The organism is Flavobacterium sp. B167r, from assembly GCF_056824315.1.
Window position 1 is genome coordinate 2,790,991 of record NZ_CP124859.1, and the last position, 115,343, is coordinate 2,906,333.

The window sequence follows — 115,343 nt, forward strand, 5'->3', positions numbered from 1 at the left end:
TCTGTTGGTTTCTTAATGATTGTCAGCTTGTTTATCAATACGATATTAGACCTGCTTAGTGCGCGTTTAAAAATATATTTCCCTGAAAGTACCGTTTATCTATTTTATGTAGTAAATGTTGTGATTGTACTGGCGAGTATTACACTTTTATTTACCATAATATTCAGGACTTTACCCGATGGAAAAATCAGATGGAAAGATGCTATTATAGGATCCAGCGTTACGGCAGTACTTTTTATGATTGGTAAATTTGCCATTGGATTATATTTAGGAAGCTCTACAGTAGCTTCAGTTTATGGTGCTGCGGGATCTGTAATCATTATTCTGGTTTGGGTTTATTATTCGGCAATTATTCTTTACTTTGGAGCAGAATTTACTAAAGTCTATGCAAAATCTTATGGAGGAAAAATTTATCCTAATGAATATTCAGTAGAGATTGCAAAAGAAGTTTATGAGATCGAAGATGTAACACCAAAATCAACATAAAATAGTTTAACAAACGATAAGCCATGAAAATTATAGCCTTTGGAGGAAGTAACAGTACACAATCAATCAATAAACATTTAGCGGCTTATGCAGCTAGTTTATTCGAAAATGCTGATGTTGAGGTTTTAGACCTTAATGATTTTGCAATGCCAGTCTTTAGCGTAGATTTAGAAAAAGAAATAGGTCAGCACGAAGTGGCTCATTCATTCTTAAATAAATTGAAAGAAGCTGATATTTTAGTGGTTTCAATGGCAGAAAATAACGGAAACTATTCTGTTGCTTTCAAGAATGTTTTCGATTGGAGTTCTCGCATTGAGAAAGATGTTTTTCAGCAGAAACCAATGTTATTGTTGGCAACTTCACCAGGAGGAAGAGGAGGTGCATCAGTTCTAGGAATTGCCCAAAATCTTTTTCCGCGTTATGGAGCCGATATTAAAGGAACTTTTTCACTTCCTGCTTTCAATTCAAACTTTGACTTGCAAGAAAATAAAATTTCAAATCCAGAATTAGATCAAGAATTAAAAGATATTATCAAATTAAGTTTTTAAATACATGCCAATAAAAAAGATTGCTTTTCTATTTCTTTTTTTGAACACTTTTTTTATGAACTTTACTTTTGCTCAAAAGATAAATGAAGTTGATAAAATTGTTGCAAAATACCCGAAAAGCTTTAATACCACCGAACAATTAGCAGAAAGAATTAAAAAAGATTTTGATTCTGATGCGGAGCAAGCGAGAGCAATTTACAGTTGGATTGCTTTCAATATAAAATACGATTACAATGCATTTCTGAATCCGCCGAAAGTGCAGGGATTCAGCTATTCTTCTGAAGCTGAAAAACAACGAAAAATAAAACAGCTGAACGACAATCTTATCCAAAAAGCATTTAAATCTCAAAAAGCGGTTTGTGAAGGTTTTACCGCTTTGTACCAGAATTTGGCGGAACAAGTTGGTTTGAAATGCGAAGTAGTTAAGGGAGATTCTAAAACAAGGCCAGCTGATATTGGAAGAAAAAATACTTCTTCAAACCATGCTTGGAATATGGTTTTGATAAACAAAAAATGGCGTTTGATTGATGTAACTTGGGGTCAAGGCTATTATGACAGCAACAAAGGAAGAATGGTCAATGATTTTAATCCAATTTATTTTGATACGGATCCTGACTATTTTTTCGCAAAACATTTTCCAGATTCTGGATCGTTTTTAGGAGATCGATTAAATAAAGAAGATTTCTTAAATGGTCCTTTGATCTACAATAAAACCATCGAAAACGATTATAAAATCAAAACTCCAAGTTCAGGAATAATCGAAGTGAAAAACGGAGATAAAATTACTGTAGAAATTAAAAATGTTTCTAAAACCAATCAGGTTTTCTATTTAAATAAAAAGAATCAGCCCGTTAAAGTTCTTAATCCGAAAGAGAAACGTGGAGGATTAGAATTTCAAATTCTTATTGACAGTAATATTGGAAATTATATTACCATTTTTGTTGATGGCGATAGTACTGTTTCTTTTAAAGTTGTCTAAAAAAATAAGAGATCTTTCATCTTTTATGTTTTCTGAAATTGCCGTATCTTAGCGGTAAATGAAAAGAATTTGATGCTATGGAAACTACTTTTTTGAAATCAATTTTAGATAATGATTTCTACAAATTTACAATGCAGCATGCTGTAATAAAGCTTTTTCCAAAGGCAAAAGTCCGTTACGGATTTATAAATCGTGGAAAACATATTTTTCCGCCAGGTTTTGCAGATTTGCTTCGTCATTCTGTAGATGCCATGGCGGATTTGCGTTTAACGAAAGACGAAAAAAATTATCTAGCACATTATTGCCCTTATCTCGATCCAACTTATTTAGATTTTCTGCAAGGATATAGTTTTGATCCGTCTGAAGTGCATATTAGTCAAGAGGGGTCAGAAATTTCAGTTACGGTTGAAGGATTTTGGTACCGAACCATTTTATGGGAAGTTCCTCTGATGGCATTGATTTCTGAACTGTTTTATAAAGCGAGCCATTTAATTCGTTTAAATGATGAAGCAATAAAAAAGATTACTCAGGAAAAAATTGAAAATTACAATAATCTAGGGGTTTCGGTCTTGGAATTTGGTACTAGACGCCGCCATTCTTATGAAGTTCATGATTTGGTAAATAAAACCTTGAGTACTTATGGCGGACAAAGTTTTATTGGAACAAGTAATGTTCATTTTGCAATGGTTAACAATAAACGTCCGTTGGGGACACATGCGCACGAATGGTTTATGTTTCATGCCGCGCAATATGGTTTTAAAATGGCGAATTCGATAAGCCTTGAACATTGGACGCAGGTTTACAGCGGAGATCTCGGAATTGCTTTAACAGACACCTATACAACGGATATATTTTTCAATCAATTTGATAAAAAATATTCGAAACTTTTTGATGGCGTTAGACATGATAGCGGTGACCCGATAGAATTTGCTCAAAAAGTAATTTCACATTATACCAAAATGGGAATTGACCCAAAATCAAAGGCAATTGTTTTTTCTGATTCCTTAAATTTTGAAAAGGTAAAAAGAATAGTTGATTTCTGTCAAGATAAAATAAAAATGTCATTCGGAATTGGAACAAATTTTACAAATGACGTTGGACTTCCAGCAATGAATATGGTTATAAAATTAACCGATACAAAACCTGATAATACACATTGGCAGGGAGTTGTGAAATTGTCTGACGAAAAAAACAAAAACACGGGAACTCCCGAAATGATTGCGCTGGCAAAAGAAGTACTCGGAATCAAATAATGTTTTTTGTTGAAAAAGCAGTTTTTTTATTAATTTTAATGTCCGTTTTATTTTAAAATCAATTTTAATAGATTTTAAACTGTTATTATTCATAACAAAAAAGAAATACGCTTTTATTTTTTACCGATAAATGGTACATTAGCCAAAAATCCTAAATTCATTTATGCTAGAGCAAAATCAATACAACGAAGATAATATTCGTTCACTCGATTGGAAGGAACATATTCGTATGCGTCCTGGTATGTACATCGGGAAATTAGGGGACGGATCATCACCGGATGATGGTATTTATATTCTTTTAAAAGAGGTTTTAGACAACTGTATCGATGAGTTCGTTATGGGGGCCGGAAAAACTATTGAGGTAAGTATTAAAGATAAAACAGTTTCTGTTCGTGATTACGGTCGTGGAATACCGTTAGGAAAAGTGGTCGATGTAGTTTCGAAAATGAATACTGGAGGAAAGTACGATTCTAAAGCATTCCAGAAATCAGTTGGTTTGAATGGTGTTGGAACAAAAGCGGTAAATGCTTTATCTAATTATTTTCGAGTAGAATCTGTTCGTGATGATAAACAAAAAGGAGCGGAGTTTTCGGCAGGAAATTTGGTGCTTGAAGAAGACGTTATCGATACCACAAAACGTAAAGGAACAAAAGTAGTTTTTACGCCAGACGAATCGATTTTCAAAAACTATAAATTCCGTTTAGAATATGTAATCAAAATGGTCAAAAACTATTGTTATCTAAACAATGGTTTGACGATTATTTTTAATGGTGAAAAATATTACTCAGAAAATGGACTTCGTGATTTATTAGAAGAAACGATCAGTGAAGATGATTTAGAATATCCAATTATTCACCTCAAAGATCATGATATTGAGGTAGCTTTAACGCATAGTAAAACGCAGTATAGCGAAGAATACCACTCTTTCGTAAATGGTCAAAATACAACGCAGGGAGGAACGCACTTAGCCGCTTATCGTGAGGCAGTTGTAAAAACAATTCGTGAATTTTACAATAAGAATTTCGAAGCATCAGACGTTCGTAAATCGATCGTAAGTGCGATTAGTATTAAAGTTATGGAACCTGTTTTTGAGTCTCAGACCAAAACTAAATTAGGTTCTACAGATATGGGTTCTGATGACGGAACTCCGGCAGTTTCTGTTCGTACTTTCGTTAACGATTTCATCAAAACGAAATTGGATAATTACTTGCATAAAAATCCAACGACTGCCGAAGCTTTATTGCGTAAAATTCTTCAGGCAGAACGCGAGCGTAAAGAATTGTCAGGAATTAGAAAACTGGCAACAGATCGTGCTAAAAAAGCCAATCTTCACAATAAAAAATTAAGAGATTGCCGTGCGCATCTTCCAGATACTAAAAACCCACGAAACTTAGAAAGCACGCTTTTTATTACCGAGGGAGATTCGGCTTCTGGATCGATTACAAAATCGCGTGATGTGAATACTCAAGCGGTTTTCAGTTTGCGTGGTAAGCCTTTGAATTCATACGGAATGTCGAAAAAAATCGTGTATGAAAACGAAGAATTCAACTTACTTCAAGCAGCTCTTGATATCGAAGATGGATTAGAGAAATTGCGTTACAATAACATCGTAATTGCAACCGATGCCGATGTCGATGGAATGCACATTCGTTTACTTTTGATTACGTTCTTTTTACAGTTTTTCCCTGAATTAATCAAAGAAGGGCATCTATATATTTTACAAACACCACTTTTCAGGGTTCGTAACAAGAAAGAAACAATTTACTGTTATTCTGAAGAAGAAAGAAAAGACGCGATTGAAAAGCTAAAACCAAAACCAGAAATCACACGATTTAAAGGTTTAGGAGAGATTTCGCCAGACGAGTTCAAAAATTTTATTGGAGATACGATTCGGTTAGATCCAGTTATGATGGATAAACACACTTCGATTGAGCAATTATTGTCTTTCTATATGGGGAAAAATACTCCTGATAGACAAGAGTTTATTATCAAGAATTTGAAGGTAGAGATTGATGAGCTTGAGGAGGCTTAAAATTAAGGAAGAAGAATTTTTAGTATTTATACTGAACAAAATATATGAAAGACGAAGAAGACGATAACATAATTCCAAACGACGACGAGAATAATCAGGATGAAAACCAGATTGAAGACAATCAAAATGGGGATGATGATGAGATTATCGACGTAGATGCTAAACAATTTGAAGGACAGCATTTTTACGAAAATCAGGATGAAGAAGGCGAAGACGTTATTACGAAAGTAACCGGAATGTACAAAGACTGGTTCTTGGATTACGCTTCGTATGTAATTCTGGAGCGTGCTGTTCCTGCTATCGAAGACGGATTCAAACCTGTTCAGCGTCGTATTATGCACTCTTTGAAAGAGTTGGATGATGGTCGTTATAATAAAGTTGCCAATGTAGTAGGACACACCATGCAGTATCATCCACACGGAGATGCGAGTATTGGTGATGCGATGGTACAGATTGGTCAGAAAGATTTATTGATTGACTGCCAAGGAAACTGGGGAAATATATTGACGGGTGACGGAGCAGCAGCTTCGCGTTACATCGAGGCACGTTTATCTAAATTTGCTTTGGAGGTTTTGTATTCTCCAAAAATTACTGATTGGGGAGTTTCGTACGATGGTCGTCGTGCAGAACCAAACAATCTTCCAGTTAAATTCCCATTGCTTTTGGCGCAAGGAGCTGAAGGTATTGCGGTTGGTTTATCGACAAAAGTTTTACCGCACAACTTCAACGAATTAATTGATGCTTCGATTAAAATCTTAAAAGGAAAACCGTTTACGCTTTATCCTGATTTTATGACACAAGGTATCGCTGATGTTTCGAATTACAATGACGGAATGAGAGGCGGACGTGTACGTGTACGTGCTAAAATTGCTCAGTTAGATAAAAATACATTAGTAATTACGCAAATACCGTTTTCGACAAATACAACAACTTTAATTGACAGTATTTTGAAAGCCAATGAAAAAGGTAAAATCAAAATCAAGAAAATTGAAGATAATACAGCAGCCGATGTTGAGATTTTAATTCATCTTTTCCCAGGTGTTTCACCAGATAAAACAATTGATGCGTTATTTGCTTTTACGGCTTGTGAAACATCTGTAGCGCCTTTAGGTTGTGTTATTGAAGATAATAAGCCTCTGTTTATTGGTGTTTCTCAGATGTTGAAAATTTCAACAGAAAGAACAGTTGATTTGCTTCGTCAGGAATTAGAAATTCAATTAGAAGAATTAAAAAATAAATGGCATTTTTCTACTTTGGAGAAAATCTTCATTCGTGAAGAAATGTACATTGACTTCAAATTATACGGAGACAGAGAATCATTATACAAATACTTGTATGATAGATTTGAGCCTTTCAAAAAATCATTCGTAAGAGAAATTACAGATGAAGATTTGCAAAGATTGACTCAGATTCCGATGATTCGTATCACTCGTTTTGACTCTGATAAAGCCGACGAATTGATCTCGAGATTGGAGGAAGAAATGAAAGAGGTAGAATACAATTTAGAACATCTTACGGATTTTGCGATTGCCTATTTTACCAAATTAAAAGAGAAATATGGGAAAGGCCGTCAGCGTCAGACAGAACTTCGTGTTTTTGATAACGTTGAGGCGACAAAAGTAGTTTTAAGAAATACAAAGCTATATGTAAACCGCGAAGAAGGTTTCGTTGGAACTAGCTTGAAGAAAGACGAATATGTAGGCGATTGTTCTGACATTGACGATGTTATTGTGTTTTTACGAGACGGAACATTAATGATAACAAAAGTCGATGCCAAAACTTTCATCGGGAAAGATATTATTCACGTTGCTATTTTTGATAAGAGTGATAAACGTACGATTTACAACATGATGTATCGCGATGGAAAATCGGGACCATCTTACATCAAACGTTTCAATGTTTCAGGAGTTACGCGTGATAAAGCATATGATTTGACCAATGGAACTAACGGCTCGCAAGTAGTTTATTTTTCGCATAATCCGAATGGTGAAGCTGAAGTTGTTACAATTTTGTTACGTCAAATAGGAACGATTAAAAAACTGAAATTCGATATTGATTTTGCTAATTTAGCAATTAAAGGTCGTGGTTCTAAAGGAAATTTGGTGACAAAATATCCTATCAAGAAAATCGAATTGAAAGAAAAAGGGATCTCGACTTTACTTCCAAGAAAAGTTTGGTTTGATGATACTGTAAAACGTTTAAATGTTGATGGAAGAGGCGAACTTCTAGGAGAATTTAAGCCAACAGATAAAATCTTAGTAATAAGTCAGTCAGGTAAATTAAAGGTAATTATCCCAGAGTTATCAACTCACTTTGAGGAAGATATGATTATTTTAGAGAAATGGAAACCGAAAAAACCTATTTCTGCGATTTATTATGATGGAGAAAAAGAGCGATATTTCTTGAAACGTTTTCTTGTTGAAAACGAAGGCAAAGAAGAAAGCTTCATTACAGATCACCCAAATTCGCAGTTAGAAATCGTCTCTACCGATTATCGTCCGGTGGCACAATTGATTTTTGCAAAAGTAAAAGGAGTTCAAAAAGACGATCTTCATATAGATGTTGAGGACTTTATAGCCGTAAAAGGTTTTAAAGCTTTAGGAAATCAATTAACAACAGATAAATTAAGACAAGTTAATTTATTAGAACCGCTTCCATACGAAGAACCGGTTGAAGAAGTTCCTGAAAAGCTAGAAATTTCAGAAGATGATCCTGTTGAAACAGAATTAGATGACGATGGCCAGATAGGCTTGGTTTTAGAATAAAATAAAAACGCTAAGATTAATTTCTTAGCGTTTTTTTTGGTTGATGTTTCAATTAATTTCCAACTGAAACAACTTCTTCTTTAATCCATTTGACTTCGTTATTCTCAATAATTACCGTAACAATATCGCCATCTTTAACTTCTCCAGAAATTAATTTCTTTGCCAAAGGTCTTCTCAAATGGCTTCTAATAATACTTTTAATAGGTCTTGCACCATATTTAGCATTAAATCCATTTTCGGCAAGATAAGTTTTAGTTTCAATCGGAATTTCTACTTCTATATTGATGTTTTTCAATAAGTCTGTAAATTCTTTTTTAAGATGAATTTCGAATATTTTAAGGGCATTTTCGATATTAAGTGGAGCAAAAGGCACTATTTCGGTTAACCTTCCTAAAAACTCAGGTCTGAAATAGTTTGCCATAATTTCCATTAAAGAAGTCGAACTCGGTATTTGACCGCTGTTAAAAGTTTCCACAATATGATCTGCACCAATATTTGATGTAAAAAGAATAATTGCATTCGAAAAATCACCTTCTTTTCCTAAACGATCGTGTAGTTTACCTTCGTCCATAACTTGCAGGAAAACATCAAAAACGGATGGGTGAGCTTTTTCAATTTCATCAAATAAAACAATAGAGTAGGGCTTTTGTCTAATTTTATTTACTAACAAACCTCCTTCTTCGTACCCCACATATCCTGGAGGCGCACCATAAAGTAAAGCTGCTGAATGCTCCTCTTTAAATTCAGACATATCAAATCTAATGATTGCATTTTCATCTTGAAAAAGGAATTCGGCCAAACTTTTTGCTAATTCTGTTTTTCCAGTTCCAGTTGGACCAAGGAAGAAAAATGACGCAATTGGCTGACCTGCTTTGCTTAAACCTGATCTTGATTCTAAAATAGAACCTGCAACCGTTGCAATACAGTGATCTTGTCCAATAACTCTTTTGCCTAAAACATCTTCAATTGTATTAAGCTTGTTTTTTTCTTCTTCGTTTAACTTGCCCGCAGGAATTCCCGTTTTTTGAGCAATTATAAGAGACAAATCGAACGCTTCAATGTGAACACGTTTGTCTAAAGATCTCTTTTCAATTATTTCTAAAAGATTTTCAATATGACTAATGATGGAGTCAGAGGATTCAAATGTTTTTTGATTATTATCTTCATCAGCAATCATTAAAAAAGTAGTTTTATTTGCCAAATCAGTTAAAAACCAATTGCTTTCTTTAATTAATTGTTCTTCTGATAAACCTGCTTCATTTTGCTTTAATACTTCAAGTTTATTAATAAGCGCAGGTTTTTCTTTTAAAAAAGTTTCACCAGAAGTCTTTAGAACAGACATTGTATGATCTATCAGATTTATAGCTGATTCTGGCAGACTTTTTTCTTTTAGATATCTTTTAGATAATCGGATAGATTCAGAAATTGTTTCATCATCAATTTGTATTTTATGATGTTCCTGATATGTTTTTATTGATTCACGGATCATTCGAAACAACGTTTCATCATCTGATTCTTCCAGTTTTACAATTTCAAACATTCCAGAAAGTCCTTGCTCTTTTTCAATCCTTTTTGAATATTCATCAATTGTCGAGGTGGCAATAATGTTTAAACCTTTTGCTAACTCACCTTTTAAGACATTCGAAACTCCAGAATCACCACCATTTTTATCTAAAAGCGTATGAATTTCTTCGATAATCAAAATAGCTTTTGGGTACTGTTTTAATTCTTGAATGCAGTTTTTTAAGCGGTCTTCAATTTCTCCTTTATAAGATGCACCAGCAATTAAAGAAGATAAATCTAGCTCAAATAACTGGACTTTGTTTAATACATCTGGAATTTTATTACTTATGACATTTTCAACCAGAGCATCAATTAAAATAGTTTTTCCAATACCTCGATCACCAATTAGCAATACATTTGGTTTAGAAAAACGGCATAGAATTTCCTTGATGGTGTTCAATTCAGCTTCACGACCAATTGCAGGAATTCTTTTTTTATTCTTTTCAAGATTTTTATGAATGCAGTATTTGCCTAAAAAACCTTTTTTTACTTCTTGTTTAACTCCGCCATCATTTTGAGGTATACCAATCTGATCTTCCAGCAATTCATTTCTGGAAATAGGATAAGATTTCATTTGATCAAAATTGAAACCTACACCTGGCGAACTTATGGCAATTATAACAGCATAAAGGCTAATTTCATCCTCGTTTAATGCTATTCGTACAGATTCGGCCTCTTTTATAATTTCATCAATCAGATCGCTTGGTTCAGCGTCAAGGACATTGGTGGTTTTTGGTTCTTCTTCAATTCGTACTTCAGCCCATTCATCCAGATAATAAACATCTTTCCCCATGGCTTCAAGTCGTTTCAAAAGAGATAAATCCCTGTTTAAAATAGCTTTTAGCAAATGAGGCGCCGAATAAAATTTGTGTGAATTGGTTTTAGCAATTTTCTTAGCAATTTCTAATGCGCTTAACAGCTCTATACTGAAAACATTTTTTTCTTCTTCCATACCCAATTTAATCTTTAGACCATATCAGATACTTTTTTACTTTGTAGCTGATATTTAATCCTTTAATGCAGTTAGTTTGTTTGTCTTTGTTTAAGCGTATTGATTCAATTTTAATTTTCTTTCCTTTTACAGAGGCACATAATTGAGAAAAAGTCACTAAATCTTCATCGTTTTTTACGACTGGAATATCAAGATCATCACACATAAATTCGGCAAAATCATCTTTTACTTTGCTTCCTTCTGCAACTTTTTTAAATAAAATTTCAAACTGATCTTCAGACATTTTAGGTGCTTTTTTGATTACAGCTGTACTGTCTTTTGTTGTTTTTGCTCTAGGGGCAACGGGTACATATTGCAACATTTCTTCTAAAGGATCTTTTTTCACAGAACCTCGAGGAAGAGCAAAAGCTTCGGCCTTCTTTTCAAATTCATAAGAGCTGACATCCAACGGATTGGTTTTTTTTATAACTCTTGGATGTACATAAATAGTCTTTTTTGCTACACGGCTGAAATCGCCGTTTATAACTAGCGTAATTGTCTTTTCTCCTGGAGTGATAAAATTGTAAACAGGGTTTGAAGAAGTTTCATCAATCCCCTTATTTTCACCAAATGCCCATTCCCAAGTTTTGGCATCTTGTGAGATTGATTTGAAATAAGCAGGCTGTCCAACAGTTATAGTTTTAGGCACAATAATTTTTGGAGTGCCTCTTTTATCAGCAGCATATTTATCTTTTATGATGATCTCTTTTGTATGCGTGCAACCACCGTTTATTGTCAAGGTAACATAGTATTTGCCTGGCTTTTTATAGATGTGGAAAGTGTGCTTTCTGACATCTTTTTCTGACCCGTCTCCAAAGTCCCAAATCCACGATTTAGCATTAGGAGTTTTATCATAAAACTCAATAGATTCCTCGGATTGCGAATAGTCTGAAAAGATATAAAATTTTGCGTCTTCACAATCAACATGATTAAAAAATTGAACTATAAAAGCAATGATTCCAGCTAATAGCAGAATCGCGAAAAAGAACACAATTCTGATATCGAAATTTTTTTGATTCATTTTTAAAATTTGAATATTTTACTATGTAAGATAATTTTAACAAAAAACGGAAGCAAATGTAGTTTTAATTATTTTAAAAAACTTATATTTTATACTATAAATTTTACAAAAAAGATTTGTATTCTTACAAAATATTTTGTTAGGTTTGTAACCACCTCGTTTTGAAATGTAAATAAATTCATAATAAAGGAGTTACGTTTAAAAACGAGAATTTTCTCAAGCTTAAAAAAAGAAAAATGAGCAGAAAGTTTGTTTTTGATGTTGTTAAAATTTAAAAAAAAGACCCATTTTGGGAAAAAATTAATTTTTTTATTATTTAAAAAGAGTACTAATTATTATTTTTTATGAGGCAGATTGTTATAATGATTCTTATGATGCATTTATTTACAGAATGCCATGCTCAAAAATATATTTCTCAGATTCCCTTCAAATATGATTATTCTTTGGAGCTGTTAAAAAAGCAGTCTCAAATGAAAGATACAGGTTTGAAAAATAAAACTGTTGTTAATGACAATTCAGAGAATTTGAGCGACGAAGTTCTTGCTCTCAAAGAAAAATATTCTATTATTTTGGCTGTAATGCCAAACAAAATAACCAACTACAAATTATATTCATACATAGATCCATGGCTTAACACGCCTTATAAAGAGAAAAGTTTCTCCAAAAAAGGAATTGATTGCTCTTATTTACTGCAGTCTCTATACAGTGATGTTTACAAAGTTACTCTCCCTAAAGACCCCGCTGGAATGTGGAAATCTAAATCGATTCAGATTTTTACAGGAAGAAGTTTTCTTGCAGAAGGAGATCTGGTTTTCTTTAGATACGATAAAGATCATCCAATATCTGATGTTGGCTTGTATCTGCATAACGACCGAATTCTGGCTTGTACAGATAAAGGTTTAGCAGTATATAATTTCAATGATGAATACTTTCAGTTACGATATATAGGCGCAGGACGAATCAACGAAGATGGAAAGAAAAAGTAAAAAAAGTCTTGAGGATCTTGCATACGAAATAGAAAGTATTTCCTATGATATAAGAGCAGAAGTTATTGCTAATGAACTTCTTGAAAACAAAGCTGTTTTCCATGATGAAATCACAATTTCTAACCATGGGCAGTTTTCACGAGCGTACAGAAGTGATATTCTGGGAGCTGGAATTCAGGACGATAATTATGACAAGCAAGAATATCTTAATATAAGACTGTCGCGAGACAGTATGTATGATGCGCTTCCTGAGGGTTTTGTTCATAGTTTGACTGAAAATAATGCTGATAAATCTGTAAAGCAGATGATTAGGGAGCATAAACAACAGAAAAAGCAAGAAGCGGAAGCTCGTGTTTTTTTTACTCCTTTTGAAAATGAGATTTTTCATTATCGAACTAAGATTGAAAGCGTTGAAAGGAATTTTTTGTATCAGCTGAACGGAATTAAACCGTTGAGTTTTTTCTACGATTTTTGGGGACTGTCGCACATTTACCCAGAAATTTTAGTATCAAAGTTTATTCAGCTTTTGCCTTATGCCTATAAAATAGTGGGAGATATAGACTTAGCTTGCCATTGTTTGTCAAGTATTATTGAAGAAAAAGTTACGTATACAACAACAACTTCAAAGGAATACAGTGAAGAGACAGAACAGATTAAGTTAGGTGAAAACAGATTAGGAGTTGATTTTATTACTGGAAAAAATTACATGGATTATTCTATGAATTTGACCATAAAAATAGGGCCAATAGTTAATAACCCCTATCACCATTATCTAAAAAACGGCGATATAAAAATATTCATAGATTGTTTTTGCGAACATTTCTTTCCGATGGAAGTAGAAGTAAAAACAGTTTTATTGATTAAAGAAGAAACGGAAGAGTTTAATTTTAGTAAAGAACCTGTGTTAGGGTACACAACACGAATTTAGTAATGGTAAAAAAGCATTTATTAGCCCTTATTGATATTAGGCTTATTGTATTTTTAGTAGTGATTATTGCGGTAAGTTTTATACTTACGATGGTATTCAGCGATAAAATAAAAGAATTTGCAGTACAGTATAAAAGAAAATTTTACATCTATGTTTTCTCATTTGTATTGATATATGCCCTTGTTGGTTTTTTAGGGTATAACAAATTATTTACAGAGTTATCAGACGAATTTCGATTCTATCAAATAGCATCGCTTTTATTCGGAATTCTTAATGTTTACCTCTACAGATGGTACTTCAATGAGTTTAATAAAAAAGGATCTGTTGGCATAGAATTGTTGTTTTCTTTACTGATAACACTTTATTCAAGCGTGCTCTTTGTAATTATCTACACAGCATTAAACGGAATTGCATTGACCTTTTTGATGTGTTCTCATTTCTTGGTATTTATTGTACCGGCGGGAGTTTATGCTGTATTTAATTATATGATGCAGATACCTCCTAAAGAGTATGTTACATGGAAAATACCAGACAGAAAAAATCCTTTTCCTGAGATAGAAAACGTTCAAATGAAGGATTTATTGCTGATAACATTATTAATTCAGAAAAAAGAAAGCGATACAAAATATACTTCTATAAGATCAAAAGGTCCAGTTAGAATTGATTTTGGAGCTCTTTTTTATCATACCGTTAAAGGATATAATGAACATAATGTTGACAGTAAAATAGACTTAAAACATAATGGTGAGAACTGTAATTGGGTATTCTTTTTACAGCCTAAATGGTATCAGCCTGCAAAATATGTAGATGCAAAATATACTTTAGGAATGAATGGCATCACTGAAAATTCAGTAATTATTTGTAAAAGACAAAATGTAAAAGAAATTGCTCAAACAAAAAAAGAAGGAAAAGATCCAGATTTTATGTTTGAACCTAAGGTTGAGAAGAAAGAAAAAGAGGTTGAAGTTTAATGTTGCTGAGAGAATATGTATTACGAAGACAAACCTGAAGAATCGCCATACAATAAGTTCCGTACTTATAAAATCCAGAAAGGAGACACGCTTGCGAGTGTAGCTCTAGATCTTGGTGTTGAGGCTGATGAGCTTAGATGGTATCATAATATGTATTGTGAGATTCCTGATTTAATAGAAGCAGATTTCAAAAGCTATTCTAAGTTTTTGATTCTGGCACCAGAAAAATATATTGAAGAAAGAAAAGAAAAGGAAGAGAAAAAAGGTCAAAATGTAAGTTTAGCGAGTAATTCGATACTTCCTTTTGTTGCAGACAGAATTAATAAAGATTATAAAGTTCAGTATACAACTGTTGTTGGAGATGAAGTTGATACACTGGAAATGGAAATAGGTGTAAAATGGCTTGCAACGGATAAAAACAGTTTTCATCTATTTGAGATAAATAGAAAATCTCTTTTTGTAAACAATAAAGCCCCAGATACGGTTATGGAGCAATTGGCAGCAAAAACTGCGGAAGTGCTTTATCCGTTAAAAATTGTGGTTGACGACTCAGGTAAATGGATTGCTGTTTACAATTTTAATGAAATTGAAGATCGTTGGAAAGATACAAAGAAGGCGATTTTAGATTATTATGAAGGAGACGTTGTCGAAAACTATATTGATCATACAGATTATGCATTAGAAAGTTCAGATTCATTATTTAAGCTTTTGGCTTCGGATTATTTTTTAAGAACTTTTTTTAACGGAATTCATGTTGGTTATACAGCCAATTTTTCATTCAAAAATGAAGTTTTCTTTCCGATAGAAAAAGATGAAGAATCGAAGTTTGAAGTTGAGCAGAAAATTAGCCCTCTTTTGGATGAATTTAATCTCATAAAGGTGGAGCAAACTGGTCATTTTGTAGATGATGGAACTGAAGCCAGTTTTGGATTTGATCCTTGGGAAGGAAATTATAAAGCTTCTTATTTTTTAGATGAACATACTTATTGTATTGAAAAGGTGAATTTAGAATGCAATATAGAGTATGATGAAGCAATAAAAGTGATTATACAAATTGAATCTTTTGAAAAAGAAGAGAATTAGATTTTAAGGAATAGAACGGAGTAGTAAAGAGATTGTAGTATTCAAAAATGATAAGGCAATGAGTGAGAAACATGTAGTAGTACAAGGAGCCACGCTAAAATGTAAATTTAGTGTAGAACCTAAAACAGATGTATTAAAAGTAAAATCGCAGGAGAAACATTATGCGAATGATAAAGATTCCGAAAAAAAACTCATTGCTACCGACAAAGAAATTGGACAAACTTTAGAGAAAAACACCTTTGGTAAATGTAAAATGCAACCTAACGGAAGCGGTGATTATTTGCCATGTCAGGCTACAATTACAAAGTGGAGCGCCTTTTATGAAAAAGTAACTTTAAGCAATCAAGGGAAGATTTTAGTAGAAGATAGTAAAGGAACCTGTCCAATTGGAGGTCCAGATTGTATAGAAGTGGATAAACATGGACAGAAAGCAGAACTGGGAAAACAGAATGCCAAGAATGCCAAACCTCAAGTAAGCAATCAGTTAAATCCTTTGGTGGATATGGGGCAATTTCAAGCAAGTTTGGATGATAACGATGTTATTTGATAATTAATATATAGAATATGTCAAATTTTAAAATAATTGGAACACCAAATCCAGAGATAGGAAAAGAAGTAATTTATAAAATAGGTACTTCAAATTTGCCAGTGGGTGTATTGCCTAGGCAAACAAATCCTTTTGGAAGTAACCCTTTTACGGAAGAGGTCAAATGGTCTATATATATCTTAGAATCTGGAAAGTGGATTCTAAAAGAAAAAAATAACAAAACAGGGCCTACAGCCAACTACACTTTTACCGAGATAAGCTTAAAAAGAAGAGGAATTCGTATAGTTGCTCGTTTAGGTGAAGAAAAAGCGACACTAGATATTAAACCTCATGATACAATTGAACGTAAAATAGTAAAAGTAGAATTGTGTGATGCATTAGGAAATTTGCAGACCAAACCTTTTGGTTACAGCCAAACGGTATTAGCAAAAGTACATTGCTTAAATCTTGACAATTGTACTGTGCATGTTACTTTATGGGAAGATGATGCTCCAGGTAAAGGACATAATGAAATAAATAAAAACAATAAAGCAATAACAAAAGCAGAAAAAGTATCTAATGGTATTGCTGAAGTTAAGTTTAGACTTGCACCAGATTTTGCAAAAATAGCAGATGCAAAACTTGCTGCAGGAGATAAAAGTGAAGGGAAAATGCATGAATATTATGTTACTGCAGAGGTTTTTAGACAGGAAACTAAGAGCAGTAACAATATTAATGTAATTAATCCTAATGATAATAAAACGGCTGATAACAAAGCCTTACCAACGCCGGTATCTAAAAAGCCAGTTTCTCAGCAGAAACCAGCACCAAAATCTAATGCACCTGCTGCTAAAAAAGGACCATCTAAAAAAGAAGAAAAGAAAGTAAAAGAAACATCAAGCGGTTCATTGTTTGATTGGGGGGAATCTATGCTTAAAGCTGTACCTGATATATTGCCAAGCCCAAGTGAAATGCTAAATAGTGTTTTGAAACTTTTTACACCTGATACAAAAGAAGAGAAGAATGGTGTTTGTCAAAATTGTATTAATCCAGTAACGGTAAAACAACTTGAAGAGTTATTTCCAAAGGCTGATCAAGATACTTTAAAAAAGGTTGCAGCGACTTATACCAAATATATGGGAGAATTAGGTATGAACACTTGCTGGAATAAAGCTCATTTTTTTGCGCAAGCTATGGTGGAAAGTGGAAGTAAATTAATATTACATGAAGGAGAAAGTATGAATTATTTAGCTGATGATTTGTATTTAGGTAGATGGGATCCAAAAGAGGGAAAACGTAAAATTATATTATCGTACTTTAAGACTCATAGAGATGATGCATATAAATATGGAAGACTTGAAGAGATAAAAAATAATAAGAAAGTAGTAACTCAAAAAGCTAATTTTGAAATGATTGCCAATTTGGGTTATGGTCCTAATTCTAATAAAGGAAAAGAACTTGGAAATACCCAATCTACTGATGGTTGGAATTTTAGAGGGAAAGGCCTAATTCAGTTGACAGGTAGGTCAGCTTATGAATTTGCAAACAATTATACAAAGAAAGAAGGTGCAGATGTAATTTCAAATTCTGACCTTGTATCTAAAAATGTTTCTATAGCTGTTCTCTCATCTATGGCATTTTGGAAGTGGAAAAATATAGCTCCGTTGGCAAATGGAAGCAAGAATACTAAAAAGGTTTGCAAAAAAGTTGGGAACAATGTAACTCTTGCAAATGGAAAAACCAATCATGATGAAAAACAAAGTGCGTTTACTGATAGTACTTCTGTAACGTTTAACGTAGATGATTGTAAGTACGGCAAAGTACAAAATACTCCCATATCAGGAAAAGCACCTTGGATGCCATTTGCATTAAAAGAAATTGGACAAAAAGCTATTTTGGGAAATGCTAATAATCCGAGGATTACGGAATATTTTAACGCTTCAACAAATGGAAAAGGCCTCAATGAAGGTACAAATTGGTGCGGAGCTTTTGCTGGTTGGTGTTTTGCTCAAGCAGGATATACGCCGCCGCCATTGTCATGTAGAGCAGCGATGTGGCAATTTTGGAAAAAAGATAAACCAATTTATGGCTCGGCAGCTGTAATAGATTGGGAAAGTAATGAACTAGCTAAAGAAAATGGAAAAGATGGTGCTGTTGGAGGAGCTGGTCATATTACTTTCGTGGTAGGTATAAGTGCAGATGGTAATCATTATTATTGTGTTGGAGGAAATCAAGGAGGCGTTAAAGGGGCGAGAACAGTGAAAATTTCTAAATATTCAAAAAATGATATAGATTGGTTTGTTATACCTCCTAACTACTCTCCTTCCAAAGAAGAATATAAATTAAATATTATGAACAGTGAAGCAGATGTTGATACAGCTAGCACCACAAGAACTTAAAAGTGAAAAAATGAATTTATTAAAAATTGCCCCTATTTTATTATTATTTAGTATTTGTTCATGCCAAAATAAAGAAAAGGATAAAACGGAAAGAATGGAAAACAACGATTTAAAATCATTATTAGAAAAGCAAATTAAAGCAGGTTATGCTGCTGAAAAGAATGAAACTGATTATCCTAATTATAATTTATCAGAAAATGATTTGAATTCATCAAATCAAATATTAAAAGATTATCTAATTAAAAATGGATATAAAATCCCTGATAATAAAACGTTTAATGATTTAGTGAACAAAACTTTTCAAAGGAGTTTAGATTATAATTCTGCAAAGAAAAATGTTTACTTAGATTTTACTAATCCATGTGATAGAGAAATAAAATTCTTGAAAAATAGTTCAGAGGAGCAACAAGATTTGTCATTCTACATTAGTAAGGAGGGTAATTTTATTACTGAGTTATTTTCAATTCCTGAGATTTTAGATTATGAAAAAGTTTATCCAGAAATTAAATTATTAGAAGAGAAACTACCGCTAATCACTAATGATATTAAAATATATAAATGGAATTCATTAGAAAATTTATCTAGAATTAGAGAACAAAATTTGAAAACTCTTTTATCTAGAAATAAGTTTTTATTTAATGGTAGTAAAGTTGATTTAGTGTGGCTTCTTGCTAATGATAAAAAATTTTTAATTGATCTCGTTGTCAAATTTGGTTTTGATAAAGAGAAACAAATTAATCAAATAGCTTTAGAAGAACTGTATAAAAAATACAAAAATGAAAATCCAATTCAGGTAGAAAAAATGGGAGATTTATTTTTTTCTAACAATTGTGATAACTCTCTTTCTATTCGATATGGTTTGCTTGAATATGTAAACGAAACAACAAATGAAAAGGACAACAGATTTATTTATGCTTTGTCGGATTACGCTTCAATATTATATGATGGAGATATAGATAAAGTATTTGAAAAAGATCCATCAAAAAAATTTAATGATGTACAAAAAGCAAATATAATTGCATTGATTGCATCAATAGAAAATCCAGCAAAAAATAAATTTAAATATAAAAATGCGGACTTATGGAGTAATGAATCAACAGCAATTGAAGATTTATCAGTTTCCCACCCTGAAATAATAGATATAATAGTTAAGAATAAATATTTTGGAATAGAAAATTTAAAAGAAATGATTGATAATCTAGGAAGCGATGAATAGATATTTGTCCTAACAGAGTTGAAAAAAAAATATTGATATATAACAAGGTTCCTTGACATATTGAAAAGAAAAGCCCCAGCTAGCAAGAGTTTTTTGCTTTTGTTAGCTGAGGGAATTCAAAAGAAGTTAATAATGAAAAAAATGAGACTAATAATTTTTGTTTTTTTGCCAATCATAATATTGAGTTGTGAAAATAAAAAAGGTAAAACTGAATTAAAAAATAAAATTTCTTTAACCTCTACCAAACAAGATTCAGACTGTGAAAAAAAACTTTTTCAGCTTTTTTATACCAGTGATTTTGAAAAAAAAGAAAAGTATGAGGTTAGAATTGATGATATCAGAAATGATACTATTATAATAAAAGCTTTTACCAGAAACAACTTATCAGATAATCCTAAAACTCAAGAAATCGTAGAAAGTGTTGTCGGTTGGTTCATCATTCCTCCAAAAAGAGACGCACTATATTTATCATTAAATGCTTTAGATCCGATTGAACCTAGTTTTAAAAGAATAAAAACTAGACAAGACTGTTTTAGAGATTTTTTAAAGTGTAATAATCAAAAACAAACAAATGAGATTAAAAATGAAATAAAATTCACGGATTTATTTAATGAAGGTACTAATATTGATTTTGCCCCTAAGGATTTAAATAAGGATACTCCAGAAATTAAAGATTTCAAGAAAAAGCTTGAAATATATTTTGATGAGATTCCTTTGCCAGAAGATTTTGATAGTGAAAATTTATCATACTTAGTAAATAATGAAACTTTTTTTGATTTACAATATTATGCAAACAGTGCTTGGCTACAGTATTTTATTACTAAATATAAGATAGATGTTACCCTGCTAAATGATTTAATGAGTCAAGCAATAAAGCAAGAAGATTATAACGCTGTTAAAACATTAATAAATAATCATTATGCTGTTTCGGAAATAGATTTACAAGTTTCTTCTGAAACTAAACAAGAATCGGAAAATAAAATTCAGGAAAATAAAAAAGATGGTTATGAAAGTTATATTGTTTCAAATTCTAAAATTGATGAAATAATAAATTTGCTTCATGAAAAATTTAATTTAAACAAAATAAGTGACCCTGATGGTTTTACAAATTTGAGAAAAGAGAAAAATACATCTTCTGAAATTCTTCAAAAAATTACTACAGGAACTAAAATTCAAATTTTAGATAATTCAGGCGAATGGTGGTTAGTACAAACGAAAGAGGGTAAAAAAGGATATGTATATAAAACTAAGATAAAAGCGGAATAATATAAATAACATAAATGCTCCTTGACATATTGAAAAGAAAAGCCCCAGCTAGCAAGAGTTTTTTGCTTTTGTTAGCTGAGGGTATTTAAAAATAAAAATTATGAAAATTTTACAAATATTAACTTTAATAGTTTCTATTATAAATTTTAGCTCTTGCAATTCCCAGGCAAAAGAAACGAGAATAGAAGCTGATCAATCAATAAAAAAAAATGAGGATAAGTTATATGCTGAATATATGCCATTAATGAAAGATTTACTAAAAAATAATAATTACAAATTCTTAGAACATATTGCATTTAAGAATAAAGTTATTGAATATTTTGGAGTTGATATTGATAATGCAAAATTTAATGATGTGTATTTAGAAAGTGGTCTTGGATACACAGCTTTAAGTAATGAAGGGTTTATAGATACTTATGAAGTTGATAGAGGTGTAATTGATGGAGCTGTAGATGCTTTTGCAGATATTTTAAAAGATGGATTAAATAATGATTATAATATTGATTTTATAAACTACAATAAGGTTTTATTTAATGATGATTTATCTGCAATATCAAAAGTAAACGTAGATAAACATAAAGTTGAAGATATCGTTGTCTATTTAAATTATGAAAAAAACAGTATTTTGAATAATTCATTTGTAAAGAATATAAAGAAGGTTGACAATTATAATGAAAGTTTTAAATGGCATTTATTATGGTATAATAATAAAACAAAACCAGATGTAATTAGAAAAAAAATATTACAAGATATAGCTAATAAAAAGCCTGATTTTATTTTTGATCTAGCTTATTTTCTGAATAATAATTCTAATAAAATTAAAGAGAAAACAGATGGTGCATTGATTGATGGCACACTAGCTTTTTTAATGGAAGTTGAATTACAGCATTATGATGATAAGGATTTGAATGATAATAAAGGTTACAGTTTACTTAATAATTTTTACATTCAAAATCCTAAGATGTTAGATAGATTTAAATCTCAAAAATTTTATGGGTATCCTCTAATTGAAAGTTATACTAAAAAGTATTTATTAATGTCAGAAGAAAATGAAATTTCTTATGGTAAAGTTATAGATCCTGATGGTTATACTAATTTGAGAAAAGATAAAAGCAGTACATCAGTTGTAATTGAAAAAATTAAATCAGGAGAAAGAGTCGAAATATTAAATAACTCAGAAAATTGGTGGTTAATAAAAACAAATTCTGGAAACAAAGGATATGTTTATAAAACCAAGATAAAAGCGGAATAATAAAATAGCATACATGCTCCTTAACATATTGAAAAGAAAAGCCCCAGCTAGCAAAAATGTAATGTTTTTGTTAGCTGAGGGAATTTATAAAATAATATAAGAATGAAAAAAATAAACTTATTACTTATATCAATATTGTTTTTAAACTTTATTAATTGTCAGAAAAAGGACAGTAATAGTAAAACAATTATAAATATTGATAAGATAGAACAGAAATCAGTTGGTTTCTCTGATAAATATGAGGCTCTCCCAAAATTAGATATTGAGGAAATTTCTGTGAGTGAATACAAAAGATTAAGTGTAACAAAAAAATCTCTTATCGAAGTTCCTGTAAATTATGATGCAAACTATTATGATGTAGAAACGAATGATAAAATTATTCAATTAAAAAGAGAAAAGGAAGTAGAATCAAATGGTAGTGCAGCTAGCTGGTATGAGTTTTTAGGATTTTATCCAACTTTAAATATGTATGCTTTTTCTAGAAATTCGGTTAGTGAAAGTTTAGATTTCAGTGAATTTATGTTAATGAATAAATCAAACGGAGAAATAGTAAATATAATTTCTTCTGGTGACGATAGAATAGAAAACCCAATACCTTCTTCAAAAAAGCAATATTTAGCATATTTTGATAATCAAGTTTATACAGCTAATAATAGCTTTTTAGGAATATTGAAGTTTGATGAAAAGAATAAATTAAAAGAATACAGAAGTCTGATTTCCGAAAATTTCAATATTTATCAAATCGCGTGGAGCGAAAATGATGTTCTTCTAATTAAAACTTCTTCAGATAATGGGAAAAATTTCAAATACTATAAGAGTAATGTTTTGTCTCAAAATACAAACGAAAAATCTTTAGATGATGAATCTGAACAAGTGAATGTTTTTTTTGGAGATTCAACAATAGGTTTGGGTAAGGAAAAATATTTTAAAGCAATTACTAAACAGAATGGTTTTTTAATACTAGAAAAGCAAAATAATTTATATAAAAATCGATTTTCATCTTTTGAAAATTCCAATTTAATCAATGCAAAATATCAGTTTGTAAAACAAATTTTAAAAAATAAAAATGATTATAGAATAATTCTATATACTTTATTAAATGGTAAAAAGAAAGATTCTATTGAATTTTACAGAAATGTAGATGGTCTAAAATATGAACCAAGTCATTATGCATCACTTTCTTATTTAGATTTAAAAAATAAAAAAATTTGGCAAATTAAATATTTTTCTTCTCCAGTAGATAATTCTGTTGGTTATGTTTTATATGAAAGGAATAAAGTAATGGAAAATGGAAAAATTGAAACAGATTCACTTTTTTATCTTGATGAATCTCTAGACGTTGAAATGGAAAAAAATAAACTTTACTATTAATAAAATTAGAGACACAATAAGCTCCTTGACATATTGAAAAGAAAAGCCCCAGCTAGCAAGAATTGTAGACTTTTGTTAGCTCAGGGATTAAATGAAAAAATTATAAAAATTTAACAAATAGTATTCGTAGCGGTATTTATTGTAAAGCTTTAGTTTGTACAATTCTCAAGCAAAAGAAATGAAATTAGAAGTTAATCCAATCAATAAAAAAATGAAAATAAGTAAAAATCTGGTATTTAGTGTCTTATTGATGTTAATTATAGGATGTAGAGAGAATACTTTAAAACACGATTCTAGAAATTTAAAGGATACTCTTAAGGTTAACAACTCTAAAATCCCATCAGCCACAAAAGAAATAAAGAATATCATAAATAAATCTTTTGTTATAAGTTGTGGATCAGGATGTGCCATGACTTATACAGCAGAAAGTATTTTATCAGAAGCTCCTACAATAAAAGTAAAGTTCAAGGTAGAGATGTATTTAGATGAAAAAGTATCTGACATATATTATGAAGTTTATATTTTTAAATATGATACTTCAAATAATATAATAAAAATACAACCTCAAGGCAAAAATGAAAATATTTTAGAGAATCTTTTGCCCGATGCACAAGAATCGTTTAAAAAATTTAGCATTGATTTAATTAAGGATAAAAATTTAGGGGGTAAAATATTGAAAAATAGTTTTTTAGGTTGTAGTTCTATAAGCGGAATTAAGAAAGTATAATTGTAATTCTTAAAAAACTTAGATTAATATCACTTTCATTTAGGTTTAAGATAATTATGAAAAAAATAAATTTACAATACCTTGTTTTGTTTTTAATGCTATCGATGAATTGTATTTCACAGAGCAAAATAAATTTGGAATATCAAAATGATAATCTAATAAAAGAAATAGGGATAGGGATAATTCAGCAAATTGATGTTACCGAAAAAGTTACAATATATAGCGATGTTGATTGTAAAAAGGTAAAATCTAAAGACGCTAGAATTGGAAAGGATATTATTCCACTATTAAACAAAATGGATTATGGTATACTATTTTTTGTATGTACTGAAAAAAATAACAAATCCTATAAAATTGCAACCTCTACAGGAAAATATGCATATATAAAACCATCAGATAAATTTATATTTTATAGTTGGGATGAGTTTTTAAAAAAACAAGTAACAAGTGTAGAAAGTAAAAACGTAAGCACATTTTTTGATAAAATTAATGGTAAATCGGTTAGTTTCAAAAATATGCAATCTGATGATGAAATCGAAATAATCAACGTGAAGGATAATTGGTTGAATATGAAAAATGTAAGTATTAATAAGACTTACTGGTTGAAATGGAAAGAAGGAAACAAATTATTAGTTTATTTAAATTTATTAATATAGAAATGAGAAATTCGATAAGTTCATTCTTTTGCTTTTTAGTGATTGTTTCTTGAATTGGTCAAATAAAATAGAATAATATGAAAAAAATAGTTTTTGGTCTATCAATATTAAGTGTATTGTTATCGTGTAACTCTCAGGATAGTAAAGAAGATTATAAAGGTACATGGGTGGAGGTACAAAAAAGAGGTAATGAATTTTTGATAATTGATTGTGGATATAAAGGAGAAGATATAAAAATCATCAATGACTCAATCTTTGAAAATGGTATAATGGAAAGTACGAAAGAAAAGATTGATCATATAAAAGAAGATGAAACTGGAATATCATTTTTTATAGATAAAACTGAAAAATCATATTATAAATTTTTATTTGTAGATAAAGAAAAAGGTCTCGCCAAATGCGAAATTAAATTTAACGATTTGCCAATTATTGTTCGATATTATGTGAATGAGCTTAATGCTGACAAAATAAAAAAAATAAAAGGTACAAATGATGATTGTATCTCTAGCGATGATGTTGGTGATTCTGTCAATGATTCAATTACTCTTACTGATGGAAATGTCCTGTTAGTAGAAGATGATAATTGCATATCATTACAAGACAAAAAAGAAAATTTAATCTTTGAAAGATGTTTTGATAATTGTAATGTAAAAATTAATCATATCAAAACCAAAGGTTTGCCATTAACGATCATAAGTGGACAGAATTCAATTGATATAGAATTTTATAAAAAAGGGGAAGATTGGGTCTCTAACTCTGTTACATATTTTAAAAGTCTACCGACTGGAGAAGAAAAAAGTACTAAACAAATTGAAATATCTCTTAAAGAATTCAATTTTGATAGCGTTATTGAACAGTTTGGATATAATGAAAAATAATGATTTAAGTAACCAATAATATTGGATATATATTATAGCCTTTAAATTTTAAAACTAAAATAAAAAACTAAGAAAGAACTTTAAGATCAGGCTCAGTGCGCGAATTTGTACCTATTTAACCCGAAAAGGCTTGTTATTATTGTTCGCAATAGGATTAGATAATAACAATATTAGCTAGAAACTAAAAACAGAGAAGAACAAAACATTCTCATTTCAAATAAAAAATATAGAATTATGATAGAAAAATTAAGCCATTTTCCCGTAAACTGGATTGATGGGATGAAGATAAATAAGAGTCATTTTTTATCGATTCAGGATAACGTTTCTGAATTGGTAAATGATGCAATTGGCATTCATACCACACCTATAAGTTATGGATTGTTGGATTCAGGAAACCAAAATAAAGAAACCACAAAAATTACTTTAGGTATCGATAACCACAAACTACTTCGCGTACGTGTAGAGGAATGTCACGCTATAACGCCAAACGGATCACGAATCGAAATCAGTAAAAGCAATACCGATACATTAGATCTTCAGGTTCCATATCCAGAAGATACTTATGAAATAAAAGACGGAGAACAATTGGTTTTATTAGCCTGTATATCGGTTAATTCTAAAAAGAGAATTCCTTTTGGAGAACCAGATCCAGATGAGGTTCCGCCAAGATATCCATACACACAGCCAGAATACAAACTTCATTTAATTAAAGCAGAAGAATTCCGCTCAGGAATTGGATATGGAGGGTTTTACCTGGCAATTGGTAAAGTGCTTATTGGAGACACAACCGTTTTAGATGAAGATTATATTCCGCCATCAGTAACAGTGGCTTGTCATCCTAAGTTGGTTGATATGCAGGCACAGATTGCCCGTTCGTTTGGTCAGATTGAAATTTATGCTGTTCAGATTTCTCAGAAAATTAACCGTGCTCAGCAAACAGGAGTTTTATCACAAACCGTAATGCAGTTAGCGGACAATACTGGGTATTATTTAGGAAGTACTCTAACACAGTTTCGTTGGTTTTCACTGCACCAGCCTCCATCTTCAATGCTAGGTTCTGTAGTGTCGTTTGCTAGAGTAATGAAGAATTTTATTGATTCAAAATCTGGAGCAGGTAAAGAAGAGTTACTGAATTATTTTGCCGAGTGGTGTGATATCTCACAAGGAGACTTAGAGATCATGTTTACGACGCTTATTAATGCTGGTTACGATCACGTACATATTGATAAAACAGCTTCATTGGTAATGAATGCTTTAGCGAAAATTGAGAAATTGTTCGAAACATTAAACAAACTGGATTACATAGGCAAGAAAAAAGAAAATATCGAATTGTTTGTGGCTGAAACAGATAAAAAAGATATTGTTCATAATCCAAAACGTCACGGTTTCTTCATCAAAGATTAAAAAGTAAAATAGTAATATAAATTATGGAAGTATTAAATAAACAAGAACGCCAGAAAGCTTTTATCGCTTTTTTAATTGCCTTTATTCTAACTTTTTGCGTTATGCTGCTTGCAGTTTCGTTCAATTTTTACATGCCGGTAGCAGAAAATAAAATGCTGAAAGCAGAGAATGAAATGATGAAAAGAGAGTATGATTATCAAACTAACTTTTCGGTTAAAATTGATAGTATTAGAATGACAGTCGATTCGATCAATTCGCCAAAAGTAGATAACGATTTTCAACAGCGTCTGGCAAATGTTATGATTGCAAATATTTATCAGAAAGTGCCAAAAGATACTACTGAGAATAAAAAATTATACAATAATGTCATTCTGGCTTACAAGAATATCATTGATTACAAAAAGCAGATTAGAAGTCTTACGCACAATTCTCATCTGATAGATAGTTTGAACCAATCGGCTAAGACATATAAAGAAGAATTAGAAAAAGTAAGTAGAGATTTAGATGTATGCCGTCAGGTTTATCAAAATCAATAAATAATAATAAGAGTAAAAAAATAATAAACCAATCATTTAAAAAATTGAAATTATGTTGTCAAATTATGGAATTGGAGGTAACGAAGTAAAAATAGATGCAGATGAATCAATCACTGCAATCCCTCAAAACAGAACACTTGTTGCTCAAAAATTAACAGTAGATGCTCCTGTAAAACCAGAACTGGTTGAAGGAATTACAAGTATCGAAAAAGCATTTGAACACTTTAAGCCAGAAGTTAAAGTGAATTTTGAAACTGCTGACGGAGCTACTAAAGTTGAAGCTTTAAACTTTAAAAATTTAGGAGATTTTGGAATAAAAGGAATCACTACACAAAGTAGTTTTTTATCTGATCTTGAGACAGAAAAGGATCAATATCAAAAAATTATCCGCCAGTTAAAATCAAATAAGATTTTAAAAGCGGCTTTAGAAGACGGAGAAGCAAAACAAGCTTTATTGGAAAGTCTTGGAGCATTGATCAATGAGTTAAAAGAGAACAAATAAGAATCTTAAAATATTTTAGATATGTCAAATAAAGAAGCATATAAAGGAGATCTTGATACAGCGGTATTAGAACCTAAAGCAGTAAAAGGAATTTCGATTGAAAAAAATGTTGAAAAACTAGCTAAATATGGTGGTTTTGATTTGCTGGAAATGGCAATTGAAGGAGTTCAAAATCTTAATCCAGAAAGAAAAGCTAGAAGAAAAATCTTTTTAGGAGAAGTAAACAAAGCAAAAGAAAGAGAAACACTTTTAAAAACATTGGAGCTTTGGACTTCAGTTTTAAGCAGCAATGAAGCTTTGACTGATATGGTGGCACAAAGTGAGGATAAATGTAAAGAATCTGAAGCTTTATTGCAAAAAAACCTTGTAAAAGCTGTTGAAGATACAAGAGAAATTGAAGCAGCTTACAGAACATTAGCTTTATTCTATAAAAATACAGAAACAGACAAAGTAAAAAATGTTACGATTGTAAATGCTGAACTTGATCAGTTAAAAGATCTTGACAATACACGTTTCATTGATGCAATTCACTCAGAATTAGTGGATAATTACGATCGTTTAGATCTTAAAAATAACTACGGTATTTTGGTAATTCCAGGATATTTAGGTTCTAATAAAGTAATTGAAAAATGGGCAAAAATCGCGCATGAAAATAAAGTAATGCTGGTTACAGATTTCGAACATTTAGATGAACCAGATGATGTAATGGAAATGTTTGACGCTGCTTCTTTAACAGGAGGAGATGTTTACCGTTCTAACGTAATCATGACTTGCAACTGGCTTGTTGGACGTGGTAGATTTGATCAAATCGGAGAAAACGAAGATTTACACGTTGCACCTTCTGCAGCATTAGCAGGAAAAATTTACAAAACATTAATGTCTCAAGTTACTGCAGGTAAGAAATTTGGTGGAATTAATGAAGTAGACGGAGTGAAATTTGATCTTAAGAAAAGCGAAATCGCAAATCTTGAGAACTTAGGTTTAGTTCCAATGGTTAACGAATACGGAAAAGTTATGGCTTTTTCTGCTAAAACATTATTCAGCGGAGATAACTTAGGTTTACAGACTTACTCTGTAGTTCGTGTTTTTGATTATGTGACTAAAGTATTAATGGATTTCCTTAATCGTCGTGCTTTCGAAAACTTTACAGCTAAAACTCGTAAAGAGATTATGAATCAGATTGTTGCTTTCCTTGACGGAATCACTGGTCCAGATAAATTAATCGAGAATTTTGAAATTCGCAGATTCGAACAAGATCCAATTCAAAAAGACAGAATTTATATGGATATCCATATGAAACCATATTTCCCTGCGAAAAACTTCCTTATCAAAATGGATGGACACAAAGGAGATGATGGAACAGAATGGGATACAGATTACGAGCAAAAATAATTGTACAGTAAATAAAAAAAGGAAGCACATAAAATTGTGCTTCCTTTTTCAACAAATCATTGATCTTTTGAATGATCAAACCAAATAATTCAAATTCATGAACGTACTTAAAATTTTACTTTTAGTCGGTTTGTTTTCAATATCAAATTCGATTAAAGCACAAAAAGTAAAACAAATTGATACTTTAAGTTGCCCTATTACGCAAAACGATTTATTGCTTTCAGGAAAGTTATTTGCAAGTGCGACACCAATTTTACTTCGTGTTTACAACGAAGATTATGAATATGCTGTTTTTCAGTTAGGAAAAAGAAAGGGCAGCATTTATTTATATTTTAAAATATTCACAGATAATGTCTGTGTAAAACAAGAGCAGCCACTGGAACTCTATTTTAAAAATGGAGAAATGTATATTCTTAAAAATACCTTCAAGGTAAATTGCGATGGGACGGCAGCACTTGAACTCTCACGAAGAGACATAAAGAAATTAATGTCAAACAGTATCAATACTATTAAATTCTTCACGCTTAAAAAAGACTATGAATTTAGTCCAACAGAAAATGATAATCAAAACATAAGGTTTTATTTGCACTGTTTAAAGCTCTATAAAGTGAGAAAGAAAAAATAAAATTTAATTGAAAAAAAAACTGAAACTAAAACGAATCTAATCTCTAAAAAAATCAAGATATGCCATTTCCAGAATTGAACCTTTCATTAGGACTTACAGATAACGACGGTTCTGTTTTCTATGCAGGAAGCGGAGAAGGAAAAGTGATTGTTAGAACAGATTCTGCTTTAAAAAAGCATAGTATCAATATTACAATTTCAGAACAAGAGGTTGGTTCAGTTTATTTGAATACACATTTAGGAGGGGCAGAAATTCCTGCGGAAATTGAAGTGCCTGTTTATCAAATGATTGTTACAGATGATAAAACAAACGAAAGAGAAATATACAAAGTTACTCGTGATACTTTTTTCTATAAACAGCAGGCAAAGAAAAAAGGATTATGGAGTTTTTTAGGTTTGAAATTCTTAGCGCCAAATAATTTTCTTTTTGAAAATATTCCTTTCGAGCCTTTAAAAGAAGAAATGGAAACGTATGATATTTCTAGATATAGAAAATTAAATGAAGATAAACTTACCTATACTTTTCAAAAAGGCGAGCAAAATATCCAGCTTTTTGCTGGTGATATTAATACGCTAAAAGTAGAGAAGGGAATAAGCTACTTTGTTATTGTTGATGAGAAAAAAGGACAGAGATTTATAGGTGATATATTATACAGAGAAAAATTTCTAAAACTGACACCTTCAGTTAAGCTACATATCATTAAACGCAGGCAGGTTTCTAAAGAAATGGAAACAGATAAAAAAGGCCGATCGAACAAGTTGATTTATATTTAAGAAACAAAAATATGAAAGGAGCATTTTACAAACTTCCAATAGATTTTAACAGCGTAATGCAAAAGAAAGAGTTGGAGAAAACTTCGATTGAACATTCTATTGCGCAACAGGTCATTTTACTGGCCACAACTACATTTGGCGAGTGTAAGTTTGATGAAACTTTTGGTTCAAAAATCTGGGAAATCGATTTTGATTTGCTAATGAATGAAAATACACTAAAAGAAATCATTTCAAAGACGATGAAACAGTCTCTGACTTTTCATGAAAAGAGAATAAAAGTAAACGAACTTAAAGTTGAATTGTCCGAAACAATGTATTTTGTTGATGACGTCAGCAGGTCAAAAAAGAAAGTTGATATCATAATTGAAGCTACAATTAAAAGTACAAATCGTGATTTTGACTTTAGAGGGTACTTTTTTGTTGGACCACTGTCTTATAAATAGCTTTTTTTAGTACTATTTTTATTTCAATAAGCTAAAAAAGCATGGTTTTGTATTTTTAAATAGTTGATAATTTGATACTTATATATTGTAAATAAAGTTTTATTAAAATAATTATTATAATAAGATTTTATTTATATATTTACAGCATAAATAAATAAATTAATAATTAAAAATTTTTCATTATGTCGTTTTTAACATCATTAACAGTAGCAGGAAAAGATTACAAAGTATTAAACGTTAGTTATGATCTAGCTCAAGAAACAGATGCTTCTGGGCGTCCATCTACGGTAACTCGTGGAGGAAGAATCATGATCGAGGTTGAATCAACTGGAAGTACTGAATTATTCGAGTGGATGACCAATAATTTCGAAAGAAAAGACGGGACAGTAAAATTCATTAAGCGTGATTCTAATGCTACTTTAAAAGAGCTAAAGTTTACAGAAGCTTACATGGTTAAGTACAAAGAAAACTTTGATCATAACAGTGAAAATCCATTAACTGAAACTTTTATGATTTCTGCTCGTAAAATTTCGATGGGTGGAGGAGAATTTGATAATGCTTGGGTATAATCCTTTGGACTTTATCAATCTTAATTAAACAAAGGGAAGTCCGTTAACTGGACTTCCTTTTTTGTTTTCTATTTTGAAATATCTCGTTTTTCAATTCGGAAAACTGGAGTTTCGCACTTCCTAGAATTAATCATCTAAACAAATCTACAAATGAGTTTTTTATCTAAATTACATATAGACGGCGAAGAATTTAATGTTCTTGAATTTAATATTGGTTTTAAACAAGAAATTGATACAACAAGCAAACCTACAGGAAACGCTAAAGGCGGAGTTATAAAAATGATAATCGAAGCAAGTCAAAACAGTCACTTTTTAGCTTGGATGCTAAATGGTGATTTAACCAAAGACGGCAAAATTGTTTTTTACAGAAGAGATGCCTTAAGTAAAATGAAAGAACTTTCGTTTACAAAAGCATTTTGTGTTGGTTACGATGAGCAATTTACAAGCACTAACGAAATTCCAATGAGAATCACTATGGAATTAGTGGCGAAAGAATTGACTTTTGGAGACGCTAAATTCTCAAATAATTGGATTGCTTTAGATTAATTGTTTACAACCCAAATTAAAAACAAGGACGCATAATTATGGCACATTTTTCAGAACAAGTACATATAACTATAGGAGGTTTTACCCAAAACGTTGTTTATTATGATTTAAAGCTATCTCAAAAAATGGCCGATCATCATCATTTTTCATTTGTTTGGCAATATACAGGTAAAGCAGTAATTAATCCAGCAGATCAGGCCAAAGCGCTTAGAACCTATCTTGGCGATGAAGTGATTTTTACTTTTAAAAGTCTTACTGGAATTAGATTAATGAGCAAAGGAATTATTACAGAACTTTCTTCTATTGATCTTGATGGAAGTCCGGCTGGATTACACGTTTCTGGTGTAAGCCACAGTATTGTAATTGATGATATGAAGAAGTCAAGGACATTTAAAGACCGTAGTATGGATGATGTTGTACTCGGAATTTTGGGTGAAGGACCAGGCGAATTTTATCAAAGAGATTCTATTAAATCTAGTTATCTAAAAGAATTTAGCAATCTTTTGCAATACAACGAAACGAGCTTTGAATTTTTAAAGAGAATAGCTACCCGTTATGGGCAATGGTTTTATTTTGACGGAATGCGTATGCAGTTCGGACAAACAAAAAATAGCCAAACCAAGCTTATTAATGGAGCTTCACTGCATAGCTTTAAGATACAAGCTAATATGAGCTCGCATAAAATTTCGCTGAATGGTTATGATTATAAAAACGTAGCTACGTTTCGCGATTCTGCAGCTAAGACTTCATCTGGTAGTAAAGATAGTTTTGCTGCTATTGTAGGTTACAATCAGGGAACTGTAGCAAATTCTGATTTAAATAATGGCACTTATACTGCAAATGCTACAAGTAAAGAAGAATTAGAGGACATGATAAAACTGCAAACTGCGGGTAGCGATGCCAACAGTGTGTATTACAGCGGTATTTCTTATTTTCCTATTGGTCTTGGACAGGTATTTACAATCGTAAACCAAACTGTGTCACATGAATTAATTGCTATTGAAGTTGTACACCACTCTCAGGTTCACGGAAATTATTCTTGCGAATTTAAAGCAATTCCTGCAGATGTAGCAGCTCCACATTATACAGATGTATTTGTTTTCGGTAAAGCAGAAACACAGCCTGCACAGGTAAAAGATAATAATGATCCTGAAGGATTGGGACGTGTAAGAGTAGAGTTTTACGGTGCAAGCGGTACAGCAGTTACAGATTGGATAAGAATGGTGCAGCCTTATTCTGGTTCTGGAAAAGGATTTTACTTTGTTCCTGAAATCGGAGAAGAAGTTTTAATTGGCTTTGAAGGTAATAACGTTCAAAATCCGTACGTAATTGGCGCGCAATATAACGGACAAGATTCAAGTGGTTATGCTGATGCACAAAATAATGTAAAAGCGATTCATACCAGAAGCGGACACGTTATAAAATTTACCGAAGACGAAAGTATCATAATTGCTGATAAAAATGGTAACGAAATTGTATTGGATACTGTTGGAGGCAATATCAGTATTACAGCAAACAACACGATTGATCTTAATGCACAAAATATTAATTTTAATGCTTCGCAAAATATTAGTGTTAATGCAGGAATGAGTATAGCAGAAACTGCTGGAGGCGACAAGACAACTATTGTGGGTATGATGCTTAATACAACGGTTGGTGGTGACAGCATGTTGTCAGTTACTGGAAACTTCATGGAAAATATTGAGGGTAATTTGGAATCGCATACTGAAAAAGAAAGACAGGAAGTTTCTAAAGAAAAATATACAGTTCATAGTGTTGAAGAAGATGTAGATGTAAAGGCAAGCAAAAACCTAAATAAGTTTAGTGGTGAAAAATCTAAAGCTAGTTAGTCATGAGACATAGATACGTAGGTGGAAGTATTGTTAAGACGAGTAAAGGGAAAGCAACTTTTGAGGTGACTAATGGAGATTTTAATTCATACGCAGCTAAGCAGAACAATTGGTCTGGCCAAGATGAGACCAAAGAACATATTTATCAGCAAGGAGAAGAAGGAGATGCCAAAAAAGTTTGTGTTTGTAAAATTTCTAAAAAAGCTACTAACTTTAAAACTTTAATTGAATTAGTTAAGCAGGCAGAGGAAATGCTTATTCAAAACGGCCAAAAAGATATGGGAGTTAGGATAAATACTTTAAGAGGTATTTATTATGGAACTCTTTGGAGTATGGATTATAATGGTGAACAAAGTACAAATAGAAATACTGCATTTACAGTTTATACTGGTTGCGGAGTGAAATATGACGCACGTGTAGTTCTAAAATGTTCAAAAGATTGTAAATCTAATTTATTTGAATCTTTGTTAGCATCTCCTGAAGTTTTTGATAGTCCCTATAAAGCTGTTGATTTTGGACATCTCATAATAGGTTTGGACTCGCGTAGAAGTTGGAGGTCTATAAATGTTAAAATACCAACCCAAGGAGGTACTGGACTCGAATTAAATACATGGGTAGGAGATTTAGGAGGGGGGGCAGGAACCTTATCAAAACAAAGAATATTAAATCCAAAAAAGCGTGCTAAAACTATTTATATGGATAAGCATAGTTATGGATCAATGGTAAATTTAGAAGGAGATATAGCTGCATATGTTGTTGGTATGGATGAAAAAAAAGCAGACAAAATAGTTGATCCGACCGACAACTTTAGCAATATATATGAAGCTCTACAAGATTATTTTGACAAAAAATGGGATAAGAGAACATTTTATTTTATGGCGATGTTAGGTGCAGATGTTTCTGGAAACGTCATAACATATGATAAAGACGAATTAATCCAAAATTGTGCTGAAAAATTTAATGACTTTGCAAGATGGTATCTTGGAAATAGAATGAGAGATAGAAGTTCTGGTGGAATTGAAGACTTTGCAAAAGCAAGTAACTATTTCAAACCTGTTTCAGAAGAGATTTCGTCAATTTTCATAGAAGCATTAAGGCATGTTATAAAGAAGCCGGAAGATATGATAACCCACAGAACCGACCCAGATCCAAAACCGATGGAAGAAAGTACTACAAACAAAGTATACAAAAAAGGCAGAGAATTAACTAAAAAAGCAAAAGACGTTTTTGATAAAATTAAACAAGAGATACCATGAAATTATTTTGGAAAATTAATCTATATATAAACTTAATAGTATTTATTTTGTTTTTTCTTTATGTTGTTTCTATCAAGTTTGAAATAATAAATTTCTCCATAAGCAATTTTATTGCTGATCTAAGTTTTATATTTTTTATATACGGAGCTTTTTTAGAAATAATTCAAATACCTATTTGTGTAATAGGATTATTCTTTAAAAATAAACCCAAAAGAGTTTGGTTATTTTTTTTAATGATGATTGTGTTTCTCATTACTAAAATAACGCTTTACATATATATATTAGGTAGTGGATTGTAAAAGATAAAGTGAGTAATTAATCATTTTAATGTGAAAAATTAGATGTATTCCTCTCGCAGGATAGAGTATCTCGCTCGTGATATTTATTAAGAATAACTAAATTGGATGCACGAGCGAGACGCTCGCGCGAGCAGGAGTAGAGATTTCCTCGCTATAAAACTATTATGCTGTAGTAGATTGGGTAACTAATGAGAATACCCGTAAAAGGAGTGAAAAAATCTGGTATTTCAATCGAACAAAATGCAGGATAGTCAGGAGTGAATGGCTGGACAAATAGTACGGGTGTTTTTAAGAGAATAACGGATTTGAAAAATGAAACTTTGGAAGCGATAGGTGAATATGACAAAAAAGTATATTCAGGCAAACAACAAACTGAAGCTATTAATAAAACCTTGTTTTATAAATTAAACAATGAATATCTTATTTTTAACTGTCCTCCAATTATTAAAATAAAATAAATTCAGAATGAGAGATAAACTTAAAATATTACTTGTTTTTTTATCTCTATCTGTAATAGGATTTCTTTTGTATGCTAATCTGATGACTTATGGGAATCAAAGAGAACCAAAACGGGAACTATCTAGAGAATTAAAAAAAATTGAAAATATTTTAATTAAAGAGACCGAAGGAGGAAGTTATACCTATATAGAATTAATTTCAAGTGATAAATTTGAAAATTGTCAAAATTTAAAAATTTCGCAGAGAGTTACATTGAATATTTGTAGTGAAAACATTGAAACACAAGAAAAAATTCAAAATTATTCTCGTACAGTTTAGACTCGATTAGAAAAAATATTACCATATAAAGAATGTATAGATAGTATCATTATTAATGCATACAGTCTAAAACAAGATAAAACTTTTAAATTTTCTTACAAAATAAAATAAAACATCACGTGCTATGTATACAAATATTGTCAGCATCTGGCGATCTCTCGCTCGCAGCAGCAGGGAAAAATATGTGAAAGGGATAAAAACATAAAACCTAACAAAGTAAGATGTGGTGATAAATATGCTCATTTGTTGAATGCAAAGTATAAATTAACAGCAGAAGAAACAAAAAGATGGAATGATTGGAAAGGCATAGAATCGAATATGGAAAAAGTTGATGGCGCACTTTTTGATCCAGATGGGGCAAGACACAATGTTAAAGCCGCACCATCGCCAAAAGGGGTGCCACCTGAAATGCAAACTTTTAAGCCAATGTAACCATGAAAAAAGTAATTGTTTTAATTATTATTATCATTTTGGGGTACTTTTTGCTCAACGAGTGCTATCTTAAAAATATGCCATGCAGAACAGAAAATGGTACTTATGAAATTTGGGGAAATACCCCCGTTCAAATAAATGATAAAATTAAAAATGAGGATTGTGAGTGTATCAGCGAAACATTGATAAAGGAAAAGTTGCCACTTGCATTAACTGATAATCAAATAGAAAGTATAAAAAAAGAACTTCCTAAATGGGCAGTTAAAAATGTAAAAGGTTTTACAGAAAATGAGAGGGTAAATTTATCAGATCAATTTAAAAACCTTACAAATAAAGAGTTTCTGGAAAAATTAGAGTATGAATATACCTTCGTAGATTCTAGTTATCTGACTTGTTTTGTGCCTGTTTACACTTTTACATTTGGATCAACAAAAGCTTATATACCAAACTATCAGTGTGTGTATAATAATTACAAAAAAGCTAAAAAGAATAACAATTCATTAAAAATAAAAACACCAAATTTTCCAGTTATAGAATCTAAATTCTGGGCAGCAAATCTTGGTGATAAAGCCATTTAATTATCGATTGAGAACATGAAGAAAATAATTATAATCTCCATTAGTGTATTAATTCTTATATATGCTGTGGTAGTCATTATAAAAAAGATCAACTGGAATTCGAATCATTTTATTGGTGAAAAAATTGATAGTCTAAACGGTGTAGATGTATATTACAATGGAGGTGTAGGTAACTCGACAGGTAGAAATCTGACTGATGATGGCTATAATTTGGGAATGAAATACCAATGCGTGGAGTTTATTAAAAGATATTATTATCAATATCTAAAACATAAAATGCCTGATTCTTATGGAAATGCTGTCGATTTTTATGATAAAACGGTTGAAGATGGAAAAATGAATGAAAAAAGAAACTTGATTCAATTTTCAAATCCAAGTAAAGAAAAACCAAAAGAAAATGACATTATAATTTATAATAAATCATTGCTTAATCCTTATGGTCACGTTGCAATTATTTCTAAGGTTGAAGAAAATTCCATCGAAATAATTCAACAAAATTCAGGACCATTTTCGAGTTCTAGAGAGCACATAAAACTTCAGAATTTTAATAACCAATGGTTCTTAGATAATAATAGGATTGTTGGAAGATTAGCAAAGAAAAACTAGTAAAGAGGATTTGTATTGAAAACTAAATTTAAACGTTTCCTCGTTGGCGCGAGCTTACCGCTCGTGAACCCAGTAATTTATATGGTTCAAGATTCATATTAATTATCACATTTTACAGAAATAGTAACAATAGAATAATTCAGTTTTAAGGATATGAAGATCAAGATCAACATAAAGACAAACATGGTACACCCAGATAAAGATGATGGTGCAAAAGGAGTTCAGAATGTATTTGTAGCTTCAACGTCGATATTAAGTTCTTATAAGCAAACAAAAAGCTATACTCATATTAAACCAGAAGTCTTTCTCCCTGTTTAGAGAAGTATTTGCGTACTGAGGTATATGTTTTAGCTACAAACCGAAAGTTAAGGCTGGAGGCTCATTAGATGCATATAAAAAGAAATAAAAAGTAATAGTTCCTAAAAGTAAGGAGAAGTCTATAGACAAATCGGAGTAGACCCAAGTGTAAAAAGTATATTTTTATTATACTATTAAATAGATTAAAAGATTGAATAAATTAATGTTTTTTCCAATAATTATAACAGTAATTCAATTAATAAGCTTCGAGCATTTGTATTATATTCATAAGCACGGAAGTGGGCAATTTCCAGCTGATTTTATTGAATTGAATATTTTGGCCATTTGTAATATAGCCGTGTTAATTTTAGCTTATTTTTTATATTTTAAACCAGATATTAAGATAAATATCTGGTTAGTCCCTATTCTGTTAGCTAATATTACAATTTTACTTTTGCTTTTTATTTATGTAATAATGTGGGTTAATAAGTAAAATAATTTAAATGCCGATTTGTGTGACAGGGTTATGTTTTAAAAATAAACCCAAAAGAGTTTGGTTATTTTTTTAATGATGATTGTCTTTTTCGTTAAGAAAATAGTACTTAATATGTGAGCGTATTGTTGCTTCAGAAAATGATTTATTAGGAATTAATTTGGTTAACAAAAATTGAAGTAAAATGACATTGCTTTTTTTCGTACTTACTACTTTGCTCTTTTTTATTTATAAAAAAAAGAATAAGACTTATTATATTTCTCTTTTTTTCATTAATTTATTCGTTTTAATTTTAGTAACAATTAATCCAGATTTAAATGAAAAATATAATTTAAAACAAATTTTATATTTTTTTGATCATGCTAATGTATTTGTCATATTATGTATTATAAATCTGATACTGCTAATATTTATAATTTTTGATAGAGTTGAAAAAAGAACTTATCGTATTATGTACTGTGTTTTTGCTATTGTAGCAACATTTATTATTTGTCTAATTTTATTAGCTATAAACATTTTTCTAATTAAAGAACCTTTAAAAAATAATTTTGAAGGATACGTTTTCAATGATTCAAAAAATCCTTTAGAAAGTGTTAAAGTTATTGACAGAAATTCAAATACTTCTGTTTTGACTGATAAAAAAGGTTTTTTTAAATTGAAAAGAAAAGATGAAATTGATAATGAATCAAATCTTTTTTTTACAAAAAAAGGATATAAAGATAGCCTCATTTTAATAAAAGCAAATAGTTATCATCCTCCTAGTTCTTCTTTTATTTTTTTAAGAAACGAATCTGATACATTAAAAATGGTGGAAAAAGAATAATAAAGGTAAAAATTGCCTTACTGCAATTCTAAATATAAGGTAAAAGGTGTAAAAGGCTAACTCTTAATTTATCATGAAGGAAGCAAAGCATGATGATGCGTCAAATGATAATATTATTTTAATATGATTTATTTATTCAATAAAAAAAGAATGGTGAATTAGGTGTAAAAAGCAAATAGAATAAGAGTATGGGAATTAAAATGATTAAATCAATTTTATACATATGGATGACTTTGCTTAGTATAATGAGCTATGGTCAATCAGTTAGTGATAAATTAAAATATTTCAAGCAATATGCCTATTGTGATTGTGTTTTTTTGAATAATGGTAGACTTGATTCAACATATTTAAATGATAAATTTCAGATAAGTGATAAGTCTACAAATAGGTTTGTGAGTTTAGGAAAAATAACTGAAGAGCAAGGTCAGTTAGTTAGAGATTTTACAGAAAAAATGACTGGAAATTTTTACTCTATCGAAAGTCCTTACTACTCAGAAACCGGTAGAAGTAACACAATTACAAGTATGTGTCTTGAATTTTACGAATCTAAAGAGTTGGATGATTTTACAAGAAAATTATTAGGACTTAAAATAAATTAGAAAAGATAAAACTATGGGAATTAAAATAGAAAAGGTAAAATGCATCTTAATAGTGTTGTTAATTTCCCTCAAAAGTCTGGGACAGAATAAGGTTGTAGAATTAAAAAAATATGCCTTTAGTAAATGTTTAGATTATAATTATCAAAAAATTGATTCAACTTTTCATCAAATTTATAAAGATGCTTCAGCGGTTCAGATATCAATTGATGGTAATTTTTTACAAAATGATGAATTAAAGAAAAGAGTAATAGATTATACTATTTCTGTAACGGAGAAATATTACTCACAAAAGAATAATTTACACTTTGAAACAGGGGATAAAAACATTGTTTTTTGCAATTGTATTAATTTTTATGAATCAAAAGAACTAGATGAGTTTATAAAAAAAGCATTAAATAGCAATCTAAAATAGATCATAAAACGTCATTGATAGTTATTCTAATGAAATAAAGATTTCACAATGAGAAGGAAAATTTTAATTGCACTGTTGTTAATAAGTTCAATGGCTATAATACTGTTTTTAATTTTTTACTATAGTTTTTTCTTGAAACCGATAACAAAAGAAGAAGCACTTTATAATTTATACTGATCTAAAGATAATTTTCTCTTAACCTAATAGTTGTACCGCTTGGAATTGAAAACTTTTAAGCAATGTAAAAAAAGAAAAAAGCAATTGGTTTAATTATAATTATCGTTTTGGGGTACTTAGTATATTTAGCAAAAGATCGATTCTAAAACAGGAAGAATTTATATTATAAAAAACTAAATGGAATTGAAAAGGAACTTGTGAAAATTATTTTGATCAAAATTAAAAGAGAATGTTAAAATTGTTTTATAAATACAATAACGGATTTTATTTTAATGTAGAGATTTATGATGATTTTTCAAAATCAAATCTTGTTATCAATATAGAGAATTTGAAACTTTATTTTATTGACAAGATAAGTATGTCAAATAATTTTAAATTAAATCTCAATAGAATAACTGAAAAATTATGCTATATAGAGTTTTTTACAGACGATAAAAATATAAATGATCGATTAATAGATTTTTTTAGTTCTGAAAAAGAGCTGTTACCTCCTTGGATTGTTTTTTCAAATATTTTTGTTGGAAGCCCTAGATGGAATCAAGGTGTAGAGGAAGATTACTCAATTAAACATTGGATTCCTTATTGGAAAACTTTGGACACGCTGGCAAAAGATAAATATTTAGAAAAATACAATTGTAATATTGAATGGAAAGAGTGGCTTTCAAATAATGAAAATCATTTTTTAATTAATTCCTCGCTAGCGCTAGCGTCTCGATCTTGATATTTTTATTAAAAATAATATGCTCCAGCAGAGATGTGAAGTTTACTTCTCACCTTTATAAGACCGGTAATATCATTGATTAATGCCCATTAGATAAAAGTAAAAACAGGAAAACAAAATGAACAAAAAAATGTAGAATGAAGAATATAAAACAAATTATTTTTATTTTCATTGTATTTAGCCTATTTAATTGCAAAGGGCAAACCGAAGAAGGTGTGCAATACCCTAAAGAAAAGATTATGACAACAGATAGATTTGATATTGAAAGGTTTAAAAATTACCCAAAAGTTTTGAAATTAGGGGAAGAAAAAAAAATGCCTTCAACAAAAGATACTTTGACAGATGGGACAGTTATTGACTTTTCTTGGGGAAAGGGATTAGACAAGAAAAAATATTATTCTAAGAAAACTATTCCTCCTGTTCCTGCAGTCTACTTCATTGACAAAGAATATTACGAAAATGGTATTTTGAAACAAGAAAGGGAAATTTTTTTAGGCCAGTCAATAAATAGTGACCAGATAAAATTTGGAATATCAAAATATTATGATGAAACAGGTCAGTTAATTAAAACTGTTGATGAATCGATAAGATATGATAAAATCAAAGTCAAGCCTTCTAACTTAATTGAAATCATAAAAAGAGAGCCACTTTTTGTAAGTTTTACTAAGGAGGAACGAAAACACTTTATAGATATATTTCAAATAAATAAAAAAGAGGATGAGGTTACTCCAGATATTGTCAATAAAGCTTTAAAAAAGTATGTTATTCTTGATCCAGATAGCAGACCGGATGTTGAAAATGTTTTTTTAAAACTATCGGAGGATGAAAAAAGTTGGAATGTTACTAAAGATATTTATCCTTTTGGTCTTATTGAATTAAATATAGATGCTAACTCTGGTAAAATAATAAGCAGAACATATACAGAAGAAACGAGGCCATAAATATTTATGACACGCTGGCAAAGGTGAAATGATTAAAATTCATGCTTTTTCTAATAAGATTGGGGATGGATTTGATCAAAGTCATAGAAAAATTCGGGTTTGTCGTTATTGTAGTTCAACAATCAATAACAAAAAATAGAAGATCAGGGTAATAAAATCATTGTAGTTGATTTTGATAAGTTGATTTCAAAAAACAGATAAATATGAAACTATTTTGGAAAATTAATATATATGTAAACATAGTAGTATTTATTTTATTTTCACTTTATCTTGTTTCTATCAAATTTGAAGTAATAAATTTTTCCGTGAGCAATTTTATTGCTGATGGAGCTTTTTTTTTCTTTATTTATGGAGCTTTTTTAGAAATAATTCAAATTTGTGTAATAGGGATATTCTTTAAAGATAAACCTAAAAGAATTTGGTTGTTTTTTTTAATGATGATTGCCTTTTTCATTACGAAAATAGCACTCTATGTATATGTATTAGGTAGTGCATTCTAAAAAACAAAATGGAATATCAGTTATAAAAGACATTAAGTATTCTATTGATTTGTATTAATGATAAAAATGAAAAAGACATTTTATGAAATTCTAGAAATTGATCTTGAAAAATGTCATGCGAAACAAGAAATGACTATTCGTATTTCGAAAGATTCAATTACACGATCAAAAAAAATATTAGACAGATATATAAATTCAATCAATAAAACGATTAATAAAAAATTGAAAAGCAAAGAATGTATTGATAGTCTCAATATAGAAGTATTTTCATATTACAGCAAGGAAAGAATTGACAGTTTAAAATTTAAACACTATAAATATTCATTTTTTATTAAATAGAATAACACAATGAGACAAGATCGAATAAAAGACAGAGTGCTAAAAAGAGCAGCTAGGTCATGGGGCTTTTCAGACGTTGAGATGGAAACATCTTTTGATCCTGTCGTATCAATGATGCTTAATGCATTGTCTTACGAGTTGGAAAAAGTAGCTCATGAGCTTGAAGACTCAAAAACCCGTGTGGTAGAAAGAGTTTTGGAAATTATGTTTCCAGAAGTTACAGCGGGCGTAAAGCCGGCAAGAGCCATTTTACATGCTTTGCCAATAGATAATAATATGAAAGTTTCATTGCAGAATCAAATGTCGGCAAGTCGAAGAATTCATAATATTTACAATCCTTTGGCTCCAATAACTAAAGAAATTGCGCTTTCCCCGACATTAGAAGTAAAGTTATCTTCTGCTGAGGTAAAATATATAGCGTACGAGAGAAACTTATTCGAAATTTCGAATCTTTTTTATAAAGATGCAATTCGTGATTATAAACATTCTCTTCCTTCTGGTACTGTGTTTATGGGAATTGAGTTGAAGAATCCTAAAGTATTGGAATTAGAAGATTTAATGCTGTATATCGATATTAAAAACACACATCAGAAAGAAATGTTCCATTATTACCTGAAACAAATGAAGTGTTTTCAGGATGATGTACAAATCACGATAGAAGAAGGGTATAATGTTCCTATAAATAATATAGATATAGAAAGCATTATAAATCGTAATTACACGCATTTGAGTGAGATCATGCAGGACGTAAATGAGTTTTATTTTGATAACTTTTATACGCTAAAAGGTGCATTAAAACACAAACCTATTAGTGAATATGGCGAAGAATACAAATGTTTTGAAGCGATAACCAATAGAAATGATAATCCTATTATTTGGGTAAAAATGGTTTTCCCAGAATCTTTAATTCCTCAGATATTGGACAATGTTTCTTTTACAGCAAATTGCTTTCCGGTAATTAATAAAAAGAAGCATATTATAAATAAAACGCTTGGTAATTTCTTGTCGTACATTGCATTAGAAACAGATAATAATATCTATTTGGATGTTGATACTGTGATCGATGGATTTAATAATCACTACGAAATAAAGGAATTTAAAGACGGTGTTATTGAAGAAGGAAATGCTGTATTAAGAACGGGTGGAGTTTCCAGATTCGATTCTAGAAGCGCATCAGAGCTGCTTCAAAATGTATTAGACTTATTAAAAGACGAAAGTTCTTCTTTTGCAGGTTTAGGGAAAGATTTTATGAATAGCTCTTTGGTTGAAATTAACCAGCTTTTAGCTTCTGTAGAGCAGCAGGCTAAAGAAAGCAGTTTTTCTAAAAATAATGATCCTTATTTAATGATTAAACCAAAGATTGATGAATCTCTAGGCAAATCATTTTCAATACATTATTGGTCGACTTGTGCAGAAGAAGGAAATGATATAAAGGCGGGAACTGTTTTAGAAAATAAAGAGGATATGCAGTTTGTAAGTAAAGAAGCCATATTGATTACTAATACTGTTGGCGGAATGAACAAACAAAATAATAAAGACCGAATTTTAGCTTATCGAAACGCTTTACTTACTCGTGGTAGAATTGTAACTTTTGCAGATATAAAAGCATTTGGATTTAATCATTTTAAAAGTTGCATAACAGATATTAAAATAGAAAAAGGAACGCGAAAGGAAATCTCCGTAAAAGCAGGTTTTAGCCGAACTGTAGATATTCATTTAAAAGTAAATCCGATTGAAAAAGATTATTTATCGGCAACAGAATGGGATTATTTGTGTGAGAGTTTTATGAAAAACTTAAAAAACAGATCGTCAAATGTATTTCCGTACCGTCTTTTTATAGAAAACTAAATTAAATACAAACGCCAGAAACTTAAAGTTCTGGCGTTTTTGATTTACTGAAATCTATTTTGGTTTTTATTGGTATTTTTTATCCGTCAGTGTTTTCATAAAAGCAACCAAAGCTTTTTCTTCATTTTTTGTAAGTTTTAGTTCATCGAAAGGAAGCGTTTGGTTTTCGACTTCGTAACCTAAACCTTGTCCGCCGCCTTTGTTGTAAAAATCAACAACTTCTTCCAAAGTTTTAAAAACTCCGTTGTGCATGTAAGGAGGCGTCACTGCTGCGTTTCTAACTGTAGGTGTTTTGAATGCACCAACTAATTGAGGCATTTGATTGTATAAATAACGTCCCTTATCTGGACTTAATTTTTTGCCAGAAGCATCCTCAGGAGTTCCAATAACTTCATGTTCGCTTTTAGAATAGCTCGGTGGAACAGTTCCATTAAAAAGAGGAGTGAAGTGGCAAGTTGCACATTTTGCTTTTCCCATAAAAAGATTCATTCCTTCTATTTCCTGATTGTTCAGAGCATTTTTATTGCCTCTCATATATTCATCAAATAGTGAATTGAAAGCATTTAAAGAACGTACATAACTGGCAATTGCGTTTTGAATCTGCCAAGCCTCAGGTTTTGCAGTTTTTGGATATGCTTTTTTGAAAAGGCTGATATATTCTTTGTTCAATAAAATTTTAGCGTGAATATCGTCCATTGAGCCGTGCATTTCATCTTTATTTTGAATAACATCTACGCTCTGCTTTTCTAAATCTAATTGGCGCATATCCCAAAATTGAGCATTTTGCAAAGAAGCATATGTTAGAGTAGGAGTATTTCTCAAAAGATTAGACCCTGTTAAGGAAACATTTGTCTTTAAACCATCAGTAAATGCTTTTTCAGGATGATGGCAACTGGCGCAACTTCGATTATTATTTTTTGAAAGACTAGTGTCATAGAATAATTTTTCTCCCAATTTTGCTTTATCAGTTGTAAAATTATATTCTTTAGAAAGTACAAATGCATTTACATCAAAAGCATCTTTATCAAATAAAGTTTCAATTTCAGGCTTTAGCGGACTTGTTTTCTTTACGTTTTTGATATTCTCATCTTTCTGAAAAGTTTTGATTTTTCTCGAAATAGGATTCAAATATTCGGTAATAAAAAATGCTCTGTCAAAAGAATTGAAATTGTTGTTCTTTTTGCAATATTCGCTTGCTTTTACGATCAGTTTTTTTAAATCTGCTAATGCTTTATTATTGGAATTAATGATTTCAAGAGGCTCAGAAATAGAAATTAAACTTTCTCCCGCTTCAGGAATGGAAGATTGTAAAATCGGACTGTCAAAACCTGTAATTCCTAATGAAATGACGCGAAAGACATTTTGTTCGACTGCGTCTAAAACATAATCATCAGAAATAGCGATTACTTCAAATGTACTTTTAACCTGCTTTATATTTGATTGAAAAATATTCAATTCTCTCACTACATTTTCTTTATCCTCGATTTTATATTCAGGATAAATCAGTTCTTCGATCACCTGAAAACCATGGGGTTCAAAAGATCTGTTTTCTTCCAATTCCATTTCATCCAAAGCTGGGCCATTCATAAAACGAGCTGTTTCAGGAATGAAATATTCAATTGCCCATTCGACTTTTTTATAAAATAGGCGAGACTTTTTAAACTGTTCTACAATTTCTTTTGGAGCAGCATTATTATTGACAAGCTTTTGAAATTGGACAATTTCATTGTTTAATTTGGTTAAATCAACAAGAAGATTCTGCTTGATTGTAGTTTTAGATGTTTCGTTTTTTTGGCACGAAAAGAACAAACAAAGTGCTAAAAACAGAAATAAAAAATATTTTAATTTCATAATAGTGTATTAATAGAAACAACCCTTATCGAAAAATAAGGGCTGTTAAATAGATTTTGGCTGAAATTATTATCTCTGTACGTTTCTGATAATTACAGTTTGTCCTCCCTCTTTGTTAGTATTGATTCCTGAACCGTCAGCATTTTTAAATGCATCACTTTGCCAAGTATGCGGGTGAATGTTTACTGTAAAAGTATCTGGAACACCAATAATATCTGAGATATCTTCCATTGCACCAAACTCCCAGCTTCCAAATCTCATTTCGCCAGTTTGGTTATATAAAGTATTCCATGCAACATCAGTTCTTTTATGGTTCATGTTTAACCATGCTTTGTTTTGTTTTGAAGCAATGCCGTACTGCCAGATGTAAGAATCGTGCTTAGCATCAGCGTAGTAGCTATCACCATCTTCTTGGATATAAACGTAGTTTTCAGTTACACATAAGTTATCTGGATTAATGATTCCTGTTCCAGGTGTACTGTCACCTTCAACAGCTAATTCAAGAGTTCCTTTTAACGGATTCGTGGCATCAAGTTTCACTTTGTAAACTCTTCCCCACATGGTATAACCCTCAACAGGAGCATTATTAGTCGCCTGACCTGTAGCTGTAAAATAAACTTCTCTATTGTTACTTGCGCTTCCTTTTCTGTAATCTACGTCTTCAACTCTAGAAAAACGAATCGCTTTCAAATCATTAACAGTTGTATTGATAACAGCACCTGTTAAGTTTTTTGCATTCGGAATTTCAACAAATTCAACAGGATAGCTGTTGTTTAATTTGATATCTGTTTCAACCTGATTTCCATCAGTTCTTTTTAAAGCATATAATTTTCCGTTTGACAAATCGCCAACCGTACTCACATACATAATTAATTGTCCAGCACTTACGTGTGATGTAGCGTAAGATTGATCCTCACCGATTAGAATAACAGTTTTCCCTGGATAAGCATCTTTAGGAAGCGGAACAGCATTTTCCATACTTGCTTTTCCTAAAGCTGGTAAAACCCTATCTGTACTTGCTTTATCTGAAGATTGCCCTAACGGATTGATTCCGTGAACCATACTTTCTTGTCCGCTTTCTCCTGCAGTTAAGAAGATTGGTCCAAATCCGTGAATTTCTGGAGTTGCCAAAGTAGCAGAACATAAACGAGTTAAACCTCCAACACCATCAACGATATAATCTCCTTTTACAGGTTTGAAAGTTTTGTCTAAATAAACTCTTGATACAGATTGAAGAATTTCATGGTTGGTAATCATAATGTATCCATCACCAGTTGGATTTTTCATTAATCCGGCTCCGTCAGGCTGTGCGCCATAAACAAAAGAAGGAGATTCTGGAAGAACATCTGTACTAGCAATTAAAGTACTGATTTTTAAGCTTTCAAAACCTGTCATTGGATAAACAAAAGCAGGTACTTTTGAATGTGAAGTAAAATCGATGCTAGCATTTACGCTATTCGAATCTTTGTCGTCATTTTGACAGCTTATTACAGAAAGACCTGCAATTCCAAGCAAGGTAATTGATTTTAAAAAGTTAGCTTTCATAATTGTTTTTGTGTTTTTTTTGATTAGAACAAAGCTATCTTTCAAAAACAAAATACATGTTACGGCTATTTTTCCTTTTTGCTAATTTTTATAAGTCTTGTATTACTAAATAGTAAATTATTGATTCGAAATGTAAATTTAAGATTCATAAAAAAAATCTTAATATTTAAAAAGTTGGTTCAAATTAACTGCTTTTTTCTCTCTTAATTTCTTTACAATTTTTAGAAATGCAATGGCAGTAATGTACGCGTCGCCCAATGCGGTATGACGATCTTTCTTAGAAATATCAAATTTGTCAGCAAGATCATCTAAAGTATAATGATCTTTTCGTTCAAATAAATGAGATTGAATTAAAGTCTTTTTATATAAATAAGCAGTGTCTAAGGTTTTATTCATTAGATGAGGAAGTCCATTTCTTTCTAAAGCTTTATTGATCATCGTAACATCAAAAATAGTATGATGCGCAATGATAATCGAATCTCCCAAAAAATCTAGGAATTGTTGTAAAGCTTCCATTTCTGTCGGACGTTTAATAAGAAGATCTCTTAGAATGCCGTGAATTTGCGCTGTCGATTTATCGTAATGATCTTGTTCCAGATATACTTCAAAACTCTCCTGAACAGAAATAATTCCGTTTTGAAGAACTAATGCGCCAATGCATAAAATACGATCATTTTCGTAATCAAAACCAGTTGTTTCGGTATCTAAAACCACAAAACGAGTTTCTTCAATCGTGATGTTTTCTTCAAACAGATTGTTTTCCTCTTTTTTCCAAAAATTGAATAAACTCATTAGACTAGATTTGAGATATTAAAACGTACTGAAATAAGTTCCTGAAGTTCTTTAATGGTTTTAAAAGTACGTTTCAGTTTAATTTTTTCCATTTTGGTTAAAGATTCCAATTCGATAAACTGACCAGAATCATGATGCAAAAGACCTTGTTTAGTTCTGAATTTCAGTAAAGCTTTAAACGAATATGAACACGATAGATACAATTCGCTATTGTTAGGTTCCAATTCAGCTAATTTTTCAAAACGCTCAGCTGTATTGCTAATCGATTTTACTGAATGTGATAAAATTAAAACGCGTGCAGCATCTGTTAAAGGCATTAGAGCTCTTCTTTTAATGTCAAAATTATCTTTGTTTGCACCATCTTGTTCTACCAAAAACTGTCTAAAGAACCCCGTAGGAGAAGGGCTTTGCAACGCACCACTCACCAAATGCATATAAAAAATCGGATTTGCATTGACATCTTCAAGAATATAATCAGACAACTGATTTACAATTTCAGCATCGCCATAAGTCAAACTGTAATCAAAGAAAATGAACGATAATAAAACCTCATTCTTACCAGGATTTGTTATCCAATGATGTACCTGATTTTTCCATTCGTCCAAACTCATACACCATTTTGGGTTTGAAGCCATCATTTCCGCAGGGCAATAATCGTAGCCAATTTCAAAAAGACCTTTATTTACAAGACCGGCAAATTTTTGAAAATATACTTTGGTTTCATCTCTAAAAACTTCATTCACATTTTCGTATACAATTGCATTATCCTGATCGGTGTGTAGCATTTGCTCACCACGACCTTGGCTTCCAAGTGCAAGCCAAGCAAATTTCGCAGGCGGCGGACTGCTCATTTTTTCTAAACAAATTTCAATCACACGATTGGTGCAGGCTTCATTAAGCTCGGTGATGATTTTCGTAATCAAAGTCATCGGAATATTTTGGTCCAGATAACCTTGCAACAATTGCATAATTCGATTGCGAATTGGTTTTATTTCCTTAATTTTTTTAGTTCTTTTTAAAGCCTTTATTAAAACCGCAGGATTATTTCCAAGCGCCACCATTACATCGTGTTTGGACAAAATTCCGACTGCTTTGGTGTTTACTGTTCCATCTTTTGTTAGGCATAAATGACTGATATTACTTTTCATCATTGCCATTTGCGCCTCTGTAACCGTCATTTTTTTAGAATACGTAATAACAGGTTTCGTCATTATCGTTTCGGCAGTTGTTTCGATAGGAAAATCTCCCGTTACGATTTTGTTTCGAAGATCTTTATCGGTCAAAATACCAATCGGAAGCATTTCATCAACGATTAAAATCGCGCCGACTTTCTTCTTACTCATGATTTTTGCAATATCTTTTACCGTAGTTGACGGACTGCAGGTAACAATTTTCTTCGAATATTTTATAGGAGCCAAATCAAAAGAATGATGGCTGGAATGCAGATTTTCATTCAGTTGATCATCATCTCCATACAATTTATCTTTGTGAATATCCGAATACGGATTTCGAGTATTAGAAGCATAACTTTCAATTAAAAAAGTGCCAACATTTCTATTTTCAAGCGCATAAGGTTTAAAAACCGCAATTGGAATAGCGTATAAAATACTTTCTTCATGAGCCACTGCTTCCATGATATAATTCTCCTGCGCCAATAACGGACGCAATCCAAAAATATCGCCTTCATCGCACATGTCTAAAACCGTATTTTTAGTGCTTTTTTTCAAGGCAATAGCGCCTTTATGAACCACATAGAAAGAATCGTGCGTTTTATCGTTTTCAGCAAAAATTACAGCATCTTTTTCTTTATAAATAATAGAAATCTGCTCAGACAGTTTTTCCAAGTCTCTCTGATGAAGAAAATTAAACGGCGGATAATTCTTTAAAAAATCAGCAACTCTCTGCGAAATGGTATTTTTCATTTGGTTAGATTAGATTCTAAAAATACTATTTAAAATAGAAATGTAAAAGAAACACCTTTAAGTTTTTTTGTGTTGATATTCAAAGTGGCAAAGAAACAAAGGGACAAAGGTTTTTCTAAAAAATAAGTATAATAAAAAAAGCCCCTAAAAGGAGCTTTATATTTTTTCGAATAGCTTTTTAATCAACTTTATAAACCGTTCCGCGTTGTTTTTCTTCAGAACCAACCAAGCCAAATTCAAAAGTATAAGAATCTTTAGAAGTCGTTAAAATCTTCATGCTGATCGCTTTTTCTTCAGCCATATTTTTTGGATGTTTCTTTTGCAGCACATATTCGCAGTCGCTTACCCAGCGAATTGTTGCAGTATCGGTTTTTCCTTCATAAGTTTCAATTTCGATATCATCTTTGCGTTCAAAGTACGTTGTTTTTTTTACTCCGTTTACTTCCGTTTCAAATTTGAATTTCCCAGTTTTAAAGTCCTTGCAATTGTGTTCTGCATTATAGCAAGACGCTAAAACCAAAATAGGAAATAAGAATAGTATTTTTTTCATTTTAAATAAGTTGTTTTTTAAGAAGCTAATCCTGCTGTCCGCTGTATCTTTTGTGGTGAACCCCACCACAAAAGGATGCCGCTTCCATCAGGGCTAGGACTTTGGTTTTCAGAAGGACTTTTTTTAATTAAAGAATAAAAAGAAAATTACAAGAGTTATAAAAGCTACAAAAAGTAAATTCCGTTTTTTGTTTTTAGAACTCTGTTCTTCAGTTAAATTTGTTCTGCAGGATTTGATTAAGATCCACCAACATGTCCCGCCAAAATTTGCATAATATTCTATCATTTCAATCTCTTTAATTCATCATCGGTAAAGTTCTTGATTTCTTTTTCTTTGGCAAACTTTTCGGCATTATAATTTCCCGATTTATTCTTCGGAATTGACAAGCTATTCCATTCACTGTTTTTGAGCTGTTTGGCATAAAAAACAATCTGTCCGATATGATAAGGATAATGTGCCAATTGACGATTTATGGCTTCAATAACCGTATGCCCTTCATTTCTGATGTAAATAATATCAGAAAGCTGATCTGGTTTTAAGCTTTCAAGAGCATTTTGTAAACAATTCCATCCTTTATTCCAAAGTTTCAGGACTTCCTCTTTAGATTGCAAATCATTTTCAAATTCAGCATCTCGATTTCGCCATTCTTTTTCACCATCAGTTGTGAGAAAATCGGTCCATCGCGAAAGCATATTACCAGAAATGTGCTTTACAATTGTAGCAATACTATTGGTGTCTTCGTTAACAGAAATAAAAAGCTGATCTGGTTCAAGCTGATCCATTGCTTTTTCGCCAAGCATTTTATAATATAAAAACTGCTTTTTTACGCTTTCAAGATAAGATTGATTAGTACTCATAATCAAACGATTTTAATATCATATTTGTCTAATAATCCGACAATTCCGTCAGTAGAAAATTGCGCTTTTTTCATCGGATTAAATTCTGGGTCTATTTTATAGTTGTAAGCCGTTCTAAAATTAACCGAAGCCAATTGAGTTTCATTAAAAATAGCTCCGTCAAGATTGCAATTGTCAAAAACAGAACTCGTTAAATTGGTTCCGATAAAAGTTACTTCGCGAACAGAAGAATTAATGAACTTCGTTTTTGGCATTTTTTTATTCGAAAACAAAGCGTAATCCAAAACACATTCATCAAAATAAACTTGAAATAAAAAGTCATCACATTCGTTAAAAGCAATTCCTAAAAGTTTACAGTTTTTAAAAGTGACGTTTTTTAAACTTGTTCCTGCCAAACTTGTCATAGAAAGGTTGCAATCAATAAATTCGCAGTCAAGAAAAGTATTAGAATTGAAATTGCTATTAGAAAAATCACAGTTTTTAAAAACACAATCTTCAAACTCTCGATTGTTTATTTTTTTGTCGATATAAACAACTTTCTCAAATGTTTTCTGAATGTGAATTAAAGCTTCCATGAATGTTTTTTAGTTTTTTGAGCATTGTGGCGTACTCGGAGAATATAGATAACTTCTTCTGTTACTTGGTAAGAGATTCCATAATCATAAACAGAATAAACTCTAAACATGCCATCATTGTTGGCTTTTTGTTTATCGAGTTTATAAATTTCAGGTTTTGTTTTTAAAATCTCGGTGCTATCAAAAATTGTATTAACGACTTTGTCAGCGATTTTAAGTGATTTGCTTTCAAAGAAAATGTAAAAATGAATGTCTTCTAATTGGTCTAAAGCATTTTTTGACCAGATTATTTTCTTCCCCATTTTTTTGCTATTTCTTTCGCTTCATCTTCAGTATAGAAATTGCCTTTTTTAATATTTTCTAAAGCATTTTCGATATCTAAATTATAAGTTGCATCCGAGTCAATAGCGGTATTATTGATAGATTGTAAAAGATGTTTTAACTTTTCTACAAAAGAAGGATCTTTTACTTTATCAATTTCTTGATGAATCCAATTTATTTCTGCTTGTAAATCCATGACAAAGAGTTTTAGTAAAGATACGAATTAGTCGTTAAATATACCTTTCATAATAAATCTCAGTCCTAAAAAACTCAAAAGCATAGAGCTTAAGCAAGCTGTAATTCCAATTCCTAAAACCAGATAATGCCAATTGGTGTGCTGGTTCATAAATGCATTATATATTAAAGTCGGCCCAATAAACATTAAAGGGAGAGCACCAGTTAGATATTTAATTCCTTTTCCTAATAATTGTTTGTTTGTTGCCATGGTTTATTATTTCAGGTTTTCTTTTGTTTCAAGTTTCACGTTTGAAATCTGTGTCACATCTCACATTTCACAGAAAACCTTTTACTTATTATAATTGTCGACAGCATTTCTTACGCTGCCATATTTTTTTAATAATTCAGAAGCTTCGTCGTACGAAACTGGAATTTCCTCCATAATCATTTTTACACCACGATCAACCAATTTTACATTGCTTAACTGCATATCGACCATTTTGTTTCCTCTTACTTTTCCTAACTGAATCATTGCTGCAGTCGAAATCATGTTTAAAACCAATTTCTGTGCAGTTCCAGCTTTCATTCTCGAACTTCCAGTTACAAACTCAGGTCCCACAACAACTTCAATAGGAAATTGTGCTGTCAACGCCAACGGACTTCCTGCATTACAAGTAATACATCCGGTAACAATATTGTTTTGGTTACAAGTTTCTAATCCGCCAATAACATACGGAGTTGTTCCTGAAGCGGCAATTCCGATTACAACATCATTAGAATCGATTTTATGGTTTTGAAGATCAACCCAAGCTTGTGTCGGATTATCTTCAGCGTTTTCTACTGCACGTCTGATTGCTGTGTCGCCACCAGCAATAATGCCATTTACTAAATCAAACGGAACCCCGAAAGTTGGCGGACATTCAGAAGCATCAACAACACCAAGTCGGCCAGAAGTTCCTGCTCCAATATAAAACAATCTGCCGCCTAGCTTTAATTTTGCAACTATTTGCGGAATCAAAGCTTCTATTTGTGGCAAAGCTTTCTCCACTGCATAAGGCACAGTTTTATCTTCTTGGTTTATATTGGATAACAATTCATGAACAGACATCTTCTCTAAATGTTCATATTTGGAGGCTTGTTCAGTGGTTTTTGTAAATGTCATTTTATCGTTATTTAGACTCGTCAAAATTAATATATTTTATTTCAATCTTGCAAAGTCTCAGAGATTTAAAATTATTTTTTTTCTTCTATTTTTTCTCTTTAAAGGTGGTTTTAATCAGGCTTTGTTACAAAAACGAAAATATTATATTTGTTACATATAAAAAGATAGATGGATCAATTAGTTTTATTAGAAGGAATCGCCCGAATTTCTGTTTTCGTTTCTTTGCTAATGGCATTTTTTCTGCTTACCGTTAAAACAGAAAATAAACTGGCAAATCGCTTATTTGCTTTCTTTTTTATCTTTTCCGCGATCGATCTCAGCGGATTTTTTATGTATATGTATACTGAAAATCATCAAAATTTAGAGATTTTTAGATCGACATTTTGTTTGTTAGGAATGCCTTCGTTCTATCTTTATGTATTGGCAGTCTGCTATTCTGATTTTAGATTAAAGTGGAAACATACGGTTCATCTTCTTCCTTTCATAGTTGTAAACCTGCTTTTTATTCCAAGAATTTATAAAAGTATTGACGAAGGAAATTTTATAGGGTCACTCAATCAAATGTCTGAGATTTATTTTATTCAGATTTTAATTGAATTTCAATATATTTTCTATATCGTAAGTGTATTTTTAATTTTGAAAAAATACAAGGAAATTTATCTAGAAAATTACGCCAATCCAAGCGTTTCGACGTATAAATGGCTTTTTCAAATGACATGTGTATTTCTAATTGCACATTCTATTGTGGCTTTAAAAAATATATTGAGATACAGCGGTTTTAAAGAAGTTTTTCTTTGGGCAAATGTATTGGTAGGAACCATAGCTTTATTTATAACATGCTGGTTTATAATGAAAGCTTTAAAATATCCAGAACTTTTTAGAGGCGTAAATTCTAAATTAGTATTAACGAAAGATATTCTGCCTGAAGTTAATCAAAAAGAAGAAGAAGCTAGGGAAGAAAATAATCATATAAACTCTCAAATAACTGATTTAAAGGAATATATGGTTGAAAAAGAACCATTTCTTGATCCGTCGCTTACCATTCAAGAATTGGCGAATCAAATTAATACTCCGGTTCGCGATTTATCTATTTTAATTAATCATCATATCGATCAGCATTTTTTTGATTTTGTTAATGAATATCGCATCCAAAAAGCCATGCATATTTTAAAAGACCCATCGAAAAGTCAGCTTACGGTTTTAGAAATATTGTACGAAGTTGGTTTTAATTCGAAATCTTCTTTTAATACTTCATTTAAAAAACACACCAATTTAACGCCAACAGCTTACAGAAATAGTTGAAAATAAAGGTTTTGTAAAAAGTCGAACGCCTGTCGTGATAAAGTCGAACCAATTTCTATTTGAGAAAATGGTTCGACTTTTTTTTGTCGGTCGCATACGGAGATTTTCTAAGGCAACTTTGCTTCAAATTAATCGAACAAGTTAAAATTAGAAATCATGAAAAAATTAAATCTCCTAATCTTTTTACTATTGCCTTTATTTTGTTTAGCACAATTAACATTCAAAGGAAAAGTAGCTAGCGAAACTAAATCTTTAGAATGGGCAGAAATTTCAATATTAAATGAAGAAGGAAAAATTGTTGACGGAACTACAACTAAAGAAGACGGTTCTTTTGAAATAAATCTTAAAAATGGGTTTTATAAAATTGAAATCAGTTTTTTGGGTTTTGCCAATTATGAAAAGGAAATTTCGATAGAAAAAAATACTGATTTAGGAATTATTATTCTCAAAGAAAATGAAACCAAATTAGTTGAAGTTGTCGTTCAGTCTAAAAAGAAAACTATCGAACAGAAAATAGATCGTTTGGTTTATAATCTAGAAAATAATGTTACAACAACTGGAGGTGATGCTCTGAGCGCCATTAACACGGCGCCTGGTGTTGTAGTGAAGAATGACGTAATTACGATTTTAGGAAAAGGAACTTCGCGTGTCATGATCGACGGACGTTTGATTGAATTGACTGGCGAAGAATTGAACAATTTCTTGAAATCAATTTCGGCTGCAGATATTAAAAATATTGAAGTGATCAGCAATCCGCCTGCAAAATACGAAGCTGATGGAACTGGAGGACTTATTAATATTATTATGAAAAAAGGTGTTCGCGATTCTTGGAAAAATTCGACTACAGTTTCTTACGATCAGAATAAATACGGAATTTATACTTTGAGAGATAATTTCTTCTACAGTAAAAATAAATTCAGATTTTCGGCAAGTGTGAATGGTAAAACCGGTTATAAAAATGCTACTGAGAATTTAGATATGTATTTTCCTGACGGACTTTCTATAATGAACGCCGAGACAAAAGTTAAAAATGAGAATTTTTCAGGTAAATTGGCTTTAGATTATGATTTGTCAGACCGTACAACAATTGGTTTTCAGTTTATGAACGACAAAAATAATCCTGATTTTGGATCGGATATAAAAATCGAAAAGTATAATATACAAAATGAATTGCAGAATGTAACTCTAAATAAAAGTTTTACAGATAAAGGTTCTAAAAATCAGACTTATAATGTGCATTTGATTACCAAAATAGATTCTTTAAATCGAAAATTGTCTTTTGATGCAGATTATTTCAATTATAATTCAAAATTCAATAGAAACTTCATTGCGAACAATTATAATCCGGATATGGAATTTGTCGATGTCAATCAGGCAGGAAGAAATATCTCTAACCAAGATATTGATAACTGGAGTTTTAAGGCAGATATGGAACATCCGTTTCAGACTTTTAATTTGTCTTATGGAGCGAAAATAAGTTTTACAAACAGCTTAAGCGATGTCGTTTTTTACAACACAATTACAGGAACTCCAGAATTAGATCCGAATCAGTCAAATCTATTTAAATACACTGAAAATAACCAGGCGATTTACATTAACGGAGACAAGAAAATAAATGAAAAGTGGAATCTGCAAGCGGGTTTACGACTTGAAAACACACAGACAAACGGATTTTCTGAAACTATCAACCAAGAGAATGTGAATGATTATCTGAAGTTGTTTCCAACATTTTATGCTTCATACAAGAAAAACGATAATAATACTTTTAGTTTGAATTATGGAAAGAGAATCAACAGACCGCGTTTTGACTTACTAAATCCGTTTCGTATTTATATTAACAGTAACAGTTATTCGGAAGGAAATCCGTTTTTAAAACCTTCATTTAGTGATAATTTTGAATTGGCACATTCTTATAAAGAAGTTTTGAGAACAAGCGTTTTTGTCAATGCGATTACAAACGGATATGGAGTTGTTTTTACTTCAAACCCTGAAACGAATACACAGATTGTAACGCGTGAGAATTATTATAAAGGTTTGAATTATGGTTTAGGCGAAACTTATTCTGCGAGTTTTGCAGATTGGTGGCAAAGTGAAAATACGTTGTATTTTTTAGGTTCGGAAACGAAGTTTATAAAAGACATAAATGCAACGCCATCAAACAGTTTACAGATTGATTTTACGACAAATAATACTTTTGTTTTAGGGAAAAATACGAAACTACAAATTGATTTTAATTACAGTTCGCCTTTTAAAAGCGGTTTGTATGAAATAGGATATACTTCAAGTTTTGATATCGGTTTCAAACAGGATTTGTTGAATAAAACGCTTCAGATTGCATTTTTAGCGAATGATGTTTTTAATACTTCTTATTTAAAAGATTTCACTTCGGTTGTAAATGGCGTGAAACAGGTTTATAATCAAAATGAAAGTAATCGTTTTGTGCGTTTGTCTGTAATTTACAATTTTGGAAATAAAAAGATTAATGTGAAAGAACGTAATTTTGGAAATCAAGAGGAGAGAAAGCGTGTTAATTAGATAATTAGAAAATGTGCCAATTAGAAAATTATCTCATTGTCTAATTGGCACATTGTTTCATTATAAAAAGAATGCTAATAGTATTCCTAGAACAATCATAGATACTTTGGCAACATTGAATTTATGTCCTTCGCTGCTTTCAAAAATGATTGTTGAGGAGATGTGGAATAAAATTCCGATTACGATTGCTGTTATTTCGGTGTAATATTTACTTAAAAAGGGTAAATATTCAGAAGCTACAGTTCCAAGCGGCGTCATGATGGCAAAAGTCAGCATGAAGGCGAAAATGGCTTTTTTGTTTAAATCGGCATTAATGAAAAATGTCGTTAAAATAACCGCAATAGGCAAGTGGTGAATGGCAATTCCGACTGCTAAACCGTGATGATGACTTACTGGAAAACCTTCTAAAAATGCATGAATGCAAAGGCTGATAAACAAAAGCCAAGGAATCTGAGACATTTTTGCATGTCCGTGAACGTGTCCGTGTTCTGCACCTTTTGAGAAAAATTCAAGTACGATCTGGAATAAAATCCCGACCATTATAAAGATTCCGATACTGTGATTATGCGATTCGTAAACTTCAGGAAGAAGGTGCATTACGGTTAACGACAATAAAAAAGAACCGCTAAATGCGAGTAGTAATTTTAAATTATTTTTGTTTTCTGGTTTTATAAATAAAGCCGCGCCATATCCTAAAAGTACAGAAAATAAGGGTAGTAAATAGTTCATCTTTTTGTTTAATCGTTTTTTGTTTAATCGTTTAATCGAATTTCTGTTAGTTTGTTTAGCGATTAAACAAATTAACGGTTTAACGATAAACCTATTTAAAAATCATGATTAATCTTTCGCTTTCGGTTTTATGGAATTTTTTGAGTTTGTAGTCTCCAAAAATGTCTAGAAGGAAAATTCCAGCTTCGTCCATTAAATCCTGAAAGTCTTTCAAAGTTAGTGCTTTTACTTTTTCTGTAAAATGATATTTTCTGCCTTGGTCTTCAAAATCAATTTCTTTAAAAATATGTCCGTCTTCAAGATATCTTTTGATGTGAAAATCAATTTCTTCAACCGTTTTTACTTCTTCAGGAACAAGATTTTCTATAACATTTGGCACGTTCATGAAATCGATAACGGCAAAACCATATTCAGATAAACTTTCTTTAATTGCTTTTAAAGTTGTCAGGTTGTCTTCGTCGCTTTCGAAGTAGCCAAAACTGGTAAAAAGATTGAAGATAGCATCAAACTTTTCTTCAAAAGGTTCGCGCATGTCGTGCACTTTAAAATGAAGTGTTTCGTTGCTGTTTTTGCTGGCCTCGGCAATGCTATTTTCGGACAAATCTGCACCTAAAACATCATAGCCCAATTGATTTAAATAAATAGAATGGCGTCCTTTTCCGCACGCTAAATCCAATACTTTAGCTTTCTCAGGCAAGTTCAGATAATGCGTTAAATTGTCCATGAAAACCTGAGCTTCACGATAATTACGATCCTTATAAAGAATGTGATAATATGGCGTGTCGAACCATGAAGAATACCAGTTTTGATTGTCATCTTCTTGATTCTGGATTGGTGCGTTATGTTTTTCAGACATTTATTCTATTTCAATTAATTCAAAAGTCCGGCAAATTTAGTGTATTTTTGCCGAAAAATAACTATATCGCTCCGATACGTATTTATATCAGTATAATAAAACCTTATAGCGATTGGCTTTTTTTAATTGAAAAAGAAATGGAAGAAAATTTTAAAATGATTGCCAAATGTTTTTTTGGCTTTGAAGAGATATTAGAAAATGAATTACGCACGCTTGGCGCTCAGGATGTTGAAAAAGGCGTGAGAATGGTGAGCTTTAAAGGAGACAAAGGTTTTATGTATAAAGCCAATTTGTCTTTGCGTACGGCGCTAAAAGTCTTAAAACCAATTTATTTTTTTAGAGCCAATAATGAGCAGGCTTTATACAAAGGTATTTCAGGCTTAAATTGGTCTAAATATTTAAATGCGAATCAGACATTTGTGATCGATGCGACGGTGCATTCTACTTATTTCAATCATTCTGAATTTGTTTCTCAGAAATGTAAAGATGCAATTGTAGATCAGTTTAGAGAAAGAACGGGACAACGTCCAAGTATTGATAAGCAGTATCCCGATTTGCGTATCAATATTCATATTGATAGAGATCAAGTTTCTGTAGCTTTAGATACTTCTGGCGCTTCGCTTCATCAGCGTGGTTATAGAACGGCTACAAATATTGCTCCGATTAATGAGGTTTTGGCAGCTGGAATTCTATTATTATCAGGTTGGGACGGGCAAACTCATTTCTTAGATCCGATGTGTGGTTCTGGAACTTTCTTGGCAGAAGCGGCTATGATTGCCTGCAATATTCCTGCAAATATCAACAGAAAAGAGTTCGCTTTTGAAAAATGGAAAGATTGGGATAACGATCTTTTTGATAGGATTGTGGATAGTTTAATGAAAAAGACAAGAGAATTTCATTACACTATAAAAGGTTTTGATAAAGCGCCAAGTGCGGTTAGCAAAGCAAAAGATAATATTAGAAATGCGAATCTTGATGATTATATAACGATCAGTGAAGATAACTTTTTTGATACTGAAAAAGAAGTGGAAGGAAAGCTTCACATGGTTTTCAATCCGCCTTATGATGAGCGTTTAGACATTCACATGGAAAAATTCTATGCTAGTATTGGTGATACTTTAAAGAAAAATTATCCAGGAACAAATGCTTGGTTTATTACTGCCAATCTAGAAGCCTTGAAATTCGTAGGATTAAAACCTTCAAGAAAAATCAAACTTTTCAACGGAAGCCTTGAAGCGCGTTTGGTAAAATATGAAATGTACGAAGGAAGTAAGAGAACGAAATTTCAGGTATAAGATACTAAGTTGCTAAGATTCTAAGGTTCTAAGTTTTTAATTTTAGGACGAAAAAAGCTCTTAGCAATTGAAAAAAATAATTTAAGATTTAAGAATTTTAAGCAGTTAAGAAAAACTTAGCATCTGAGAACCTTAGAATCTTAGCAACTCAAAAAAAACATGTCAAAACTACAATTACGAGGTTTTTTATATCAATTAGCTGCTTTTGCAATCCTTTTTCTTTTATTTAGATATTTGATTGCTGCTTACACCGGATTAACAGGAATCTGGATTCCGATGACGGCGTTTGTAATTGGAACTATTGTTGGGCCTAAATTTCAAGCTGTAAGAACCAAAGACGGTGAAAAGCTTTTTATGAAATGGCTTTTTATAAAAGGAATCAAAGAAATTCAATAATGTAAAAATTATATATGAGGAAAATTGGACTTATTGGAGGAATCAGCTGGGTTTCTACTTCGGATTATTATACTTTAATTAATAAAGGAATTAATGAAAAACTCGGCGGACTAAATTTCTCTGAGTGTTTGATTTACTCATTTAACTATGCCGATATTAAAAAGAATAACGATGCCAACGATTGGGATTCTACGTTTAATATGCTTTTAAAAGCCGCAGAAGTTTTACAATCGGGCGGGGCAGAAGCGATTCTTTTATGCGCTAATACCATGCATTTAATTGCTGATAGATTGCAACAAGCTATTGGTATTCCTATTATTCATATTGCAGAAGAAACAGCAATTGAAATTCAAAAAAAGGAAATTAGAAAAGTAGGTTTGCTAGGAACAAAATTCACAATGGAATTAGATTTCTTCAAAGACAAACTTGCAGAAAAAGGAATTGAAGCCATAATTCCTGCGAGTGAAGAAGTTAAAGATTTTATTCATTATACTATTTTCGAAGAATTAGGAAGAGGAATTGCAACGGAAGAAACAAAAAAGCGCTATCTGGAAATTGCAAATGAATTAATTAAAAACGGAGCAGAAGGGATTATTTTAGGATGTACTGAAATTCCGATGGTAATAAAAGAGGGCGATTTAAGTGTTCCTATTTTTGATACCGCTTTAATACATACACAAGCAGCAATTAATTTTCAATTGTTATAAAAAAGATGCTAAGATACTGAGATGCTAAGGTTCTAAGTTTTTCTCAGTGTCATAAAAATAAAAAAGCCTAAAATTCATTCTTGAATTTTAGGCTTTTTTTAAACTTAGTATCTTAGAGTCTTAGCATCTTAGCAACTTTAAGAAAAATCTATTTTTTCTTCTTAGGTTCTTCTTGTTTTACCATTTCAGAGGCCATTGTTTTTTTCTTGTAAATCGGAATAAAGTAAGAAACCGTGTAGTTAAAACCGATTCCAAAATTTCCATCATAAGTTCTGTTAAAGCCTGGAATATAAAGGTTTTCGAAATTAGTTGGCTCTTTATTAGTCGTCAAAAGTTTGAGCTGAACACCAAATCCAACAAATACGTTTTTAACCACTTGGGCTTTTAATCCTAATGCAACTTCAATCCAAGTTGCTGTAAGACCGCTGTATTTTTCGTTTGCAGTTATTGGAGGTAATTCTCCCCAATACGGGTTCGGATTGTAGATTTTATAATTATGCAATTCTTGAGCAAAATTACTAAATCCGCCACGCATTCCTATTGTGATAAGATTTTCCATATCAAGCCAGTTTTGATAAAAGTTATAATCAAAACCTGCTTTTATGTACGTTCCATTAGCAGTAGAGGTTAAACGGTCGTCCTCTGTAGTTTTATCTTCGTAGCCTAATTCTGCTGCTATATAATATTTTTTTGTTAGTCGCCAGTCTCCAACAATTTCGATTCCTTTATAATCTTTATCATAAAGTCCGCGAGTAAGTTTGTACAAATCAACACCGACACGAAGTCCGTAGCGATCTGTTTTTACAACGCTGTCTTTTAGAGTTTCTTGAATTTCTGGTTTTGCAGCTACAGGTTTAACTTTTTCTGTTTTTGGCTTTTTAGGCACTATTGTATCCTTATTTTTAGAAATCTCCGGCACATCCTGAGCATAACCTAAAAACATTGAAAACAATAATGAAAGACTAGAAATAAACTTTAATGTGTGTTTCATCTTCAGATTCAATGTTAGGGTTTTCTAAATCAACTTCGGTCATCCAGAAAGTATCTCCATCTGGATCAGTATGTACAAAAGGGAGAACGTTTCTTAGCTGAAAAATGGTTTTAAAGCCGCAAGCTCTCGAAACATATACATTTTGTGTGGTATAGTTAAATTTAATAACATCGGTATTGATTGATGTAGGATTTAACGAATTATTGATAAACTTGAAAGTAGATGTACTGTCAGTTATCTTTAATGGAATTGATATCTTACTACCACTAGTTACATACCTTAATGAATCGTCTTCTGCAAGGCTCTCGTTAAAAACAATTCCCTCTTCCATATCGTCACCAATAACTTTTAGATTGGTGACATTTTTTGTTTTCGTCGGATTAGAAATATCATAAAATGTCATAACCAATCTTGGTGTAGTTGGAGTATTGGCATCGCAAATATCATCTTTCTCGCAGCTAGACAAGCCGAAAGTAAAGAGTAGTAAAAGAGAGATTATTTTTTTCATTTATTTTTTATCGAAGTTCTAAAAGTACAACATTTTCAACATGATGAGTCTGCGGGAACATATCTACAGGTCTCACTCGTGTAACTTTATATTTTTCATCCATTAAAGCCAAATCACGCGCCTGAGTTGCAGAATTACAGCTTACATAAACGACTCTCTTTGGTGCAATTTTTAAGATTTGTTCTACCACATCTTTGTGCATTCCGTCACGAGGCGGATCTGTAATAATAACGTCTGGTTTTCCGTGCTGTGCAATAAAAGCTTCATTGAAAACTACTTTCATATCACCAACAAAAAACTCACAATTTGTAATATTATTGCGTTCTGCATTGGCTTTAGCATCAATAATGGCTTCTGGAACACTTTCTACTCCAATTACTTTTTTTGCTTTTTTAGAAACGAACTGAGCAATTGTTCCAGTTCCTGTGTACAAGTCATAAACTACTTCATTTCCTGTAAGATCAGCAAAATCGCGTGTTATTTTATACAATTCGTAAGCTTGGTCAGAGTTGGTTTGGTAAAAAGATTTAGCGTTAATGCTAAATTTCAAACCTTCCATTTCTTCAAGAATATAATTTCTTCCTTTATAAAGAACAACGTCCTGATCGTAAATAGTATCATTAGCTTTTCCGTTTACTACATATTGAAGAGAGGTAATTTCTGGAAATTTCTCGTATAAATGATCTAGAATTAACTCTCTGTTTTCTTTATCTTCTTCGAAAAACTGAATTAAAACCATGATTTCTCCAGTAGAAACGGTACGAACCATTACCGTTCTTAATAACCCAGAGTGTTCTCTAGGATTGAAAAAAGCTAAATTATGCTCGTTTGCAAAAGCTCTGATTTCGTTACGAATGGCATTTGAAGGATCTTCTTGTAAATGACATTTATTGATGTCAAGAATTTTATCCCACATTTTAGGAATATGAAATCCTAAGGCATTTCTGTTTCCTAAATCTTCAGTACTTCCAATTTCTTTTTCTGTAAGCCATCTGCTGTTAGAAAATGAAAATTCCATTTTATTTCTATAGAAAAACTGTTTCTCAGAACCTAAAATGTCTTCAAATTCTGGAAGTTCAATTTTTCCTATTCTTTGCAAGTGATTTTTAACTTCATTTTGTTTAAATGCAAGCTGCTGGCTGTATTTCATATTCTGCCATTTGCAACCTCCGCATATTCCAAAATGCTCGCAGATTGGCTCTACTCTATATTCAGATAATTCGTGAAATTTTACTGCTTTACCTTCGTAATAAGCTTTTCTTTTCTTTAATGTCTGTACGTCTACAACATCTCCAGGTACCACATTCGGAATAAAGATAACTTTTCCGTCAGGTGCTTTTGCTACCGAAACTCCTTTTGCACCAGCATCAAGAACTTGAATTTGATGAAAGACAATTTTGTCTGTATTTTTTCTTCCCATAGCGCAAAAATAAGCCTTTGAAAACTTTTACAAATTTAATTTTAGAAAAAATTTAGAAATTCTTCAAAATATTAGTTTAATAAAGGATAAAAGCTAATTTTGTTTGCGTAATAAACCCAGTAAAATTACACATTAACCTACTCTTATTAGATCTTTTTATGAAGTTGTATCATAAGCTCTCAAAAATCAGCTTTCTTAAAAAAAGTTATGCATTTAAATTTTTATTTGTTGCTTTTATCGGTATTCATATTCCCTTAATTGGAATCTTGTTTTTCGTTTTATTTTTCGAACATAAAGTATCATCTGCCTCAATTCTTATTTTTTCTTTAATTATGACATTGCTGGCAACAGCAATAACGCTTTTGGTTTTGAACAAGCTGATAAAGCCAATTGCAACGGCTTCTAAAGCTTTAGATGACTACAGAGCTTCAAGAAAATTGTCTGATTTGCCAACAGAATATACAGATGAAGCAGGATTGCTTTTGTGCAACATTCAGGAATCTATTAATGAAGCCGAGAATTTTATTAATGAAAAACAGGATCTTATCTACATGCTTTCGCACGATTTGAAGAATTTTGCAGGAAATCCGCAAGGTTTGGCGAAACTGATTATAAGTGAAAATCCATCAGAATCTGTTACAAGTTTGGCCGAATTGATTTGCGAATCGACTGATCTTCAATTTAGATATATCGAAAATTTCATCAAACTGCTAAAAGAACAAGATGAAGTCGCAAAAGTAAACCAAGAGATTAAAACGGTTTCATTTTCGAATATTCTTCCTTTTATCAATGAGCAAGTAGAACAGCGATTGTTAGATAAAAATATAAGAATGAATTTGGTTATGGAATGTGCCGAAGCTAATTTGAGAATTGACGAAGGGCTTTTGGTTCAGGTTTTGGTAAATCTAATCAGTAATGCAGTTAAGTTTTCTTATTTTGACAGCGAAATTAAAGTCAGAATTTTTTCTGAAAAATCAAAATTGATTTTGACTGTGAAAGATAGTGGGATGGGATTTGATAAAAACCAGATTGAAGAACTATTTAAAAAATTCACTAAAATGAGCCGATTAGGAACTGCAAGTGAAGGTTCTACCGGAATCGGATTGTATTTGTGCAAGAAAATCATTGAAAGAAATAAAGGTCAATTGACTGCATCGAGTGATGGAAAAAATAAAGGTGCTGAATTTAGAATTGAATTTGATGTCTAAATTCTGAACAAAAAAAAACAAGGCTGTAAAGATTTTATTCTTGACAGCCTTTTGTGTTTTCAAAGATTTACCAAACCTGATGAACAGAAGGTTTGATAAGATCGCTGTATATTTTGTTTATTCCACTAATCTGCTCTGCAGTTAATTTTGGAGTGTCATAAACCGATAAATTCGATAAAACATGCTCTGTTTTTGATGCGCCTGGAATAATGCAACTTATTTCATTAAAACTCAAAATCCATTGAAGCGCAATTGATGCTAAATTTTTTGATTCTGGAAATAGAGCTTTTAATTCTTCAACAGCTTTTAATCCCAATTCATAATCTATTCCAGAAAAAGTTTCTCCTTTATCGAAAGCTTCTCCGTTACGATTAAAATTTCGGTGATCCTGAGGTTCAAAAGTTGTTTTTGAATCAAATTTGCCTGTTAAAAGTCCGCTTGCTAATGGAACTCGCGCGATGATTCCGATATCTTTCTTTTTTGCTTCTGAGAAAAACAATTCTGACGGACGCTGACGAAACAAATTGAAGATAATCTGAACCGTAGTTACATTAGAATATTCAATAGCTTTTAAAGCTTCTTCAACTTTTTCAACGCTTACGCCAAGATTAAGAATTTTCCCTTGTTCTTTTAATCGATCAAAAAGTTCAAATATTTCCGGACGATAATACACCTCAGTCGGCGGACAATGCAGCTGGATCAAATCAAGTGTTTCTAATCCAGTTCTTTTTAAACTGTCTTCAACAAATTTCTGAAGCACTTTAGGCGTATATCCATCATTAACATGCGGATTAATCTGGCGTCCGCATTTTGTAGCAACAAAAATGCGTTCAGAACGAGAACGAACTACTCTTCCGACAGCAGTTTCGCTTAATCCGTTTTCATAAACATCGGCAGTATCGATAAAGTTTACACCATTATCAATAGCAGTATTCAAAAGTTCATCAGCTGTTTTATCATCAAAACCCGATCCCCATTTTCCTCCAACCTGCCAAGTCCCAAGTGAAATTTCAGATATATTAAAGTTTGTTTTTCCTAGTTTTCTGTAGTTCATTTTTTTAAGTTGCTAAGGTTCTGAGTTTCTAAGATGCTAAGTCTCTAGGTTTTTAAGGCTTTTCAAAACTTAGAATCTTAGAACCTTAGCCTCTTAGTATCTTTTTTTTAATCAAACAAATCCGAAGACAAATAGCGATCGCCTCTATCGCAGATAACGGCAACGACAACTCCAGATTCTAATTGTTCTGCAATTTTTAGGGCAACAGCAACAGAACCTCCGCTGCTCATACCTGCAAAAACGCCTTCTTCAAGAGCCAATCTTTTTGTCATGGCACGCGCTTCTTCTTCGCTCACATCAACAACCGTATCAACTTTAGAAGCATCGAAAATTTTAGGAAGATATTCTTGTGGCCATTTGCGGATTCCTGGAATCTGAGATCCGTCGCTTGGCTGTGCGCCAACAATCTGAACGTTTGGATTTTTTTCTTTTAAATAAGTGGAAGTCCCGATAATGGTTCCCGTTGTTCCCATTGCCGAAACGAAATGCGTTACAGTTCCGTCAGTATCATTCCATATTTCTGGGCCAGTTGTTTTATAGTGCGCTTTCCAGTTATCATCATTCGCAAACTGATTTAGCATTAAATAACCGCCTTGTGCTACTTTTTTATCGGCATAATCTCTAGAACCGATAATTCCTTCGGTTGCAGGCGTAAGAATCACTGTTGCGCCGTAAGCACGCATGGTTTGAGTACGCTCTTTTGTAGAATCTTCTGGTAAAACCAATTCGATTTCGATCCCAAATAATTGAGCAATCATAGCAAGAGCGATACCAGTGTTTCCGCTGGTTGCTTCGATTAATTTATCTCCTTTCTTGATGTCGCCTCTTTCTAATGCTGCAGCAATCATATTGTATGCAGCTCTGTCTTTTACACTTCCTCCAGGATTATTTCCTTCCAGTTTCAGTAAAAGTTTTACATTTTTATTTTTAACTAGATTGACTGTTTCCATTAATGGAGTGTTGCCAATTAGGTTTAATAATTTATGTGAATTCATTATTTTTTTTCTTTTATTTTAACTTCAGTTGTAGTGGTGTTTAAAACGATAGAATCTTCTGGAATAGATTTGGTAATCCAAGCATTTCCTCCAACAATACTGTTTTTTCCAATTACAGTTTCTCCGCCAAGAATTGTTGCGTTGGCATAAATACAGACATTCGCCTCAACAGTTGGGTGTCGTTTTGCGTTTTTCATTTCTTTGCTTACGCTCAAAGCACCAAGCGTAACACCCTGATAAATTTTCACATGTTTTTTGATAACTGTAGTTTCACCAATTACGATACCTGTTGCGTGATCGATAAAAAACGGCGATGCAATATCAGCTCCAGCATGAATATCTGTACCTGTAATTCTATGTGCATATTCGCTCATTAATCGAGAAAATAGCAATAAGTCAAGATGATACAATTCGTGGCTTAGTCTGTAAATTGCGATGGCATAAAACCCAGGATATCCCAGATATACTTCATCAATACTGTTTGAAGCGGGGTCGTTTTCAAGAATATATTCGGCATCTTGATTTAGCTTTTCTAAAACCCCTGGAAGTTTTTCTAAAAAGCGATCCCAAATCGATTCGCATAAATTTTGAGGCTTTTTGCAGGCCAAAACAGCAATTTCTTTAAAACGAAACTCCAATTCATCAATGCTTTCGTGTAGCGCCGCATTCGAGTCAAATAGAGTATAAAAAAGCTTTTCTGTAAAATCTTCTGTTTTGGTTTTAATGCCGTAATTTATGTGTGAGTGGCTTTTTAAAGCTTTTATATTTTGTATGATATTTTCTTTTGTCACAATGGTAAAAATGAATGAATAATTTTGGAACGTTAAAAGTAAGGCGTTTTTTGGAAATAAAATCACGATTTAACTAAAGATATTTTCTTTGCTAAGTGAGATTTGTGATAAAAAGCAAATTGTCAACTGTTGTTTTTTATGTAATTCTTAAGAAGTTAATTGCGTAAATTAGCTTTCAAAATATATTAGAAATGGAAAATAAAAAAACATTCAAAAGCTCTATTTCAGGGCTTTCTTTTGATGAAAAGGAGAAAATTTCCGGTAAGGAAATACACGATCCTATTTTGGGATTAATTAAAAAAGAATACCCAAATTTCAGCATAGAAGATTGCATTGCTGTGAATGAACTCAATGTTTACCGCCAAAAATATATTTCAAATTATCTTTCTACCGAAATTGGAGCAATTTCTGCAATGGAGCAGAATGTTATTTCTTCATTAAAAGAAGATAAATCGATTGTAAGCATTGTTGAAGATGAAGAAGAAGTTAGAAATTTAGGACAAAAAGTAGCCGATAAAGTGGCAGATTTTGGAGGAAGTTGGACTTTTATTATTTCTTTTGTCGTTTTTATTACGATTTGGATTGCTTCGAATGTTTATATTTTTCTAAATAAAGGTTTTGATCCGTATCCGTTTATTCTCCTAAACTTAATTCTTTCTTGCGTTGCAGCTTTACAAGCACCAGTTATTATGATGAGTCAAAATCGTCAGGAAGAAAAAGACCGTAATCGTGCTAAAAAAGATTATATGATTAACCTGAAATCGGAATTGGAAATCAGATTAATTCATGACAAAATAGATCATTTAATTATGCACCAACAGCAAGAATTAATCGAAATACAGAAAGTGCAAATCGAAATGATGAATGATATTTTGAATCAGATTAAAAAATAAATGTTGTTTGAAATTACAAATTCTAAAAAAGAGCGAAGCGATTTTTAAAATCTAAAATCTAAAATCTAAAATCTAAAATCTAAAATCTAAAATCTAAAATCTAAAATCTAAAATCTAAAATCTAAAATCTAAAATCTAAAATCTAAAATCTAAAATCTAAAATCTAAAATCTAAAATCTAAAAGTGTTTGAAATAATAGCCGACAAGCATAAAAACGAAATTCACGACGGCAATGTTCCAAATGATTTTTTTGTAATTTCTAGATTTATCCAAGAAATGAAATGCTATAAAAACGAAGAGTATAAGGCAAGTATAAATAGCTGGATACATTTTAAAAGCGGCTGAAAAATCACCCTGAAAAAGTAAGAATAAAGACCGCTGAAATCCGCACCCCAAACAGTCGTAACCAAAGAAGGTTTTGAACAGGCAAGGAATCATATATTTCTCTAAACTCATGGCAGATGTTTTTTGCAATTTTACTAAAAAAATATGACAAACCTTTGGTGTAGTATAGAAGTAGTACTTGAAAGTTTTATACTTTTGAAATCTTAAAGTAGAGAATAGATGAAAACTTTTAAAATTATAATAATGATTCTTGCGATTTCGGTTGCGTTTTACGAGCAGGTTTCAGAGGAAAAAAACATCTATATCATGATTGCTGCAATTGTAGTTTTCATGTTCGGAATGATGCAGCTTAGTGCTAAAACACCAAGTAAAAATAACGATAAAGAAGAGTAGGATGCTTGCAAAAGGAGATAAGGTTTCTGTATTGGATGAAGCCATTAACGGAACTGTGGTTTCGGTTAAAAACAATGAAGTTTTGATTGAAAGTGAAGATGGATTTATGATGACATTTTTAGTCAATGAATTAATTAAGATTCAAGAAACCAATGATTTAATGAATTCTATTAAAAGAATTAATTTAGATGAAGTTGTAAAAGAGAAAACGGAGCCAAAACCAAGAAGTTTTGTTAAAGAAAAGAAAGACAAACGTGAGGTTGGTGTTCCGGAATTTGATTTGCACATCGAAAAATTGGTTCCAAATAAACGCGGAATGTCAAATTATGATATTTTGACTTTGCAGACCGAAACGGCAAAAAGACACATCGAATTTGCAATACGAAATCGCATTCCGAAAATTGTTTTTATTCATGGTGTTGGTGAAGGGATTTTAAAAGCCGAACTTGATTTTTTATTGGGACGTTATGACGGAATTGATTTTCAAGATGCCAATTATCAAAAATATGGTCTAGGAGCGACCGAAGTTTATATAAAACAAAACAATAAATAATAAGGCTTATTTCAAGTAATAAAACTTCATTAGAAAGCATAAAAAAACGTCCGTTTTTTGTTCTGATTTATTCTTAAAATCATTTCAAAAAAGGACGTTTTTTTTTGTAAGAATTATTTCTTGTAAAAAGGATACTTTTAGTTGGTTGTTTGTCGGTCAATTTTTCCTAGAACGAAACTGCTTCCAAGTTTAAAACTACTATTTCCTTTTGCTAAAATTACATTTTTAAGTACAATTGTGTGCGTGTAAACTTGTCCTATTGCATTAGTTGATACAGTAGTTGTTACTTCTATAATTCCACTTGTATTGGCTACACCCAGTTGCCCTGTCCATGTTTCATCAATTGCAGGAGAACTTGGTTGTACTTTAGCACAAATAAAAGCAGGTGTAATAGATCCAGTTTCTGCTAATGCAGTTCTGTAAAATACTTTGTTTTGTGTTGCTGTTATTAAACTTGTACGAGGCTGGTTACTAGCCGTTACTTCATTGACAAGTAATGCAGGGTCGATATCATCAATTGATAAATAGAAGGTGTTATTGTAATTGTATACTCTAGCGACTTCATCACACTCATAAGCCGAGCCGTTTGGATTAGTTTTAAACGTTAAATTGGCAGGTGTTACGGTAGTTTTATAAGTTCCAAATACAAATTCTGTGTCTGTCTGTTTTCCCGCTGGTTTTGCAAATGTTATATTTTTGAAAATAATGCTGTGCTCATAACCAGAGATTCTTGTTCCGTCATCGGTAGTATTGTTTGGCTCTATTTGCTTAGTTGTAATTTCTATGGTTCCATCAATACCAAGCCATTCTTCAGTTACTTTTGGTGTGCTTGGGGGAATAATACCACAGATATTTTCTTTGGCAACAGTTCCATCGTAAGCTCTATAAACAACACGATATAATCCGTTTCCATTTGCGTCTATTGTATAAGTGTAAGTCCCCTCATCATTTATAATTGCTCCTTCAGGCATTTGAAGCAAAAGCGCTTCTTGAGATTTTATTTTATAAATCAAGGCATTTGTTAAAGGATCACAGGCTGTTGATTCCTGTACATCAGCAAAATCTATTTTATCTACAGTTAAATCTCCATCATCACATCCATTCAAAAAAAGAGCAAACAATAGGAGGGCAGCATATTTTTTCATCGTAAAATTTTATTTGGGTCAAAAATAGTGAAAAAATTGCCAGATTATATTTAAGTTTTCACAATTGATATTTCTTAACTTTGCTGCAATGAAAAAAGTATACCTAGATAATGCCTCAACAACAGCAATTCGTCCTGAAGTAATTCAGGAAATGACGAAAGTGATGCTTGAGGATTACGGAAATCCATCGTCTACGCATAGTTTTGGGCGAAACGGTAAAACAATATTAGAACTTTCAAGAAAGAGCATTGCAAAGCATTTAAATTGCACAGCTCAAGAAATTATTTTTACTTCTGGCGGAACTGAAGCTGACAATTGGATTCTGCGCTCTGCTGTTGAAGATTTAAAAGTAGAGAGAATCATTACTTCAAAAATTGAACATCATGCTGTTTTACATACTGTTTGGGTGCTTCAGGAAGAATACAATATCCAAGTTGATTACGTAAAAGTAAACCCAGATGGGAGTTTAGATTTAACGCATCTTTCTAATTTATTGTCCGAAGAAAAAAAGACTTTAGTTAGTTTGATGCATGTTAACAACGAAACGGGAACTATTTTAGATTTAGATCGTGTTAGCTTGATTTGTAAGCAATACAATGCATTGTTTCATTCAGATACAGTTCAGTCTATCGGAAAAACTGAAATAGATCTTCAAAAGACTCCTGTTGATTTTATTTTAGCAAGTGCGCATAAATTTCACGGACCAAAAGGTATCGGATTTGCTTTTATTCGAAAAAATTCTGGTTTACAGCCATTGCTTTTTGGAGGAGAACAAGAAAAAGGTCTTCGTGCAGGAACCGAAGCAGTGCATCAAATCGCCGGAATGGCAAAAGCTTTGTCTGTTTCATACGAGAAATTAGAGGAAGAAAGAGCTTATATTTTAGGGTTGAAAAATTATTTGATAGAACAACTAGAAATCCATTTTCCAGATTTTAGAATTAACGGAAAAAAAGATGATTTCTATAATATCATCAATATCATTCTGCCATTTTCATCATACAAAACTTCGATGTTGCTTTTTAGTTTAGATATGAAAGGAATTGCGGTTTCTAGAGGAAGCGCTTGCCAATCTGGAAGCATTAAGCCTTCTCATGTTTTAAATGAAATGCTTTCGGAGGCTGATTTAAAATTACCAAATCTCCGAATTTCATTTAGTCATTACAACACCAAAGAAGATATCGATTGGCTGGTTGAAAGTCTTAAGATTGTTTAAAGTTTCAGGTTTGAAACCTGAAACAAAAAAAACTATTTTCTAATAACCTTTACCTGCGAATCGTTTGTTAATTTGATTATCGTAGAAGATTTTCCGTTGATTTTATCTTGGTTTAATTTCACTACGTAATCAACTCCATTAATAATCTCTGGACTAATATCTTTGAAAGCAATTGGTGTAGGCTGTCCTGAAATATTTGCAGAAGTTGAGACCAAAGGTTTTTTCATTCTCTCCATCAATTTGTAGCAGAAAGGCTCTTTTACCAATCTAACTCCTAGAGATTTATCTGCAGCAATAATATTTGGAGCAACATTTCTAGCATCATCAAGAATTAAAGTGGTTGGTTTATCTGATAAATCCCAGATTTGCCACGCAACTTCAGGAATGTTTTTAAATACGTTGTACATCATCTTTTCGCCATTCATTAAAACAATCATGCTTTGTGTTTCTGCACGCTGTTTTAATTTGTAGATTTTAGCAACAGCTTCAGCATTGGTGGCATCACAGCCAATTCCCCAAACCGTATCGGTCGGATATAAGATTATGCCTCCGTTTTTAATTACTTCGTATGCGTTGATGATTTCCTCGTTCATTTTACAAATTATATTTTAAGATTACAAAGTTATAAATTTTACTTGTAATTCTTTTTTATACTGTTTGTAAAAGCGAAATGCTTATGATTTTACCAATGATGGTCTTAATTTCAGTTTTGCGAATTCCATTAATGGCTGTTCAATGTATTTGAATGTTAATTGACTAATGAATATTAATGGAAAAACAGATAAGGCAATAATCGACCAAAATTCAAAATCAGTCAATTTCTTGGCTTCTTGAAATCCGATGATGAAATAGAAAAGGATAAATAATAAAGTTCCATGCAATAAATAAATACTGTAGGTTATTTGTCCAAATTTTCTAGAAAAAGCACTTGATAAAAGTCCAAAAAAGCTATTTCCAGAAGCAATTATTATAAAGACGATTGAAGTAATAATGACTGGTATCGGTTTTCTTCCGCTATTGAAAAAATAAATGGAGCATGCAATTAGTAAAATAGCTAAAACTGTATATTTTTTTTGTTTTAAAATAGTGCCAAATATATTTTTACTTACGACTAAAGCAGCAATAATACCTCCAATAAAAGGAAGAAAGTGTCTCAAGGATGCGCCATTGATGATCATTATAAGGGTTGCTGTAATGGTAAATAACACAATCACTTTGTAGTTTGCTTTAATCTTAAAAAATAGTGCAATAAGAGGGAGTAAAAAATAGAAAGCCCATTCATATGGCAATGTCCAAGTTATGCCAGCATTTAGCAAGAAGCTGTCTTCTAATCCGTTGATGTTTAATCCTTTTTTTACATTGAAAAATATCCATGAAAGTATCGTTAATATATTTTCTGAAAATGGAACTTTTGATTTGAAATTGGTTAAATAACCAGCAATAAAAAATATAATTCCAACAGAAAAAAGATACATAGGAAAGAGTCTGTAAACGCGAGCATTGATGTACGCAGACCAATTAATTTCTTTGTTTTTGCTGTTTATTAATTTTAAAGTGAATAAAAAAGCCGTAATCACAAAGAAAAAAGCAACCGTGGTTTGTCCGAAATGGTTAAATAAATTGGAGGCTGGCTCGTTCCATTCACCGTTTTGAAGAAAAAACCTCCAGATATAACTATGATGCAAGAAAACAAAAAATGCTAAATAACCTCTTAATCCGTCAATTTCTGGATAACGAACATTCGCTACATCTATCTTTACTAATTTATTTGTTGCTAATACGGAAATAACTAAAGCTAATACTATGAAAACTAAATAAATACTGAAAGTAAATGTCATTTTTTTGAAGAAACAGATTTTTATTAACTTATTTTAACTGATTTTTTAAACTTTTTGCAAACATAGCGAACCAGTTTTGAATGCAAAAATATTATGGTTAAAATTTTCTTAAAAAAAACAACGTTTTGATTTCGAATTTACTAAGAATTCTCTTTTAGGATAACATTATTCGTCCAGCCCTTTAGAGTGTACTTGTTGTAAATAGAATCTGGAATTTTTTGATATTCATTTTCGAAAAAAGCCATCGGTATAATTGGATTTTTTTCGTCAATAATTAAAATGTTATTAGGATTGTAAAAATCGTAATTTTTAATGTCCGCATTTGTGGTGATAAGTTTCTTCTCTAAGCCTAAACTTTCAAAAACTCTAAATGTTAGTCCGCTTTGGCCAAGTCGATTGATGTCTAAAAGTACTTTTGAGCGGTTAATGTAATCGTTAACTTCACTTAAAGGCATGTGGCTTCTTATATATGTAATGTTTTCATCATTGTCTTTCTGTTTTTTATCATAAACAATGAATTTAAATTTTGAATTCTGAGAAGCTAAATTGGCCGCGATTTTTTTCAAGATAGGCAATCTCTTGTCAATTGAGCTAATATTGAAAACATCATATTCGAATTCATTTGAAGCTATCGAATTTTCTGAATTGTATATCCAATTTGATGCGAATTTTAAATTGAAATTTGTGCAATCTTCTTTTTCAAACGAAAAAACTTCATCAAAGCAATGAAGTACTCGTTTGATTTTTGGACAGCGATAAATATTGTCGTTAAAGAATCCGATTGATTTTTTAGTGTAATTTTTAAATTCTAAAATGCTTTCTGGAGTTATAAAGTCTCCTTTGATTGTCAAAATTACATCTTGAATCTGATTGTTCTTTTTTAATTCGTTGATGATTTCTTTTCCGTAATGCTGATGCTTCAAATTAGTTTTAAAGAACGCTTTCAATATAACATTATAGGCTTTATGAAATACCGAAGGATATTTGTATTTAAAAGTATTAAAGTCGATATGACGAACAGTATGACCTTGTTTTTTTAAGTCTACAGCGATGTGTTTGTTGAGTCCCCAGTTGTCTAAACTTATAAGAGTAATATGCATTATCTTCGAAATAGTTTTTATTAGTTGGTAAAACTAGCTAAATTTGCTGAAACAATTTTTATGATTTTAAGATTAAATCGCGGATATGAAAAATTTGAAAATATTCTTCTTGAATATATTCGTTTTTTTAATACAAAAGGAGAGGACTTTGTAATTGGCCAGCGCAATCAGATAAAACTTTTTGATTTAGACGACAAGAAAATAAATATAAAATCGTTTAAAGTTCCGCACTTTATCAATAAAATCGCTTATAAATACTTCAGAAAATCGAAAGCAAAACGCTCTTTTGAGTTTGCAAATAGATTGCTAGAATTAGGTGTTGGAACTCCAAAACCTATCGCATTTGCTGAATTTTCATCGATAATAGGTTTAGAGAAAAGCTTTTATGTAAGCGAACAGCTAGAATGTGATCTTACGTATAGAGAATTGGTGGAAATACCTGATTTTCCTGATCGCGAAAACATCTTAAGACAGTTTACTAAATTTAGTTTTGACCTTCACGAAAAAGGAATTGAATTTTTAGACCATTCGCCAGGAAATACTTTAATTAAAAAGAATGCTGGCGGAAATTATGATTTCTTTCTGGTAGATTTGAATAGAATGGAATTTCATGATTCTATGTCTTTTGAAATGCGTATGAAAAACTTGTGCCGTTTAACGCCTTTAAAAGAAATGGTAGCGGTAATGAGTAATGAATATGCTAAATACTATAATCAACCTGAAGAAAAGATTTTTGATACTTTATGGAAATTTACTTCAGATTTTCAAGAGAAATTCTATCGAAAAAAACGCTTGAAAAAGAAGCTTAAATTCTGGAAGAAGTAAGCCTTCTTAATTCTTTATAGCGAATAAAAACGCTGTAAGCATTCAGATAACAAATCGTTACGCCTTTTCCTCCGTCAAGAAAACCAAAACGGATCATAAATTGGTACAAGAAAGTATATAAAGGATGAAGCAATTGCAGTAAAAAATAAGGTTTTATTGCTTTTGCTAGTTTTTCATTTGCTTTAAGGATTCCATAATTATACATTTTCGATTTGTAATCCTCATAAGAAGAGTACGAAAAATGTATTATTTTGTTTTTTAAAGTAGAAATTGACCCCTCTACAATTAGTTTTTCATGAACGGTTCTTTCTTCGTTATATCTGCACTTTGATTTATTAAAAAGCCTGAAAATTTTATCTGTTTGCCAACCGCTAAAATTCAGTCTTCGATTTTTAAACATAAAAATGCGATAGATAAAATAAGCACTTGCAGCATTTTCAGAATTAATTGCGGTAACGATTTCAGATTTTAATTCAGATGTCAATCTTTCGTCAGCATCAATAAATAAAACCCATGAGTTTTTGGCTTGATCTAAGGCGAAATTTCGCTGAGAAGTATAATCGGTAAAAGGGTTCTGAATTAATTTTACGTTTTTAAAAGACTCAACAATACTTACCGTTTTGTCGGTGCTAAAAGAATCAACAACGATTATTTCGTCAGCAAAATCGATGTCTTCAAGAAGCGATTTTATATGCTGTTCTTCATTAAGCGTAATAATCAATACTGATAATTTTTGCTTTTCACTATTCATTGGTGATGCTTTTACTTTTTCAATTTTTATATTCTTGAAAGTAAGTCTCTAGCTTTTTGAGCATAAGTTCCAATGGATATTCAGCGTAATATTCAAAAGTGTGTTCTTTGATGTATTGTTCTGTGTGTTTCTCGTAGATTTCTGGTTTTAAATCTTTTAAGTGAACAGAAACATTTTTTGCTTCATTTTCAAACAGCTGCCATGTTTCTTTTCTAACAGAAGGAGTGAAAATAGAGAAAGTTGGAATTTCTAAAGCTTTTGCCATATTTACAGCGCCTCCTTCATTTCCAATCAACATTTCGCATTGAGAAAGTATTGCTAAAAACTGACGTAAATCTGTAGCATACAAATCAAAAATAATATATTTTTTTGTTTCCTCAGAGCAATTGTTGTAAACCTCCAAAGCTTGCTCTTTCTGGTTCGGAATATAATTAAAGAGAATAGTCGCGTTTGTTTTTGCTACCGTAAAATCAATGATTTTTGCCATTCCGTCAAGCGGATAAGTTTTGTAATGCTCACTTCCTAAAATTCCAAACATGATAAACGGTTTTTCAGGATCGATATTGTGTTTTTTTAAAATGTTTTTTGCTTCTGTAATTTCAGATTCTTTTAAAAAGATTTTCGGTTTTACATTCGTTATCTTTTCAGTAAAAAAAGGTTTAAGAAGCAATAATCTATTTTCAATTGCCAAACCATATTCTGATTTTATGGCATCAAAACGTTCGTAGCTATAATTGTAAAATATGTTAGAATACCATTTGTGGTACGAAACTTTATATTTTGCTCCAGAAAAAAACGTAATTAAGTTCGTTCCCAATTTGCTGTACACATCGATTACAGCATCATATTTTTTTCTTCGAATTTCAAAAATGAATTTAAGAAATCCAAAAGTCGATTTTCTAATTTTATTAGTTACTGGAATAATGTTATCAATATTCGGATTTTCTAAAAGAACATCAACTGAATTTGGATAACACATATAGTCAATTGTAGAATCTGGAAACTTGCTTTTCAAGTTGTTACAAATAATTGTGCTCGTTAAAACATCTCCGATTCTTTTTTGCTGAATGACTAATATTCTCATTTGGTTTTTTATTCAATTTGGAAGCTAAAATACAAACTATTTTATGAAGTCTACAAGTGATGGCGGTAATAAGATTAAACTAAATTAAAAAGTTATATTTTTGTGCTCAACAAATTAAAATTTACAATGGGAATTAGCGGTTTGGTAATTACTTTCAATGAAGAAAAAAACATTGGAAAATGTATTGATGCCTTATTTAAAGTTTGTGATGAAGTTATAATTGTAGATTCTTTCAGTAAAGATCGTACAGTAGAAATAGCTAAAGAAAAAGGAGCGCAGGTTGTTCAGCAGTCATTTTTAGGAGATGGCCCGCAGCGTACGCACGGATTGCCTTTTTGCAAAAACGACTGGATTTTGAATCTCGATGCAGATGAATTTCTAGATAAAGATGCTGAGGAATTTATTCTAAAGAAAAAATATTTAGAAGGAAACTATGATGCTATGAGCTTTAGAGTTAAAAACTTTTTAGCTGATAAATTGATTGATTTCTCAGGCTGGTATCCAGATCATAAAGTTCGTTTCTTTAATAAACAAACAGCGCATCCTTCAGATTCTAAAGTGCATCAGAAAATTATTGCTCAAAACGAGAAAAAGGTTGCCGTGCACATTTTACATTACGGATGGGATTCTTTCGATCAGATTATTGCGAAAAAGAATCAATATTCTGGATGGCACGCCCAACAATTATTTGATCAAGGAAAAAGAGTAAATGCTTTTAAACCTGTTCTTAACGGAACTGTAGCTTTTATTCGTTGCTATTTCTTTAAAAAAGGAATTTTCAATGGTCTTGACGGATTGTCGATTGCAATGATTCAGGCATTTTTCTCTTATATGAAATATGCGAAGCTTATAAAACTTCAAAAAAAGAATAGATAAAAGTAAACTTCAAATAAAAAATTCCAAATCCCAATTACTAAAATTGGAGTTTGGAATTTTTTTATGATTGATTTTTAAAATCTATACAGCCACATCGTACTCACGAAGCGCATTGTTTAAAGAAGTTTTTAGATCTGTAGATGGTTTACGAGTTCCAATAATTAATGCACAAGGAACTTGGTATTCTCCAGCAGCAAATTTCTTAGTGTAGCTTCCTGGGATAACTACAGAACGAGCAGGAACATAACCTTTCATTTCAACTGGCTCATCACCTGTAACATCGATAATTTTTGTAGATGCTGTCAAACATACGTTAGCTCCAAGAACTGCTTCTTTACCAACGTGAACGCCTTCGACAACAATACAACGAGAACCAACAAAAGCACCGTCTTCGATAATAACTGGAGCAGCTTGTAATGGCTCAAGAACACCGCCAATACCAACACCACCGCTTAAGTGTACATTTTTACCAATTTGAGCACAGCTTCCAACAGTTGCCCAAGTATCAACCATTGTTCCTTCGTCAACATAAGCACCAATGTTTACGTAACTTGGCATTAAGATTACACCGCTTGAAATATAAGCACCGTAACGAGCAACAGCATTAGGCACCACACGGATTCCTTTTTCAGCATAATTTCTTTTTAGCAACATTTTATCGTGGTATTCAAAAATACCAGATTCCCATGTTTCCATTTTTTGAATCGGAAAATACATTACAACTGCTTTCTTAACCCATTCGTTTACTTGCCATTTGTCACCAACTGGTTCAGCGCAACGTAATTTTCCTGCGTCAACCAATTCGATTACTTCTCTTATGGCATCTGTAGTTGTAGTTTCTTGCAATAAAGCTCTGTTTTCCCAAGCTTGTTCAATTATAGTCTGTAAAGAATTCATACGTTTAATTTTTTGGCAAAGATAACGTATTTGTAGAAATGCAGAAAAGCAAAACGGTTCGAAAATGTTACAGATTTAACTTTTTGTTTCTTATTTGTAAAACATGAAAGAATCAATAGTGATTTATTTTTTATTTAAATGTCCCTAGAAGTTTTTTTTATGTCAAAATATGACAAAAGTCAGGCTTTCTCTTTTTTCTTCACTTTAATTTCGCAGTGTTGATCAGCATTCCATTCCATAAATAATCATATAAGCAGTAAAATATGAATCAAGAAAATCACCTTCAAAACAGAGTAATCATTGACAAAGAAGTAAGCTGGGATAAAACTCAGGTTATTATGAGTAAAACAAATGCGTATGGCATTATAGAATATGCAAACGAAGTGTTTGTAGATGTTTGTGGTTACGAAGACTATGAATTAATGGGCCAGCCTCATAACATCATACGTCACCCAGATATGCCAAAAGTAATTTTTAAAGTGCTTTGGGAAAATCTTAAAAACGGGAAAAACTTTCACGCTATTGTAAAAAATCTTGCAAAGTCTGGAAGATACTATTGGGTAATTACAGATTTTGAAATCGCCCGCGACGAAAACGACGTTATAGTCAATTATTTCGGAAGAAGACAAGCCGTACCGCAAGAAGTAATTGCGATGCATATTGAACCTCTTTATAAAAAGTTATTGCAGATTGAAGCTGCAAGCGGTGTTGAATTTAGCGAAAAGTACTTAATCGGTTTCTTAGAAGAGAAGAAAAGAACTTACGTTGAGTATATTAAGGAGTTGATTTACGAACATGAAAAATCTCAAGCAAAGTTCGCTAACTACTCAGAAGAAGAGGATGCAGGAGAAGAGGAAGAACACAGAGGTTTTTTCGGCAGATTGTTCGGAAGATAAATTGAGTTATTTTTTAGGTTTGAATATTTGGATAAAGTCCGTCTTGAGTTTTTTCAGGGCGGATTTTTTTGTGTAAATTTGAACTAGATAAAAGATATATAATATGGGTTTCGGGGAAATTTATTTTTATGTTTTAACAGGTTTAGTTTTGTCTTGTGGCTTTTTTATTTGGTTGATGGTTGAGGATGTTAAATTGTGGAAATTCTTTAGAAACATGGTTGTTGTTTCTTCTCTAATACTTCTCTTAGGTTTGTTTTTAGTGAAATTTAGTTTAACTTTTCTTTCGGCTTACAAAACTATTTACATCTATTCATTGCCAATGATTTTGCTTTTAATGAATAGAATATTGTTTCTTGTTCATAATAAATTGTTTGGAGAACCATTTATCCGTGCTAGAACAGGTTATTTGAAAGGATTTTGGTACACAGAAACGGTAGATGAAAAAAAAATAACCATCGTAAATAAGATTTATTATTTTTATTATTCATTTTTGCATATCCTAAAAATGGGCTTAATTATTAGTTTTTTTATAAAATAAAACAATGCCAAGAATCCTCTCTATAGATTACGGACAAAAACGCACAGGAATTGCGGTTACAGACGAAATGCAAATTATAGCTTCGGGGTTAACAACGATTCCGACACATACTTTGATTGACTTTTTGAAAGATTATTTTGCTAAAGAAAAAGTCGAAGCGGTTTTGATTGGTGAGCCAAAGCAAATGAACGGAATGCCGTCTGAAAGCGCTTCTGTTATTAATGGTTTTGCAACACACTTTTCGAATATTTTTCCAGATATGAAAGTAATTCGTGTTGACGAGCGTTTTACTTCAAAAATGGCATTTCAAACCATGATCGACAGTGGCTTGAATAAAAAACAACGTCAGAATAAAGGATTAATAGACGAAATTTCTGCTACAATTCTGCTTCAAGATTATCTTTCCGCAAAAAAATAACGCTGTTCGTCGTATTTTTTATTTATAATTTAATGGTTTTTAGAAAATCCTAACTTTTATCATCTAAAAATTAGTTTTTTTTTGCAATTAAAAAAGTACCTTTGCACTTTAAATAAAAATACTGTTATGCCCGACGAAACCATACGTTCAAATAGTGATGTAGTACTCATTGGCGCTGGAATAATGAGTGCCACTCTTGGAGTAATTTTGAAAGAATTACAACCAGATATTAAAATTGAAATTTACGAAAGATTAGATGTTGCCGCAGCCGAAAGCTCTGATGCTTGGAATAATGCTGGAACGGGACACTCTGCTTTTTGTGAATTAAATTATACTCCAGAAAAGGCTGACGGAAGCATAGATCCTAAAAAAGCGATAAGCATTGCAGAATCGTTTGAGATTTCTCGCCAGTTTTGGTCTTACTTAGTGCAGCAAAATAAAGTGCCGTCTCCGGATAATTTTATTAAAAGCGTACCTCATATGAGTTTTGTGTGGGGAGATAAAAACGTAGATTATTTAAAAAAGAGATTCGAGGCGCTTCAAAGCAACCCGATTTTCTCTGAAATGACTTTCAGTACCGATTTTGAGCAACTTCAGAAATGGATGCCATTGGTAATGGAAGGAAGAAATGCTGAGGAAAAATTAGCGGCAACACATATGGAAATTGGTACCGATGTTAATTTTGGTGCTTTAACAAGAAGTATGTTCACTTACTTAGAAAAATTAGACGGTGTTTCTTTATTCTTTAATCATGAGGTTAAAAAACTAAGACAGCGTGAAGATAAATCTTGGAGAATTAAAATTAAAGATTTGTCTACAGGAAATACTCGTAAAGCATACACTAAATTTGTATTTATCGGTGCCGGAGGAGGTTCTCTTCCTTTATTGGAAAAAGCAAATGTACCAGAAGGAAATGGTTACGGAGGTTTTCCAGTAAGCGGACAATGGTTAAAATGTACAAATCCTGAAGTAATTGCTAAACACCAAGCAAAAGTATACGGAAAAGCAAGTGTTGGAGCTCCTCCAATGTCTGTTCCTCATATTGATACTCGTGTAATTGATGGCGAAAAAGCACTTCTTTTTGGTCCATTTGCAGGATTCTCAACTCGTTTCTTAAAAAATGGTTCTTATTTAGATTTGCCACTTTCAATTAAAGCGAATAATTTAATTCCGATGTTGGCTGCTGGATATCACAATATTCCATTAACGAAATATTTGATTGAGCAGGTACGTCAATCGCCAAAAGATAGAATGAAAGCTTTGCGCGAATATCTTCCAACAGCACGTTCAAAAGATTGGAAATTAGAAAAAGCAGGACAGCGTGTTCAGGTAATCAAAAAAGATGAAAAAGAAGGTGGAGTTTTAGAATTTGGTACAGAAGTAATCAATACGAAGGATGGAAGTTTAGCGGTTTTATTAGGTGCTTCTCCAGGTGCTTCTACAGCTGTAGCAATTATGATAGATTTGATCGGCAGATGTTTTACACATCAAATCAAAACACCAGAATGGCAAGCAAAATTAAAAACAATGATTCCTTCTTACGGTCAGACTTTAAATGATAAGCCAGAACTTTTAGAAGAGCTTAGAAAACAAACAGCAGAGGTTTTAAAATTAAATTAAGCTTCTCCTTATTTGATATAAAAAACAAATCCAGATGAATTAATCTGGATTTGTTGCTTTTAAGTCGGTTGTGTTTTTTAGAATTTTTTCTGCTAGATTGCTCATCCAGATTAATTGCTCAATAACCATTTGTGCTTCCTGCATTTTCGCTTGACGCGTTTCCTTATCCAAATCATCATCTTCGGCTAGGCGTGTAAAGTGTTTTCGCTTTAGTTCTTCAAACTGCAAAGTCACATCTTCTTTTTCGAAAAATGTATCTTTTATAATTACTTCATTCCTTAAAACAGAAATAGAATGATCCAGATTGGCTAAAATTGTTTTAATGATATAATTAAAAGAATCTGATGCAGAAGTAGTTTGATGCGATTGAATATAAGTTGACAAAGATGCTAAAGCAGACAATAAGGAGTGGTTTAAAACAACTAGTTTATTAACCAGCGGCATTGTTTTCTGCTTCGATTTAGGCTCTTGCATCATACGCTGAAAAGAAGTCATTAAATTTCCTATTTCAACAAAGGCATTTTTTCGCGCAAGACGATAAGAAGTAGGAACTTCTCCTTTTTTATTATAAAAATCTGCAATTTCTTTGAGGTAATTTCTATTGGCTCGAATGGTATTTTCGATATGAATTGGAGTATTTATGAACTCCCACGCAGGCCATAAAAACTGATTGGCAATAAAAGCCAAAATAGCTCCGGCAAGCGAATCTAATATTCTGTATTGAATTACTTCATTGATATCTGGTGTTAGAATCCCGTAAATAAAAACCACGTACATAGTTACAAATGTGGCACTTACTTTATAGTTTATTTGCGTAAACGAAATCCCCAAAAGCATACAGATAATAGAGAAAATGCTTAGAGCAACGTGATTTTGAATAACAGAAACAATTCCGAAGGCTAAAATCCCTCCCAAAACAGTGCCGAACATTCTATTGTATGAGCGTTCTTTTGTCAGGCCATATCCAGGACGCATGATTACAACGATTGTAAGCAGAATCCAATAGACGTTTTGAAAAGGAAGAACCTGTCCGAGAAAGAAACCAATCAAAATAGTAATGGTTAGCCTTATCGAATGCCTGAAAATGGAAGAAGAATAACTTAAATTTTCAATTAAAGTTCGAATTGGGTAATATTGTGGTGTAAGGAATTTTTCAAGCTCCTTGTCCTTGTCCTTTAATTTGTACGATTGCATTGCTAAAGAAAGCGCACGTTGAATCGTTTTAATTTTTCCAACCTGATTTTTAGCATATTTCAGCATATTGGTCAGCATCAAAACGCCTTCTGCAGCTTCTTCTTTTCCTAAAGATTTTTCGTAGTCAAAAATGGCGAATTCAAGAGCATCTAATTCATTTTTTAAATCATGTTTATCTACATAAACACCAATATGGCTGACATTTTTTGAGAGCTTTTTAAGAGTTGAAGCCAGTTTGTAAGCAACATTTTGATATGTTCTTAAAACATCAGGATGTTTGGCGAATTTCTCATGAAGTTTACTATGATCAAAAGAAGTGTATAGCGCCAATTCTTGAATTTCGACTAAAGTAATAAAAACCAAAAGCATTTTTCGGTTTTGGCTTGTAATTCCAGAAGTGTTCTGATTCCCAATCAGTAATTTTCTTAAATCTTCATGAATGAGATTTAATTCGACCTGAACGGCTAGTTGTTTTTCAATAATTGAAGTTCTTTTCGCTTCTGGACTCCATAAATCACCTCTTAGCTTCAGATATTTAGCGGTAAGCTTTATTCCTTCGGCAATTTGTAATTCTACATATTTATAAGGTTGTACAAAATGAAATACAAGCGATACTATTAAATAAAGGATTCCGCCAATAAAGATAAAACCCGAATATTCAAAAGCTTCCCAGCCTTCATGCAAATGTCCAAAAGAAAGAGAAATTGATAATAAAGCCGAGAAAGAGATTAAAGTTGCTCGCTGTCCGTAAACCGAAATCATAGAACACAAAAAGAGCAGAAATCCTAAAAAGATATAAAATAGAAAAGGATACGGATAAACGAGATTTACCAAAAGATTAACTCCGGAAACAATAAAAGAAGCCGCAATTAATCCTTTTATTTTATGGCTTAGAGAACTCGGGATATCGCTGGGATAGGTATAAAAAGCTCCAAGGGCAATGGTAAAACCAATTTCAAAATGACCTAAAAAATTTAAAACTAAAACAGGAACAACAGAAGCGATAGTTACTTTAGAGGCATTGAAAAACGAAGTGCTGTTTGTGAATTTTGAAATCTTATCAATCATAAAGGCAGGTTTACTAGCAAAGGTAAGAATTGTAGGAGTGATTTTGGCATAATTATGGATGAGATTTATAACAGCTTGGGAAAAATATGATATACTTGTAAAAAATATGATATAATAGAGTATTACAATTATTCATTGACTATTTTTTACTATTTTTGCCAGCTGAAATATCAGAACTTTAATTCTGTTTTTACAGCACATAAAACATAAATAAAAACAAATGATTTTACCAATTGTAGGATACGGTGATCCTGTTTTAAGAAAAGTAGGACAAGATGTTACACCAGAATATCCAAATCTAAAAGAAACGATCGCAAATATGTATGAGACTATGTATAATGCGTATGGAGTTGGACTTGCGGCACCGCAGGTTGGACTACCAATTCGTTTGTTTGTTATAGACACAACGCCTTTTAGTGATGATGAGGATCTTCCTTCAGAGGAACAAAAAGATTTGAAAGGCTTCAAAAAGACTTTTATCAATGCTAAAATCGTTAAGGAAGAAGGAGAAGAGTGGGGATTTAATGAAGGTTGTTTGAGTATTCCTGATGTGCGTGAAGACGTTTACAGAAAACCAACTGTTACAATCGAATATTGTGAAGAAGATTTCGTTATGAAAACGGAAGTATTTGACGGATTAATTGCAAGAGTTATCCAGCATGAATACGACCATATTGAAGGAATCTTGTTTACAGATAAAATTTCATCTCTAAAAAAACGATTAATCCAAAAGAAATTGAAAAATATTACTGAAGGAAAAACGTTTCAGGAATATAGAATGAAATTTTTTGCAGCTAAAAAAGCAAGATAAGTTTTCTAAATATTTAGAAACAAAAAATAAATCAAATTCTTAATACTAATTTTAATAAAAATGAATTTAACGAAAATTTTAGCCATTTCAGGGAAACCAGGTTTATACGAATTAAAAGTACAAACTCGTACAGGTTTTGTGGCGGAATCATTAATTGATGGGAAGAAGATTACTGTAAATCTAAAAAGCAATGTAAGTTTATTGTCTGAAATTTCGATTTATACTTATGAAGGTGAAAAACCATTAACTGAAGTAATGCAGCAGATTGCCGTTAAAGAAAATAAAGGACAAGCTATCTCTCATAAAGAAGATAATGCTACTTTGACTGCTTATTTTAAACAAATTCTTCCAGATTACGATGAAGAAAGAGTTTATCCATCAGATATCAAAAAAGTATTAAACTGGTATAATACGCTTCAGGCAAAAGGTTTAGTAACTGATTTGGCTCCAGCTGTGGAAGAAGCAAAAGAAGAAGTTCCTGTTGCTGAAGAAAAACCAAAAAAAGCTGCAGCAGCAAAAAAAGCAAAAGCTAAAAAAGAAGAATAGTAGTTTTTCTTTAAACATAAAATAATCCTGTTAAGATGTTTTCTTAGCAGGATTTTTTAATTTTACAGAATAGACGTTTTAAAATCAAATAACTTCAAGATGAGCAGAGAAAACCAGTTAAAAGCATTTGAAAGATTATTAAATATCATGGATGAACTTCGTGAGCAATGTCCGTGGGATAAAAAGCAAACGTTGCAGACATTAAGACATTTAACAATCGAAGAAACATACGAATTGGGAGATGCTATTTTAGATAATGATTTAAATGAAGTTAAAAAAGAACTTGGAGATCTATTGCTTCATATTGTTTTTTACGCCAAAATAGGCAGCGAAACCAATGACTTTGATATTGCTGATGTTTGTAATGAAATCTGCGAAAAACTAATTCACCGTCATCCTCATATTTACGGAGATGTAAAAGTTGAAAATGAAGAAGAAGTAAAACAAAACTGGGAAAAACTGAAACTGAAAGAAGGGAAAAAATCTGTTTTGGAAGGAGTTCCTAGAAGTCTTCCAGCATTGGTTAAAGCAAGCAGAATTCAAGATAAAGTAAAAGGCGTAGGGTTTGACTGGGAAGAACCTCATCAGGTTTGGGATAAAGTGCAAGAAGAACTGCAAGAACTTCAAGACGAAGTAAAATCAGGAAATCAAGACAAAATCGAAGATGAATTTGGAGATGTTTTGTTTTCTATGATTAACTACGCGAGATTCTTAAATGTAAATCCAGAAGATGCTTTAGAAAGAACCAATAAAAAGTTCATTAAACGTTTTCAGTATTTAGAAAGTAAAGCAAGCGAATTAGGAAAACCATTAATGGATATGACGCTTACAGAAATGGATGTTTTCTGGAACGAAGCTAAAAAACTCTAGTTTTCGGCTAATTTCTTTAAAGCTCGAACGTCTTTAAGCATAATTTTTTTACCAACTAATTCGATTAATCCCAATTTATTAAAATCAGACAATAGACGGATACAGCTTTCTGTAGCAGTACCAATAATGCCTGCAAGTTCTTCTCTTGTTAATTGGACTCTCAGCGTTTTGTCTGTGTCTTCTCCAAATTCATCATGTAGATGCAATAAAGTTTCTGCAAGTCTTTGTTTAACAGTTTTTTGAACTAAGGCAATTTTTTCGTTTTCAGATTCTTTCAAATCTTCGCATACAGATTGCATCAGATTTAAAGAAAACTGATTGTTATTATTAAAGAAATTGATGATTTCAGTTTTAGGAATAAAACAAACCTCCATGTCGGCAATCGCTTTTGCGGTCAAGTTTGCCGGTTCATTACTAATCATAGAACGCTGTCCAAGAAGTTCGCCAGATTTTACCAATTTTACAATTTGGTCTTTTCCGTTTGCACTCAATTTAGAAAGTTTACCAACACCATCTTTTATACAAAAAACGCCATTGGTTACTTCACCTTCTTCAAAAATGGCTTCACCTTTTTTAATCTTGTAAGAGGTTTTGCTACTGGCTAGTTTAATAACTTCGTCTTTGTTAAGGGCTTTTAATGAACTTAGCTGGCGTACAATGCATTGATCACATTTATTCATGACAATATGTTTGCTGCAAAAATAAGGATAATTAAGGGTTTTAAGGCCATTAATTGGTAAAATTATAATAAATTAGATTTGGTCTTAATTTGGGCTGTTATATTTTATTAAATTAGAATTCAATTTCAATATAACATGACAATTATCATCTTAATAATTGTGCTTTAATTGGAAATTTGCGACATATAAAAACAAGTTTATGAGGGAGCAAAGTTGTTTTCATTGTGGTTTAACTATTGAACAAAATGAAGAAATTGATTTTGATGATAAAAAGTTTTGTTGCACTGGCTGTAAAACAGTTTACGAAATTTTCAGCATCAACGATCTAACATCTTATTATGATTTTGAAAAGTCTCCAGGAGCGACACCGCAAGACATCAAAGGAAAATATGATTTTTTAGAAAATGAAACCATTCTTGCAAAGGTTTTAGAATTTCAGGAAGGAAACACGTCAATTGTTTCGTTGAGTATTCCGCATATTCATTGCAGTTCGTGTATTTGGATTTTAGAAAATCTAAATCGACTTCAGCCGGGAATTAGTATTTCTCAGGTTAATTTTCATGAAAAGAAAGTTAGAATTACCTTTAATTCTGATGTGGTTTCTTTAAAAGAAATTGCTTATCTCTTAAATTCGATAGGCTATGAACCTTACATTAGTTTAGAAAATTACGGAACGACAAAAACTAAAATAGACAGAAGTTTAACCTATAAATTGGGTGTTGCTTTTTTCTGTTTTGGAAATATCATGCTGCTTTCGTTTCCAGAATATTTTGAAATGAAAGAATTCTGGCTCGATAGCTATAAACCGTTTTTTAGATTATTGATTTTTGTTTTGGCATTGCCAAGTTTCTTATATTCAGCAAGCGGATATTATATTTCTGCTTACCACAGTATTAGAACGAGAATGCTCAATATTGATATTCCGATTGCTTTAGGGATTATCGTGATGTTTATTCGTAGTACTTACGATATGCTAATGGATCACGGTCCAGGTTTTTTTGACAGTTTAGCCAGTTTAGTATTTTTTATGCTTTTGGGTAAAATGTTTCAAACCAAAACCTATAGTTTCTTAAGTTTTGAAAGAGATTTTAAATCGTATTTTCCAATTGCTGTCACCAAAATTAATAAAGATGCTTCTGAAGATAATGTAGCTATTTATGATGTTTTAAAAGGAGACAGATTGTTGATTAGAAACCAAGAACTTATTCCTGTAGATGGAATTTTAATCAGCGAAAGCGCAGAAATAGATTATAGTTTCGTTACAGGTGAAGCGGTTCCAATTACTAAAAAATCTGGTGATAAAGTATTTGCAGGAGGAAAACAGATTGGAAAAGTAATCGAAATGGAAGTTTTGCATTCTGTTTCACAAAGTTATTTGACGCAGCTATGGAGTAACGAAATTTTTCAGAAAAAAGTAGATCAGAAACACAAAACCATAACAGATGCAATAAGCCGATATTTTACCCCTATCTTATTACTAATTGCGTTTGTTGGTTTTGGATATTGGATTTTTATTGATGCCAATACTGCTTTTAATGTTTTTACAGCAGTTTTAATTGTGGCTTGTCCTTGCGCATTAGCTCTTACGGCTCCGTTTACTTTTGGGAACATTCTGAGAATTTTAGGCAAAAAGAAATTTTACTTAAAAAATGCCATTGTAATCGAACAGCTTGCTAAAGTTAATACGATTGTTTTTGATAAAACAGGAACAATTACAACCAATAAGAAATCGAATATAATGTATGAAGGAAATTCTATTTCAGATTCAGATATTGTATTGATAAAAAATGTATTACGAGGATCGAACCATCCTTTAAGCCGAATGCTTTATGATTTTTTACCTGAAGTGAAACGAATCAGTATAGAAGATTTTCAAGAAATTACAGGAAAAGGAATTTTGGCTTCTCTTGAGGGGAAAGAAATTAAAATTGGTTCAGGGCAATTTGTAAATGATATAGTTGCAGATGGTTCAGAAATTGAAAAAACGGCATTGCATATAAAAATAGGAGAGGTTTATTTTGGAAAATATACTTTTCAGAATCAATATCGTGAAGGTTTAGAAAAGCTTTTTGCTAATCTGAGCAAAGATTATGAAATTAAAGTGCTTTCTGGTGACAATGATGGTGAAAGAGCAAATTTAGAAGCGATACTGCCAAAAGGTACCGAATTGATATTCAATCAAAAACCAGAGCAAAAGCTCGAATACATAAAGAAACTTCAAGAAAAAGGACAAAATGTAATGATGGTCGGCGACGGACTGAACGATGCTGGTGCGCTCGCACAAAGCAATGTTGGAATTTCGATTTCAGAGAACGTAAATGTCTTTTCGCCTGCGTGTGATGCGATTCTAGATGCAACAGAATTTTCACGACTAAACTACTTTTTAAAGCTTTCGCATAAAGCCATTTCGATCATTAAAATGAGCTTCGGACTTTCATTGCTTTACAACGTTGTTGGACTTGCATTTGCGGTTACAGGAAACCTACTTCCGTTAGTGGCTGCGATCATCATGCCGTTGAGCACAATTACGATTGTGAGCTTTGTAACTTTTATGTCTAACTATTTCAGCAACAGAAATTTAGAATAATTATAAATTGTTCAAAAAGATATTTTTATAAGGTATTTTTTATAAATTTAACTATCTTTTTGTTCATGATAATTATCATATTTTATGCGCCTTTAACGAAGTAATTTTGTTAATATAAATCTAAGGTATGAGTGTTATTTATCTATTAATTTCAGTAAGTATTTTTGTGGCAATCTGTTTCTTTATTGCCTTTATCGCGGCTGTCAAATCTGGTCAGTACGATGATGATTATACCCCTTCAGTCAGAATACTTTTTGATGACGAAACCAAAATTAATTCCCAAAATAATAATTCACCAATCGAAGAAAAACAAGTATAATTATGGAAATGGAACAGTTTTATTACGACAACAAAATTGTAAAAAAATTCATTTACGCCACAATACTCTTTGGGGTTGTGGGTATGTTAGTGGGGCTTACCTTAGCGGTAATGTACCTTTTTCCCAACATCACAGATGGGATTTCGTGGCTTAGTTACGGCCGTTTAAGACCGTTACACACCAATGCAGTTATTTTTGCCTTTGTGGGTAATGCCTTCTTTGCTGGTATGTACTACTCGCTGCAAAGATTGCTAAAAGCCAGAATGTTTAGTGATTTTTTAAGTAACCTTCATTTCTGGGGATGGCAGCTAATTATTGTAGCGGCCGCAATTACACTTCCGTTAGGTTATACTTCTTCTAAAGAATATGCAGAGCTAGAGTGGCCAATTGACATTGCAATCGCTTTAATTTGGGTTGTAATGGGGATTAACATGATTGGTACAATGCTTCGTCGTAGAGAACGTCACCTATATGTTGCAATTTGGTTTTACCTAGCAACATTTGTAACGGTAGCAGTATTGCACATTTTCAATAATATTGAAATTCCAGTTTCTGCTTTTAAAAGCTACTCTGTTTATGCTGGTGTTCAAGATGCGCTTGTACAATGGTGGTACGGGCACAATGCGGTGGCATTCTTCTTGACGACTCCATTCTTGGGATTAATGTATTACTTCGTTCCAAAGATTGCAAATAGACCTGTTTACTCTTATAGATTATCTATTATTCACTTTTGGTCTTTAATCTTTATATACATCTGGGCAGGACCACACCACTTATTATATTCTGCATTGCCAAACTGGGCACAGAATCTTGGGGTTGCATTCTCAGTAATGTTAATTGCTCCATCTTGGGGAGGTATGATCAATGGTCTTCTTACATTAAGAGGAGCTTGGGATAAAGTTCGTGAAGAACCAGTTTTAAAATTCTTCGTGGTAGCGATTACAGGTTACGGTATGGCAACTTTTGAAGGTCCGATGTTATCTTTAAAAAATGTAAATGCTATTGCGCACTATACAGACTGGATCGTAGCACACGTACACGTAGGAGCTTTAGCTTGGAATGGTTTCATGTCATTTGGTATTATCTATTGGTTGATTCCAAGAATGACAAAGTCGGATTTGTTCTCTAAGAAATTGGCAAACTTCCATTTCTGGATTGGTACTTTAGGTATTATCGTTTATACAATTCCGTTATATGTAGCTGGTTTTCAACAAGCATCTATGTGGAAACAATTTAATCCAGACGGAACTTTAACATACGGTAACTTCCTTGAAACGGTAACAGCGATTATGCCAATGTATTGGATGAGAGCTATCGGAGGATCTCTGTACTTAATAGGTATGTTGACATTAGTTTACAACATTATTATGACAGTTAAAGCTGGTAATACAATTGAAGACGAATTGGCTCAGGCTCCAGCTTTACAAACCATAAAAAGCAGCAGATTAAGTGGAGAGAAATTCCACTCATGGTTAGAAAGAAAACCAATTCAGTTAACCATTTTAGCAACTATTGCAATTTTAATTGGAGGTATCATTCAGATTGTGCCAACGATTATGGTGAAATCAAATATTCCAACTATTTCAAGTGTAAAACCATATACACCGTTAGAGCTTGAAGGACGTGATTTATATATTAGAGAAGGTTGTGTTGGATGTCACTCTCAGTCAGTTCGTCCATTCAGAAGTGAAGTTGAACGTTACGGAGTTCAGGCAAAAGCTGGAGAGTTTGTTTACGACCATCCATTCTTATGGGGATCAAAACGTACAGGTCCAGATTTATTGAGAGTAGGTGGTAAATACAATGATAACTGGCACTTTAACCACATGTGGAATCCGCAAAGTACATCAGCAGGATCAATTATGCCAGGTTACAAATGGCTGTTTGATAATGAACCAATGGATATTTCATTGACACAAAAGAAAATGCAGGCAATGATTTCATTAGGTGTGCCATATTCTCCAGAGGATGTTGAGAATGCTCAAAGAACTTTAAGAGAACAGGCAGTTAAGATAGAGAAAAGCTTAGAAAGCGATCCTGATTTCGTTAAAAGTTACGAAGACAGCCGCAAAAAAGCTGAAGCAAAAGGTGAGAAATTTATTCCGATGAATGAAAGAGAAATCGTTGCATTGATCGCTTATATTCAAAGACTTGGTACTGATATTAAAGTAAAAGAAACTAAATAACAGCATTATGTTCGAACAAATAAAACACAATATGGAAACAATATCGGGTATAGAAATTTACCCGATTATTTCCCTCTTAATTTTCTTCTTATTCTTTGTAGGATTAGGTATTTGGGTATTCTCATATAGAAAAGAAAAAATTCAAGAAATGAGTAGTATTCCTTTAGATGAAGGACTTATTATAACTTCAAAAGATAGATAAAAATGAAAAAGTTTTTCCCAGTATATGTTAGAGTACCGTTGATTTTCTTCATCGTATTCGCTTTGATGGAATATTTTATAGACTCGGGCGATAAACCGGCTTTTATAAAATTCCCTATGGTTTCGCTCTTTTTATTTGTCTTTTTGTTTATTCTGATTGCAATCGAAATTACGCTTAGTGCAGTAAATAGAGTAATGTATCAATTACTAACGCCAGAAGAAAAAGCGCAAAAAGAACTTGAAGAAAGTTTAAGTTTCAAAGAAAGCACTTGGTTTAAAAACCTAATGCATAAATTGACTCAAACAGCGCCAATTGAAAAAGAAGGCGATTTGTTGATGGATCATGATTATGATGGAATCAAAGAGTTGGATAATAATTTACCGCCATGGTGGGTATATTTATTCTATATCTGTATCCTTTTCGGAGTAATTTATGTAGTTCGTTACGATGTTTTAGGAGCTGATGATCAGGAAATGGAGTTGAAAAAAGAATTAGCTCAAGCTAAGATTGACGTTGCGGAATACATGAAAACTGCTCCAGATTTGATGGACGAAAAAACGGTTGTTCTGCTTACAGATGAACCAAGTTTGGCAGCAGGAAAAGAGATCTTTACAATGAATTGTGCAGCTTGTCACCGTGCCGATGCAGGAGGACAAATTGGACCAAACCTTACAGATGATAAATGGATTTTAGGAGGAGGAATTAAAAATCTTTTCCACACCATTACAAATGGAGGTAGAGATGGTAAAGGGATGATTGCTTGGAAAGGAACTCTTAAACCAAAAGAAATACAAAAAGTTGCAAGTTATATTCTGTCTTTACAAGGAAGTAATCCTAAAGACCCGAAAGAAGCAGAAGGAGAAGTTTGGGTAGACGATAGCGCTCCTAAAACTGATGCCGCTGCAGCAACTACAAAAGATACCACTGAAGTTAAAAAATAATTAGAATACCATGTCAAATTTACCAGACGAAGCTTTTAGAGATACCATTGGAACAATAGATGAAGGTGGGAAACGAAAATTTATATTTCCTAAAAAACCGTCTGGTAAATTTTACGATTATAGGAAAATTGTCAGCTATGTTTTATTGGCAATTTTAATCGTAAATCCGTTTATCAAAATAAATGGAAACCAATTTATGATGTTCAACATTATCGAACGTCGTTTTAATATTTTTGGATTCCCTTTTTGGCCACAGGATTTTTATCTCTTTGTAATTTCAATGCTAATCGGCGTTGTATTTATACTCTTATTTACTGTTGTATTTGGAAGAATCTTTTGTGGATGGATTTGTCCACAGACTATTTTTCTAGAAATGGTTTTTCGTCGAATAGAATATTGGATTGATGGAGACAGGGGTTCTCAGAGTCGTTTAGCTAGGCAAGAATGGAATGGTGAGAAAATTAGAAAAAGACTTATAAAATGGACCATTTTCTTCTTGATTTCTTTCTTGATTGCAAATGTCTTTTTGGCTTACTTGGTAGGAAGTGACACATTGTTCTTAATGATTGAGCAAGGTCCAATTGCACAAGCAAGTAATTTTATTGCACTGTTAATATTTACTGGAGTTTTCTATTTTGTTTTTGTTTGGTTTCGTGAACAGGTTTGTATTATTGCTTGTCCGTACGGAAGGTTGCAAGGCGTTCTTTTAGACAATAAATCTATAAATGTTGCCTACGATTTTGTTCGTGGTGAAAAGGAAGAAGGTCGTGCTAAATTCAATAAAAAAGAAGATCGAGCATTAACAGGAAAAGGAGATTGCATTGATTGCCTGCAATGTGTGAATGTTTGCCCGATGGGAATTGACATCAGAAACGGAACGCAGTTAGAATGTACAAACTGTACAGCTTGTATCGATGAATGTGATCATATTATGGAATCTGTTGGATTGCCAAAAGGGTTAATTCGTTATGCTTCTGAAGATGAAATTGCCAAAAAAGAGCCTTTCAAATTTACAGCAAGAATGAAAGGTTATTCAGCAGTTCTCTTTATTTTATTGAGTATTTTTGTTGGGATGCTGTTTTTAAGAACAAATGTTGAAGCAGTAATTTTACGTTTGCCAGGCCAATTGTTCCAGCATAATGGGGAAAAAATCAGTAACGTTTACACGTATAAAATTGTAAACAAAACGATGAAAGATTACAGCGATATTCATTTCGAATTAATCGATCAGAAAGGAGAAATTAAAAATGTTGGAAAAAGACATTTTAAAGTAGCTAAAGAAGGAATTTCTCAAGGAACATTATTCATTGAAATCGATGAAGTTTTATTAGAAAGTGATAAAACAAAAGTAAAAATAGGAGTTTATAATGGTTCTCAACTCCTGGAAACAACAACTACAAATTTCTTAGGACCACGAAGTTTTAATTAAAAATATACTATTATGAAATTTAATTGGGGAACTGGAATTGTCATTGCATTCGGATTGTTTATGACATTTATTTTATACTTTGTTTTTGAAGTGCAATCAAATTCTAAATACGACAATGATTTGGTTGTCGAAGAATATTACAAACACGATACGCACTTTCAGGAAGAAATGGCTAGAATTCAAAACGCTCACGATTTACAGCATAAACCATCAATCAAATACACAGAAAATGGTGTAGCTGTAATTTTTCCTGTAGGATTTGAAAGTGATAAGATTAAAGGAAATATACAATTGTATCGACCTTCAAATAAAAAATTCGATTTTAATACTCAAATTGCTTTAACCAATTCAGAAATTATTATTCCACAGAAAAAATTATTGAAAGGACGTTGGGATGTAAATATGGAATGGCAATATGAAGGCAAAAAATATCTCACTAAAGAAGTTATTTACGTAAATTAAACATCATGTTATTCTCAGCTTTCTTTTTAGGTTTAATCAGTAGTTTGCATTGTGTTGGAATGTGCGGGCCAATTGCCATGATGCTTCCCGTAGACAGGCAAAATGAAGCTAAAAGGGTAACGCAGATTATGACGTATCATTTTGGCCGATTAACAGCTTATGCAACAATCGGATTGATTTTTGGTTTACTTGGAAGAGGTTTTTTCTTAGCAGGATTACAGCAAAAAATGTCAATAATTATTGGAGTAATAATGATTATTGTAGTTTTTATTCCAGAGAAAAAATTTGCGCAATACAATTTTTCAAAACCAGTTTATAAAATCATTTCAAAAGTTAAAGCCAATCTTGGAAGTCAATTTAAAAATAAGAGTTACAAATCTCTTTTTACAATTGGTCTTCTAAATGGTTTTCTGCCTTGCGGAATGGTTTATGTTGCTTTATTTGGCGCAATTGCAATGCAAAGTGCCACTTATGGCGTTCTGTACATGCTTTTGTTTGGAATAGGAACAATTCCGTTAATGACAATTGTAGTTTATGTCAATACATTATTGAAATTGCCATTTCGAAATAAAATTCAAAAGGCAATTCCTTATGTAGCCGTTATAATTGGAGTTTTATTTATTCTTAGAGGATTAGGATTAGGAATTCCGTATGTTTCTCCTTCAAACATGAGTTTATTTGTACAGCAGACACCTAACTGCCATTAAAATATTATTTAAACTAACTAACTAGTTTTAGACAGTCATCGAAAACAGATTTGTTTCCGGTGACTTTCTTTTTAGATGCAAATCAAAAGCCATACAAATATTACGCACAAAAGGTCTTCCTTCTTCTGTAATCTTGATTTTATTATTTTCAATAACAATTAAATTATCGTTTTCGATTTCTTTTAAAGTAATTAAAACTTCAGGAAGTTCAGCAAAATTTAAAGAATCTGCAGTCCAGGATGTTTCTAATTCACACGTTAAATTCAAAATGTGTTTTCTGATGATTAAATCTTCATCGTTCAAAATGTGACCTTTTACAACAGGAAGTTGATCAGATTCTAAAATCTCATAATACTCATCAAGATTTTTAGTGTTTTGAGCAAAACTATACCAGCTATCGCTAATAGAAGATACGCCAAGACCAATCATAACTTGAGTTTTAGAAGCGCTATAACCCATAAAATTTCTATGCAGTTTTCCGTTATGAGCAGCTTTGTATAAACTGTCATCTGCTAAAGCAAAATGATCCATGCCGATTTCATGATAACCATTTTGAAGCAACATTTTTTTACCTATTTCGTATAATTTTCTTTTTTCAGCATCTTTAGGAAGGTTTTCTTCATTAAAGCCACGCTGTCCGTTTCCTTTTATCCAAGGCACGTGCGCGTAGCTGTAAAATGCTAATCTGTCTGGTTTTAGCGAGTTTGTTTTTTCAACCGTATCAATTACATCTTCAATAGTTTGAAACGGAAGACCAAAGATAATATCGTGTCCAATTGAAGTATAACCAATTTCTTTTGCCCAAAAAGTTACTTTAGCAACATTATGAAATGGCTGAATTCTATTAATAGCTTTTTGAACAGTTGCAGAGTAATCTTGAACCCCAAAGCTTACTCGACGAAAACCTAAATCATATAATTTTTTAAGCTGTTCGTGAGTGGTATTATTAGGATGCCCTTCAAAACTAAATTCATGATTTTCTGCTTTTATAGCATGATCAAAAATTCCGTTAATTAGGTTTTCTAAGTTTTCTTTTGAAAAAAATGTAGGAGTTCCTCCGCCTAAATGTATTTCTTTGATTACTGGTTTTTCTGGCAGTAAATTGCAGTACATTTTCCATTCTTTAAGAACGGCCTGAATGTATTTTTCTTCTACTGAATGATTTTTTGTAATACGTTTATTGCATCCGCAGAAAGTGCACATGCTCTCGCAAAATGGCAAGTGAATGTATAAACTAATTCCGTTTTTTGAATTGCTTTCTGAAAACGATTGCCTTAAAGTAGTAATCCATTTTTCTGATGTAAAGTCGGCTTCATTCCAATACGGAACTGTCGGATAGCTAGTATATCTAGGACCTGGGACATTGTACTTTTGAGTCAAAGAAATTTTCATAACGACGGATTTAGTTTTCCTCAAAATTAAAACTTCAGGCTAAGAGATAAAATGACAAATATCATGTAAGCTGTAAAAAAAAAGAGACTCAAAATTGAGCCTCTTTAGGTGAATTAAATAACTAACGTGATATAGAATCTTGGATGATTTTAAGCCATTTTTTCGCAAACTGATGATCTTGGTAGACACTAATCTGTTTGATGCGGTCGTCATCAAAATCATAGAATGGAATTAATATTTTTTTAGATGTTTCTTTTTCTTGAAATTCAAAATCAATTTTGATGATAGTATCTGAACCAGCATCTGTTGTCGGAATTAATTTGCTTGAAGCAATTGTGTTTAAATCGACATATGTTGATTCTTGCTGATTTGGATTGAAATTCATCAAAATGAATTTATTATTTTTCTGATCAATCGTTAAAGTCTTATTATTAATTGATTCGGTCAAATCAAAATCTTCTGGATGAGTTGGATTGAATCTTTTCTTAATATTTAGAATTCTCGATTTACTTGCTGCCGATGAACGAGCAGAAAAATATACAGGGATAGCGACAATAATTAGAATCACAATACCCATAATTGTGGTAGTAGTTTCCATGATGTTTTTAATGAAATAAATAAATGATGTGCAAAACAGTTCTCAAATTGAAAACGGTTTTCTTAAAGATGAAGAATAAATCTTCAGTTGAAAATCAAGTATTTATTTACCAGAAAAAATGGAAAGCATAGAGTATGACTAAAACCTTTTTACTTTGAGTTGTAAAGAGTTTAGTATATGCAGTAATATAAGTAACGGTTTGATGCTGTGGAATTAGCGGTAAAAGCGTGTCAAAACATTTAATTATTCCGATAGGATTTGTTTTGATGTTTGCTGCAAACTGATAACTTCCCTGAGGCTGTATAAATGCAGACGAATCAGGAATGTCTTTGCAGAAGTTGGTATCCGATTTTTCCGTTTCGATTATGCGTGCAGAAGCTTGGTCTGCTTGGTAAGCAAACATTCCTACGAGCAAAAGCGTAATAAAAACAACGGTTTTACGAATCCAATTCATGTCGGCGAATTTAAGTCATAAAACGCAATTAAAGAAATTTTATAGAATTAATTAACACTCATAAAAAAGTCCTCAATAAAATGAGGACTTAAGAGGTTATTGTTGCATTTTAAAATAATAATCTGCTGAGTGTTTACCGCTTCCATAAAATAAGAAGAAGATGCAGACCAATAAAACGATTAAGGCTAAAACTAAACTTTCTGAGTGCATTTTTCCCATAAAGTTAATGAGAACTGCACCAAATAGAACAGGCAATTGAGCTGCAATCGCCCATCTGGTCAAGAGTCCGAAAATAATCATTATACCACCAATCATGTGGGCAGGAGCAATGTAATGTAGCATAAACATCCCTCCGCCATACTTGTCAATAGGGGAAATCAAATCATGCAGGTATTGAACATTGGTAACGAAAGAGACTCCTTTCATAAATAAAAATCCACCCAAAACAATACGTACTAAATCAACTGGTAAATAAGTGTGCGAATTTGCCCATTTATTCAAACTTTTTACATTTTCCATGATGTTGTGTGATTAAAAATTATATACTAAGTTACTAATTTTTAATCAGATATTCATTTTAACGTATTGAAAATAAGTGTTTTGATTTTTATTTAACGTATTGTTGAGAATTCTTAAATTGCTAAACCTGAATAACTCCTAAATTAAATAGTTTTTCAATAGGAGCGTGATTTGCAGCTTCGATTCCCATCGAAATCCAATTACGGGTTTCTAATGGATCGATGATCGCATCTGTCCATAATCTTGAAGCGGCATAATAAGGAGAAGTTTGCTCATCATAACGCGCTTTTATTTTATTGAATAATTCAGTTTCTTTTGCTTCATCGACCATTTCTCCTTTCGCTTTAAGCGAAGAAGCTTCAATTTGCGCTAATACTTTTGCGGCTTGAGTTCCGCCCATAACGGCAAGTTCCGCGCTTGGCCAAGCAAATATTAATCGAGGATCATACGCTTTTCCGCACATAGCGTAATTTCCTGCTCCGTATGAATTTCCAACAATTACCGTAAATTTTGGAACAACCGAATTACTCACAGCATTTACCATTTTAGCGCCATCCTTAATAATTCCGCCATGTTCAGATTTTGAACCAACCATAAAACCAGTAACGTCTTGTAAAAACACCAAAGGAATTTTTTTCTGATTGCAATTGGCAATAAAACGAGTAGCTTTATCAGCGCTATCCGAATAAATTACGCCACCAAATTGCATTTCGCCTTTTTTGGTTTTTACCACTTTTCTTTGGTTTGCAACAATTCCAACAGCCCAACCGTCAATTCTGGCATAACCCGTGATCAGAGATTGTCCGTAGCCTTCTTTATAAGCTTCAAATTCTGAATTGTCAACCAAACGATTAATGATTTCCATCATATCGTATTGTTCAGTTCTAGCTTTTGGAAGGATTCCGTAAATATCATTTGGTTCTAAAGCTGGTTTTTCTGATTTAATTCGGCTATAGCCTGCTTTATCAAAATCACCAATTTTATCTACAATATTTTTTATTTTGTCTAAAGCATCTTTGTCATCTTTAGCTTTGTAATCGGTAACACCAGAAATTTCACAATGTGTTGTCGCGCCTCCTAAAGTTTCATTATCGATTGTTTCTCCAATTGCAGCTTTTACTAAATAACTTCCCGCAAGGAAAATACTTCCTGTTTTATCAACGATTAAGGCTTCGTCACTCATGATAGGAAGATAAGCGCCACCGGCAACGCAGCTTCCCATTACGGCAGCGATTTGGGTAATTCCCATGCTGCTCATTTGAGCGTTGTTTCTAAAAATGCGTCCAAAATGTTCTTTGTCTGGAAAAATTTCATCTTGCATTGGCAAATAAACTCCTGCGCTGTCGACCAGATAAATAATTGGGAGTCTGTTTTCCATCGCAATTTCCTGCGCGCGAAGATTTTTCTTTCCCGTTATTGGAAACCAAGCTCCAGCTTTTACAGTAGCATCGTTGGCCACAACTATACATTGTTTTCCTTTGATGTAACCAATTTTTACCACAACACCTCCCGAAGGACAACCGCCATGTTCTGGATACATTCCTTCACCGGCAAAACCTCCGATTTCAATATTTTTCGAATTTTCATCCAATAAATAAGCAATTCTTTCACGAGCAGTCATTTTGCCTTCAGAATGCAGTTTTTCAATTCTTTTTTCGCCTCCGCCTAGTTTAACTTTGGCAAATTTCTGTTTTAGTTCTGAAAGGAGTAATTTATTGTGATCTTCGTTTTTATTGAAGTTTAAATCCATATGATAGTATTGATTTTGTAAAATAGTGTTGGCTAATTTACAAAATCCATTGAAATAATGAATTTATAATTAAAGAGAAGATTTTAAAATTTAGAAAGTTTTTGAATTTATTTATAAAAAAAGCAGAAGGAAAAACTTCTGCTTTTAATAATTGTATTTAAACTATTTTTTAGAGCTGCAAACCATTCGTTTTAAAATTGCCCATTGTTTTAATGCATCCCGAGCTTCAACGGCTGGATAACCCAACATTGTTTTTCCTGCAGGAACATCTCCGGTAACACCAGACCCAGCGCCAATTACGGCGCCATCACCAATAGAGGTATGGTCTTTTATAGATGCGCTTCCGCCAATTATAACCCCGTTTCCTAAAGTGACAGAACCTGCTAATCCACTATTTCCGGCCATGATGCAAAATTTACCTAATTTACTATTGTGTCCAATTTGTACTAAATTGTCAATTTTACAGCCGTCTCCAACAATAGTTGAACTAAATTTTCCTCGGTCAACACAGGTATTTGCACCAATTTCAACTCCGTTTCCAATTATCACATTACCGATTTGCGGAATTTTTACCAGTCCATTTTCTTTGCATGGACGAAATCCGAAACCATCGGCTCCAATTGTAGCATTTGGATGAATAATGCAGTGCATTCCAATATGACAACGTTCGCGTATAACGGTTCCTGACCAAATGGTAGTATTTTCTCCAATTGTGCATTCATCCAAAACAGTAACATTCGGATATAGCGTTGCGTTTGCACCAATTTTAACTTTTGGTCCAACGTAACAGCCAGCACCGATTCGTGCACCTTCGCCAATAATTGCTGTTTCGTCAACAGTTGCTGTTTTGTGAATGTTAACATGAAATATTGGAGCAGGAGGCGCAAAAAGAGCCAAAATTTGAGACATTGCTAAATCGGCATTTTTTACTTTGATAAATGCTCGATTTTCTCCAGGTTCGATCGAAATATCTTCATTTACAATTGCAATAGAAGCATTAGAAGTGCACCAATGTTTTTCGTATTTTTTATTTCCTATAAATGAAATTTCTGTAGATGTTGCTTTTTCAAGCTGTTCAGTTGCAGTAATGTTGTGTGAAGTTGTTCCGTAAATTTCACCATTGATAACTTCGTTAATCTCTTGAATTGAATAGGATCTCATTAATATGTATTAGGATATTTGGGTTTAATTTTTGCCAAATAAAATAAATTAGAATTTAACTACCTAATATTTTTTGTTCTATTTCTTGTTGAAAATTCAAAGAAATAATCCTAATATTACAAAATTAACATTTTCTATATTAAAAAAGTAATTGTTCGTTAATAGTGTTAATTTTTAAAATTGAGGTTATGAGATGTCTGTATAGCCTTTATGCCTTAACAAATGGATATTCTAAATGATTTTATTGCTTGATAATTAAAAACTTAGGAGGTTTTCTGTTAAACTTTCAAAATAAAAAAAGCGATTCACTTTTTTATAGGAATCGCTTTATATTTTAATCTTTTACTTTATTTAAAGAGAGCGCATTAACGCAATATCGAAGACCGCCTGGAGGTGGGCCATCAGGAAAAATATGTCCTAAATGCGCATCGCAAACATTGCAAGTCACTTCAACGCGAATCATTCCATGCGATTTATCGGCATGATAACCAATTGCATTTTCTTTTACTGGCTGAGTAAAAGATGGCCATCCTGTTCCAGATTCGAATTTTTCGCTTGCATCAAACAATAAAGTGCCACAGCATTTACATTCATAAATTCCTGGTTCAAATAAACTGCACATTTCTGAGCTAAAAGATCTTTCGGTTCCTTTTAAACGGGTAACCTGAAATTCTTCTGGAGTTAGAATTTGTTTCCATTCTTTCTCTGTTTTTTCTACTCTTTTATCTGGAGTTGGATTTCCTTTATTTGTAAAATGAATTACATCTGCCCATTTTATCATAACTATTTTTTTAAGTTTTCAGTCTCAGTCTCAGTCTCAGTTTCTAGTCACAGTCACGGTATTCAGTTTTATTGGCTGAAAACTGTGACTGCGACTGAATACTATTCCTCCTCTTTTTGTCCCATCATCATTAGATAGGCTTTAAGGAAGGCATCAATATTTCCGTTCATAACGCCGTCAACATCGCTTGTTTCGTAACCTGTACGAACATCTTTTACTAATTTATAAGGTTGCATTACGTAATTACGAATCTGCGAACCCCATTCGATTTTCATTTTTCCAGCTTCGATGTCAGCTCGTTGCGCTTGCTGTTTCTTTAATTCGATTTCATATAATTGAGAACGAAGCATTTGCATAGCACGCTGTCTGTTATCTTGCTGAGATCTCGTTTCAGAACATTGAATCTGAATTCCAGTTGGCTTGTGAACTAACTGTACTTTAGTTTCAACCTTATTTACGTTTTGTCCACCCGCACCACTCGAACGAGAAGTCGTGATTTCGATATCGGCAGGATTAATGTCGATTTCGATACTGTCATCAACCAAAGGATAAACGTAAACAGATACGAAAGAAGTATGACGCTTGGCGTTACTGTCAAATGGTGAAATACGAACTAGACGATGTACTCCGTTTTCTCCTTTTAGATATCCGAAAGAATAATCTCCTTCGAATTCTAAAGTTACGGTTTTAATTCCAGCAACATCACCTTCTTGAAAGTTAAGTTCTTTAATTTTATAACCATAACTTTCTCCCCACATCATGTACATACGCATCAGCATTCCTGCCCAGTCACAGCTTTCAGTTCCTCCAGCTCCAGCAGTAATTTGAACTACGGCGCTTAAACTGTCACCTTCATCAGAAAGCATGTTTTTAAATTCGATGTTTTCAATGTGCGATTGCGCTCCATTATACTGTTCGTCTAATTCTTCTACAGTAAGTTCTCCTTCTTTGTAAAAATCATAAGCGAGCTGTAATTCATCTGTAAGAGAGACAGCCTTATCATAATCTTCAATCCATTTTTTTTTGTTTCGAAGGTTTTTTACGATGTTTTCTGCTTCTTTTGGGTTGTTCCAAAAATCAGGAGCGAAAGTTTTTTCTTCTTCGTTGGCAATTTCGATAAGCTTGGCATCAACGTCAAAGATACCTCCTCAACGCACCAAGGCGCTCCACAATACCTTTTACTTGTTCGGCTGTTGTCATAAATTAATTAATAGGTTTTTATATGTTTTTTAGAATTATTACGTTAATTTGGTCTATAGAAACGAGCGAGTTAAATTTTATTTAACTTGCCGAGAATAACTATTTGTAATACGTAATTTTGCATACAAAAATAAGATATAGTTTTTAGAATATGGAAATAAATTTAATCAGCGATACCATAACAAAGCCTACTTATGAGATGCTTCAGTATATGTTTAACGCTCATGTCGGCGATGATGTATACAAACAGGACCCAACGGTGATTGAATTAGAAAACAGAACAGCAGAGTTTTTTGGAATGGAAGCTGGTCTTTTTTTTCCGTCTGGAACTATGGCAAACCAGACTGCAATTAAACTGCACACGCAGCCTGGAGAGCAATTAATTGCTGATAAATATGCTCATGTTTACCATTATGAAGGAGGAGGAGTTTCTTTTAACAGCGGGGTTTCTTGCTGTTTAGTAGATGGGAATCGTGGAATGATAACTGCTGCACAGGTAAAAGCTGCAATAAATGATCCAGAATTTTATCATAGTCCGTTAACGAGTTTGGTTTGTGTAGAAAATACAACCAATAAAGGTGGCGGAGCTTGTTATGAATTAGAAGATTTAAGAGAAATAAAAAAGGTCTGCGATGCTCATAATTTGAAGTTCCATTTAGATGGTGCTAGAATTTGGAATGCCTTAGTAGCTAAAAGACAGAATCCTAGAGAATTTGGTGCTATTTTCGATACTATTTCGGTTTGTTTATCTAAAGGATTAGGCGCTCCGATTGGTTCTGTGTTGCTTGGAAGTAAAGCTGATATTCACAGGGCGTTGAGAATCAGGAAGATATTAGGTGGTGGAATGCGTCAAGTTGGGTATTTAGCAGCAGCGGGATTGTATGCTTTGGCCCATAATATCGAAAGATTGGCAGAAGATCACCGCAGAGCAAAAGAAATTGCAAAAATCCTAAGTACAAAACCGTGGATTTCAGCTATAGAACCTGTAGAAACTAATATTTTGATTTTTTCGCTAGCTGAAGGTTATAGCGACCAATTATTAATCGAAAAATTAAAACAGAAAAATATCCTAATAAGTTCTTTAGGGCATAATAAACTTCGTATTGTAACACATTTAGATTATAAAGAAGTGATGCATACTTATGTGTTGGAAACGCTTTCGAAGTTCTAAAAAAAGGTTCAAAGTTGCAGAGGTTCAAAGGCACAAAGTTTTAAAAGCTTTGAGAGAAAACTTTAAACCTCTGCACCTTTGAGCCTTTGTCCCTTATTTAAACAAATTATCCATTCCTGGAATAGATGGCATGTCCATTCTAGCAACAGCATCTAATTCTCTTTCGTTTACACTTGTAGCTTTTTCTATAGCTTTATTTAACGTTACAATTAAGTAATCTTCTAATTGCTCTTTATCTTCAAGTAAAGAATCGTCAACAGAAATTGTTTTTATTTTTCGGCTTGCTGTAATTGTAACTTTCAATAATGCGTCAGCGCTTTGTTCATCAATCAAAACAGTATCTAGACGCTTTTTTGTATCTTCAATTTTTTGTTGGGTTTCTTTAAGTTTGCCCATCATTCCCATTAAATCCATTTTTGTTGATTTTTTAAATTATTTCAGACAAAATTAGTATATTGCTTTGTGAATTCAATAGAATAATTTAAGAAAATATTAATTCTGTTCTGTTGGGTTTGTGCTATTTTTGCGACTTCATATTAAAAATTAATGCTTAATAAATGCAAAATGATATATCGGCCCCAAAGGCTAACGTAATACCAAAGACATTAAAAAAACATAAAGAAACTAGGGTTGACAACTACTTCTGGCTTAACGACAGAGAAAATTCAGAGGTAATTGATTATCTAAATAAGGAGAATGCTTATTATGAAAGCATGACTGCTCATACCCAAAACTTAAAGGATAGTTTGTTTGAAGAAATGAAAGGAAGAATTAAAGAAGATGATTCTTCTGTTCCTTATTTCTATAACGGATATTTTTATATTACGCGTTTCGAAACAGGTCAGGATTATCCGATTTTCGCAAGAAAAAAAGGAAGCCTTTCTGCAGAAGAAGAAATTCTTTTTAATTGTAACGAAATGGCAAAAGGTCATGCTTATTTCAAACTTGGAGGTTTAAGCATTAGTCCGGATAATAAATTCGCCAGTTTTGGAGTGGATATTGTGGGAAGAAGAATCTACACAATTCAAATTAAAAACTTAGAAACAGGAGAAATCTTAACCGATAAAATAGAGAATGTTACAGGAGCTTCTGTTTGGGCAAATGACAACAACACTATTTTTTATGTAAGACAGGACGAAAAAACGCTAAGAGCAGATAAAGTTTTTAAGCATAAATTAAATACTTCGTCAGAAAAAGATATTTTAGTTTTTAATGAAACTGATGATACTTTTAATATCTCAATTAGCAAAGAAAAATCAAGAAAGTATATTGTTATTGGCTCTGGAAGCACTTTAACAACCGAATATAGAATTTTGAATTCTAACAATCCAGACGGAGAATTTGCTGTTTTTCAGCCACGCGTCCGCGGATTAGAATATAGCATTTCTCACTACGAAGATTCTTTTTACATTTTAACGAATAAAGATAAGGCGACGAATTTTAAATTAATGAAAACGCCAGAAGACAAAACAGGGAAGAAAAACTGGGTAGATCTTATTCCGCACAGAGAAGATGTTTTGTTGGAAGATATTGAAATCTTTAAAAACTATTTAGTTGTAGAAGAACGTTCAAACGGATTAAATCATATTAGAATCATGCCTTGGGGTGATGAGCCAGATTATTATCTTCCTTTTGGTAGCGAGACTTATAATGCCTATACAACAACCAATGTTGATTTTGATACGGATATTTTGCGTTACAGCTATCAATCATTGGCAACACCTTCGTCTATAATTGATTTTAATATGAAGACTAAAACCAAAGAAATCTTAAAAGAGCAAGAGGTTTTAGGCGGAAAATTTGATAAAAACAATTATGTAGAAGAACGAGTTTGGGCAACGGCAAGAGATGGAGTGAAAGTGCCAATTTCTATGGTTTATAGAAAAGGATTGGAGAAAAATGCTAAAAATCCGTTGTTGTTGTACGCGTATGGTTCGTACGGAATTACGATGGACACTTATTTTTCTTCAACGAGATTATCGCTCTTAGATCGCGGATTTATTTATGCCATTGCTCATATTAGAGGAGGAGAAGACTTAGGAAGACAATGGTATGAGGATGGAAAACTGTTAAAAAAGAAAAATACCTTTACAGATTTCATCGATTGCTCTAAATTTGTAATAGATCAGAAGTATACTTCTCCGGAGCATTTATATGCAGAGGGAGGATCTGCCGGAGGACTTTTAATGGGAGTAATTGTTAATGAAGCTCCTGAATTATATAATGGAGTCATTGCTCAGGTGCCTTTTGTAGACGTAATTACCACAATGTTGGATGACAGCATTCCGCTTACAACTGGAGAATATGACGAATGGGGAAACCCAAACAATAAAAAATATTACGATTATATGTTATCGTATTCACCTTATGATAACGTAAAAGCACAGGAATATCCTAATATGTATGTTTCTACCGGATTACACGATTCGCAGGTACAGTACTGGGAGCCAGCAAAATGGGTTGCAAAATTGCGAAATTTAAAAACAAATAATAATCTTTTGTTTTTAGATACAAACATGGATGCGGGTCATGGTGGGGCTTCGGGACGTTTCGAAGCTTTAAAAGACTTAGCAAAGGAATTTAGTTTTTTATTAGATTTAGAAAAAATTAAAAGCTAATTAGAAATTTTTTGTTAAATTTGCAACCTATCAAGGTTAATTTGAAAATGCCTTTGATTAACTATTTTTTTATGAAAGAAGAAATAACTGCTTATAATAATGTTTTAGAGTTAATAGGAAACACCCCCCTTATTAAGCTAAATAAAATTACCGAAGAGTTAGAAGGAAATTTCTACGCAAAAGTAGAAGCTTTCAACCCAGGTCATTCCTCAAAAGATAGAATAGCATTATATATTATTGAAGAAGCCGAAAGAAAAGGAATTCTATCTCCAGGAGATACCATTATCGAAACTACATCTGGTAATACAGGATTTAGTTTGGCAATGGTAAGCATTATTAAAGGCTACAATTGTATTTTAGCGGTAAGCTCAAAATCATCTAAAGACAAAATTGACATGTTGAGAAGTTTGGGCGCCAAAGTGTATGTCTGTCCGGCTCACGTTTCTGCAGATGATGAAAGATCTTATTATAATGTAGCAAAACGTTTGCACGAAGAGACAAAAGGGTCAGTCTATATCAATCAATATATCAATCAATTAAATATTGATGCTCACTACAACTCTACAGGTCCAGAGATTTGGGAACAAACAAAAGGACAAATCACGCACTTAGTTGCTTGCAGCGGAACAGGAGGAACTATCTCTGGAACTGCAAAATTCTTAAAAGAAAAAAATCCAAATATTAGAATCTTAGGAGTTGATGCTTTTGGATCTGTATTGAAAAAATACCACGAGACAAAAGAATTTGACAATAAAGAAATTTACCCTTATCGTATAGAAGGTCTTGGTAAAAACTTAATTCCGTCTGCTACAGATTTTGATATTATTGATAAATTCATGAAAGTAACCGACGAAGAAAGTGCTCACTCTGCAAGAGAAATCACTAGAAAAGAAGGTTTATTTGTTGGATATACTTCTGGAGCAGTAATGCAAGCTATTAAACAATATGCCGAAGAAGGAGAGTTTACAAAAGACAGTAATATTATTGCTATTTTCCCTGACCATGGTTCTCGTTACATGAGTAAAGTATTCAGCGATGACTGGATGAACGAGCAAGGTTTCTTTGATAGTGTTAATGAAGAAGAAGCTCAAAAAATTGAATTCGTAAAGTAATTTAGTACTTTTCAAAATATTTAAACTCCATTCGTTTCGAATGGAGTTTTTTTTTTTATTTCAGATTTTTTCGCATTCAGATAAAAAATCAAAAGTTAAAATTTATTGTTTTACTGATTATACCGTATTTATACGTAGGAAATTATTAGTTGTACTGATTTTAATTTAATGTTTTGGCAATATTTGTAAATATTATAAAATAGCTTTTCAGCGATAAAATACGTAAAAAACGTTATTTTAACGAGTATTTAGGTAAGTTGTCGGAAATATTTTACCTCTATATCGTAATAATATAGTTTAGCAGTATTAAAATAACATAGTTGTTTAATCCCTAAAATCTATTATTATGAAAAAATTACTACTAACAGCAGTGTTTGTAAGTTTTTTGAATGTGAATGCTCAAACGCCGATTCAGGAATTTAACTTTAATGGTACTTTAAACAATACGGCAAACACAACTTCATTTATTGGCACCTATAATTTCGTAGCCGACAGAGCAGGAAACATAAAAGGAGCGCAACGATTAAATAATAAAGCTCTGGAAGCTGTAATTGATAATCTGCCTCAAGGAAAAACTTCAAGAACAATTAGCATTTGGGTGAAATTCAATGATATTTCAAATGCGAACTATATTTGGGGTTATGGAAATCCGCAAAATGCTCAATATTGTGGCTTATTACAACAAGGAACGACAACTTCTAACTCTGACTTGAGTTTAGCAGCTTGGGGAGCTTCTAATGATGTTATTGTTTCTACATCTCTTGAAAAGAGTATTTGGTACAATTACACCATTACATACGAAGGAACCACTTCTAAGATCTATCGCGATGGTAGATTATTAAAATACTTAGAAGGTATGGCTAGATCAACTAATGGAAATATTTTTAGATTGGGTGAAATCAATACTATGGTTGGAATTAATGCCGATATAGATGATTTAAAGATTTATAATGTAGCATTGTCTTCCGATCAGGTAAAAGAGCTATTCGAGAGCGAAAACACGGCTAATTTATTGGCTACAGCACCTGTAGGAGCTAAAATGGTAAAAACTGTTGCAAAAGCAAAAACAGCAAATGAAACAATTATATCTTCAAGCGATGTACCAAAAATCGTTGAGGTTTACTCTCAAGGGCAAAAAGTAATAGGAAGTAATGCGGCAAATATAAGCGATCTTCCAGAAGGGACCTATTTGTTGAAAATTACCAGTACTCCGTCAAAAAAAATTACGTCTAAATAAAGGTTTTTTAGTTTTTAAATGTTAGTTAGTTTTTTTTATTGCGTAAGCAATTTTGAGTTTTTTTGGAATAGTAAGGAAAGCTTTCTGTGTTCAGAAGGCTTTTTTTTAATCTAATTTCCAGCCAAAAGTAGTCTGGAAAACATAGTCATCCTTTGAAGCGCCTTCTTTTGGTTTGTTATCGTAGTTGTAAACAAAGGACAATTTGATAAAAAAGTCTAATGGTAAATCGTATTTGGTATCTACAGAAAAATCGGTACGAATCCTTTTACTTTCTGTTAAACTTGGAAAAACAGTCACTTTCGATTGAATGCTAAAATCACCGATGTCATATAAATTAAGATCACTTCCTAAGAATAACTCCAAACTTTTATTGGCTTTACTAGTTCCTGTAAAACGTTCGTTGTTAAAAGATAATCCCGCAGCAAGACCCCAATATTTTTTGTTGCTGTGCATAAGATATTTTCCGTAACCTGCTTTTGAAACCACACGAAGATCAATGTCCTGTTCGGTGTTTTTTAAAGTTACAATAGAAAGCGGAATAAAATAATCTCTAGGAAGTAAATGCACATAACTTAAATCGGTATCGATCCTGCGTATAGGTTCGCTATCATCTTGTATCGACTGAATTTGTTTGAAAACGGCAGTTCCGTACCATTTTTTTGCCGTGTATCCTAAATTTACATTTACTGTTAATTGCTGTAAACTTTGGGCTTTTGTCAATTTGATTCCCGCATCAAAACTTGCATCAAGTCTGTCCCAGAAACTTTCATCAACTGGTTTTATGCGTACAATATCGGTAAGATCAATAATGCTTTTGGTTTGCGTTTCGATATTGGTGATTTCGCATTTGTTTGGAGTTTTGATTTTGGTAATTTTTCCGTTTAATAGATTTCCGTTAGAAAGATTAATAATGTGAATTCTTTCGGAGCCAATACTTTTAACGTATTTCCATTCTAGTTTAAAATCATCTTTGCTATAGTCGGTTTCTATTTGTACAATACCTTTATTCATTGTTTTTATTTCGCCTACAATGATATCATTGTTTTTAAGTACAAGAGTATCGCAAATTTGTGCACTGATTTTTAAGAAAAATAAAAGAAAAAATAAGAGTAAAGTTTTCTTCATACTAGAGTCTATTTCTTTGATTGCCAGCTTGTAATGTTAAAGTTAGAAATAAAAACGTAATATAAGGCAGAATCATAAAAAAATCCTGTTTTGATAGAGACATAATAAATTAAATAAGGGAAGTTAAACTTAAAATATTATTTAAAAGAATGACATTTAAGACGGAATAATGTTTTTGTGAGAATTCTATATTTTTATGTAGGAATTGTTTGGATAAGCTGAATTTTAATTATAGTTTTAACAAATTTTATAAAAATATTGAATGAAATTCTGATTTGTAAAATCTATAAGATTTAAATTTTGCAATCAATTGCTATTTGCCTTAAAATAAAACTATTCTGATAAAAGTTATAACTATGAAAAAAATATTACTCACTTTAATGTTTGTAAATTTTTTAACTGCGAATGCGCAAAATCCGATTCAGGAATTTAATTTCAATGGAAATTTAAGCAGTACTGATAATTCTATTTCATTTTTAGGTGCTCCAATTTTTGTAAACGACAGAATGGGAAGCCCTAGAAGCGCTTTGCGACTTACAAATAAAGCTTATCAGGCCGTAGTTGGCGAGCTTCCGCAGGATAATAAACCGAAAACAATGTCAGTTTGGGTAAAATTTAATGCGGTAAATGTTCCAAATTATATTTTTGGTTATGGAGCTGCTGT

At 32.1% G+C, this 115,343-nt stretch carries 117 protein-coding genes (2 of these 117 only partly in view); 76 read left to right on the forward strand and 41 right to left on the reverse strand.

Annotated features, from left to right (window positions below; translation table 11 throughout):
* The 6 genes from QLQ96_RS12375 to QLQ96_RS12400 all read left to right on the forward strand — a co-directional run.
* On the forward strand, positions 1-486 hold the 3' portion of the coding sequence (locus QLQ96_RS12375) for a YihY/virulence factor BrkB family protein (protein ID WP_482490882.1). Its footprint begins 447 nt before the window's first position; 486 of the gene's 933 nt are visible here — the last part of the coding sequence; the start codon falls outside the window, past its left edge; the stop codon is at positions 484-486.
* Positions 487-509: 23 nt separating this feature from the next.
* The gene (locus QLQ96_RS12380) at positions 510-1,034 is read left to right on the forward strand and encodes an NADPH-dependent FMN reductase (RefSeq protein ID WP_482490884.1); all 525 of its coding nucleotides are present in this window, start codon (positions 510-512) and stop codon (positions 1,032-1,034) included.
* 55 nt (positions 1,035-1,089) lie between these two features.
* Positions 1,090-2,013 carry a transglutaminase domain-containing protein gene (locus QLQ96_RS12385; protein ID WP_482490885.1) on the forward strand — a complete coding sequence of 308 codons (924 nt, stop codon included), beginning with the start codon at positions 1,090-1,092 and terminating at the stop codon, positions 2,011-2,013.
* Between the two features lie 77 nt (positions 2,014-2,090).
* On the forward strand, positions 2,091-3,266 hold the full coding sequence (pncB, locus tag QLQ96_RS12390) for a nicotinate phosphoribosyltransferase (RefSeq protein WP_482490887.1): 1,176 nt from the start codon (positions 2,091-2,093) through the stop codon (positions 3,264-3,266).
* Between the two features lie 163 nt (positions 3,267-3,429).
* Complete coding sequence (locus QLQ96_RS12395) at positions 3,430-5,298, forward strand: DNA topoisomerase IV subunit B (RefSeq protein WP_482490889.1); 1,869 nt, start codon at positions 3,430-3,432, stop codon at positions 5,296-5,298.
* Between the two features lie 44 nt (positions 5,299-5,342).
* Positions 5,343-8,063: a DNA gyrase/topoisomerase IV subunit A gene (locus tag QLQ96_RS12400; RefSeq protein ID WP_482490890.1), complete on the forward strand. Its 2,721-nt coding sequence runs from the start codon at positions 5,343-5,345 to the stop codon at positions 8,061-8,063.
* 52 nt (positions 8,064-8,115) lie between these two features.
* Here the strand turns inward: QLQ96_RS12400 and QLQ96_RS12405 are convergent, their stop codons facing one another.
* Together QLQ96_RS12405 and QLQ96_RS12410 are read right to left on the reverse strand one after the other, a co-directional pair.
* Positions 8,116-10,578 carry an AAA family ATPase gene (locus tag QLQ96_RS12405; protein ID WP_482490892.1) on the reverse strand — a complete coding sequence of 821 codons (2,463 nt, stop codon included), beginning with the start codon at positions 10,576-10,578 and terminating at the stop codon, positions 8,116-8,118.
* A gap of 7 nt (positions 10,579-10,585) precedes the next feature.
* Positions 10,586-11,638 (reverse strand): PKD domain-containing protein, encoded by a 1,053-nt coding sequence (locus tag QLQ96_RS12410; protein ID WP_482490894.1) that lies wholly within the window; start codon positions 11,636-11,638, stop codon positions 10,586-10,588.
* A 344-nt stretch (positions 11,639-11,982) separates the two neighbouring features.
* Between QLQ96_RS12410 and QLQ96_RS12415 the strand changes: the two genes are divergently transcribed.
* The 38 genes from QLQ96_RS12415 to QLQ96_RS12600 all read left to right on the forward strand — a co-directional run bounded on the left by QLQ96_RS12415 (position 11,983) and on the right by QLQ96_RS12600 (position 45,635).
* Positions 11,983-12,624: a C40 family peptidase gene (locus tag QLQ96_RS12415; protein WP_482490895.1), complete on the forward strand. Its 642-nt coding sequence runs from the start codon at positions 11,983-11,985 to the stop codon at positions 12,622-12,624.
* Entirely contained in the window at positions 12,608-13,552 is a 945-nt protein-coding gene (locus QLQ96_RS12420; RefSeq protein WP_482490897.1) for a type VI secretion system baseplate subunit TssG, read from the forward strand. Before QLQ96_RS12415 ends, QLQ96_RS12420 begins: the two co-directional genes overlap by 17 nt.
* A gap of 2 nt (positions 13,553-13,554) precedes the next feature.
* Entirely contained in the window at positions 13,555-14,523 is a 969-nt protein-coding gene (locus QLQ96_RS12425; RefSeq protein ID WP_482490899.1) for a TssN family type VI secretion system protein, read from the forward strand.
* Positions 14,524-14,538: 15 nt separating this feature from the next.
* Positions 14,539-15,606: a LysM peptidoglycan-binding domain-containing protein gene (locus tag QLQ96_RS12430; protein WP_482490901.1), complete on the forward strand. Its 1,068-nt coding sequence runs from the start codon at positions 14,539-14,541 to the stop codon at positions 15,604-15,606.
* A 58-nt stretch (positions 15,607-15,664) separates the two neighbouring features.
* A complete protein-coding gene (locus tag QLQ96_RS12435; protein ID WP_482490902.1) occupies positions 15,665-16,153 on the forward strand; it encodes a DUF4280 domain-containing protein in 489 nt (162 codons plus the stop codon).
* Between the two features lie 17 nt (positions 16,154-16,170).
* Positions 16,171-18,531: a hypothetical protein gene (locus tag QLQ96_RS12440; protein WP_482490904.1), complete on the forward strand. Its 2,361-nt coding sequence runs from the start codon at positions 16,171-16,173 to the stop codon at positions 18,529-18,531.
* Positions 18,532-18,541: 10 nt separating this feature from the next.
* Positions 18,542-19,747, forward strand: coding sequence for a hypothetical protein (locus QLQ96_RS12445; protein ID WP_482490906.1), 1,206 nt, complete (start codon positions 18,542-18,544; stop codon positions 19,745-19,747).
* Between the two features lie 60 nt (positions 19,748-19,807).
* Positions 19,808-21,013: an SH3 domain-containing protein gene (locus QLQ96_RS12450; protein ID WP_482490908.1), complete on the forward strand. Its 1,206-nt coding sequence runs from the start codon at positions 19,808-19,810 to the stop codon at positions 21,011-21,013.
* 100 nt (positions 21,014-21,113) lie between these two features.
* Positions 21,114-22,265 (forward strand): SH3 domain-containing protein, encoded by a 1,152-nt coding sequence (locus QLQ96_RS12455; RefSeq protein ID WP_482490909.1) that lies wholly within the window; start codon positions 21,114-21,116, stop codon positions 22,263-22,265.
* 102 nt (positions 22,266-22,367) lie between these two features.
* Positions 22,368-23,636: a hypothetical protein gene (locus tag QLQ96_RS12460; RefSeq protein WP_482490911.1), complete on the forward strand. Its 1,269-nt coding sequence runs from the start codon at positions 22,368-22,370 to the stop codon at positions 23,634-23,636.
* A gap of 178 nt (positions 23,637-23,814) precedes the next feature.
* Positions 23,815-24,363, forward strand: a complete 549-nt coding sequence (locus QLQ96_RS12465; protein WP_482490913.1) for a hypothetical protein — start codon at positions 23,815-23,817, stop codon at positions 24,361-24,363.
* A 56-nt stretch (positions 24,364-24,419) separates the two neighbouring features.
* A complete protein-coding gene (locus tag QLQ96_RS12470; RefSeq protein WP_482490915.1) occupies positions 24,420-25,019 on the forward strand; it encodes a hypothetical protein in 600 nt (199 codons plus the stop codon).
* Positions 25,020-25,096: 77 nt separating this feature from the next.
* The gene (locus QLQ96_RS12475; protein WP_482490917.1) at positions 25,097-25,897 is read left to right on the forward strand and encodes a hypothetical protein; all 801 of its coding nucleotides are present in this window, start codon (positions 25,097-25,099) and stop codon (positions 25,895-25,897) included.
* A 234-nt stretch (positions 25,898-26,131) separates the two neighbouring features.
* Complete coding sequence (locus tag QLQ96_RS12480) at positions 26,132-27,301, forward strand: hypothetical protein (RefSeq protein WP_482490919.1); 1,170 nt, start codon at positions 26,132-26,134, stop codon at positions 27,299-27,301.
* A gap of 23 nt (positions 27,302-27,324) precedes the next feature.
* Positions 27,325-27,837 (forward strand): type VI secretion system TssO, encoded by a 513-nt coding sequence (gene tssO, locus QLQ96_RS12485; protein ID WP_379696022.1) that lies wholly within the window; start codon positions 27,325-27,327, stop codon positions 27,835-27,837.
* A 52-nt stretch (positions 27,838-27,889) separates the two neighbouring features.
* Positions 27,890-28,339: a hypothetical protein gene (locus tag QLQ96_RS12490; RefSeq protein WP_482490921.1), complete on the forward strand. Its 450-nt coding sequence runs from the start codon at positions 27,890-27,892 to the stop codon at positions 28,337-28,339.
* A gap of 21 nt (positions 28,340-28,360) precedes the next feature.
* Positions 28,361-29,731, forward strand: coding sequence for a DUF5458 family protein (locus QLQ96_RS12495; RefSeq protein ID WP_482490922.1), 1,371 nt, complete (start codon positions 28,361-28,363; stop codon positions 29,729-29,731).
* 97 nt (positions 29,732-29,828) lie between these two features.
* The gene (locus QLQ96_RS12500; RefSeq protein WP_482490924.1) at positions 29,829-30,356 is read left to right on the forward strand and encodes a hypothetical protein; all 528 of its coding nucleotides are present in this window, start codon (positions 29,829-29,831) and stop codon (positions 30,354-30,356) included.
* Positions 30,357-30,415: 59 nt separating this feature from the next.
* The gene (locus QLQ96_RS12505; RefSeq protein WP_482490925.1) at positions 30,416-31,129 is read left to right on the forward strand and encodes a hypothetical protein; all 714 of its coding nucleotides are present in this window, start codon (positions 30,416-30,418) and stop codon (positions 31,127-31,129) included.
* An 11-nt stretch (positions 31,130-31,140) separates the two neighbouring features.
* The gene (locus QLQ96_RS12510) at positions 31,141-31,572 is read left to right on the forward strand and encodes a GPW/gp25 family protein (RefSeq protein ID WP_482490927.1); all 432 of its coding nucleotides are present in this window, start codon (positions 31,141-31,143) and stop codon (positions 31,570-31,572) included.
* 182 nt (positions 31,573-31,754) lie between these two features.
* On the forward strand, positions 31,755-32,141 hold the full coding sequence (gene tssD / locus QLQ96_RS12515; RefSeq protein ID WP_379696034.1) for a type VI secretion system tube protein TssD: 387 nt from the start codon (positions 31,755-31,757) through the stop codon (positions 32,139-32,141).
* Between the two features lie 150 nt (positions 32,142-32,291).
* Positions 32,292-32,687 (forward strand): type VI secretion system tube protein TssD, encoded by a 396-nt coding sequence (tssD, locus tag QLQ96_RS12520; protein WP_482490929.1) that lies wholly within the window; start codon positions 32,292-32,294, stop codon positions 32,685-32,687.
* A 38-nt stretch (positions 32,688-32,725) separates the two neighbouring features.
* A complete protein-coding gene (locus QLQ96_RS12525; RefSeq protein ID WP_482490931.1) occupies positions 32,726-34,537 on the forward strand; it encodes a type VI secretion system Vgr family protein in 1,812 nt (603 codons plus the stop codon).
* Between the two features lie 2 nt (positions 34,538-34,539).
* A complete protein-coding gene (locus QLQ96_RS12530; protein WP_482490933.1) occupies positions 34,540-35,793 on the forward strand; it encodes a hypothetical protein in 1,254 nt (417 codons plus the stop codon).
* Positions 35,794-36,349: 556 nt separating this feature from the next.
* Positions 36,350-36,550 carry a hypothetical protein gene (locus QLQ96_RS12535; RefSeq protein WP_482490935.1) on the forward strand — a complete coding sequence of 67 codons (201 nt, stop codon included), beginning with the start codon at positions 36,350-36,352 and terminating at the stop codon, positions 36,548-36,550.
* A gap of 7 nt (positions 36,551-36,557) precedes the next feature.
* Complete coding sequence (locus QLQ96_RS12540; protein ID WP_482490937.1) at positions 36,558-36,869, forward strand: hypothetical protein; 312 nt, start codon at positions 36,558-36,560, stop codon at positions 36,867-36,869.
* A gap of 246 nt (positions 36,870-37,115) precedes the next feature.
* Entirely contained in the window at positions 37,116-37,301 is a 186-nt protein-coding gene (locus tag QLQ96_RS12545; protein WP_482490939.1) for a hypothetical protein, read from the forward strand.
* Positions 37,302-37,303: 2 nt separating this feature from the next.
* Positions 37,304-37,879, forward strand: a complete 576-nt coding sequence (locus tag QLQ96_RS12550) for a hypothetical protein (RefSeq protein ID WP_482490941.1) — start codon at positions 37,304-37,306, stop codon at positions 37,877-37,879.
* Positions 37,880-37,894: 15 nt separating this feature from the next.
* The gene (locus tag QLQ96_RS12555) at positions 37,895-38,485 is read left to right on the forward strand and encodes a CHAP domain-containing protein (RefSeq protein WP_482490942.1); all 591 of its coding nucleotides are present in this window, start codon (positions 37,895-37,897) and stop codon (positions 38,483-38,485) included.
* A 183-nt stretch (positions 38,486-38,668) separates the two neighbouring features.
* Positions 38,669-38,803 carry a hypothetical protein gene (locus QLQ96_RS12560; RefSeq protein ID WP_482490944.1) on the forward strand — a complete coding sequence of 45 codons (135 nt, stop codon included), beginning with the start codon at positions 38,669-38,671 and terminating at the stop codon, positions 38,801-38,803.
* 656 nt (positions 38,804-39,459) lie between these two features.
* The gene (locus QLQ96_RS12565; RefSeq protein WP_482490946.1) at positions 39,460-40,098 is read left to right on the forward strand and encodes a hypothetical protein; all 639 of its coding nucleotides are present in this window, start codon (positions 39,460-39,462) and stop codon (positions 40,096-40,098) included.
* A gap of 188 nt (positions 40,099-40,286) precedes the next feature.
* Positions 40,287-40,697: a hypothetical protein gene (locus QLQ96_RS12570; RefSeq protein WP_482490948.1), complete on the forward strand. Its 411-nt coding sequence runs from the start codon at positions 40,287-40,289 to the stop codon at positions 40,695-40,697.
* A gap of 13 nt (positions 40,698-40,710) precedes the next feature.
* Positions 40,711-41,109: a hypothetical protein gene (locus QLQ96_RS12575; RefSeq protein WP_482490950.1), complete on the forward strand. Its 399-nt coding sequence runs from the start codon at positions 40,711-40,713 to the stop codon at positions 41,107-41,109.
* A gap of 406 nt (positions 41,110-41,515) precedes the next feature.
* Positions 41,516-42,007 carry a hypothetical protein gene (locus QLQ96_RS12580; protein WP_482490952.1) on the forward strand — a complete coding sequence of 164 codons (492 nt, stop codon included), beginning with the start codon at positions 41,516-41,518 and terminating at the stop codon, positions 42,005-42,007.
* A 137-nt stretch (positions 42,008-42,144) separates the two neighbouring features.
* On the forward strand, positions 42,145-42,948 hold the full coding sequence (locus tag QLQ96_RS12585; RefSeq protein ID WP_482490954.1) for a hypothetical protein: 804 nt from the start codon (positions 42,145-42,147) through the stop codon (positions 42,946-42,948).
* Between the two features lie 203 nt (positions 42,949-43,151).
* Positions 43,152-43,448 (forward strand): hypothetical protein, encoded by a 297-nt coding sequence (locus tag QLQ96_RS12590; RefSeq protein WP_482490956.1) that lies wholly within the window; start codon positions 43,152-43,154, stop codon positions 43,446-43,448.
* Between the two features lie 66 nt (positions 43,449-43,514).
* Positions 43,515-43,787: a hypothetical protein gene (locus QLQ96_RS12595; RefSeq protein ID WP_482490958.1), complete on the forward strand. Its 273-nt coding sequence runs from the start codon at positions 43,515-43,517 to the stop codon at positions 43,785-43,787.
* Positions 43,788-43,796: 9 nt separating this feature from the next.
* Positions 43,797-45,635 (forward strand): type VI secretion system baseplate subunit TssF, encoded by a 1,839-nt coding sequence (locus QLQ96_RS12600; RefSeq protein ID WP_482490960.1) that lies wholly within the window; start codon positions 43,797-43,799, stop codon positions 45,633-45,635.
* A 66-nt stretch (positions 45,636-45,701) separates the two neighbouring features.
* Here the strand turns inward: QLQ96_RS12600 and QLQ96_RS12605 are convergent, their stop codons facing one another.
* The 11 genes from QLQ96_RS12605 to murQ form a co-directional block, all read right to left on the reverse strand.
* The gene (locus QLQ96_RS12605) at positions 45,702-47,486 is read right to left on the reverse strand and encodes a cytochrome-c peroxidase (protein ID WP_482490961.1); all 1,785 of its coding nucleotides are present in this window, start codon (positions 47,484-47,486) and stop codon (positions 45,702-45,704) included.
* 69 nt (positions 47,487-47,555) lie between these two features.
* Positions 47,556-49,031: a PhoX family protein gene (locus QLQ96_RS12610; protein ID WP_482490962.1), complete on the reverse strand. Its 1,476-nt coding sequence runs from the start codon at positions 49,029-49,031 to the stop codon at positions 47,556-47,558.
* A gap of 159 nt (positions 49,032-49,190) precedes the next feature.
* Complete coding sequence (locus tag QLQ96_RS12615; protein WP_482490964.1) at positions 49,191-49,823, reverse strand: 3'-5' exonuclease; 633 nt, start codon at positions 49,821-49,823, stop codon at positions 49,191-49,193.
* Complete coding sequence (locus QLQ96_RS12620; RefSeq protein WP_482490966.1) at positions 49,823-51,745, reverse strand: DUF294 nucleotidyltransferase-like domain-containing protein; 1,923 nt, start codon at positions 51,743-51,745, stop codon at positions 49,823-49,825. Before QLQ96_RS12620 ends, QLQ96_RS12615 begins: the two co-directional genes overlap by 1 nt.
* Before the next feature lie 178 nt (positions 51,746-51,923).
* Positions 51,924-52,295: a DNA topoisomerase IV gene (locus tag QLQ96_RS12625; protein ID WP_482490968.1), complete on the reverse strand. Its 372-nt coding sequence runs from the start codon at positions 52,293-52,295 to the stop codon at positions 51,924-51,926.
* 281 nt (positions 52,296-52,576) lie between these two features.
* Entirely contained in the window at positions 52,577-53,152 is a 576-nt protein-coding gene (locus tag QLQ96_RS12630) for a DUF1572 family protein (protein ID WP_482490969.1), read from the reverse strand.
* A 2-nt stretch (positions 53,153-53,154) separates the two neighbouring features.
* Positions 53,155-53,727, reverse strand: a complete 573-nt coding sequence (locus QLQ96_RS12635; protein WP_482490971.1) for a pentapeptide repeat-containing protein — start codon at positions 53,725-53,727, stop codon at positions 53,155-53,157.
* On the reverse strand, positions 53,715-54,029 hold the full coding sequence (locus QLQ96_RS12640; protein ID WP_482490972.1) for a type II toxin-antitoxin system RelE/ParE family toxin: 315 nt from the start codon (positions 54,027-54,029) through the stop codon (positions 53,715-53,717). Before QLQ96_RS12640 ends, QLQ96_RS12635 begins: the two co-directional genes overlap by 13 nt.
* Positions 54,014-54,244: a hypothetical protein gene (locus QLQ96_RS12645; protein ID WP_482490974.1), complete on the reverse strand. Its 231-nt coding sequence runs from the start codon at positions 54,242-54,244 to the stop codon at positions 54,014-54,016. Before QLQ96_RS12645 ends, QLQ96_RS12640 begins: the two co-directional genes overlap by 16 nt.
* Before the next feature lie 27 nt (positions 54,245-54,271).
* Positions 54,272-54,493: a DUF6095 family protein gene (locus QLQ96_RS12650; RefSeq protein ID WP_482490976.1), complete on the reverse strand. Its 222-nt coding sequence runs from the start codon at positions 54,491-54,493 to the stop codon at positions 54,272-54,274.
* Between the two features lie 81 nt (positions 54,494-54,574).
* A complete protein-coding gene (murQ, locus tag QLQ96_RS12655) occupies positions 54,575-55,387 on the reverse strand; it encodes an N-acetylmuramic acid 6-phosphate etherase (RefSeq protein ID WP_482490978.1) in 813 nt (270 codons plus the stop codon).
* Positions 55,388-55,555: 168 nt separating this feature from the next.
* On the opposite strand from murQ, the gene QLQ96_RS12660 reads away from it, so the two are divergent.
* Both QLQ96_RS12660 and QLQ96_RS12665 read left to right on the forward strand, forming a co-directional pair.
* Positions 55,556-56,689 (forward strand): helix-turn-helix domain-containing protein, encoded by a 1,134-nt coding sequence (locus QLQ96_RS12660; protein WP_482490980.1) that lies wholly within the window; start codon positions 55,556-55,558, stop codon positions 56,687-56,689.
* A gap of 156 nt (positions 56,690-56,845) precedes the next feature.
* Complete coding sequence (locus QLQ96_RS12665; protein ID WP_482490982.1) at positions 56,846-59,224, forward strand: TonB-dependent receptor domain-containing protein; 2,379 nt, start codon at positions 56,846-56,848, stop codon at positions 59,222-59,224.
* 60 nt (positions 59,225-59,284) lie between these two features.
* Here the strand turns inward: QLQ96_RS12665 and QLQ96_RS12670 are convergent, their stop codons facing one another.
* Positions 59,285-59,953 (reverse strand): ZIP family metal transporter, encoded by a 669-nt coding sequence (locus QLQ96_RS12670; protein WP_482490984.1) that lies wholly within the window; start codon positions 59,951-59,953, stop codon positions 59,285-59,287.
* 91 nt (positions 59,954-60,044) lie between these two features.
* On the reverse strand, positions 60,045-60,809 hold the full coding sequence (locus QLQ96_RS12675; protein ID WP_482490986.1) for a class I SAM-dependent methyltransferase: 765 nt from the start codon (positions 60,807-60,809) through the stop codon (positions 60,045-60,047).
* A 137-nt stretch (positions 60,810-60,946) separates the two neighbouring features.
* On the opposite strand from QLQ96_RS12675, the gene QLQ96_RS12680 reads away from it, so the two are divergent.
* From QLQ96_RS12680 to QLQ96_RS12690, 3 genes are all read left to right on the forward strand, one after another.
* Complete coding sequence (locus QLQ96_RS12680; RefSeq protein ID WP_482490988.1) at positions 60,947-62,104, forward strand: THUMP domain-containing class I SAM-dependent RNA methyltransferase; 1,158 nt, start codon at positions 60,947-60,949, stop codon at positions 62,102-62,104.
* Between the two features lie 159 nt (positions 62,105-62,263).
* On the forward strand, positions 62,264-62,500 hold the full coding sequence (locus tag QLQ96_RS12685; protein WP_482490990.1) for a hypothetical protein: 237 nt from the start codon (positions 62,264-62,266) through the stop codon (positions 62,498-62,500).
* Positions 62,501-62,514: 14 nt separating this feature from the next.
* Positions 62,515-63,207, forward strand: coding sequence for an aspartate/glutamate racemase family protein (locus tag QLQ96_RS12690; protein WP_482490992.1), 693 nt, complete (start codon positions 62,515-62,517; stop codon positions 63,205-63,207).
* Positions 63,208-63,355: 148 nt separating this feature from the next.
* Here QLQ96_RS12690 and QLQ96_RS12695 read toward each other — a convergent pair whose 3' ends face one another.
* The 3 genes from QLQ96_RS12695 to rlmD are packed head-to-tail and all read right to left on the reverse strand — an operon-like array spanning position 63,356 to position 66,126.
* Positions 63,356-64,198, reverse strand: coding sequence for a DUF6048 family protein (locus QLQ96_RS12695; protein WP_482490994.1), 843 nt, complete (start codon positions 64,196-64,198; stop codon positions 63,356-63,358).
* Positions 64,170-64,664, reverse strand: a complete 495-nt coding sequence (locus QLQ96_RS12700) for a DUF6452 family protein (protein WP_482490996.1) — start codon at positions 64,662-64,664, stop codon at positions 64,170-64,172. The genes QLQ96_RS12695 and QLQ96_RS12700 overlap by 29 nt, the downstream gene beginning before the upstream one ends.
* A 49-nt stretch (positions 64,665-64,713) precedes the next feature.
* Positions 64,714-66,126 (reverse strand): 23S rRNA (uracil(1939)-C(5))-methyltransferase RlmD, encoded by a 1,413-nt coding sequence (rlmD, locus tag QLQ96_RS12705; RefSeq protein WP_482490998.1) that lies wholly within the window; start codon positions 66,124-66,126, stop codon positions 64,714-64,716.
* A 332-nt stretch (positions 66,127-66,458) separates the two neighbouring features.
* On the opposite strand from rlmD, the gene QLQ96_RS12710 reads away from it, so the two are divergent.
* A complete protein-coding gene (locus QLQ96_RS12710; protein WP_482491000.1) occupies positions 66,459-67,334 on the forward strand; it encodes a sensor histidine kinase in 876 nt (291 codons plus the stop codon).
* 67 nt (positions 67,335-67,401) lie between these two features.
* On the opposite strand, the gene QLQ96_RS12715 is transcribed toward QLQ96_RS12710, so the two are convergent.
* The 3 genes from QLQ96_RS12715 to QLQ96_RS12725 all read right to left on the reverse strand — a co-directional run bounded on the left by QLQ96_RS12715 (position 67,402) and on the right by QLQ96_RS12725 (position 70,174).
* Positions 67,402-68,388, reverse strand: a complete 987-nt coding sequence (locus tag QLQ96_RS12715; protein WP_482491002.1) for an aldo/keto reductase — start codon at positions 68,386-68,388, stop codon at positions 67,402-67,404.
* 107 nt (positions 68,389-68,495) lie between these two features.
* Complete coding sequence (gene cysM / locus QLQ96_RS12720) at positions 68,496-69,383, reverse strand: cysteine synthase CysM (protein WP_482491004.1); 888 nt, start codon at positions 69,381-69,383, stop codon at positions 68,496-68,498.
* A complete protein-coding gene (locus tag QLQ96_RS12725; protein ID WP_482496961.1) occupies positions 69,383-70,174 on the reverse strand; it encodes a serine O-acetyltransferase in 792 nt (263 codons plus the stop codon). Before QLQ96_RS12725 ends, cysM begins: the two co-directional genes overlap by 1 nt.
* A 191-nt stretch (positions 70,175-70,365) precedes the next feature.
* Here QLQ96_RS12725 and QLQ96_RS12730 point away from each other — a divergent pair, with 191 nt between their 5' ends.
* Positions 70,366-71,067, forward strand: coding sequence for a DUF1003 domain-containing protein (locus tag QLQ96_RS12730; RefSeq protein WP_482491006.1), 702 nt, complete (start codon positions 70,366-70,368; stop codon positions 71,065-71,067).
* 177 nt (positions 71,068-71,244) lie between these two features.
* Here the strand turns inward: QLQ96_RS12730 and QLQ96_RS12735 are convergent, their stop codons facing one another.
* Entirely contained in the window at positions 71,245-71,523 is a 279-nt protein-coding gene (locus QLQ96_RS12735; protein WP_482491008.1) for a DUF2752 domain-containing protein, read from the reverse strand.
* Positions 71,524-71,631: 108 nt separating this feature from the next.
* Between QLQ96_RS12735 and QLQ96_RS12740 the strand changes: the two genes are divergently transcribed.
* A complete protein-coding gene (locus QLQ96_RS12740) occupies positions 71,632-71,805 on the forward strand; it encodes a hypothetical protein (protein ID WP_198857127.1) in 174 nt (57 codons plus the stop codon).
* A gap of 1 nt (position 71,806) precedes the next feature.
* Entirely contained in the window at positions 71,807-72,358 is a 552-nt protein-coding gene (locus tag QLQ96_RS12745; RefSeq protein ID WP_482491009.1) for a Smr/MutS family protein, read from the forward strand.
* Positions 72,359-72,495: 137 nt separating this feature from the next.
* Here the strand turns inward: QLQ96_RS12745 and QLQ96_RS12750 are convergent, their stop codons facing one another.
* Positions 72,496-73,503 carry a hypothetical protein gene (locus QLQ96_RS12750; protein ID WP_482491010.1) on the reverse strand — a complete coding sequence of 336 codons (1,008 nt, stop codon included), beginning with the start codon at positions 73,501-73,503 and terminating at the stop codon, positions 72,496-72,498.
* 88 nt (positions 73,504-73,591) lie between these two features.
* On the opposite strand from QLQ96_RS12750, the gene QLQ96_RS12755 reads away from it, so the two are divergent.
* Positions 73,592-74,716: a cysteine desulfurase family protein gene (locus QLQ96_RS12755; protein WP_482491011.1), complete on the forward strand. Its 1,125-nt coding sequence runs from the start codon at positions 73,592-73,594 to the stop codon at positions 74,714-74,716.
* Positions 74,717-74,748: 32 nt separating this feature from the next.
* On the opposite strand, the gene QLQ96_RS12760 is transcribed toward QLQ96_RS12755, so the two are convergent.
* From QLQ96_RS12760 to QLQ96_RS12770, 3 genes are all read right to left on the reverse strand, one after another.
* Positions 74,749-75,309 (reverse strand): L-threonylcarbamoyladenylate synthase, encoded by a 561-nt coding sequence (locus QLQ96_RS12760; protein WP_482491012.1) that lies wholly within the window; start codon positions 75,307-75,309, stop codon positions 74,749-74,751.
* A gap of 81 nt (positions 75,310-75,390) precedes the next feature.
* A complete protein-coding gene (locus QLQ96_RS12765) occupies positions 75,391-76,554 on the reverse strand; it encodes an acyltransferase family protein (RefSeq protein WP_482491013.1) in 1,164 nt (387 codons plus the stop codon).
* A gap of 140 nt (positions 76,555-76,694) precedes the next feature.
* Positions 76,695-77,654, reverse strand: a complete 960-nt coding sequence (locus tag QLQ96_RS12770) for a WaaS/CpsH family glycosyltransferase (protein ID WP_482491014.1) — start codon at positions 77,652-77,654, stop codon at positions 76,695-76,697.
* A 60-nt stretch (positions 77,655-77,714) separates the two neighbouring features.
* Here QLQ96_RS12770 and QLQ96_RS12775 point away from each other — a divergent pair, with 60 nt between their 5' ends.
* Positions 77,715-78,479, forward strand: a complete 765-nt coding sequence (locus QLQ96_RS12775) for a lipopolysaccharide kinase InaA family protein (RefSeq protein ID WP_482491015.1) — start codon at positions 77,715-77,717, stop codon at positions 78,477-78,479.
* On the opposite strand, the gene QLQ96_RS12780 is transcribed toward QLQ96_RS12775, so the two are convergent.
* Both QLQ96_RS12780 and QLQ96_RS12785 read right to left on the reverse strand, forming a co-directional pair.
* On the reverse strand, positions 78,460-79,230 hold the full coding sequence (locus QLQ96_RS12780) for a glycosyltransferase family 2 protein (RefSeq protein WP_482491016.1): 771 nt from the start codon (positions 79,228-79,230) through the stop codon (positions 78,460-78,462). The genes QLQ96_RS12775 and QLQ96_RS12780 overlap by 20 nt on opposite strands.
* 19 nt (positions 79,231-79,249) lie before the next feature.
* Entirely contained in the window at positions 79,250-80,314 is a 1,065-nt protein-coding gene (locus tag QLQ96_RS12785; protein ID WP_482491017.1) for a glycosyltransferase family 9 protein, read from the reverse strand.
* 126 nt (positions 80,315-80,440) lie between these two features.
* Here QLQ96_RS12785 and QLQ96_RS12790 point away from each other — a divergent pair, with 126 nt between their 5' ends.
* On the forward strand, positions 80,441-81,190 hold the full coding sequence (locus tag QLQ96_RS12790) for a glycosyltransferase family 2 protein (protein WP_482496963.1): 750 nt from the start codon (positions 80,441-80,443) through the stop codon (positions 81,188-81,190).
* 81 nt (positions 81,191-81,271) lie between these two features.
* Here QLQ96_RS12790 and QLQ96_RS12795 read toward each other — a convergent pair whose 3' ends face one another.
* Positions 81,272-82,087, reverse strand: a complete 816-nt coding sequence (locus tag QLQ96_RS12795; RefSeq protein WP_482491018.1) for a 2,3,4,5-tetrahydropyridine-2,6-dicarboxylate N-succinyltransferase — start codon at positions 82,085-82,087, stop codon at positions 81,272-81,274.
* A 263-nt stretch (positions 82,088-82,350) separates the two neighbouring features.
* Between QLQ96_RS12795 and QLQ96_RS12800 the strand changes: the two genes are divergently transcribed.
* From QLQ96_RS12800 to QLQ96_RS12815, 4 genes are all read left to right on the forward strand, one after another.
* Positions 82,351-82,983, forward strand: coding sequence for a PAS domain-containing protein (locus QLQ96_RS12800; protein ID WP_379696125.1), 633 nt, complete (start codon positions 82,351-82,353; stop codon positions 82,981-82,983).
* A gap of 103 nt (positions 82,984-83,086) precedes the next feature.
* The gene (locus tag QLQ96_RS12805) at positions 83,087-83,521 is read left to right on the forward strand and encodes a hypothetical protein (RefSeq protein ID WP_482491019.1); all 435 of its coding nucleotides are present in this window, start codon (positions 83,087-83,089) and stop codon (positions 83,519-83,521) included.
* Positions 83,522-83,525: 4 nt separating this feature from the next.
* On the forward strand, positions 83,526-83,939 hold the full coding sequence (gene ruvX / locus QLQ96_RS12810) for a Holliday junction resolvase RuvX (RefSeq protein WP_379696127.1): 414 nt from the start codon (positions 83,526-83,528) through the stop codon (positions 83,937-83,939).
* Positions 83,940-84,065: 126 nt separating this feature from the next.
* Positions 84,066-85,559, forward strand: a complete 1,494-nt coding sequence (locus QLQ96_RS12815) for a malate:quinone oxidoreductase (RefSeq protein ID WP_482491020.1) — start codon at positions 84,066-84,068, stop codon at positions 85,557-85,559.
* 39 nt (positions 85,560-85,598) lie between these two features.
* On the opposite strand, the gene QLQ96_RS12820 is transcribed toward QLQ96_RS12815, so the two are convergent.
* Entirely contained in the window at positions 85,599-87,821 is a 2,223-nt protein-coding gene (locus QLQ96_RS12820; protein ID WP_482491021.1) for an FUSC family protein, read from the reverse strand.
* A gap of 220 nt (positions 87,822-88,041) precedes the next feature.
* Between QLQ96_RS12820 and def the strand changes: the two genes are divergently transcribed.
* The 3 genes from def (at position 88,042) to mazG (ending at position 90,048) form a co-directional block, all read left to right on the forward strand.
* Positions 88,042-88,632 carry a peptide deformylase gene (gene def / locus QLQ96_RS12825; protein WP_482491022.1) on the forward strand — a complete coding sequence of 197 codons (591 nt, stop codon included), beginning with the start codon at positions 88,042-88,044 and terminating at the stop codon, positions 88,630-88,632.
* A gap of 60 nt (positions 88,633-88,692) precedes the next feature.
* The gene (locus tag QLQ96_RS12830; protein WP_482491023.1) at positions 88,693-89,178 is read left to right on the forward strand and encodes a DUF5606 family protein; all 486 of its coding nucleotides are present in this window, start codon (positions 88,693-88,695) and stop codon (positions 89,176-89,178) included.
* A gap of 99 nt (positions 89,179-89,277) precedes the next feature.
* The gene (gene mazG / locus QLQ96_RS12835; protein WP_482491024.1) at positions 89,278-90,048 is read left to right on the forward strand and encodes a nucleoside triphosphate pyrophosphohydrolase; all 771 of its coding nucleotides are present in this window, start codon (positions 89,278-89,280) and stop codon (positions 90,046-90,048) included.
* On the opposite strand, the gene QLQ96_RS12840 is transcribed toward mazG, so the two are convergent.
* Entirely contained in the window at positions 90,045-90,728 is a 684-nt protein-coding gene (locus tag QLQ96_RS12840; RefSeq protein ID WP_482491025.1) for a Crp/Fnr family transcriptional regulator, read from the reverse strand. The genes mazG and QLQ96_RS12840 overlap by 4 nt on opposite strands.
* Before the next feature lie 199 nt (positions 90,729-90,927).
* Between QLQ96_RS12840 and QLQ96_RS12845 the strand changes: the two genes are divergently transcribed.
* The 8 genes from QLQ96_RS12845 (at position 90,928) to QLQ96_RS12880 (ending at position 99,561) form a co-directional block, all read left to right on the forward strand.
* On the forward strand, positions 90,928-93,315 hold the full coding sequence (locus tag QLQ96_RS12845) for a heavy metal translocating P-type ATPase (RefSeq protein WP_482491026.1): 2,388 nt from the start codon (positions 90,928-90,930) through the stop codon (positions 93,313-93,315).
* 127 nt (positions 93,316-93,442) lie between these two features.
* Positions 93,443-93,634, forward strand: coding sequence for a cbb3-type cytochrome oxidase assembly protein CcoS (gene ccoS, locus QLQ96_RS12850; protein ID WP_095930917.1), 192 nt, complete (start codon positions 93,443-93,445; stop codon positions 93,632-93,634).
* Between the two features lie 2 nt (positions 93,635-93,636).
* Entirely contained in the window at positions 93,637-95,820 is a 2,184-nt protein-coding gene (gene ccoN, locus QLQ96_RS12855; protein ID WP_482491027.1) for a cytochrome-c oxidase, cbb3-type subunit I, read from the forward strand.
* Between the two features lie 7 nt (positions 95,821-95,827).
* Positions 95,828-96,022 carry a CcoQ/FixQ family Cbb3-type cytochrome c oxidase assembly chaperone gene (locus QLQ96_RS12860; protein ID WP_290970044.1) on the forward strand — a complete coding sequence of 65 codons (195 nt, stop codon included), beginning with the start codon at positions 95,828-95,830 and terminating at the stop codon, positions 96,020-96,022.
* 2 nt (positions 96,023-96,024) lie between these two features.
* Positions 96,025-96,963 (forward strand): cbb3-type cytochrome c oxidase N-terminal domain-containing protein, encoded by a 939-nt coding sequence (locus QLQ96_RS12865; protein ID WP_482491028.1) that lies wholly within the window; start codon positions 96,025-96,027, stop codon positions 96,961-96,963.
* Positions 96,964-96,973: 10 nt separating this feature from the next.
* On the forward strand, positions 96,974-98,392 hold the full coding sequence (gene ccoG / locus QLQ96_RS12870; RefSeq protein ID WP_482491029.1) for a cytochrome c oxidase accessory protein CcoG: 1,419 nt from the start codon (positions 96,974-96,976) through the stop codon (positions 98,390-98,392).
* Positions 98,393-98,404: 12 nt separating this feature from the next.
* The gene (locus QLQ96_RS12875; RefSeq protein ID WP_482491030.1) at positions 98,405-98,854 is read left to right on the forward strand and encodes a FixH family protein; all 450 of its coding nucleotides are present in this window, start codon (positions 98,405-98,407) and stop codon (positions 98,852-98,854) included.
* Between the two features lie 5 nt (positions 98,855-98,859).
* Entirely contained in the window at positions 98,860-99,561 is a 702-nt protein-coding gene (locus QLQ96_RS12880; protein ID WP_482491031.1) for a sulfite exporter TauE/SafE family protein, read from the forward strand.
* 27 nt (positions 99,562-99,588) lie between these two features.
* Here QLQ96_RS12880 and hemN read toward each other — a convergent pair whose 3' ends face one another.
* The 8 genes from hemN to prfB all read right to left on the reverse strand — a co-directional run bounded on the left by hemN (position 99,589) and on the right by prfB (position 107,416).
* Positions 99,589-100,953 carry an oxygen-independent coproporphyrinogen III oxidase gene (hemN, locus tag QLQ96_RS12885; RefSeq protein ID WP_482491032.1) on the reverse strand — a complete coding sequence of 455 codons (1,365 nt, stop codon included), beginning with the start codon at positions 100,951-100,953 and terminating at the stop codon, positions 99,589-99,591.
* Positions 100,954-101,074: 121 nt separating this feature from the next.
* Positions 101,075-101,551, reverse strand: coding sequence for a hypothetical protein (locus QLQ96_RS12890; RefSeq protein ID WP_482491033.1), 477 nt, complete (start codon positions 101,549-101,551; stop codon positions 101,075-101,077).
* A 106-nt stretch (positions 101,552-101,657) separates the two neighbouring features.
* A complete protein-coding gene (locus QLQ96_RS12895) occupies positions 101,658-102,005 on the reverse strand; it encodes a hypothetical protein (protein ID WP_482491034.1) in 348 nt (115 codons plus the stop codon).
* Between the two features lie 96 nt (positions 102,006-102,101).
* On the reverse strand, positions 102,102-102,524 hold the full coding sequence (locus QLQ96_RS12900) for a DoxX family protein (RefSeq protein WP_482491035.1): 423 nt from the start codon (positions 102,522-102,524) through the stop codon (positions 102,102-102,104).
* Positions 102,525-102,645: 121 nt separating this feature from the next.
* Entirely contained in the window at positions 102,646-104,274 is a 1,629-nt protein-coding gene (locus QLQ96_RS12905; protein WP_482491036.1) for an acyl-CoA carboxylase subunit beta, read from the reverse strand.
* A gap of 162 nt (positions 104,275-104,436) precedes the next feature.
* Positions 104,437-105,435: a UDP-3-O-(3-hydroxymyristoyl)glucosamine N-acyltransferase gene (gene lpxD / locus QLQ96_RS12910; RefSeq protein ID WP_482491037.1), complete on the reverse strand. Its 999-nt coding sequence runs from the start codon at positions 105,433-105,435 to the stop codon at positions 104,437-104,439.
* A gap of 334 nt (positions 105,436-105,769) precedes the next feature.
* On the reverse strand, positions 105,770-106,216 hold the full coding sequence (gene msrB / locus QLQ96_RS12915; protein ID WP_482491038.1) for a peptide-methionine (R)-S-oxide reductase MsrB: 447 nt from the start codon (positions 106,214-106,216) through the stop codon (positions 105,770-105,772).
* Between the two features lie 101 nt (positions 106,217-106,317).
* Positions 106,318-107,416 (reverse strand): peptide chain release factor 2 gene (gene prfB, locus QLQ96_RS12920; RefSeq protein WP_482491039.1). Its coding sequence is split into 2 segments (ribosomal slippage): positions 106,318-107,352 and positions 107,354-107,416, totalling 1,098 coding nucleotides; the frame shifts between segments, so codons are not numbered across the junction.
* 151 nt (positions 107,417-107,567) lie between these two features.
* Here prfB and QLQ96_RS12925 point away from each other — a divergent pair.
* Positions 107,568-108,587, forward strand: a complete 1,020-nt coding sequence (locus tag QLQ96_RS12925) for a threonine aldolase family protein (RefSeq protein WP_482491040.1) — start codon at positions 107,568-107,570, stop codon at positions 108,585-108,587.
* A gap of 93 nt (positions 108,588-108,680) precedes the next feature.
* On the opposite strand, the gene QLQ96_RS12930 is transcribed toward QLQ96_RS12925, so the two are convergent.
* The gene (locus tag QLQ96_RS12930) at positions 108,681-109,001 is read right to left on the reverse strand and encodes a YbaB/EbfC family nucleoid-associated protein (RefSeq protein WP_482491041.1); all 321 of its coding nucleotides are present in this window, start codon (positions 108,999-109,001) and stop codon (positions 108,681-108,683) included.
* A gap of 143 nt (positions 109,002-109,144) precedes the next feature.
* Between QLQ96_RS12930 and QLQ96_RS12935 the strand changes: the two genes are divergently transcribed.
* The 3 genes from QLQ96_RS12935 (at position 109,145) to QLQ96_RS12945 (ending at position 113,554) form a co-directional block, all read left to right on the forward strand.
* Positions 109,145-111,205: a S9 family peptidase gene (locus tag QLQ96_RS12935; protein ID WP_482491042.1), complete on the forward strand. Its 2,061-nt coding sequence runs from the start codon at positions 109,145-109,147 to the stop codon at positions 111,203-111,205.
* A 71-nt stretch (positions 111,206-111,276) separates the two neighbouring features.
* Positions 111,277-112,317, forward strand: a complete 1,041-nt coding sequence (capA, locus tag QLQ96_RS12940; RefSeq protein ID WP_482491043.1) for a cysteate synthase — start codon at positions 111,277-111,279, stop codon at positions 112,315-112,317.
* A 346-nt stretch (positions 112,318-112,663) separates the two neighbouring features.
* Positions 112,664-113,554: a LamG-like jellyroll fold domain-containing protein gene (locus QLQ96_RS12945; protein ID WP_482491044.1), complete on the forward strand. Its 891-nt coding sequence runs from the start codon at positions 112,664-112,666 to the stop codon at positions 113,552-113,554.
* 105 nt (positions 113,555-113,659) lie between these two features.
* Here the strand turns inward: QLQ96_RS12945 and QLQ96_RS12950 are convergent, their stop codons facing one another.
* Positions 113,660-114,565 (reverse strand): DUF481 domain-containing protein, encoded by a 906-nt coding sequence (locus tag QLQ96_RS12950; protein ID WP_482491045.1) that lies wholly within the window; start codon positions 114,563-114,565, stop codon positions 113,660-113,662.
* A 470-nt stretch (positions 114,566-115,035) separates the two neighbouring features.
* Between QLQ96_RS12950 and QLQ96_RS12955 the strand changes: the two genes are divergently transcribed.
* A protein-coding gene (locus QLQ96_RS12955; protein ID WP_482491046.1) for a LamG domain-containing protein crosses the window boundary here: on the forward strand, positions 115,036-115,343 show its start. It continues 601 nt past the right edge of the window; only the first 308 of its 909 coding nucleotides appear in the window; it begins with the start codon at positions 115,036-115,038; its stop codon lies beyond the right edge, outside the window.

Coding starts and splice junctions, on each gene's coding strand:
- QLQ96_RS12380 (WP_482490884.1), top strand. CDS start 510: ATGAAAATTATAGCCTTTGGAGGAAGTAACAGTACACAATCAATCAAT.
- QLQ96_RS12385 (WP_482490885.1), top strand. CDS start 1,090: ATGAACTTTACTTTTGCTCAAAAGATAAATGAAGTTGATAAAATTGTT.
- pncB (WP_482490887.1), top strand. CDS start 2,091: ATGGAAACTACTTTTTTGAAATCAATTTTAGATAATGATTTCTACAAA.
- QLQ96_RS12395 (WP_482490889.1), top strand. CDS start 3,430: ATGCTAGAGCAAAATCAATACAACGAAGATAATATTCGTTCACTCGAT.
- QLQ96_RS12400 (WP_482490890.1), top strand. CDS start 5,343: ATGAAAGACGAAGAAGACGATAACATAATTCCAAACGACGACGAGAAT.
- QLQ96_RS12405 (WP_482490892.1), bottom strand. CDS start 10,578: ATGGAAGAAGAAAAAAATGTTTTCAGTATAGAGCTGTTAAGCGCATTA.
- QLQ96_RS12410 (WP_482490894.1), bottom strand. CDS start 11,638: ATGAATCAAAAAAATTTCGATATCAGAATTGTGTTCTTTTTCGCGATT.
- QLQ96_RS12415 (WP_482490895.1), top strand. CDS start 11,983: ATGAGGCAGATTGTTATAATGATTCTTATGATGCATTTATTTACAGAA.
- QLQ96_RS12420 (WP_482490897.1), top strand. CDS start 12,608: ATGGAAAGAAAAAGTAAAAAAAGTCTTGAGGATCTTGCATACGAAATA.
- QLQ96_RS12425 (WP_482490899.1), top strand. CDS start 13,555: ATGGTAAAAAAGCATTTATTAGCCCTTATTGATATTAGGCTTATTGTA.
- QLQ96_RS12430 (WP_482490901.1), top strand. CDS start 14,539: ATGTATTACGAAGACAAACCTGAAGAATCGCCATACAATAAGTTCCGT.
- QLQ96_RS12435 (WP_482490902.1), top strand. CDS start 15,665: ATGAGTGAGAAACATGTAGTAGTACAAGGAGCCACGCTAAAATGTAAA.
- QLQ96_RS12440 (WP_482490904.1), top strand. CDS start 16,171: ATGTCAAATTTTAAAATAATTGGAACACCAAATCCAGAGATAGGAAAA.
- QLQ96_RS12445 (WP_482490906.1), top strand. CDS start 18,542: ATGAATTTATTAAAAATTGCCCCTATTTTATTATTATTTAGTATTTGT.
- QLQ96_RS12455 (WP_482490909.1), top strand. CDS start 21,114: ATGAAAATTTTACAAATATTAACTTTAATAGTTTCTATTATAAATTTT.
- QLQ96_RS12460 (WP_482490911.1), top strand. CDS start 22,368: ATGAAAAAAATAAACTTATTACTTATATCAATATTGTTTTTAAACTTT.
- QLQ96_RS12465 (WP_482490913.1), top strand. CDS start 23,815: ATGAAATTAGAAGTTAATCCAATCAATAAAAAAATGAAAATAAGTAAA.
- QLQ96_RS12470 (WP_482490915.1), top strand. CDS start 24,420: ATGAAAAAAATAAATTTACAATACCTTGTTTTGTTTTTAATGCTATCG.
- QLQ96_RS12475 (WP_482490917.1), top strand. CDS start 25,097: ATGAAAAAAATAGTTTTTGGTCTATCAATATTAAGTGTATTGTTATCG.
- QLQ96_RS12480 (WP_482490919.1), top strand. CDS start 26,132: ATGATAGAAAAATTAAGCCATTTTCCCGTAAACTGGATTGATGGGATG.
- tssO (WP_379696022.1), top strand. CDS start 27,325: ATGGAAGTATTAAATAAACAAGAACGCCAGAAAGCTTTTATCGCTTTT.
- QLQ96_RS12490 (WP_482490921.1), top strand. CDS start 27,890: ATGTTGTCAAATTATGGAATTGGAGGTAACGAAGTAAAAATAGATGCA.
- QLQ96_RS12495 (WP_482490922.1), top strand. CDS start 28,361: ATGTCAAATAAAGAAGCATATAAAGGAGATCTTGATACAGCGGTATTA.
- QLQ96_RS12500 (WP_482490924.1), top strand. CDS start 29,829: ATGAACGTACTTAAAATTTTACTTTTAGTCGGTTTGTTTTCAATATCA.
- QLQ96_RS12505 (WP_482490925.1), top strand. CDS start 30,416: ATGCCATTTCCAGAATTGAACCTTTCATTAGGACTTACAGATAACGAC.
- QLQ96_RS12510 (WP_482490927.1), top strand. CDS start 31,141: ATGAAAGGAGCATTTTACAAACTTCCAATAGATTTTAACAGCGTAATG.
- tssD (WP_379696034.1), top strand. CDS start 31,755: ATGTCGTTTTTAACATCATTAACAGTAGCAGGAAAAGATTACAAAGTA.
- tssD (WP_482490929.1), top strand. CDS start 32,292: ATGAGTTTTTTATCTAAATTACATATAGACGGCGAAGAATTTAATGTT.
- QLQ96_RS12525 (WP_482490931.1), top strand. CDS start 32,726: ATGGCACATTTTTCAGAACAAGTACATATAACTATAGGAGGTTTTACC.
- QLQ96_RS12530 (WP_482490933.1), top strand. CDS start 34,540: ATGAGACATAGATACGTAGGTGGAAGTATTGTTAAGACGAGTAAAGGG.
- QLQ96_RS12540 (WP_482490937.1), top strand. CDS start 36,558: ATGAGAGATAAACTTAAAATATTACTTGTTTTTTTATCTCTATCTGTA.
- QLQ96_RS12550 (WP_482490941.1), top strand. CDS start 37,304: ATGAAAAAAGTAATTGTTTTAATTATTATTATCATTTTGGGGTACTTT.
- QLQ96_RS12555 (WP_482490942.1), top strand. CDS start 37,895: ATGAAGAAAATAATTATAATCTCCATTAGTGTATTAATTCTTATATAT.
- QLQ96_RS12560 (WP_482490944.1), top strand. CDS start 38,669: ATGGTACACCCAGATAAAGATGATGGTGCAAAAGGAGTTCAGAATGTA.
- QLQ96_RS12565 (WP_482490946.1), top strand. CDS start 39,460: ATGACATTGCTTTTTTTCGTACTTACTACTTTGCTCTTTTTTATTTAT.
- QLQ96_RS12570 (WP_482490948.1), top strand. CDS start 40,287: ATGGGAATTAAAATGATTAAATCAATTTTATACATATGGATGACTTTG.
- QLQ96_RS12575 (WP_482490950.1), top strand. CDS start 40,711: ATGGGAATTAAAATAGAAAAGGTAAAATGCATCTTAATAGTGTTGTTA.
- QLQ96_RS12580 (WP_482490952.1), top strand. CDS start 41,516: ATGTTAAAATTGTTTTATAAATACAATAACGGATTTTATTTTAATGTA.
- QLQ96_RS12585 (WP_482490954.1), top strand. CDS start 42,145: ATGAAGAATATAAAACAAATTATTTTTATTTTCATTGTATTTAGCCTA.
- QLQ96_RS12590 (WP_482490956.1), top strand. CDS start 43,152: ATGAAACTATTTTGGAAAATTAATATATATGTAAACATAGTAGTATTT.
- QLQ96_RS12595 (WP_482490958.1), top strand. CDS start 43,515: ATGAAAAAGACATTTTATGAAATTCTAGAAATTGATCTTGAAAAATGT.
- QLQ96_RS12600 (WP_482490960.1), top strand. CDS start 43,797: ATGAGACAAGATCGAATAAAAGACAGAGTGCTAAAAAGAGCAGCTAGG.
- QLQ96_RS12605 (WP_482490961.1), bottom strand. CDS start 47,486: ATGAAATTAAAATATTTTTTATTTCTGTTTTTAGCACTTTGTTTGTTC.
- QLQ96_RS12610 (WP_482490962.1), bottom strand. CDS start 49,031: ATGAAAGCTAACTTTTTAAAATCAATTACCTTGCTTGGAATTGCAGGT.
- QLQ96_RS12615 (WP_482490964.1), bottom strand. CDS start 49,823: ATGAGTTTATTCAATTTTTGGAAAAAAGAGGAAAACAATCTGTTTGAA.
- QLQ96_RS12620 (WP_482490966.1), bottom strand. CDS start 51,745: ATGAAAAATACCATTTCGCAGAGAGTTGCTGATTTTTTAAAGAATTAT.
- QLQ96_RS12625 (WP_482490968.1), bottom strand. CDS start 52,295: ATGAAAAAAATACTATTCTTATTTCCTATTTTGGTTTTAGCGTCTTGC.
- QLQ96_RS12630 (WP_482490969.1), bottom strand. CDS start 53,152: ATGAGTACTAATCAATCTTATCTTGAAAGCGTAAAAAAGCAGTTTTTA.
- QLQ96_RS12635 (WP_482490971.1), bottom strand. CDS start 53,727: ATGGAAGCTTTAATTCACATTCAGAAAACATTTGAGAAAGTTGTTTAT.
- QLQ96_RS12640 (WP_482490972.1), bottom strand. CDS start 54,029: ATGGGGAAGAAAATAATCTGGTCAAAAAATGCTTTAGACCAATTAGAA.
- QLQ96_RS12645 (WP_482490974.1), bottom strand. CDS start 54,244: ATGGATTTACAAGCAGAAATAAATTGGATTCATCAAGAAATTGATAAA.
- QLQ96_RS12650 (WP_482490976.1), bottom strand. CDS start 54,493: ATGGCAACAAACAAACAATTATTAGGAAAAGGAATTAAATATCTAACT.
- murQ (WP_482490978.1), bottom strand. CDS start 55,387: ATGACATTTACAAAAACCACTGAACAAGCCTCCAAATATGAACATTTA.
- QLQ96_RS12660 (WP_482490980.1), top strand. CDS start 55,556: ATGGATCAATTAGTTTTATTAGAAGGAATCGCCCGAATTTCTGTTTTC.
- QLQ96_RS12665 (WP_482490982.1), top strand. CDS start 56,846: ATGAAAAAATTAAATCTCCTAATCTTTTTACTATTGCCTTTATTTTGT.
- QLQ96_RS12670 (WP_482490984.1), bottom strand. CDS start 59,953: ATGAACTATTTACTACCCTTATTTTCTGTACTTTTAGGATATGGCGCG.
- QLQ96_RS12675 (WP_482490986.1), bottom strand. CDS start 60,809: ATGTCTGAAAAACATAACGCACCAATCCAGAATCAAGAAGATGACAAT.
- QLQ96_RS12680 (WP_482490988.1), top strand. CDS start 60,947: ATGGAAGAAAATTTTAAAATGATTGCCAAATGTTTTTTTGGCTTTGAA.
- QLQ96_RS12685 (WP_482490990.1), top strand. CDS start 62,264: ATGTCAAAACTACAATTACGAGGTTTTTTATATCAATTAGCTGCTTTT.
- QLQ96_RS12690 (WP_482490992.1), top strand. CDS start 62,515: ATGAGGAAAATTGGACTTATTGGAGGAATCAGCTGGGTTTCTACTTCG.
- QLQ96_RS12695 (WP_482490994.1), bottom strand. CDS start 64,198: ATGAAACACACATTAAAGTTTATTTCTAGTCTTTCATTATTGTTTTCA.
- rlmD (WP_482490998.1), bottom strand. CDS start 66,126: ATGGGAAGAAAAAATACAGACAAAATTGTCTTTCATCAAATTCAAGTT.
- QLQ96_RS12710 (WP_482491000.1), top strand. CDS start 66,459: ATGACATTGCTGGCAACAGCAATAACGCTTTTGGTTTTGAACAAGCTG.
- QLQ96_RS12715 (WP_482491002.1), bottom strand. CDS start 68,388: ATGAACTACAGAAAACTAGGAAAAACAAACTTTAATATATCTGAAATT.
- cysM (WP_482491004.1), bottom strand. CDS start 69,383: ATGAATTCACATAAATTATTAAACCTAATTGGCAACACTCCATTAATG.
- QLQ96_RS12730 (WP_482491006.1), top strand. CDS start 70,366: ATGGAAAATAAAAAAACATTCAAAAGCTCTATTTCAGGGCTTTCTTTT.
- QLQ96_RS12735 (WP_482491008.1), bottom strand. CDS start 71,523: ATGAGTTTAGAGAAATATATGATTCCTTGCCTGTTCAAAACCTTCTTT.
- QLQ96_RS12740 (WP_198857127.1), top strand. CDS start 71,632: ATGAAAACTTTTAAAATTATAATAATGATTCTTGCGATTTCGGTTGCG.
- QLQ96_RS12745 (WP_482491009.1), top strand. CDS start 71,807: ATGCTTGCAAAAGGAGATAAGGTTTCTGTATTGGATGAAGCCATTAAC.
- QLQ96_RS12750 (WP_482491010.1), bottom strand. CDS start 73,503: ATGAAAAAATATGCTGCCCTCCTATTGTTTGCTCTTTTTTTGAATGGA.
- QLQ96_RS12755 (WP_482491011.1), top strand. CDS start 73,592: ATGAAAAAAGTATACCTAGATAATGCCTCAACAACAGCAATTCGTCCT.
- QLQ96_RS12760 (WP_482491012.1), bottom strand. CDS start 75,309: ATGAACGAGGAAATCATCAACGCATACGAAGTAATTAAAAACGGAGGC.
- QLQ96_RS12765 (WP_482491013.1), bottom strand. CDS start 76,554: ATGACATTTACTTTCAGTATTTATTTAGTTTTCATAGTATTAGCTTTA.
- QLQ96_RS12770 (WP_482491014.1), bottom strand. CDS start 77,654: ATGCATATTACTCTTATAAGTTTAGACAACTGGGGACTCAACAAACAC.
- QLQ96_RS12775 (WP_482491015.1), top strand. CDS start 77,715: ATGATTTTAAGATTAAATCGCGGATATGAAAAATTTGAAAATATTCTT.
- QLQ96_RS12780 (WP_482491016.1), bottom strand. CDS start 79,230: ATGAATAGTGAAAAGCAAAAATTATCAGTATTGATTATTACGCTTAAT.
- QLQ96_RS12785 (WP_482491017.1), bottom strand. CDS start 80,314: ATGAGAATATTAGTCATTCAGCAAAAAAGAATCGGAGATGTTTTAACG.
- QLQ96_RS12790 (WP_482496963.1), top strand. CDS start 80,441: ATGGGAATTAGCGGTTTGGTAATTACTTTCAATGAAGAAAAAAACATT.
- QLQ96_RS12795 (WP_482491018.1), bottom strand. CDS start 82,087: ATGAATTCTTTACAGACTATAATTGAACAAGCTTGGGAAAACAGAGCT.
- QLQ96_RS12800 (WP_379696125.1), top strand. CDS start 82,351: ATGAATCAAGAAAATCACCTTCAAAACAGAGTAATCATTGACAAAGAA.
- QLQ96_RS12805 (WP_482491019.1), top strand. CDS start 83,087: ATGGGTTTCGGGGAAATTTATTTTTATGTTTTAACAGGTTTAGTTTTG.
- ruvX (WP_379696127.1), top strand. CDS start 83,526: ATGCCAAGAATCCTCTCTATAGATTACGGACAAAAACGCACAGGAATT.
- QLQ96_RS12815 (WP_482491020.1), top strand. CDS start 84,066: ATGCCCGACGAAACCATACGTTCAAATAGTGATGTAGTACTCATTGGC.
- QLQ96_RS12820 (WP_482491021.1), bottom strand. CDS start 87,821: ATGATTGATAAGATTTCAAAATTCACAAACAGCACTTCGTTTTTCAAT.
- def (WP_482491022.1), top strand. CDS start 88,042: ATGATTTTACCAATTGTAGGATACGGTGATCCTGTTTTAAGAAAAGTA.
- QLQ96_RS12830 (WP_482491023.1), top strand. CDS start 88,693: ATGAATTTAACGAAAATTTTAGCCATTTCAGGGAAACCAGGTTTATAC.
- mazG (WP_482491024.1), top strand. CDS start 89,278: ATGAGCAGAGAAAACCAGTTAAAAGCATTTGAAAGATTATTAAATATC.
- QLQ96_RS12840 (WP_482491025.1), bottom strand. CDS start 90,728: ATGAATAAATGTGATCAATGCATTGTACGCCAGCTAAGTTCATTAAAA.
- QLQ96_RS12845 (WP_482491026.1), top strand. CDS start 90,928: ATGAGGGAGCAAAGTTGTTTTCATTGTGGTTTAACTATTGAACAAAAT.
- ccoS (WP_095930917.1), top strand. CDS start 93,443: ATGAGTGTTATTTATCTATTAATTTCAGTAAGTATTTTTGTGGCAATC.
- ccoN (WP_482491027.1), top strand. CDS start 93,637: ATGGAAATGGAACAGTTTTATTACGACAACAAAATTGTAAAAAAATTC.
- QLQ96_RS12860 (WP_290970044.1), top strand. CDS start 95,828: ATGTTCGAACAAATAAAACACAATATGGAAACAATATCGGGTATAGAA.
- QLQ96_RS12865 (WP_482491028.1), top strand. CDS start 96,025: ATGAAAAAGTTTTTCCCAGTATATGTTAGAGTACCGTTGATTTTCTTC.
- ccoG (WP_482491029.1), top strand. CDS start 96,974: ATGTCAAATTTACCAGACGAAGCTTTTAGAGATACCATTGGAACAATA.
- QLQ96_RS12875 (WP_482491030.1), top strand. CDS start 98,405: ATGAAATTTAATTGGGGAACTGGAATTGTCATTGCATTCGGATTGTTT.
- QLQ96_RS12880 (WP_482491031.1), top strand. CDS start 98,860: ATGTTATTCTCAGCTTTCTTTTTAGGTTTAATCAGTAGTTTGCATTGT.
- hemN (WP_482491032.1), bottom strand. CDS start 100,953: ATGAAAATTTCTTTGACTCAAAAGTACAATGTCCCAGGTCCTAGATAT.
- QLQ96_RS12890 (WP_482491033.1), bottom strand. CDS start 101,551: ATGGAAACTACTACCACAATTATGGGTATTGTGATTCTAATTATTGTC.
- QLQ96_RS12895 (WP_482491034.1), bottom strand. CDS start 102,005: ATGAATTGGATTCGTAAAACCGTTGTTTTTATTACGCTTTTGCTCGTA.
- QLQ96_RS12900 (WP_482491035.1), bottom strand. CDS start 102,524: ATGGAAAATGTAAAAAGTTTGAATAAATGGGCAAATTCGCACACTTAT.
- QLQ96_RS12905 (WP_482491036.1), bottom strand. CDS start 104,274: ATGGATTTAAACTTCAATAAAAACGAAGATCACAATAAATTACTCCTT.
- lpxD (WP_482491037.1), bottom strand. CDS start 105,435: ATGAGATCCTATTCAATTCAAGAGATTAACGAAGTTATCAATGGTGAA.
- msrB (WP_482491038.1), bottom strand. CDS start 106,216: ATGATAAAATGGGCAGATGTAATTCATTTTACAAATAAAGGAAATCCA.
- QLQ96_RS12925 (WP_482491040.1), top strand. CDS start 107,568: ATGGAAATAAATTTAATCAGCGATACCATAACAAAGCCTACTTATGAG.
- QLQ96_RS12930 (WP_482491041.1), bottom strand. CDS start 109,001: ATGGATTTAATGGGAATGATGGGCAAACTTAAAGAAACCCAACAAAAA.
- QLQ96_RS12935 (WP_482491042.1), top strand. CDS start 109,145: ATGCAAAATGATATATCGGCCCCAAAGGCTAACGTAATACCAAAGACA.
- capA (WP_482491043.1), top strand. CDS start 111,277: ATGAAAGAAGAAATAACTGCTTATAATAATGTTTTAGAGTTAATAGGA.
- QLQ96_RS12945 (WP_482491044.1), top strand. CDS start 112,664: ATGAAAAAATTACTACTAACAGCAGTGTTTGTAAGTTTTTTGAATGTG.
- QLQ96_RS12950 (WP_482491045.1), bottom strand. CDS start 114,565: ATGAATAAAGGTATTGTACAAATAGAAACCGACTATAGCAAAGATGAT.